This window comes from uncultured Streptococcus sp., assembly GCF_902463925.1.
GTDB lineage: Bacteria > Bacillota > Bacilli > Lactobacillales > Streptococcaceae > Streptococcus.
Genome location: NZ_CABQHE010000005.1, coordinates 1 through 115,343, shown reverse-complemented (window position 1 = coordinate 115,343; position 115,343 = coordinate 1). Strand labels below are relative to the sequence as shown.

100 protein-coding genes, 1 pseudogene and 1 riboswitch (1 of these 102 running past the window's edge) are annotated in these 115,343 nt (G+C 39.1%); of the genes and pseudogenes, 58 read left to right on the top strand and 43 right to left on the bottom strand.

Annotated features, from left to right (window positions below; genetic code table 11):
- From rpiA to RDY04_RS05075, 22 genes are all read left to right on the top strand, one after another.
- Positions 1-16: the end of a ribose-5-phosphate isomerase RpiA gene (gene rpiA, locus RDY04_RS05180; protein ID WP_303950869.1), read on the top strand. Its footprint begins 665 nt before the window's first position; only the last 16 of its 681 coding nucleotides appear in the window; the start codon falls outside the window, past its left edge; its stop codon occupies positions 14-16.
- A gap of 124 nt (positions 17-140) precedes the next feature.
- Positions 141-1,352 (top strand): phosphopentomutase, encoded by a 1,212-nt coding sequence (locus tag RDY04_RS05175; RefSeq protein ID WP_003092904.1) that lies wholly within the window; start codon positions 141-143, stop codon positions 1,350-1,352.
- 1 nt (position 1,353) lies between these two features.
- Entirely contained in the window at positions 1,354-1,914 is a 561-nt protein-coding gene (locus RDY04_RS05170) for a DUF1697 domain-containing protein (RefSeq protein ID WP_303950866.1), read from the top strand.
- Position 1,915: 1 nt separating this feature from the next.
- Positions 1,916-2,725, top strand: coding sequence for a purine-nucleoside phosphorylase (locus tag RDY04_RS05165; RefSeq protein ID WP_303950865.1), 810 nt, complete (start codon positions 1,916-1,918; stop codon positions 2,723-2,725).
- Positions 2,726-2,728: 3 nt separating this feature from the next.
- Positions 2,729-3,976 carry a chloride channel protein gene (locus tag RDY04_RS05160; RefSeq protein ID WP_303950862.1) on the top strand — a complete coding sequence of 416 codons (1,248 nt, stop codon included), beginning with the start codon at positions 2,729-2,731 and terminating at the stop codon, positions 3,974-3,976.
- Positions 3,958-4,686 carry a type 1 glutamine amidotransferase gene (locus RDY04_RS05155; protein WP_303950860.1) on the top strand — a complete coding sequence of 243 codons (729 nt, stop codon included), beginning with the start codon at positions 3,958-3,960 and terminating at the stop codon, positions 4,684-4,686. The genes RDY04_RS05160 and RDY04_RS05155 overlap by 19 nt, the downstream gene beginning before the upstream one ends.
- Positions 4,687-5,022: 336 nt before the next feature.
- The gene (gene deoD / locus RDY04_RS05150) at positions 5,023-5,733 is read left to right on the top strand and encodes a purine-nucleoside phosphorylase (protein WP_272148019.1); all 711 of its coding nucleotides are present in this window, start codon (positions 5,023-5,025) and stop codon (positions 5,731-5,733) included.
- 344 nt (positions 5,734-6,077) lie between these two features.
- Positions 6,078-7,538, top strand: coding sequence for an LCP family protein (locus tag RDY04_RS05145; RefSeq protein WP_303950856.1), 1,461 nt, complete (start codon positions 6,078-6,080; stop codon positions 7,536-7,538).
- Positions 7,539-8,270, top strand: coding sequence for a capsular polysaccharide biosynthesis protein Cps4B (cps4B, locus tag RDY04_RS05140; protein WP_303950853.1), 732 nt, complete (start codon positions 7,539-7,541; stop codon positions 8,268-8,270).
- Between the two features lie 8 nt (positions 8,271-8,278).
- The gene (locus RDY04_RS05135; RefSeq protein ID WP_303950851.1) at positions 8,279-8,971 is read left to right on the top strand and encodes a capsular polysaccharide biosynthesis protein; all 693 of its coding nucleotides are present in this window, start codon (positions 8,279-8,281) and stop codon (positions 8,969-8,971) included.
- 9 nt (positions 8,972-8,980) lie between these two features.
- Positions 8,981-9,718 (top strand): tyrosine-protein kinase, encoded by a 738-nt coding sequence (locus tag RDY04_RS05130; RefSeq protein ID WP_303950849.1) that lies wholly within the window; start codon positions 8,981-8,983, stop codon positions 9,716-9,718.
- Between the two features lie 55 nt (positions 9,719-9,773).
- Complete coding sequence (locus tag RDY04_RS05125) at positions 9,774-11,141, top strand: sugar transferase (RefSeq protein WP_154864504.1); 1,368 nt, start codon at positions 9,774-9,776, stop codon at positions 11,139-11,141.
- A gap of 32 nt (positions 11,142-11,173) precedes the next feature.
- A complete protein-coding gene (gene cps2T, locus RDY04_RS05120) occupies positions 11,174-12,346 on the top strand; it encodes a beta 1-4 rhamnosyltransferase Cps2T (RefSeq protein WP_303950845.1) in 1,173 nt (390 codons plus the stop codon).
- Positions 12,347-12,348: 2 nt separating this feature from the next.
- On the top strand, positions 12,349-13,497 hold the full coding sequence (locus RDY04_RS05115) for a glycosyltransferase family 4 protein (protein WP_303950842.1): 1,149 nt from the start codon (positions 12,349-12,351) through the stop codon (positions 13,495-13,497).
- Position 13,498: 1 nt separating this feature from the next.
- On the top strand, positions 13,499-14,140 hold the full coding sequence (locus RDY04_RS05110; RefSeq protein WP_303950840.1) for a DUF1919 domain-containing protein: 642 nt from the start codon (positions 13,499-13,501) through the stop codon (positions 14,138-14,140).
- Positions 14,137-15,102, top strand: a complete 966-nt coding sequence (locus RDY04_RS05105; RefSeq protein ID WP_303950838.1) for a DUF6625 family protein — start codon at positions 14,137-14,139, stop codon at positions 15,100-15,102. The genes RDY04_RS05110 and RDY04_RS05105 overlap by 4 nt, the downstream gene beginning before the upstream one ends.
- On the top strand, positions 15,102-16,172 hold the full coding sequence (locus RDY04_RS05100) for a glycosyltransferase family A protein (RefSeq protein WP_303950835.1): 1,071 nt from the start codon (positions 15,102-15,104) through the stop codon (positions 16,170-16,172). The genes RDY04_RS05105 and RDY04_RS05100 overlap by 1 nt, the downstream gene beginning before the upstream one ends.
- A 33-nt stretch (positions 16,173-16,205) precedes the next feature.
- Positions 16,206-17,342 (top strand): polysaccharide polymerase, encoded by a 1,137-nt coding sequence (locus RDY04_RS05095; RefSeq protein WP_303950832.1) that lies wholly within the window; start codon positions 16,206-16,208, stop codon positions 17,340-17,342.
- 25 nt (positions 17,343-17,367) lie between these two features.
- On the top strand, positions 17,368-18,783 hold the full coding sequence (locus RDY04_RS05090; protein ID WP_303950829.1) for a flippase: 1,416 nt from the start codon (positions 17,368-17,370) through the stop codon (positions 18,781-18,783).
- Positions 18,784-18,793: 10 nt separating this feature from the next.
- Positions 18,794-19,894 carry a UDP-galactopyranose mutase gene (glf, locus tag RDY04_RS05085; RefSeq protein ID WP_303950827.1) on the top strand — a complete coding sequence of 367 codons (1,101 nt, stop codon included), beginning with the start codon at positions 18,794-18,796 and terminating at the stop codon, positions 19,892-19,894.
- Positions 19,891-20,883, top strand: coding sequence for a stealth family protein (locus RDY04_RS05080; protein ID WP_303950824.1), 993 nt, complete (start codon positions 19,891-19,893; stop codon positions 20,881-20,883). The genes glf and RDY04_RS05080 overlap by 4 nt, the downstream gene beginning before the upstream one ends.
- Positions 20,884-20,893: 10 nt before the next feature.
- The gene (locus RDY04_RS05075; protein ID WP_303950822.1) at positions 20,894-21,946 is read left to right on the top strand and encodes a galactofuranosyltransferase; all 1,053 of its coding nucleotides are present in this window, start codon (positions 20,894-20,896) and stop codon (positions 21,944-21,946) included.
- Between the two features lie 31 nt (positions 21,947-21,977).
- Here the strand turns inward: RDY04_RS05075 and RDY04_RS05070 are convergent, their stop codons facing one another.
- On the bottom strand, positions 21,978-22,997 hold the full coding sequence (locus RDY04_RS05070) for a phosphodiester glycosidase family protein (protein WP_303950821.1): 1,020 nt from the start codon (positions 22,995-22,997) through the stop codon (positions 21,978-21,980).
- A 145-nt stretch (positions 22,998-23,142) separates the two neighbouring features.
- Between RDY04_RS05070 and RDY04_RS05065 the strand changes: the two genes are divergently transcribed.
- The 10 genes from RDY04_RS05065 (at position 23,143) to RDY04_RS05020 (ending at position 32,148) form a co-directional block, all read left to right on the top strand.
- Positions 23,143-23,961, top strand: coding sequence for a Cof-type HAD-IIB family hydrolase (locus RDY04_RS05065; protein WP_303950820.1), 819 nt, complete (start codon positions 23,143-23,145; stop codon positions 23,959-23,961).
- 18 nt (positions 23,962-23,979) lie between these two features.
- A complete protein-coding gene (locus RDY04_RS05060) occupies positions 23,980-24,582 on the top strand; it encodes a histidine phosphatase family protein (RefSeq protein WP_303950818.1) in 603 nt (200 codons plus the stop codon).
- Positions 24,579-25,187: a histidine phosphatase family protein gene (locus RDY04_RS05055; RefSeq protein ID WP_303950815.1), complete on the top strand. Its 609-nt coding sequence runs from the start codon at positions 24,579-24,581 to the stop codon at positions 25,185-25,187. The genes RDY04_RS05060 and RDY04_RS05055 overlap by 4 nt, the downstream gene beginning before the upstream one ends.
- Positions 25,184-25,780 (top strand): histidine phosphatase family protein, encoded by a 597-nt coding sequence (locus tag RDY04_RS05050; RefSeq protein WP_303950813.1) that lies wholly within the window; start codon positions 25,184-25,186, stop codon positions 25,778-25,780. Before RDY04_RS05055 ends, RDY04_RS05050 begins: the two co-directional genes overlap by 4 nt.
- A gap of 78 nt (positions 25,781-25,858) precedes the next feature.
- Positions 25,859-26,995 carry an AI-2E family transporter gene (locus RDY04_RS05045; protein ID WP_303950811.1) on the top strand — a complete coding sequence of 379 codons (1,137 nt, stop codon included), beginning with the start codon at positions 25,859-25,861 and terminating at the stop codon, positions 26,993-26,995.
- Positions 26,996-27,118: 123 nt separating this feature from the next.
- A complete protein-coding gene (locus RDY04_RS05040; RefSeq protein WP_303950809.1) occupies positions 27,119-28,555 on the top strand; it encodes a glycoside hydrolase family 1 protein in 1,437 nt (478 codons plus the stop codon).
- A 247-nt stretch (positions 28,556-28,802) separates the two neighbouring features.
- Positions 28,803-29,081 carry a phasin family protein gene (locus tag RDY04_RS05035; protein WP_303950808.1) on the top strand — a complete coding sequence of 93 codons (279 nt, stop codon included), beginning with the start codon at positions 28,803-28,805 and terminating at the stop codon, positions 29,079-29,081.
- 17 nt (positions 29,082-29,098) lie between these two features.
- Positions 29,099-30,676 carry an AarF/ABC1/UbiB kinase family protein gene (locus tag RDY04_RS05030; protein WP_303950806.1) on the top strand — a complete coding sequence of 526 codons (1,578 nt, stop codon included), beginning with the start codon at positions 29,099-29,101 and terminating at the stop codon, positions 30,674-30,676.
- Positions 30,677-30,679: 3 nt separating this feature from the next.
- Positions 30,680-31,300 carry an SGNH/GDSL hydrolase family protein gene (locus tag RDY04_RS05025; RefSeq protein ID WP_303950804.1) on the top strand — a complete coding sequence of 207 codons (621 nt, stop codon included), beginning with the start codon at positions 30,680-30,682 and terminating at the stop codon, positions 31,298-31,300.
- Positions 31,297-32,148: a patatin family protein gene (locus tag RDY04_RS05020; protein WP_303950802.1), complete on the top strand. Its 852-nt coding sequence runs from the start codon at positions 31,297-31,299 to the stop codon at positions 32,146-32,148. Before RDY04_RS05025 ends, RDY04_RS05020 begins: the two co-directional genes overlap by 4 nt.
- Before the next feature lie 28 nt (positions 32,149-32,176).
- Here RDY04_RS05020 and RDY04_RS05015 read toward each other — a convergent pair whose 3' ends face one another.
- From RDY04_RS05015 to RDY04_RS05005, 3 genes are all read right to left on the bottom strand, one after another.
- Positions 32,177-33,517 carry a D-alanyl-D-alanine carboxypeptidase family protein gene (locus tag RDY04_RS05015; protein ID WP_303950799.1) on the bottom strand — a complete coding sequence of 447 codons (1,341 nt, stop codon included), beginning with the start codon at positions 33,515-33,517 and terminating at the stop codon, positions 32,177-32,179.
- A gap of 184 nt (positions 33,518-33,701) precedes the next feature.
- The gene (locus RDY04_RS05010) at positions 33,702-35,048 is read right to left on the bottom strand and encodes a D-alanyl-D-alanine carboxypeptidase (RefSeq protein WP_303950797.1); all 1,347 of its coding nucleotides are present in this window, start codon (positions 35,046-35,048) and stop codon (positions 33,702-33,704) included.
- A 230-nt stretch (positions 35,049-35,278) separates the two neighbouring features.
- The gene (locus tag RDY04_RS05005; protein ID WP_303950795.1) at positions 35,279-36,475 is read right to left on the bottom strand and encodes a cation diffusion facilitator family transporter; all 1,197 of its coding nucleotides are present in this window, start codon (positions 36,473-36,475) and stop codon (positions 35,279-35,281) included.
- Positions 36,476-36,688: 213 nt separating this feature from the next.
- On the opposite strand from RDY04_RS05005, the gene RDY04_RS05000 reads away from it, so the two are divergent.
- The 3 genes from RDY04_RS05000 (at position 36,689) to RDY04_RS04990 (ending at position 40,649) form a co-directional block, all read left to right on the top strand.
- Positions 36,689-37,342: a uracil-DNA glycosylase gene (locus RDY04_RS05000; protein ID WP_303950792.1), complete on the top strand. Its 654-nt coding sequence runs from the start codon at positions 36,689-36,691 to the stop codon at positions 37,340-37,342.
- 19 nt (positions 37,343-37,361) lie between these two features.
- On the top strand, positions 37,362-38,630 hold the full coding sequence (locus RDY04_RS04995) for a dihydroorotase (RefSeq protein WP_303950789.1): 1,269 nt from the start codon (positions 37,362-37,364) through the stop codon (positions 38,628-38,630).
- Between the two features lie 75 nt (positions 38,631-38,705).
- Positions 38,706-40,649, top strand: a complete 1,944-nt coding sequence (locus RDY04_RS04990; protein WP_308000827.1) for a DUF2207 domain-containing protein — start codon at positions 38,706-38,708, stop codon at positions 40,647-40,649.
- 173 nt (positions 40,650-40,822) lie between these two features.
- Here RDY04_RS04990 and RDY04_RS04985 read toward each other — a convergent pair whose 3' ends face one another.
- Both RDY04_RS04985 and RDY04_RS04980 read right to left on the bottom strand, forming a co-directional pair.
- The gene (locus tag RDY04_RS04985; RefSeq protein WP_303950784.1) at positions 40,823-41,092 is read right to left on the bottom strand and encodes a hypothetical protein; all 270 of its coding nucleotides are present in this window, start codon (positions 41,090-41,092) and stop codon (positions 40,823-40,825) included.
- A 303-nt stretch (positions 41,093-41,395) separates the two neighbouring features.
- Positions 41,396-41,821 (bottom strand): hypothetical protein, encoded by a 426-nt coding sequence (locus RDY04_RS04980; protein WP_308000826.1) that lies wholly within the window; start codon positions 41,819-41,821, stop codon positions 41,396-41,398.
- A gap of 413 nt (positions 41,822-42,234) precedes the next feature.
- On the opposite strand from RDY04_RS04980, the gene RDY04_RS04975 reads away from it, so the two are divergent.
- From RDY04_RS04975 to RDY04_RS04925, 11 genes are all read left to right on the top strand, one after another.
- Complete coding sequence (locus RDY04_RS04975; protein WP_303950779.1) at positions 42,235-43,206, top strand: thiamine pyrophosphate-dependent dehydrogenase E1 component subunit alpha; 972 nt, start codon at positions 42,235-42,237, stop codon at positions 43,204-43,206.
- 24 nt (positions 43,207-43,230) lie between these two features.
- The gene (locus tag RDY04_RS04970) at positions 43,231-44,229 is read left to right on the top strand and encodes an alpha-ketoacid dehydrogenase subunit beta (RefSeq protein ID WP_013990622.1); all 999 of its coding nucleotides are present in this window, start codon (positions 43,231-43,233) and stop codon (positions 44,227-44,229) included.
- A 235-nt stretch (positions 44,230-44,464) separates the two neighbouring features.
- Complete coding sequence (locus tag RDY04_RS04965) at positions 44,465-45,853, top strand: dihydrolipoamide acetyltransferase (protein ID WP_303950769.1); 1,389 nt, start codon at positions 44,465-44,467, stop codon at positions 45,851-45,853.
- Between the two features lie 178 nt (positions 45,854-46,031).
- Positions 46,032-47,786 carry a dihydrolipoyl dehydrogenase gene (gene lpdA, locus RDY04_RS04960; protein WP_303950767.1) on the top strand — a complete coding sequence of 585 codons (1,755 nt, stop codon included), beginning with the start codon at positions 46,032-46,034 and terminating at the stop codon, positions 47,784-47,786.
- 262 nt (positions 47,787-48,048) lie between these two features.
- Positions 48,049-52,293, top strand: a complete 4,245-nt coding sequence (locus RDY04_RS04955) for a GBS Bsp-like repeat-containing protein (RefSeq protein WP_303950764.1) — start codon at positions 48,049-48,051, stop codon at positions 52,291-52,293.
- A 118-nt stretch (positions 52,294-52,411) separates the two neighbouring features.
- On the top strand, positions 52,412-56,125 hold the full coding sequence (locus tag RDY04_RS04950) for a pullulanase (RefSeq protein ID WP_303950761.1): 3,714 nt from the start codon (positions 52,412-52,414) through the stop codon (positions 56,123-56,125).
- Positions 56,126-56,375: 250 nt separating this feature from the next.
- Positions 56,376-57,248: an iron uptake system protein EfeO gene (gene efeO, locus RDY04_RS04945; protein ID WP_303950759.1), complete on the top strand. Its 873-nt coding sequence runs from the start codon at positions 56,376-56,378 to the stop codon at positions 57,246-57,248.
- 5 nt (positions 57,249-57,253) lie between these two features.
- Complete coding sequence (efeB, locus tag RDY04_RS04940; protein WP_303950757.1) at positions 57,254-58,459, top strand: iron uptake transporter deferrochelatase/peroxidase subunit; 1,206 nt, start codon at positions 57,254-57,256, stop codon at positions 58,457-58,459.
- Entirely contained in the window at positions 58,437-60,122 is a 1,686-nt protein-coding gene (locus RDY04_RS04935; protein ID WP_303950755.1) for an FTR1 family protein, read from the top strand. Before efeB ends, RDY04_RS04935 begins: the two co-directional genes overlap by 23 nt.
- Positions 60,109-60,837 carry a twin-arginine translocase subunit TatC gene (gene tatC, locus RDY04_RS04930; RefSeq protein WP_303950752.1) on the top strand — a complete coding sequence of 243 codons (729 nt, stop codon included), beginning with the start codon at positions 60,109-60,111 and terminating at the stop codon, positions 60,835-60,837. The genes RDY04_RS04935 and tatC overlap by 14 nt, the downstream gene beginning before the upstream one ends.
- Positions 60,838-60,849: 12 nt before the next feature.
- On the top strand, positions 60,850-61,038 hold the full coding sequence (locus tag RDY04_RS04925; RefSeq protein WP_303950749.1) for a twin-arginine translocase TatA/TatE family subunit: 189 nt from the start codon (positions 60,850-60,852) through the stop codon (positions 61,036-61,038).
- Between the two features lie 300 nt (positions 61,039-61,338).
- Here the strand turns inward: RDY04_RS04925 and RDY04_RS04920 are convergent, their stop codons facing one another.
- From RDY04_RS04920 to RDY04_RS04905, 4 genes are all read right to left on the bottom strand, one after another.
- On the bottom strand, positions 61,339-62,475 hold the full coding sequence (locus RDY04_RS04920; protein ID WP_303950746.1) for an ABC transporter ATP-binding protein: 1,137 nt from the start codon (positions 62,473-62,475) through the stop codon (positions 61,339-61,341).
- Between the two features lie 15 nt (positions 62,476-62,490).
- Positions 62,491-63,327 (bottom strand): sugar ABC transporter permease, encoded by an 837-nt coding sequence (locus RDY04_RS04915; protein WP_003092671.1) that lies wholly within the window; start codon positions 63,325-63,327, stop codon positions 62,491-62,493.
- Positions 63,327-64,685 (bottom strand): carbohydrate ABC transporter permease, encoded by a 1,359-nt coding sequence (locus RDY04_RS04910; protein WP_303950742.1) that lies wholly within the window; start codon positions 64,683-64,685, stop codon positions 63,327-63,329. The genes RDY04_RS04915 and RDY04_RS04910 overlap by 1 nt, the downstream gene beginning before the upstream one ends.
- 115 nt (positions 64,686-64,800) lie before the next feature.
- Entirely contained in the window at positions 64,801-66,048 is a 1,248-nt protein-coding gene (locus RDY04_RS04905; RefSeq protein WP_303950740.1) for an extracellular solute-binding protein, read from the bottom strand.
- 186 nt (positions 66,049-66,234) lie between these two features.
- Here RDY04_RS04905 and RDY04_RS04900 point away from each other — a divergent pair, with 186 nt between their 5' ends.
- The 5 genes from RDY04_RS04900 (at position 66,235) to xerS (ending at position 74,190) form a co-directional block, all read left to right on the top strand.
- Complete coding sequence (locus RDY04_RS04900; protein WP_303951014.1) at positions 66,235-67,236, top strand: LacI family DNA-binding transcriptional regulator; 1,002 nt, start codon at positions 66,235-66,237, stop codon at positions 67,234-67,236.
- A 253-nt stretch (positions 67,237-67,489) separates the two neighbouring features.
- On the top strand, positions 67,490-68,989 hold the full coding sequence (malQ, locus tag RDY04_RS04895) for a 4-alpha-glucanotransferase (RefSeq protein ID WP_303950738.1): 1,500 nt from the start codon (positions 67,490-67,492) through the stop codon (positions 68,987-68,989).
- A gap of 1 nt (position 68,990) precedes the next feature.
- Entirely contained in the window at positions 68,991-71,252 is a 2,262-nt protein-coding gene (gene glgP / locus RDY04_RS04890; RefSeq protein ID WP_303950735.1) for a glycogen/starch/alpha-glucan family phosphorylase, read from the top strand.
- Between the two features lie 663 nt (positions 71,253-71,915).
- On the top strand, positions 71,916-72,905 hold the full coding sequence (locus RDY04_RS04885; RefSeq protein WP_303950733.1) for a lipoate--protein ligase: 990 nt from the start codon (positions 71,916-71,918) through the stop codon (positions 72,903-72,905).
- 214 nt (positions 72,906-73,119) lie between these two features.
- Positions 73,120-74,190, top strand: a complete 1,071-nt coding sequence (gene xerS / locus RDY04_RS04880) for a tyrosine recombinase XerS (protein ID WP_303950731.1) — start codon at positions 73,120-73,122, stop codon at positions 74,188-74,190.
- A 160-nt stretch (positions 74,191-74,350) separates the two neighbouring features.
- On the opposite strand, the gene RDY04_RS04875 is transcribed toward xerS, so the two are convergent.
- From RDY04_RS04875 to pcrA, 20 genes and pseudogenes are all read right to left on the bottom strand, one after another.
- The gene (locus RDY04_RS04875; RefSeq protein WP_303950730.1) at positions 74,351-76,891 is read right to left on the bottom strand and encodes a M1 family metallopeptidase; all 2,541 of its coding nucleotides are present in this window, start codon (positions 76,889-76,891) and stop codon (positions 74,351-74,353) included.
- Between the two features lie 133 nt (positions 76,892-77,024).
- Complete coding sequence (gene phoU, locus RDY04_RS04870; protein ID WP_288628120.1) at positions 77,025-77,678, bottom strand: phosphate signaling complex protein PhoU; 654 nt, start codon at positions 77,676-77,678, stop codon at positions 77,025-77,027.
- Between the two features lie 28 nt (positions 77,679-77,706).
- A complete protein-coding gene (gene pstB / locus RDY04_RS04865) occupies positions 77,707-78,465 on the bottom strand; it encodes a phosphate ABC transporter ATP-binding protein PstB (protein WP_002884992.1) in 759 nt (252 codons plus the stop codon).
- A gap of 12 nt (positions 78,466-78,477) precedes the next feature.
- The gene (gene pstB / locus RDY04_RS04860; protein ID WP_303950726.1) at positions 78,478-79,281 is read right to left on the bottom strand and encodes a phosphate ABC transporter ATP-binding protein PstB; all 804 of its coding nucleotides are present in this window, start codon (positions 79,279-79,281) and stop codon (positions 78,478-78,480) included.
- Positions 79,282-79,291: 10 nt separating this feature from the next.
- The gene (pstA, locus tag RDY04_RS04855; protein WP_303950724.1) at positions 79,292-80,176 is read right to left on the bottom strand and encodes a phosphate ABC transporter permease PstA; all 885 of its coding nucleotides are present in this window, start codon (positions 80,174-80,176) and stop codon (positions 79,292-79,294) included.
- Positions 80,166-81,080 carry a phosphate ABC transporter permease subunit PstC gene (gene pstC / locus RDY04_RS04850; RefSeq protein WP_303950722.1) on the bottom strand — a complete coding sequence of 305 codons (915 nt, stop codon included), beginning with the start codon at positions 81,078-81,080 and terminating at the stop codon, positions 80,166-80,168. Before pstC ends, pstA begins: the two co-directional genes overlap by 11 nt.
- Before the next feature lie 2 nt (positions 81,081-81,082).
- Positions 81,083-81,958, bottom strand: a complete 876-nt coding sequence (locus RDY04_RS04845; RefSeq protein WP_303950719.1) for a phosphate ABC transporter substrate-binding protein PstS family protein — start codon at positions 81,956-81,958, stop codon at positions 81,083-81,085.
- A 125-nt stretch (positions 81,959-82,083) separates the two neighbouring features.
- Positions 82,084-83,394, bottom strand: coding sequence for an RsmF rRNA methyltransferase first C-terminal domain-containing protein (locus RDY04_RS04840; protein WP_303950717.1), 1,311 nt, complete (start codon positions 83,392-83,394; stop codon positions 82,084-82,086).
- Between the two features lie 80 nt (positions 83,395-83,474).
- Positions 83,475-84,242 (bottom strand): inositol monophosphatase family protein, encoded by a 768-nt coding sequence (locus RDY04_RS04835; protein WP_303950715.1) that lies wholly within the window; start codon positions 84,240-84,242, stop codon positions 83,475-83,477.
- Positions 84,232-84,513 (bottom strand): UPF0223 family protein, encoded by a 282-nt coding sequence (locus RDY04_RS04830; RefSeq protein WP_303950712.1) that lies wholly within the window; start codon positions 84,511-84,513, stop codon positions 84,232-84,234. Before RDY04_RS04830 ends, RDY04_RS04835 begins: the two co-directional genes overlap by 11 nt.
- The gene (locus RDY04_RS04825) at positions 84,506-84,919 is read right to left on the bottom strand and encodes a Spx/MgsR family RNA polymerase-binding regulatory protein (protein WP_303950710.1); all 414 of its coding nucleotides are present in this window, start codon (positions 84,917-84,919) and stop codon (positions 84,506-84,508) included. The genes RDY04_RS04830 and RDY04_RS04825 overlap by 8 nt, the downstream gene beginning before the upstream one ends.
- 69 nt (positions 84,920-84,988) lie before the next feature.
- Positions 84,989-85,900: a bifunctional riboflavin kinase/FAD synthetase gene (locus RDY04_RS04820; protein ID WP_303950708.1), complete on the bottom strand. Its 912-nt coding sequence runs from the start codon at positions 85,898-85,900 to the stop codon at positions 84,989-84,991.
- Positions 85,897-86,778, bottom strand: coding sequence for a tRNA pseudouridine(55) synthase TruB (gene truB, locus RDY04_RS04815; RefSeq protein ID WP_303950706.1), 882 nt, complete (start codon positions 86,776-86,778; stop codon positions 85,897-85,899). The genes RDY04_RS04820 and truB overlap by 4 nt, the downstream gene beginning before the upstream one ends.
- 120 nt (positions 86,779-86,898) lie before the next feature.
- On the bottom strand, positions 86,899-88,245 hold the full coding sequence (locus tag RDY04_RS04810) for a DUF438 domain-containing protein (protein ID WP_303950704.1): 1,347 nt from the start codon (positions 88,243-88,245) through the stop codon (positions 86,899-86,901).
- Between the two features lies 1 nt (position 88,246).
- Positions 88,247-88,480, bottom strand: coding sequence for a DUF1858 domain-containing protein (locus tag RDY04_RS04805; RefSeq protein WP_008534650.1), 234 nt, complete (start codon positions 88,478-88,480; stop codon positions 88,247-88,249).
- 87 nt (positions 88,481-88,567) lie between these two features.
- Positions 88,568-89,188, bottom strand: coding sequence for a restriction endonuclease subunit S (locus tag RDY04_RS04800; protein WP_014633121.1), 621 nt, complete (start codon positions 89,186-89,188; stop codon positions 88,568-88,570).
- A gap of 125 nt (positions 89,189-89,313) precedes the next feature.
- Positions 89,314-89,808, bottom strand: coding sequence for a thiol peroxidase (tpx, locus tag RDY04_RS04795; RefSeq protein WP_303950694.1), 495 nt, complete (start codon positions 89,806-89,808; stop codon positions 89,314-89,316).
- Positions 89,809-89,871: 63 nt separating this feature from the next.
- Positions 89,872-90,627, bottom strand: a pseudogene (locus tag RDY04_RS04790) (HAD hydrolase family protein).
- Positions 90,628-90,687: 60 nt separating this feature from the next.
- Positions 90,688-91,968 carry an O-acetylhomoserine aminocarboxypropyltransferase/cysteine synthase family protein gene (locus RDY04_RS04785; protein ID WP_303950692.1) on the bottom strand — a complete coding sequence of 427 codons (1,281 nt, stop codon included), beginning with the start codon at positions 91,966-91,968 and terminating at the stop codon, positions 90,688-90,690.
- A gap of 128 nt (positions 91,969-92,096) precedes the next feature.
- Positions 92,097-94,406 carry a DNA helicase PcrA gene (pcrA, locus tag RDY04_RS04780; RefSeq protein ID WP_303951008.1) on the bottom strand — a complete coding sequence of 770 codons (2,310 nt, stop codon included), beginning with the start codon at positions 94,404-94,406 and terminating at the stop codon, positions 92,097-92,099.
- A 305-nt stretch (positions 94,407-94,711) separates the two neighbouring features.
- Positions 94,712-94,818: riboswitch (glycine riboswitch) on the top strand.
- A gap of 96 nt (positions 94,819-94,914) precedes the next feature.
- Between pcrA and RDY04_RS04775 the strand changes: the two genes are divergently transcribed.
- The 3 genes from RDY04_RS04775 (at position 94,915) to RDY04_RS04765 (ending at position 98,840) form a co-directional block, all read left to right on the top strand.
- The gene (locus tag RDY04_RS04775) at positions 94,915-96,258 is read left to right on the top strand and encodes a sodium:alanine symporter family protein (RefSeq protein ID WP_303950689.1); all 1,344 of its coding nucleotides are present in this window, start codon (positions 94,915-94,917) and stop codon (positions 96,256-96,258) included.
- A 127-nt stretch (positions 96,259-96,385) separates the two neighbouring features.
- On the top strand, positions 96,386-97,756 hold the full coding sequence (gene mnmE / locus RDY04_RS04770) for a tRNA uridine-5-carboxymethylaminomethyl(34) synthesis GTPase MnmE (protein ID WP_303950687.1): 1,371 nt from the start codon (positions 96,386-96,388) through the stop codon (positions 97,754-97,756).
- Between the two features lie 142 nt (positions 97,757-97,898).
- Entirely contained in the window at positions 97,899-98,840 is a 942-nt protein-coding gene (locus RDY04_RS04765; protein ID WP_303951006.1) for an AraC family transcriptional regulator, read from the top strand.
- Positions 98,841-99,093: 253 nt separating this feature from the next.
- Here the strand turns inward: RDY04_RS04765 and RDY04_RS09600 are convergent, their stop codons facing one another.
- The 8 genes from RDY04_RS09600 to RDY04_RS04725 form a co-directional block, all read right to left on the bottom strand.
- Positions 99,094-99,669, bottom strand: coding sequence for a hypothetical protein (locus tag RDY04_RS09600; protein WP_374110367.1), 576 nt, complete (start codon positions 99,667-99,669; stop codon positions 99,094-99,096).
- Between the two features lie 80 nt (positions 99,670-99,749).
- Positions 99,750-100,379, bottom strand: coding sequence for an orotate phosphoribosyltransferase (gene pyrE / locus RDY04_RS04755; RefSeq protein ID WP_303950686.1), 630 nt, complete (start codon positions 100,377-100,379; stop codon positions 99,750-99,752).
- Positions 100,380-100,466: 87 nt separating this feature from the next.
- The gene (pyrF, locus tag RDY04_RS04750; protein ID WP_002884835.1) at positions 100,467-101,162 is read right to left on the bottom strand and encodes an orotidine-5'-phosphate decarboxylase; all 696 of its coding nucleotides are present in this window, start codon (positions 101,160-101,162) and stop codon (positions 100,467-100,469) included.
- A 246-nt stretch (positions 101,163-101,408) separates the two neighbouring features.
- Positions 101,409-102,851 (bottom strand): HEPN domain-containing protein, encoded by a 1,443-nt coding sequence (locus RDY04_RS04745; protein WP_303950679.1) that lies wholly within the window; start codon positions 102,849-102,851, stop codon positions 101,409-101,411.
- A gap of 338 nt (positions 102,852-103,189) precedes the next feature.
- Complete coding sequence (locus tag RDY04_RS04740) at positions 103,190-104,146, bottom strand: dihydroorotate dehydrogenase (RefSeq protein ID WP_303950678.1); 957 nt, start codon at positions 104,144-104,146, stop codon at positions 103,190-103,192.
- Positions 104,147-104,155: 9 nt separating this feature from the next.
- Complete coding sequence (locus tag RDY04_RS04735) at positions 104,156-104,929, bottom strand: dihydroorotate dehydrogenase electron transfer subunit (RefSeq protein WP_303950676.1); 774 nt, start codon at positions 104,927-104,929, stop codon at positions 104,156-104,158.
- Positions 104,930-105,197: 268 nt separating this feature from the next.
- Positions 105,198-105,746, bottom strand: coding sequence for a DJ-1 family glyoxalase III (locus RDY04_RS04730; RefSeq protein ID WP_303950674.1), 549 nt, complete (start codon positions 105,744-105,746; stop codon positions 105,198-105,200).
- Positions 105,747-105,879: 133 nt separating this feature from the next.
- On the bottom strand, positions 105,880-106,680 hold the full coding sequence (locus tag RDY04_RS04725; RefSeq protein ID WP_303950672.1) for a TraX family protein: 801 nt from the start codon (positions 106,678-106,680) through the stop codon (positions 105,880-105,882).
- Between the two features lie 474 nt (positions 106,681-107,154).
- Here RDY04_RS04725 and RDY04_RS04720 point away from each other — a divergent pair, with 474 nt between their 5' ends.
- The 3 genes from RDY04_RS04720 to RDY04_RS04710 all read left to right on the top strand — a co-directional run bounded on the left by RDY04_RS04720 (position 107,155) and on the right by RDY04_RS04710 (position 111,924).
- A complete protein-coding gene (locus RDY04_RS04720; protein ID WP_303950670.1) occupies positions 107,155-108,813 on the top strand; it encodes an NFACT family protein in 1,659 nt (552 codons plus the stop codon).
- Between the two features lie 175 nt (positions 108,814-108,988).
- A complete protein-coding gene (locus RDY04_RS04715; RefSeq protein ID WP_303950667.1) occupies positions 108,989-110,533 on the top strand; it encodes a hypothetical protein in 1,545 nt (514 codons plus the stop codon).
- A 50-nt stretch (positions 110,534-110,583) separates the two neighbouring features.
- Positions 110,584-111,924, top strand: a complete 1,341-nt coding sequence (locus RDY04_RS04710; RefSeq protein ID WP_303950665.1) for an MATE family efflux transporter — start codon at positions 110,584-110,586, stop codon at positions 111,922-111,924.
- Between the two features lie 8 nt (positions 111,925-111,932).
- Here the strand turns inward: RDY04_RS04710 and RDY04_RS04705 are convergent, their stop codons facing one another.
- Together RDY04_RS04705 and RDY04_RS04700 are read right to left on the bottom strand one after the other, a co-directional pair.
- Positions 111,933-112,178 (bottom strand): hypothetical protein, encoded by a 246-nt coding sequence (locus tag RDY04_RS04705; RefSeq protein WP_303950663.1) that lies wholly within the window; start codon positions 112,176-112,178, stop codon positions 111,933-111,935.
- Positions 112,179-112,256: 78 nt separating this feature from the next.
- Positions 112,257-112,391 (bottom strand): hypothetical protein, encoded by a 135-nt coding sequence (locus tag RDY04_RS04700; protein WP_303950661.1) that lies wholly within the window; start codon positions 112,389-112,391, stop codon positions 112,257-112,259.
- Between the two features lie 97 nt (positions 112,392-112,488).
- Here RDY04_RS04700 and RDY04_RS04695 point away from each other — a divergent pair, with 97 nt between their 5' ends.
- Positions 112,489-113,124, top strand: coding sequence for an HAD-IA family hydrolase (locus tag RDY04_RS04695; protein WP_303950659.1), 636 nt, complete (start codon positions 112,489-112,491; stop codon positions 113,122-113,124).
- 59 nt (positions 113,125-113,183) lie between these two features.
- On the opposite strand, the gene RDY04_RS04690 is transcribed toward RDY04_RS04695, so the two are convergent.
- The 3 genes from RDY04_RS04690 to RDY04_RS04680 form a co-directional block, all read right to left on the bottom strand.
- Positions 113,184-113,948, bottom strand: coding sequence for a nucleoside phosphorylase (locus RDY04_RS04690; protein ID WP_303950657.1), 765 nt, complete (start codon positions 113,946-113,948; stop codon positions 113,184-113,186).
- 194 nt (positions 113,949-114,142) lie between these two features.
- Positions 114,143-114,766 carry a TetR/AcrR family transcriptional regulator gene (locus RDY04_RS04685; protein ID WP_303950654.1) on the bottom strand — a complete coding sequence of 208 codons (624 nt, stop codon included), beginning with the start codon at positions 114,764-114,766 and terminating at the stop codon, positions 114,143-114,145.
- A 23-nt stretch (positions 114,767-114,789) separates the two neighbouring features.
- Positions 114,790-115,343: ABC transporter permease (locus RDY04_RS04680; protein WP_303950651.1), on the bottom strand; the 554-nt coding region annotated here is incomplete at its 5' end.

Genomic DNA, 115,343 nt, shown 5'->3' with positions numbered 1-115,343 from the left:
TGAGGTTAAGGATTAGTCCTGTTTAATTTTCTTTTAAATTGTAAATAAATAAAGTAACCTAATAGTTATGTTATCACTAGATTATTATATAGAAAGGAAAGAGGTAATTTCGAAAGATTTTAGCTCTTTGTGGTGTTATTATGTCCAAATTTAATCGAATGCATTTAATTGTTCTTGACTCAGTAGGTATTGGTGCAGCTCCAGATGCCAATAACTTTGTCAATGCTGGTGTTCCTGATGGAGCTTCAGATACCCTTGGACATATTTCTAAAACTGTTGGTTTGAATGTGCCAAACATGGCTAAACTTGGTCTTGGAAATATTCCTCGCGAACAAGCCTTGAAAACTGTTCCAGCCGAGAGCAACCCAACTGGTTACGCAACTAAGTTAGAAGAAGTCTCTCTTGGAAAAGATACCATGACAGGTCACTGGGAAATCATGGGACTTAATATTACAGAGCCTTTCGATACTTTCTGGAATGGCTTCCCAGAGGAAATTCTTACTCAAATTGAAGAATTCTCAGGACGTAAGGTCATCCGCGAGGCCAACAAACCTTATTCTGGTACAGCAGTTATCGATGACTTCGGACCACGCCAAATGGAAACAGGCGAATTGATTATTTATACATCAGCTGACCCAGTTCTTCAAATCGCAGCTCACGAAGATATTATTCCTGTCGAAGAATTGTATCGTATCTGTGAATTTGCGCGTTCCATCACTTTGGAACGTCCAGCTCTTCTTGGTCGTATCATTGCTCGTCCTTATGTTGGTGAGCCTGGAAACTTTACCCGTACATCTAACCGTCGTGACTTGGCTGTTTCACCATTTGCTCCAACTGTTTTGGACAAATTGAATGAGGCTGGTATCGATACTTATTCAGTTGGTAAGATTAGTGATATCTTCAATGGTGAAGGTATCAACCACGATATGGGTCACAACAAATCAAATAGCCACGGTGTAGACAATTTGATTAAGGCTATGACATCAGAAGAGTTTAAACATGGTTTCTCTTTCACAAACTTGGTAGACTTTGATGCTCTTTACGGACACCGTCGTAATCCACATGGCTATCGCGATTGCTTGCATGAATTTGATGAGCGCTTGCCTGAAATCATCGCAGCTATGAAAGAAGATGATCTCTTGATGATTACTGCAGACCATGGTAATGATCCAACTTATGCTGGTACAGACCATACTCGTGAATACATCCCATTCTTGGCTTACAGTCCAGCCTTCAAAGGTAGTGGCTTGATTCCAGTTGGACACTTCGCCGACATCTCAGCAACAATTGCGGATAACTTCGGTGTTGAGAAAGCCATGATTGGTGAAAGTTTCTTAGATAAACTTGTCTAAAATGAAACGTTATGCATTTCTGGTTCGTGGGATAAATGTTGGCGGTCGTAATAAGGTAGTCATGGAAAAATTCTGTCATGACCTTGAGAAACTTGGTTTTAAGAATGTTTCTTCCTATATTAAAAGTGGAAATTTTTTCTTTGATTCACCCATGATGAAAGAAGAATTACTTTTAGTCATAGAAGAATTTCTGAATCAGTCTTACTCTTTTATTACTGTCTTTTCCCTTTTCACACTAGAGGAATACCAAAATGAGTGTAAATCTCTACCGAAATGGTGGAAAAATGATTTATACAGAAAAGATGTCCTCTTTTATACAGTACAATTAGACAAGGATGAATTAAAGAGAGTAATAAATTCTTTTGATTTGGCAGATGAGACTCTTTATTTTGGGGAATTAGGAGTTTACTGGGGGAAAAATGATAAGGCGAGCTACAATCAAACGGCTTATCATAAAAATCTATTAAAGTCATCATTTTATCCTTATATTACGATTCGAAATGCAAGAACTTTTTCAAACATTGGTCATTATTTAAAAAATAAGGGACTAAAGGAGATTTAGAATGTCACTACTTGAAAAAATTAGAGATACACAAGCCTTTTTGGAAAGCAAAGGAATTGAAAAACCTGAGTTTGGTTTGATTTTGGGTTCTGGACTTGGAGAATTGGCTGAAGAGGTCCAAAATGCTATTGTAATCGATTACGCAGATATTCCAAACTGGGGACAATCAACAGTAGTCGGTCATGCAGGTAAACTTGTATATGGTACTTTGTCTGGACGTAAGGTATTGGCTCTTCAAGGACGTTTCCATTTTTATGAAGGAAATCCTCTTGAAGTGGTAACTTTTCCTGTACGTGTCATGAAAGCTCTTGGTTGCGAAGGTGTTATTGTAACTAATGCTGCTGGTGGTATTGCCTTCGGTCCTGGTACTTTGATGGCTATTACTGACCATATCAATATGACTGGACAAAACCCATTGATCGGTGAAAACTTGGATGATTTTGGTCCACGTTTCCCTGATATGTCTAAAGCCTACACACCTGAATATCGTGAAACCGCTCATCAAGTGGCTGATAAACTTGGTATTAAATTGAATGATGGTGTTTATATTGGTGTGACTGGTCCAACTTATGAAACTCCAGCTGAAATCCGTGCTTATAAGACGCTTGGGGCAGATGCTGTTGGAATGTCAACTGTTCCTGAGGTTATTGTAGCAGCTCACTCTGGTTTGAAGGTTCTTGGTATTTCATGTATTACCAACTTTGCGGCTGGTTTCCAAGAAGAATTGAACCACGAAGAAGTGGTAGAAGTGACAGAGCGTGTCAAAGGGGACTTCAAAGGATTGCTAAAAGCTATTTTGGCGGAACTCTAAAATATGATTGCTCAGGTAAGGAAATGTTTAAGGTTGTTACCGAAATCCCTTAAGCTGAGTTTAGCTGTTATTGGAACCGGTATTGCTTCAGGGCTTGTTGGAATTTTTTGCCACTATCTTCTAGAATTTATACAAGTTCTTGCGTTTGGTAAAGATAAAGAGAGCCTCTTGTTACAGTTTCAATCAGTGAGTGCTTTTCGAAGGCTCTCAGTCTTACTTGTTGTTGGGGTCTTATCTAGTTTATTTTGGTATTTTCTTCAACGCCATGTCACCATACTTTCCATTAGCAAAGCTAAGAAACTCGTTGGTAAAAGAAGTCCAAATTTTCTAGGTCAGTCTCTACATGCATTAATCCAGGTGGCAATCGTTGCTGCTGGGGCCTCAATAGGTAAAGAAGGAGCACCTCGAGAATTGGGTGCTCTCTTTGGTGGTAGTCTTTCTAAAGAATTGAATTTAGACATTTCCGATAGACAATTATTAATTGCTTGTGGTGCTGGTTCAGGGCTAGCCTCTGTTTACCAAGTGCCTTTTGCTAGCGCTTTATTTGTTTTGGAAACATTAGGAGTCTCTTGGACACTAAAGAATATTATCATTATTTTTGCGACTACTTATGTATCTGCTTATTGTGCCAGACCAATTGTTGGTGGACACACTTTATATACAGTCGATAAAGTGACTATTGATTCCTCCAGTTTCATACAGGCAATCATCTTAGCATTATTTGTAACACCACTTGCCATAATATTTGGATATTTAGCAAAGAAGGCTAGTAAACATCGTATTACAGGTAAAGAAATTCTTTGGACTTTGCCCTTTACCTTTATGATTCTTGGTGTACTGTCAGCTTACCTTCCTATTTTTATGGGAAATGGACAGGTTTTAGCTCAATGGATTTTTTCTGGGAACTCTTCAGCATATCTTCCTGTCATTCTCATCATCAAATGTCTATTGGTCTGTCTACTTTTAAGGAGTGGTGCTTATGGCGGAACTCTGACGCCATCGTTTGCTTTAGGTGTAGGTACGGGTTATCTAATAACGGTGCTTCTTGGAAATTTTGGATTTTCTCATAGTCTTAGTTTAGGCATGTTACTTGGTGCAACCGTATTTTTAGGAACAACTTTGGATGCTCCTCTAACTGGTATAGCCTTAGTGCTAGGATTTACTGGTCAAGGAGGACTGGTAGCAGTACCACTAATCTTAGCGAGTCTACTATCAAAGATAATAAAAAATAGATGGAAGAAAAAACAATGAATATTCATTTTGTCTTACACGAAAAATTTGAGGTTCCAGGAGCTTATTTGAAATGGGCTCAAAAGCGTGGACACCATATTTCGGCAACAAAGGTTTATGAGGAAGAAAAACTTCCAGAAGCTGTTTATGATATTGATTTCCTTATAGTAATGGGCGGACCTCAGTCACCTGATGAAGATCGTCAAGTCTTTCCATACTATGATCCAAAGGCTGAAATTGCATTAATTCAAAAAGCTATTGATGCTGATATCTATATTGTCGGGGTATGCTTAGGGGCTCAACTTTTAGCTGTAGCTTATGGTGGGAAATATGAACATAGTCCAGAACGTGAGATTGGCGTTTTCCCTTTGACCTTAACAGAGGAAGGATTAGCTGATGAGCACATTAAAGATTTTGGTTCTACTTTAAACACGGGTCACTGGCATGGTGATATGCCTGGTTTGAGCGACAAGGCTGTTGTTCTTGCGACCAGTAAGGGCTGTCCACGCCAAATACTTCGCTTTAGCCCCAAACATTATGCCTTCCAAGCACATTTAGAGTTTGACCTTGAAGCGATTGATTTACTGATAGCTGCTGATGGTGAAGAGCACTTGTGCCAGCAAAATAAACAGTTACCTTTTGTTCAAACACCAGAACAATTGCGTAATCATGATTATTCTCAAATGAATAAAAAGTTATTTGCTTTTCTAGATTCACTAACCCAGATCTAAACATTTAAGTAGCTCATATACTACTTATATAGTAGTAGAAAACTTTAAAAAAATATAACTAAAGGATGGTGGAGCAGGTATTTATATTTGAAAACGAGTGGAAAGTTTGGAAAATAGCTAACCTTCCTAGATGCGTAGAGCTGTGTCAGCTTCCTAATTTTCAGTCGCTTTCTAGTTGCTCTTTTACCTTAATAATAATAGAAAGGATGGGTTAACTGTATTCACTGAACTGAATACGGGCGGAGAACAGTGAAAAAGATAGAATGGATAGCATTTGCAATGCTTCGTCAGTTTCCTATTTTTTACTTCGTCTCTGTCGCCCTTTATAGATTAATTATGTCAATTCATATTTCTGCCAAACAAGGAGATATTGCTGATAAGATTCTTCTTCCTGGGGATCCTTTACGTGCAAAATTTATTGCTGAAAATTTCCTTGAAGATGCTGTGTGTTTCAACGAAGTTCGTAACATGTTTGGTTACACAGGAACATACAAGGGTGAACGTATCTCAGTAATGGGAACTGGGATGGGGATGCCATCTATCTCTATCTATGCACGTGAGCTCATTGTTGACTACGGTGTCAAAAAATTAATTCGCGTAGGAACTGCTGGTTCTCTGAATGAGGATGTTCACGTTCGTGAGTTAGTTCTGGCACAAGCAGCAGCAACTAACTCTAATATTATTCGTAATGACTGGCCTCAATACGACTTTCCTCAAATTGCAAGTTTCAATCTCTTGGATAAGGCTTATCACATCGCCAAAAATCTTGGTATGACAACACATGTTGGTAATGTTCTATCTTCTGATGTTTTCTACTCAAATTATTTTGAAAAAAATATTGAGCTTGGGAAATGGGGCGTGAAGGCTGTCGAAATGGAAGCAGCAGCACTTTACTACCTTGCAGCCCAACACCAAGTAGATGCTCTGGCTATTATGACTATTTCTGATAGTTTGGTAAATCCAGATGAGGACACAACTGCTGAAGAACGTCAAAATACCTTTACTGACATGATGAAAGTAGGTCTTGAAACTCTTATTGCAGACTAGATTATGAAAAGGATGTCTGTAGCTATCTTTTTTTGATTAACCGAAAGGTTGTATTATTTCGATAGGTAGAAAGGTTAAAAGTTTTCAAACTACAAGAATACTCTAAAAGTATTTTAAGGAATTTGTCTTTAATGGTTAGATAAATAACTGATAATCTCATGAAACGTCTTAAAAATGTGATATAATACTTACAATATTAGAAATAGTGATAAAGAATAGATACTTGATAGGCTTATGAAAAACGGTTTCTTCTTTTTTAAAAATAATGACAATTGAAATGAAGTTATAGTAATGTTATAATGATGATGGAAAATGTCTAATTTTAATATTCAGGAGAAATTTATATGAGTTCGCGTACGAAGCGTAAGCAAAAACGGACGAACAATAGATCGTTGGTAATGGTCAACTTTGGATTGACCATTCTGTATGCTATTTTGGCAGCGGTCTTATTATTCATTATGTTCAATTATAACTTCCTATCTTTTAGGTTTTTGAATATAATTATTACCTTTGGTTTGTTACTGGTTCTTGCTGTTAGTATCTTCTTTCAGAAAACCAAAAAATCACCACTAGTGACAACGGCTATATTAGTAATCTTTTCACTATTTTCTTTGGCTGGTATTTTTGGATTTAAACAACTGATTGATATCACTGACCGTATGAATCAGACTGCAGCTTTTTCAGAGGTAGAAATGAGCATTGTGGTTCCGAAGGATAGTGATATCAAAGATGTGAGTCAGATTACTAGCGTTCAGGCACCGATTAAGATTGATAAGAAAAATATCGATACTTTGATGTCAGCTTTAAAGGACGACAAGAAAGTTGATGTCAAAGTAGATGATGTTGCTTCCTATCAAGAAGCTTATGACAATCTTAAGTCTAGAAATTCTCAAGCAATGGTCTTGAGTGGTTCTTATGCTAGCCTATTAGAATCAGTTGATAGTAACTACGCTTCAAATCTAAGAACGATTTATACCTACAAAATTAAAAGGAAGAATAACGGCCCTGCGAAACAGGTGGACTCAAAAGTTTTCAATATTTATATTAGTGGTATTGATACCTATGGTTCAATTTCGACAGTATCGCGTTCAGACGTTAATATCATTATGACTGTTAATATGAATACGCATAAGATTCTTTTGACAACAACACCTCGTGACGCATATGTTAAGATTCCTGGTGGTGGAGCGAACCAGTATGATAAGCTAACTCACGCAGGTATCTATGGTGTTGAAACATCAGAGCAAACTTTGGAAAATCTTTATGGTATTAATATTGATTATTATGCACGTATCAACTTCACGTCATTCCTTAAATTGATTGACCAACTTGGTGGTGTGACCGTTCATAATGATCAAGCCTTCAAAAGTCTTCATGGGAAGTTTGATTTCCCAGTTGGAGATATTCAAATGAACTCAGAACAAGCACTTGGTTTTGTTCGTGAGCGTTATAGCTTGGATGGTGGTGATAATGATCGTGGTAAAAATCAAGAAAAAGTTATTTCAGCGATTGTTAACAAATTAGCTTCACTTCATTCAGTATCAAACTTTACGTCAATTGTTAACAATCTTCAAGATTCTGTTCAAACTAACATGTCTTTGGATACCATTAATGCCTTGGCTAATACACAACTGGATTCAGGAACTAAATTTACAGTTACATCTCAAGCAGTGACAGGTAGAGGCTCAACGGGACAATTGACTTCATATGCTATGCCAAATTCTAGTCTCTACATGATGAAGCTAGATGATTCTAGTGTGGAAAGTGCTGCCCAAGCTATCAAAAATATGATGGAGGAAAAATAAGTGATTGATGTTCATTCACATATTGTTTTTGATGTCGATGATGGTCCTAAAACTTTAGAGGAAAGTTTGGAACTCATTGGAGAAAGTTACGCTCAAGGTGTGCGTACGATTGTTTCTACCTCCCACCGTCGTAAGGGGATGTTTGAAACCCCAGAGGATAAAATCTTTGCAAATTTTTCAAAAGTTAAAGAAAAAGCAGAAGCACTTTATCCTGATTTAACTCTTTTTTATGGTGGTGAACTTTATTACACCTCAGACATTATTGATAAACTTGAAAAGAATCTCATTCCTCGTATGCACAACACGCAATTTGCTTTGATTGAGTTTAGTGCCAGAACATCTTGGAAGGAAATTCATGACGGGCTGAGTAATGTTATACGAGCAGGGGTAACACCGATTGTTGCTCACATTGAACGCTATGACGCCCTTGAAGAAAACGCTGATCGAGTTCGTGAAATTATCAATATGGGTTGCTACACACAAGTTAATAGCTCTCATGTCTTAAAACCAAAGCTATTTGGCGATAAAGAAAAAGTGAGAAAGAAACGTGTACGCTTTTTCTTAGAAAAGAATTTAGTTCATATTGTTGCTAGTGATATGCATAATCTTGGTCCAAGACCACCATTTATGAAGGATGCATATGCTGTTATTAAAAAAACTTATGGAACTAGACGCGCACGTGATCTCTTTATCGAGAACCCCAAAACACTACTTGAAAATCAATACATATAGGAGAAACTATGACTCAGGAAAACACGAAACGTGTTGAAATCGATGTACTTGCACTATTGCATAAACTTTGGAGTAAAAAGGTGTTCATCCTTTTTACGGCCTTTTATGTAGCTGTCTTTGCTTTCTTGGGAACTTACTTCCTAATCCAACCTACATATACGTCATCTACACGGATCTATGTGGCTAATCAAACCAATGATAGTAAAAATATTTCAGCTCAAGATTTGCAGGCTGGTACATTTTTGACAAAAGACTATAAAGAAATCATTACATCTAATGATGTCTTATCTGAAGTTATCAAGGATGAAAAATTGAAGATGACTGAAGCTGAGCTTGCTAAAATGATTTCGGTTAATATTCCTACTGATACACGTCTTATTTCGATTTCTGTAAATGCTAAAACAGGTCAAGACGCTCAACTCCTTGCTAATAAGGTACGTGAAGTTGCTTCAGAAAAAATCAAGAAAGTAACAAAAGTTGAAGATGTTACAACACTTGAAGACGCTAAATTGCCGGAATCACCATCTTCACCAAACATTATACGTAATGTACTTATTGGGGCAGTGCTTGGAGGATTCTTTGCAGTGGTTGGTGTATTGGGTCGCGAAATCTTAGATGATCGCATTCGACGTCCAGAGGATATTGAAGAGACTCTTGGAATGACACTTCTTGGAATTGTCCCTGATACAGATAAAATTTAAGGAGAAGAAATGCCTCTATTAAAGTTAGTAAAATCTAAAGTACAGTTTGCCAAACAAACAGAAGAATATTACAATGCCATTCGCACAAATATTCAATTTTCTGGTGCTCAGATGAAAGTGATTTCTATTACCTCTGTTGAAGCTGGTGAAGGAAAATCAACGACCTCTGTTAACTTAGCGATTTCATTTGCTAGTGTTGGGCTTCGAACACTTTTCATTGATGCAGATACTCGTAACTCTGTTTTGTCAGGAACCTTTAAATCAAATGTGCCTTATAAAGGTCTTTCAAATTTTCTTTCAGGAAATGCTGATTTAAATGAAACTATTTGTCAAACTAATGTTTCCGGTTTGGATGTCATTGCCTCTGGTCCTGTCCCACCTAATCCAACAAGTCTTTTACAAAATGATAATTTTAGACATTTGATGGATGTTGCTCGCAGTCGTTATGATTACGTCATCATCGATACGCCACCAATTGGTTTGGTAATTGATGCTGCTATTATTGCCCATCAGGTTGACGCAAGTCTCTTAGTTACAGCAGCTGGAAAAATTAAACGTCGCTTTGTAGCCAAAGCTATTGAACAATTGGAACAAAGTAGTTCTCAATTTTTAGGTGTCGTTCTTAATAAAGTTGATATGACAGTTGATAAATATGGGTCATACGGTTCGTATGGTTCGTATGGATCATATGGTGAGTACGGAAAAAAAGGAAGTCAGTCAAGAGCACATCGTCGTAGAAAAGGATAGCATTAATGGAGATAATGCGGCTCCTTATACATTAATATTTAATTAGGAGTTAAGAGTGAAAGAAAAACAAGAAATTCGTCGCATTGAAATTGGAGTTGTACAGTTAGTTGTGGTTGTGTTTGCAGCCTGGTTAGCTAGTAAATTACCTTACACTGAGATAACCAAAGGAAGTATGGTCATTCTAGGTGTGGTCCATGTTGTCACATACTATATCAGTAGTTATTATGAAAATCTTAAATATAGGGGCTATCTAGATGAGCTTATTGCAACTGTTAAGTATGGTGTTATATTTGCTCTAGTTATAACCTTTCTATCATTTTTTTCAGATGGTGATTTTTCGATTTCACGACGAGGCCTTCTATACGTCACTCTAATCACATGTACTTTACTATATCTGACAAATACTTTTCTAAAGTACTTCCGCTCATCCATTTATACACGCCGTAAAGGAAATAAAAATATCCTCTTAATTTCTGATCAAGCACGTCTGGAAAATGTTTTGATTCGTATGAAAGACAATATGGATGGTAGGATTACTGCGGTCTGTGTTTTGGATAATCCTTATTTTACAAATCCTTTTATTAAGAGTGTGAAACCTGAAAATCTTGTTGAATATGCTACACACTCGGTTGTTGATCAAGTGCTAATTAATCTACCTAGTGAACAATACAAAATTTGGGACTATGCCTCACCTTTTGAACTTATGGGAATTCCAGTATCCATTAATTTAAATTCACTAGAATTTATGAGTCAAGGTAAAAAACGTATCCAAAAGTTAGGCCCTTTTAACGTTGTTACATTTTCAACGCAGTTTTATAGTTACGGTGATATCGTAGCTAAACGTTTTCTCGATATCTGTGGGGCCTTATTTGGTTTGCTCTTATGTGGTTTAGTCGGAATCTTTCTTTACCCTCTTATCCGTAGGGATGGTGGACCAGCAATTTTTGCTCAAGATCGCGTAGGTGAAAATGGACGTATCTTCAAGTTTTATAAATTCCGTTCGATGCGTGTAGATGCTGAAGAAATTAAGAAGAATTTGATGTCGCAAAATCAGATGTCTGGTGGTATGTTTAAGATGGACAATGATCCACGGATTACCAAGATTGGACATTTTATTCGTAAAACGAGTCTTGATGAACTTCCACAATTTTGGAATGTTCTAAAAGGTGATATGAGTTTAGTTGGAACACGCCCTCCAACATTAGACGAATACGAATCGTATACGCCAGAACAAAAACGTCGCCTCAGCTTTAAACCAGGTATTACTGGTCTTTGGCAAGTAAGTGGTCGAAGTAAAATTACGGATTTTGATGAAGTTGTCAAACTAGACGTTGCTTATATGGACGGTTGGACAATCTGGCGCGATATAAGAATCTTATTAAAGACAATTAAAGTAGTAGTAATGAAGGATGGAGCAAAGTGATAGCTTTCTCCATTTCTTTTGATGGAGATTAAATGACAAAAACAGTTTATATCGTTGGTTCTAAGGGAATTCCAGCAAAATATGGGGGATTTGAAACCTTTGTTGAGAAGTTAACAGAGTTCCAACAAGACAAAGATATTCAGTATTATGTAGCTTGTATGCGTGAAAACTCTGCTAAATCAGGTATTACAGCAGACACTTTCGAACATAACGGTGCTAAATGCTACAATATCGACGTCCCAAATATCGGGCCTGCACGTGCCATCGCTTATGACATTGCAGCTCTTAATAAGGCCATTGAAATTGCTAAGGAAAACAATGACCAATCACCAATCTTTTATGTTTTGGCTTGCCGAATTGGTCCATTTATCTCAGGTATTAAAAAGAAAATCAAGGCTATCGGTGGTACCCTTATGGTTAACCCAGACGGTCATGAATGGCTTCGTGCGAAATGGAGTCTTCCAGTTCGTAAGTATTGGAAAATTTCTGAGCAACTCATGGTTAAACATGCAGATCTCTTGATTTGTGATAGTAAAAACATTGAGTCATATATTCAAAAGGATTATGCGAAGTATCGTCCTCAAACAACCTACATTGCCTATGGAACAGATACGACTAAATCTCGATTGACTAAAGTTGATGATAAGGTTCGCACATGGTATTTTGAAAAGGGTGTCATTGAAAACAATTATTACCTTGTTGTAGGACGCTTTGTGCCTGAAAATAACTATGAGGCTATGATTCGTGGCTTTATGGCGTCTAACTCTGACAAGGACTTTGTTCTCATTACCAATGTTGAAGAAAACAAGTTCTACGACAAGTTGCGTCAGGAAACTGGTTTTGATAAAGATTCTCGTGTTAAATTTGTCGGAACTGTCTATGACCAAGAATTGCTCAAATACATTCGTGAGAATGCTTTTGCTTACTTCCATGGTCATGAAGTAGGTGGTACCAATCCATCCCTTCTTGAGGCTCTTGAGTCTACTAAGCTCAATCTCTTATTGGATGTTGGTTTTAACCGTGAAGTCGGTGAGGATGGTGCTCTCTATTGGAAGAAAGACCAATTGGCAAGTGTCATTGACCAAGCTGAGCAATTGGATAAACAAGCTATCGAAGACCTCAATCAAAAATCAAGTAAACGTATTGCTGAAGCCTTTACTTGGGAAAAAATTGTTACAGACTACGAGAAAGTATTTAAAGGATAGAAATGCAGAAAATTTTATATCTTCACGCTGGTGCCGAAATGTATGGTGCTGACAAGGTTTTGTTGGAGCTTATTAAGGGGTTGGATAAAGATGCCTTTGAGGCTCATGTCATCTTGCCAAACAACGGTGTCTTAGTGAGTGCATTGGAAAAGGTTGGGGCTAAGGTAAAAGTTATCGATTATCCAATCTTGCGTCGTAAATATTTTAATCCTAAGGGAATTCTTGAGTATTTTGGCTCTTATAATCGTTATTCAAAGCAAATTGCTAAATATGCTAAGGATAATGACATTACTCTTATTCACAACAATACGACTGCAGTACTTGAGGGTATTTATCTCAAACGTAAGTTGAAATTACCTTTGATTTGGCATGTGCATGAAATTATTGTTAAACCAAAAGCAATCTCTGATTTTATCAACTTTTTGATGGGGCGTTATGCGGATACGATTGTGACAGTTTCAAATGCTGTTGCCAACCACGTCAAGCAGTCTCGCTTTGTAAAAAATGACCAAGTTCAAGTCATATATAATGGTGTTGATAATACCGTCTATCATGAAATGGATGCTAGTGCAGTTCGTGACCAGTTTGGTATTGCACAGGATGCTTTGGTTATCGGAATGGTTGGTCGAGTGAATGCATGGAAAGGTCAAGGCGACTTCTTAGAAGCCGTGACTCCAATCTTAAAAGCTAATCCAAAAGCAGTAGCCTTTCTGGCAGGGAGTGCTTTTGAAGGTGAAGAATGGCGAGTTGATGAGCTAGAGAAGGTTATATCAGACTCACCAGTAGCTGGACAAATCAAACGTATCGATTATTATAGCAAGACAACAGAGCTCTATAATATGTTTGATATCTTTGTCTTGCCAAGTACCAATCCAGATCCTCTACCAACTGTAGTTCTCGAATCAATGGCTTGTGGCAAACCTGTAGTCGGCTACCGTCATGGTGGTGTCTGTGAAATGGTTAAGGAAGATGAAAACGGTCTTCTTGCCACACCAAATCAGCCTGCAGAGTTGTCTAAAACTATTCAAGAATTGGCTGATAACACCGAGAAGAGAGAGCAATTTGGCAAGGCTTCTGTCAAACGCCAAAAAGAACTCTTTTCATTACAAAGTTATATTCGTAATTTCTCAGAGTTATATAAGAAGTACTAATATGAACAGCGAAACACTAAAAAATAAATTAAAACCTATCGTTTATCCAATTATTAATTTTATTCCTAGACGAAGGCTCAAGAATAAAAATTTCACTATCATTAGTGATAATTGTTGGGCTGGGAAAGTTTATCAGGAGTTGGGCTTGCCTTATCAAACACCATTTGTAGGGATGTTTGTCTTTTCGCCTGATTACATCAAAATGCTCAAGAATTTAAAACACTATTTGAGTGGAGACATCCCCTTGAAATTTGTTAAGGAATCAAAATATATCAAAGACTTTGATAATGCTTATCCACTTGCACTTCTTGATGATATTGAACTTCATTTTTTGCATTATGCAGATGAAGAAGAAGCTACTCAAAAATGGAATCGCCGTTTAAAGAGAATGCATTGGGATAATTTGTATTTCAAGTTCAATGATAATGATGCCTGTACCTATGAGTTGATGAAAGAGTTTGAAGAGCTTCCATACAAGAGTAAGGTGATTTTCTCTTCGAAGAATTATAGTGACCTACCTTCGTTGGTCCACTTTAAATCAGCTGAGAAGCAAGGCCATGTGGGTATCGATTTAAAAACTTACCACCGCTATTTTAATGCTGTTACTTGGTTGAATAAGGGTGGGGAGGATTTAACTAAATGAAAAAGATAAGACTAATTATTCCATATTTCGGAAAACTTCCAAAGTTTTTCCCTTATTTTTTGTTGACTGCCAAACGTAATCAAAAGATTGATTTCTTAATTTATACGGATCAAAAGGTTGAGCAATTTGAAATTTTAAATGCTAAAAATATAGAATTTGTAACTCTTTCTTTTGATGAGTTAAGAGAAAAAGTCCAGTCTAAGTTTGATTTTAAAATTTCTCTCAAAACACCTTACAAATTATGTGACTATAGGGTTGCTTACGGGCTTATTTTTGAAAAAGAATTAAAAGAGTATGATTACTGGGGATTTTGTGATACAGATGTCTTACTTGGTGATATTTATCAATTTCTGGAAAAGCATAGCTTTTTTGAGAATGATTATGCTCGATATGGTCTTTTTGGTCACCTCCAAATATTTAAAAATTCACAAGAGATTAACTATATATTTATGTCTGGCCAAGGTTCAAACTATCGATTGGATTATCAAAATGTCTTCACTAATGAGCAAAGTTTTATTTTTGATGAGGCAAACGGTATCCAAAAGATTTTTGAAAAATGTCATTTCAAACAACTACAAGATAAGTTTTTTGATGATATCGATATTAGTCATTTCTCATTTCGAGAATATGGTGAAAATGAACCTAAACGTTATTATTTTTGGTCAGAGGAAAATGGCTTGGAATCAATAAATTTAATCGATGGTAATATAGAGATTAATCGTCCTCTATATGTACATTTCCAAAAAAGAGTGATTAAGTGTCCTGAGTTTAGACTAGTAGATTCATTTTATGTTATACCAAATCAATTAGTTATTGGAGAGAAAATTTCTAAGGAAGAGCTTTTAGAAGTAACAAGAAATAAATTCTATTGGGCATATGTTAAATCCACAATATTAAAGAAATTTAAAAAAGAAAAATGGACATTAGGTTTTATTCGTCATAAATTAAGGATGAAGAGTTAATGGATAATATAGAATTGAGTATTATTGTACCGGTATTTAACGTTGAAGGCTATTTAAGAAGAGCCTTAGATTCCATACTTTTTCAATCATCACAAATTAGGTATGAGATTCTATTAATCGATGATGAATCGAGTGATCAAAGTGGTGAGATTTGTGATGAATATCAAAAACATTTTTCAAATGTTCTGGTAAGACATATTGAAAATCGAGGTGTAGCTGAAGCAAGAAATTTGGGTATTTCACTTTCAAGGGGTAAATATTTATATTTTATGGATCCAGATGACTTTATGTCAGAAAACTTCTTTGAGGAGATATCACATCATCTTAATAAAAAATGGGATGTTCTTTGTTTTGGTTACAATGAGATTAAAGAAAAAAATAATACTACTTTGTCTTGTCGCAAGCATAGCTATAAACATATCGGTCTTCTGAAAAAGAATGAGTTTAGGAATGAATTTATAGGGTTATTTAAAACCGATATGATGTACAATGTTTGGTCAAGAATATATAATAAGGCATTTATCTTAAAGTATGATATTCATTTTCCTAGTCGACAAATAGGAGAAGATACATTATTTAATTTTCAAGTTTACAAACATTTGGATGCTGTCTTCTTTATTAATTCAACACTCTACAATTATGTTGCGGGTAGGAGTGGCTCTGCTTTAACCAGGTTTAATCCTAAGAGAATCCAGATTCAATTAGATGAACTTCAAGAATTGCAAAAATTACTAAAACAATTCCAAATTGAAGATGAAACACTAATTCAAGAAATTAAGACTAAAATAGTTGTCAGTGCAGCTTTTCAAATTTCAAATTTAAAGTTGAGAAGACAAAAAAAAATAGAATTATTACAATCTTTAGTTGATAATGAGGCATTTGAAAGTATTTTTTTGAATAATGGAGAGCAAATTATTGGATCTTATAAGGAGTTGTTGAGAGAAAGAAACTTTTCTTTATTTCTTCGGAGATTGAGCATTGATCTTCTCACCAGAAAAAAATTTCAGATCGTTATATTTATTGAAAAAATGAAAATGAATCCATTTTTACGTAAAATTGCTTTTAAATAAATTTAGTTATTCCTATTACAGTAAAAGGGTGTTATGTTAAAAATTAAATTTGAGAACCTTTTGGTTATTATAGTTTTGTCAGTTATTATTGGACATGATGTTGTTATGACTTCCGTCCTAAATAAAACTCTCCCCCAATTACCGACTATTTTCTTGATTGGTGTTGAATTAGTGTTATTATTGAGATTTTTTTTCATTAAAAATTTTAGTATAGCTTTCATTGTTTCTGGAGTTCTTCTAATTATAACAAGCTTGTGTGTGTTTTTACATACTGGTGCTACAAACTTTCTTCTATATTCATTGTTAATTTTACTTCTTTATGATGTTGATATCGATGTTATTTTAAAAACGTATGTAGTTATTGCTGGTTCAATTGTACTAGGAGTATTCCTTTTATCAATAATTGGAGTTTTACCAAATTTGCAATTTGCACAAGTTCGTTCTTCTGGTTTGGTTATTAGGAATTCATTCGGTTTTATTTACCCTACTGACTTTGCTTCTCATTGTTTCTATTTATTCATAGCATGGGGATACTTACTAAGAGAAAAATTTATTTTCTTGAGAGTAACTGTAGGAATAGCCTTATCTATTTTCATTATTAAGTTTTGTGATGCTAGATTAAATTCATTGTCTATCCTTATCGCCGTTATCATTTTCTTAGTGATGTACTTTAATAAAGAGAAGAAATTTAAAGTATATTACTTGTTGTCCTATTCTGCAATTATTTGCTCATCATTGATGTATTATTTATCCTCTCATTTCACTTACTCTTCTCCATTTTTTGTTAAGTTAAATAATATATTTAGTATGAGGTTGTTTTTAGGTAGAAATGCACTAGATACTTACAGGTTACATCTGTTTGGAACAAATAATGTAAAGTTTATTGGTTACGGTGGTACTACTGAGTCAGTATTTAGTTATAATTACGTGGACTCCTCTTATATCCAAATGTTGTTCTACTATGGGATAGTCCCTGTAGTATTATTGGTTTTAGTATATGTTATGGCATCAATGAAAGTTTATAAAGAAGGTAAAATACTACTTCTTATCTTGCTTTCTCTAATAACAATCAATTGTATGATTGAGGCATTTTGGATTAGACCAGGATATAATATCTTTATGTTTACATTATTTGCAAGTCTTGCTTCTGTTAAGGAAATAAAAGATTAATGAAATTAAGTAGAGATAATAATAAATGAAAGTTTTAAAAAATTACGCCTACAATCTTTCCTATCAATTACTGGTCATTGTTTTACCGATTATTACGACACCTTATGTTACTAGGATTTTCAGTTCAAAGGATTTAGGTACTTATGGTTACTTTAACTCTATTGTGACCTACTTTATTCTTTTGGCGACTTTAGGTGTTGCCAATTATGGTACTAAAGAAATTTCAGGGCATCGCCAAGATATCAGAAAAAATTTCTGGGGTATTTATACTCTTCAATTGATAGCGACTATTTTGTCCCTTGCCTTGTATACATCATTGTGTTTGTTCTTTCCTGGTATGCAAAATATGGTGGCTTATATCTTAGGATTAAGCTTGATATCGAAAGGGATGGATATTTCTTGGTTATTCCAAGGCTTGGAGGATTTTCGTCGTATTACCGCAAGGAATACAACGGTGAAGGTCTTAGGTGTTTTTTCCATCTTCCTGTTTGTGAAAACACCTGGTGATTTGTATCTCTATGTTTTTCTACTAACCTTCTTCGAATTGCTTGGTCAATTGAGTATGTGGTTACCAGCCAGATCTTATATTGGTGATCCTCAATTTGATTTGTCTTACGCTAGGATACATCTCAAGCCTGTTATCTTGCTTTTTCTTCCGCAGGTTGCCATTTCATTATACGTGACTTTGGATCGTACGATGCTAGGTGCCTTGTCATCTACCAATGATGTCGGTATTTATGATCAAGCATTGAAGATTATCAATATCCTTTTAACTCTAGTGACTTCTTTAGGAAGTGTTATGCTTCCTAGGGTATCTGGTCTCCTATCTAGCGGTGATTATAAGGCTGTTAACAAGATGCATGAACTTTCTTTCTTGATTTATAATCTGGTAATTTTCCCGATTATAGCAGGTTTATTGATTGTCAATAAGGACTTTGTGAGTTTCTTCCTAGGGAAAGATTTCCAAGAGGCTTATCTTGCTATTGCCATCATGGTCTTTAGGATGTTCTTCATTGGATGGACAAATATTATGGGGATTCAGATTTTGATTCCACATAATAAACATCGTGAGTTTATGCTCTCTACGACTATTCCGGCAGTTGTTAGTGTGGGACTTAATCTCTTGTTAATTCCCCCATTTGGTTTTGTCGGAGCCTCTATTGTTTCAGTTTTAACAGAGGCTTTGGTATGGGGCATCCAACTGAAATTTTCAAGGGTATTCATGAAAAATGTGTCTATCCTTCCAGCTATGTCTAAAATCATTTTAGCATCAGTTGTCATGTATCTTGGGCTCTTTGTCTTTAAGATGTTTGTCCAATTTAAACCTATGGCAAATGTAGCAGTAGATGGCTTTGTGGGAGCTATTATTTATGTCATTTTAATTTTTGTCTTGCGTGTCGTTGATATAAAAGACTTGAAGCAACAGTTAATGAAAAACTAAGGAGAAGAATATGTACGATTATCTTATCGTTGGTGCTGGTTTGTCTGGAGCCATTTTCGCACATGAAGCTACAAAACGTGGTAAAAAGGTAAAAGTGATTGACAAGCGTGATCACATCGGTGGGAACATCTACTGTGAGGAGGTTGAAGGTATCAATGTTCACAAGTATGGTGCCCACATTTTCCATACGTCCAATAAAAAAGTATGGGACTATGTCAACCAATTCGCTGAGTTTAACAACTATATCAACTCACCGGTGGCTAACTACAAGGGAAGCCTCTACAATCTTCCATTCAACATGAATACCTTCTACGCTATGTGGGGGACCAAGACTCCACAAGAAGTTAAGGACAAGATTGCTGAGCAAACGGCTGATATGAAAGATGTTGAGCCTAAAAACCTTGAAGAACAAGCAATCAAGTTGATTGGTCCAGATATCTATGAAAAGTTGATCAAAGGATATACGGAAAAACAATGGGGACGTTCTGCAACAGACCTTCCACCATTTATCATCAAACGTCTTCCAGTCCGCTTGACCTTTGATAACAACTACTTTAATGACCGTTACCAAGGTATTCCAATCGGTGGTTACAATGTCATTATTGAAAACATGCTTGGCGATGTGGAAGTGGAACTTGGTGTTGATTTCTTTGCTAATCGTGAAGAGCTTGAAGCTTCAGCGAAAAAAGTGGTCTTTACAGGGATGATTGACCAGTACTTTGACTACAAGCATGGGGAGTTGGAGTACCGCAGCTTGCGTTTTGAACACGAAATCTTGGATGAGGAAAATCATCAAGGTAATGCTGTAGTCAACTACACAGAGCGTAAGATTCCTTATACTCGTATCATTGAGCATAAGCACTTTGAGTATGGAACCCAACCAAAGACTGTCATCACACGTGAATACCCAGCTGATTGGAAACGTGGAGACGAACCATACTACCCAATCAATGATGAAAAGAACAATATTATGTTTGCCAAGTACCAAGAAGAAGCTGAGAAAAATGACAATGTTATCTTCTGTGGACGTTTGGCAGACTATAAATACTACGACATGCATGTGGTCATTGAGCGTGCTCTAGAAGTCGTTGAGAAAGAATTTACTACATGACACAAGAAAAAATTGATATCGTTGTTCTCTGGGTCGATGGTAGTGATCCAAAGTTTATCCGTGAGAAACAAGCTGTGACTGGTCAAGTTGCTTATTTAGACGAAGAAATTGATGGAGAGCAACGTTACCGTGATTATGGTATTTTTAATTACTGGTTTCGAATGATTGAAAAACATGCCCCTTGGGTGAATAATGTTTATTTAATTACCAATGGGCAAAAGCCTGACTGGTTGAATTTAGAGCATCCGAAACTCAGATGGATTACTCATAAGGAATTCATTCCAGAAGAGTATCTGCCTACCTATAATTCTGCTGCTATTGAGCTTAACTTCCATCGGATTGAAGGATTGTCGGAGAATTATTTGTATTTCAATGATGATATGTACTTAATCAGAGACAGTCAGCCTTCAGATTTTTATAAGAATGGACAACCCAAGCTTTTAGCTGTATATGATGCTTTGGTTCCTTGGTCACCTTTTACGAATACTTATCACAATAATGTTGAGTTAATCTATCGCCATTTTCCTAATAAGAAGGCCCTAAAGTCTTCGCCCTGGAAATTTTTTAACTACCGCTATGGGCATTTAGTTATTAAAAACTTGCTACTTTTGCCATGGGGGCCAACAGGCTATGTGAACCAGCATTTACCTGTTCCTATGAAAAAGAGTACCTTGGCGCATTTATGGGAAATTGAAGCAGAAACGTTAGATAAAACGTCACGAAATAAAATTAGAGACTATGGAGTGGATGTTAATCAATACATCTGTCAGCATTGGCAAATTGAAAGTAATCAGTTTTATCCTGTATCAAAGAATTTTGGAGAGTCGATAGGTGTAAATCAAGTTGATAGGTTAGAGAGTATCTTTAAAGATAAACATAAAAAGCTACTTTGTGTGAATGACGATGTTGACTTTAAAGAGGAGAATATCATTCGTTTTAAGGAAATCTTGAAAGAGCGCTATCCTGAGAAATCAGCTTTTGAAAAATGAGAAATAAGAGATGAAATACTATTTAAAAGAAGAATTTTTACACGATAACAATGTTAAAAATGCGGGTAATAAGGCACGGAATGATGTTGAAGAAATTGTAAAGAGAGAAGGGTATCAGGCCTTGGTTTTTTCGGTTGATAATTGGTACAATATGAGTATAATAAAGGCTCAAATACATAAGGCTAAATCATTCAGCCACTCTTTAAATCGTTTGAATAAAGGGGATGAACTTCTAATTCAATTTCCAATGCTTCATCATAGTTTTTTCACTACTTTACTTGTTAAAAAAGCAAGAAAAAGAGGTGTGAAAATTCAGTTTATCATCCATGATTTGGATGCCCTTCGTTTTATGAATAGTCAATCTGCTCCATTAAAACAGAGAGTTCGAATGAAAATCCAGGAGTCAGGTCTTTTAGGTGTAGCTGATGGCATTATTGCCCACAATCCAATTATGAAATCTGTTTTGGTGGATAAAGGGGTCGATGCAGATAAGATTATTAGCCTTGGCATTTTCGACTATTTGATTCCAAATTTCCAAGAGAAGACAGGTCTTACTAAAACTCAGCCAATTATTGTGGCTGGTAACTTGGCACAAGAAAAAGCTGGCTATCTTTACTCACTTCCTGAAGAACCTGCTTACAACCTTTATGGTGTTGGCTTTGACGAGAGCAGAGCTCTTACGAATGAGACTTACTTTGGGTCTTTCCTACCTGACGAGCTACCATCAGTTCTTGAGGGTGGTTTTGGGCTTGTCTGGGATGGTGATAGCGCTGAGACATGTAGTGGTGTATTTGGTGAGTATCTACGCTATAACAACTCTCACAAGGCGTCACTATACTTGGCCTCAGGTTTTCCGCTTGTGGTTTGGAAACAGTCTGCCTTGTCTCACTTTGTTCTTGAGAACGGCTGTGGGATTGCAGTAGAGTCGCTTCATGATTTGAAGGCGACAATCGACAATCTTTCAGATACTGATTACCAAGACTTGGTTGAAAATGCTAAGTGTGTTGGTAAAGGCATCCGTGATGGTCACTATCTGATTACAGCATTAAACAATTTGAAATAAGAAAATCCTCATGTTGTGAGGATTTTTTGTATTATTTAGAGATTTCAAATTGGTATTGGGTTCCTGGAACTGTTCCATTTGAAAAGATTGATTTAATATAGTCGCCGTAAGTGATTGACTTGGATTTTCCTGCTTTTACCAGCTTTTGATCACGCCATATATTTGGATCAGTAGCATTGCTGTCACGCTTGGCGAGATAGAGGTACTCAATATAGGTTCTGTCATCAACAAATGCTCCAGCAACTTTTTCCTTACCATTGTCAGATCGGGTGTACATGCGAGTCGTTCCACCACCATCAAGTAAGAAAGCTAAGCGAATATTTGAGTAGCCTACATTTTTTAAAAGATTATAAATATCTTCGTGATTTAATCCTTTATTGAGAGAAGTGTGGCCGTAGGTTTGGACAATACGGATAATACCATCATAGGTCTCGACGTAAATAGAACGAGCATTTGGTTGGTCAGGATCACCTTTTTCCCAAGTTTTATCTAGCTTTTTATCCTTAATGATAATTCCGAAGGCACCTGTATCCCAACCGTTACTTCCCATGTGGGTAAACATTTTAGCTGTGTCTATATTTGGGTAGGTTCCGGCAGTGATATTATTTTGATCATCTCCATATAGAAGGCCTGTTTTGCCAAGTTCGATTTCTTTTTGAGCGAAAGGGCGATCTAGACCCTCATAAGACCAAAAACCTGAGTTAATCAGAGCAAGAGCATCTCGCCGCTTAGCTTCGTGCCTAATACTTTGCTCTGTAAGTTCAGGATTATTATCTTTGGTTTTTCCTTTTTGTAGGACATATTTTCCGTCCTTTTTGAAAGATAAAATTTGCATGTCTACATTTTTAATACTGCCTTTTTCAAGTAGGACAGATTGGTCGAGGAGCTCTTTATTCTTTATAGTAAAGCTTAATCCATCCTTATTTGATGGCATGGAGAGTTTCTTAATATCTCGGTTGCTAAAGTAGATGGTGAGGTAGAGCAGTCCACCAACGATGGCACCTATCATTAGAAGAGAAAATAGTATTCTTAAAATATTCTTCAATTTCATACAATCATTATAAACAATCTGGGCTTACAAAACAATCCTAAGATCATTAAATATCCAAGAATAGTATCAGTTTTTCCTAGTATGGTACTGGTAAGCGTTTTCTAAAAGGGTTATAATAGGGATAAGTTAGTCAAGGAGGTGCTTTATGACCATTAAGGTGATTGCAACAGATATGGATGGAACATTTTTAGATGATGAAGGAAGCTATGACAAGGAGCGCTTTCGTCAGATTTTAGATGTCATGGCTGCGCGTGATATGCACTTTGTCGTTGCATCAGGTAATAGTATGAGTCGACTTAAACCCATGTTTGAGGAGACTTTTGACCGTCTGCATTTTGTAGCTGAAAATGGAGGTCAGGTGGTTAGCTATGGTAAGCTTCTGTGTCAGGAGTTTATGGCATCAAATGATGTTGAAAACCTGCTAAGCTATTTCAATTATGATTTGTTAGATAGGCCAACTATATTTAATGGTGCTCAAAGCTACTATATGTTAAAAGGGTCTAGGGTTAATTTTGCTGAGATGATAACAGAAGAAGAGCAAGCCGCCATGGAAGCATCGATTCAACGTTTGAATGGGCTGGAGGAGTTAGATGATGATTTCATCAAGATTACCATGTTGCTGAGTCCTGAAGAGGCTAATCGTGTTTCAAAGGCTTTTAATCGTGATTTTGATGGCAATCTAGTTGCTGTTCCCAGTGGTTTTGGTGCCATTGATTTCATTCAAAAAGGTATTCACAAGGCTTGGGGACTTAAGCAGCTTCTTAACCATTGGGGCTTATCTGAGTCCAATGTCATGGCTTTTGGTGATGGAGATAATGATCTTGAGCTCTTGCAAATGGCTGGCCGCTCTTATGCTATGGAAAATGCCAGTCCAGCTATTTTGCAAGTGGCCGATCAGATTGCTCCCCACCACAAAGACCAAGGAGTCTTGACTGTCTTAGAAGATTATTTAGGATTGGTTTAATGAAAGTGTAGTAGAGTAATGAAGTTATATTTAATGCGACATGGTGAGACACTATTTAATACACAAAAGCGTGTTCAGGGCTGGTGTGACTCGCCCTTGACTGAAAATGGGATTTGGCAGGCAGAACAAGCCAAGCAGTACTTTGCGAAGAAAGGGATTTCTTTTGATGCTGTCTACTCCTCTACGCAAGAAAGAACTACTGATACGGCAAAGATTGTGGCGCCTGACTATTCGGTAACCCAGCTCAAGGGAATTAAAGAAATGAACTTTGGGTCTTTTGAAGCTCAACCAGAGCACCTCCTCCCCAAACATCGACCAGGTTCACGATCCTTTGAAGATCTCTTGGTCCCATACGGTGGTGAAGATATTCGCGAGGTTGGTCAGAGGGTCTTAAAGACTGTCTTAGAGAAAGCAGAAGCACACACTAAAGATGGTGATGAGAATCTCCTATTTGTCAGTCATGGGGCAGCTTTATGGGGACTAATCATTTTCATGGACTTGGCTTTTCCTGAAGGAGTGGGCTTTGGAAATTGTAATGTTTGTGTTTATGATTATAACCAAGGTCAATTGGAGCTTCTTCAGGTGATTGATCCGATTTCTGGTTTAGAGGTAACATTATGAAAGAATTTTATTTAATGAGACATGGGCAAACGCGATTTAACGCTCAACATAGGATTCAAGGGGTCTGCGATGCTCCCTTGACGGAACTTGGGATTGAACAGGCTAGGAAGGCTGGTCAGTATCTAGCCAAGCAGGAGCCGATTTTTGATCAGGTCTTTACTTCAACCTCTGAGAGAGCTAGTGATACCCTAGAAATCGTGACTGGAAGAACAGATTATGAAAGGTTTAAAGGGCTTAAGGAACAAGATTTTGGTGCCTTCGAGGGACAGCCAGAGTACCTTAATCCTAAACTCTTACCGGATGGTCAAGGCTATGGGGAATATTTTGTTCAATTTGGTGGTGAGAGTGCTACTCAAGTTAAAGATCGTATGGAGTTAACTGTAAGGGCTATTATGGAGAGTGTGGCTGAGGGATCTAAGTCTTTGATTGTTAGTCATGGTGCTGCCATAGCACAGTTCTTTAGACGTGTTTTAGATCCTGTCCCAGATATTCGTGGTCTTAAAAATTGTTGCATCTTACATTTTACTTATGATCAAGGGCAATTTGAACTGGTTTCAGTATATAATCCTGTAGAAGAAGAGTATATCTATGGAGGCGAAGAATGACACGGCTCTATTTAATGCGACATGGACAGACACTTTTTAACACACTTAATCGGATTCAAGGTTGGTGTGATTCTCCTTTGACTGAGAAAGGTCGGGACCAAGCTCGTCAGGTCCGTGCTTATTTTGAAAAACATGATATGACTTTTGATCAGTATTATTGCACGACAACCGAAAGAGCTTCTGATACCATTGAATTGGCGACTGGGCGTACTGATTATCATCGTATCAAGGGGCTTAAAGAAATGCATTTTGGTATTTTTGAAGGTCAGCCAGAGTATCTTCATCCCAAGACATCTATAGTGGGGCATTTTGGTGACCACTATGCCCAGTTTGGTGGGGAAAGTCAAGATCAGTTTGTTACGCGTGTGGTTGCGAGTGCTAAGGAGATAGTAGATAAGCATCCTGACCAATCTATTTTAGCTGTTAGTCACGCTGGAGCCTTGATGACTTTTCTTCATGCTGTTGAGCCGGAGCGGGCGTTTGAGTCGTGTCCAGGCAATTGTGCCATCTTAGTTTTTGATTACGATGGATCTAGCTTCCACTTTGTCAAGCTGATAGATCCAATAGCTGATCAAGAGACGGTGGAATTTTAGCGGATTTCTATAATCAAAGATAGTAAGAAACCCTTTCTTAGTGTATAATGGAAGGGTATTTTAAATTTTGGAGTGCCTATGAAGTTTACAAAAAATCAGTTCATTTGGATGGCTGTACTGTTTTTCAGCTGTTTCTTGATATATACCTATTGGGAAACAGTTGTTTCGATTTGTAACACGATATTTGTTGCCAGTCAGCCCTTCTTAGTTGGAGCGGGAATTGCCTTTGTGGTCAATATCCTAATGTCTTTTTATGAGAAGCTACTGGTCAAGTTTATTCCATTTGGTTTTATCGCTAAGATCAAGCGTCCCATTGCTTTGCTCTCGGCATTGGCAACCATTGGTTTGGTCTTTACTTGGGTCGTCTTCACTGTCCTTCCTGATTTGATTGACAGTATCAACACCTTGATTAGTCAAGACCGTTCAGCTATAAATAACTTGATTAATTGGTTGCTTAAAAACAAATCCTTACAGAAAATCATTCAAGACCTGGGTGGTGTGACACAGGTTAGAGAGCTAATCAATAGCTACAGTGCCCAGTTGCTTCAACAAATCATGAATGGTTTAACCAGCTTCTTGACTTCGTTGACGAGTCTACCATCAACCTTGATTAATCTCTTTATCAGTGTTGTCTTTTCTTGTTATGTTTTAGCTGGAAAGGAGAAACTAGGTAATCAGGTTAATCGTTTAGTAGACGTCTATTTAGGACGTTATGGTAAGACTTTCCACTATGTAGTTGCTATTCTCAATAATCGCTTCCGCAATTTCTTTGTCTATCAGTCGATTGAGGCTTGTATCTTGGGAACTTTATGTTATATTGGGATGCTCATCTTTAATTTTCCATATGCCGCGACTATATCAATCTTGATTGGTTTTTCAGCTATGATTCCAGTTGTAGGGGCCTATATTGGTGTGACGATTGGTACCATCTTAATTATGACGCACTCTGTGACCTTGGCACTTTTATTTGTTCTCTATGTGGTTATTTTGCAACAGTTTGAGGGAAATCTCATCTATCCTTATGTGGTTGGTGGATCAACCGGACTTCCTGGTATTTGGGTTATCTTCGCTATCACCATCGGATCTGCCTTGGGTGGTATCTTGGGTATGTTGGTTTCTGTGCCAGTAGCCGCGACCCTTTATCAGATTGTTAAAGATAATGTAGTTATGCGAGAAGAAGCCAAAGTAGCAAATATTATTGAAAATGATGAGTAATTAAAACAGACTTTGGTCTGTTTTTTTCGTACTATAGTATCAGATTTCAATAAGATAGTATAAGTGTAATCGTTTTTCAAGTGTTATACTATTAGTAGATTAAACATGACGAGGAGATAAAAGATGACTTATACATTTCCAAAAGAATTTCTCTGGGGTGGTGCAACAGCTGCCAACCAGTTAGAAGGAGCTTACAACTTAGATGGCAAAGGCTTGTCTGTACAGGATGTGACGCCAAAGGGTGGTGTTCCACTTGAACCTGGGTCTTTGAATCCTTTGATTACAGATCAACCAACACCAGATAATCTAAAGCTAGAAGGTATAGATTTCTATCACCGTTATAAAGAGGATATATCACTTTTTGCAGAGATGGGCTTCAAGGTCTTTCGTATGTCAATTGCATGGTCTCGTATTTTCCCAAATGGTGACGATGCTGAACCAAATGAAGCTGGGCTTGCTTTCTATGATAAAGTCTTTGATGAGTTGGCTAAGTACGGCATTGAACCACTTGTAACCTTGTCTCACTATGAAACACCTCTAAACTTGGCGCGTGAATACAATGGATGGACTAATCGTAAATTGATTGGTTTTTATGAAAACTATGTTCGCACCGTCTTCACACGTTATAAAGATAAGGTCAAATATTGGTTGACCTTTAATGAGGTGAACTCTGTTCTACATGCACCATTCATGTCAGGTGGTATTGCAACACCTATGGAAGAGCTCTCTAAACAGGATCTCTATCAGGCAGTCCACCATGAGTTAGTCGCATCAGCTTCAGCAACCAAGATTGGTCATGACATCAACCCTGATTTTAAGATTGGTTGTATGGTTCTTGCCATGCCAGCTTATGGGATGACAGCTAATCCTTTGGATCAGTTGGCTATTCACGAGTTTGAAAATCAAAACTATCTCTTCTCAGATATCCATGCACGTGGGAAATATCCAAACTATATTAAACGCTTTTTTAAAGAGAATGGTATTGAAATACAATTCTCTCCTGATGATGAAGAAATCTTGAAGAATACCGTTGATTTTATTTCATTCTCTTATTACATGTCTGTGGCAACCGCCCACAATCCTGAAGACTATAAGACTGGTAAAGGAAATATTATGGGTGGTGTTGAGAATCCCTACCTTGAGAAATCGGAATGGGGTTGGGCAATCGATCCAATCGGTCTTCGTCTAGTTTTAAATGACTTTTATGATCGTTATCAGTTGCCATTGTTTATTGTTGAAAATGGTTTAGGTGCCAAAGATGTCCTTGTTGACGGTCCTGATGGTCCAACAGTTGAAGATGATTATCGTATTGATTACCTTCAAAAACACTTGATTCAAGTCGGTGAAGCTCTTCAAGATGGTGTGGAGCTTTGGGGCTATACGACTTGGGGACCAATTGATTTGGTATCAGCTTCAACGGCTGAACTCAGTAAACGCTATGGTTTCATCTACGTTGATCGTAATGATGATGGTAGTGGGAGCTTGGCTCGTTATAAGAAAAAATCATTTGCTTGGTATAAGTCTGTTATCGAAAGTAATGGTGAAGCCCTTTACAAATAGAAACTTGTTAATAATCTCAGCAAAAGCGTGAGATTATTGTTTAGTATTTTAGTACAACCTTGATAGATAAGCATTTCCATGTATATATTCGTATAAAGAGTATTGAAATACTACAGAATGTGATTTGCGTTATTTAACACATTTTCTGAAAAAGTGGTAGAATAAAAGCATGAAAACGTTCTTATATTTTCTGAAGAAGTAGCTAGTCTATTTCTTTGCTTTTCCTACCTAGATGGAGGTAATGATAATGAATGATTTGAAAAAAGTTCTCTTAGCTGGAATCGGATTGACTGCTATGACAGTAGATAAAGCTGATAGTTTTGTCAAAGAGTTGGTTGAAAAGGGGCGCTTGACTGTTGAAGAAGGTAAGGAACTGGAACAAGAGCTCAAACGTCAAAGTAAGGAAGAAGCTCAAGAATTTTTGAATAAACTTGATTCTAAGAAATCTTCAGTTGAGTATGCGACTAAGGATGACGTGAAACGTCTTGAAGAAAAACTTGACGCTTTGCTCAGTCAAAATAAATAAAATGTAAGGAGACTAAAATGGCAAGTAAACGATTGAGACAGGTGTTGAAGGTTTTCTCGTCAGTTGGTCTCCTTTCTTATCGTGAAAAACACCTTCCACAAGATCAACAGACAACACCTGTCAAGTTACGCCAAGCCTTTGAGCAATTGGGACCTAGTTTTGTTAAAATTGGTCAAATCCTATCCACGCGCTCTGACCTTTTGCCAGAGGCCTATATCAGAGAATTATCAAAACTCCAGAGCTCAGTTCCTCCCTTGAATAAAGAGAAAGTCATGACTGCCATTAAGAGAGAATTACCAAATGGGCTTTTTGACAGTTTCCTTGGTTTCTCGGAAGAGCCCTTGGCTTCTGGTTCTGTAGCTCAAACCCATAGGGCTAGATTGTTGTCTGGTCAGGAAGTGATTATAAAAATTCAGAGACCAGGTATTGATGAGGTCGTTAAGGAAGATATTCAGCTTCTTATTAAGCTTGCACGCCATATTCCAAAGCATTTTATACCTATGGTTGATGTTCAGGAGGTTTTAGAAAATCTGCGAGAAACTCTAATTAAGGAACTTGATTTCAGAAATGAAGCAGAGGCCATGAAGCGTTTTAAGGCAAATAACAGGGCTGTTGCTTGTCTAGGTGTCCCGGAGGTCTATGATTCCTTTACGACGCCACACCTAATAGTCGAAGAGTACATCGATGGGATTCCCCTTAATGACTATAGCCAATTGCTAGAGGCTGGTTATGACCTGGAAGACGTGGGCAAGAAACTCATGCTGTCATTTATCAAGCAGGTTTTCAAAGACGGCTATTTTCATGGTGATCCTCATCCTGGAAATCTGTTGGTACGTGATGGCAAGATTTGTTTCATTGACTTTGGAATTATGGGTGAGTTGGAAGCGGGGATGCGTGCGTCCTTAAATGACATCTTATATAGTTTTACTGCTCAGGATGTTGACGGCATGACTAAGGCTATTTTGTCAGTTACCCAGTATGATAATGGTCTAAATCGTGCTGTTCTGAGTCAGGATGTGGAGCAGATGCTGGGTCGTTATTCTGGTGTTGATTTGGGAAGTCTGTCCATGACAGATTTGCTAGAGGATTTACTGGCTATTTTCCAGAAGAATCATCTTAAAGCCTCTTCTCAAATTACTATTTTGGAGAAATCTTCGCTTCAAATTGAAGGTATTTTTCGAGAATTAGCCCCAAATATGGATTTAATGACCCTGGCCAAGGATTATTTCCTAGAAAATATGGGACCTGACATGCTTAAGCAGACCTTGAATAAAGAGACTATCTTGATTGAACTCTTTTACTTGCTTCGCAATGGAAAAAATATTCCACGTCGTCTGCATCAGCTCTTGGAGCAGATTTTAAACGGACGAATTGTGGTAAACCATGATTTTATTAACTTTTCAGGTCGAATTAAAGTCTTTGAGAAAGTTTTAAATAATCTGGTTTTAGCCTTGCTGACATTGGGATTTCTACTTTCCGGTGCACTTTTGGCCAATAAATCAGGTTTTGAAAATCTTGCCTGGCTATTTCTTGGACTTGGAACTTTTCTAGCTTTAATCACGGTAGTGCGTATAATATTTAAGAAAAAAGGATGAAGTATGATTGAAACAACTAGGCCTGAGCTTGTGGCCTATCAAAAAGAACGTTTAGCTAAATTTGTAAGTGAAAATCAAAAGTTAGACAAAGGACAAATTGTTTTTGCAGGGGACTCCATCACGGAGTTTTTTGCATTGAAAAAATATTTGGGTAGAGAGTTTCCCCTGGTTAACCGTGGGATTGCAGGAACAGACTCGGTTTGGCTTTTAGAACATCTTAAAGAGCAGGTCTTAGATTTAGAACCAAGTAAAATGGTGCTCTTGATTGGTATTAACGATATTGGACGAGCTTATCCCATTCAGGATATTGTCAATCGTATTTCTGATATTGTTATGGCGGTTCGACAAGAATCTCTATTTACAGAAATTTACTTACTGAGTGTCCTACCAGTCAGTGAAAGACCAGAGCATAGTTCTAAGGTTAAGATTCGAAACAATGCGACTGTACGTGAACTTAATCAACAATTAGCTGTTCTCCCCGGTGTGACCTATGTCGATCTTTATGATTACCTTACAGATGTTCAAGGACAGTTAAATACCAACTACACAACTGATGGTTTGCACTTGAGTCCACAAGCTTATCAGGTCATAGCAGAACCAATTATAAAGGAGATTTTAGAATGAAGGTAGGTTTAGTCCTTGAAGGCGGTGGTATGCGTGGCTTATACACAGCTGGTGTTTTAGACGCCTTTTTAGAAGCTGGTATTAAGGTGGATGGTGTTGTTTCGGTATCAGCTGGAGCACTTTTTGGTGTCAATTATCTCTCTAACCAACCCAAAAGAGCTCTTCGTTATAACAAGCGATTCATGGGAGACCGTCATTACATAAGTTTCTGGTCATGGCTGACAACCGGTAACTTCGTTAATAAGGAGTTTTCCTATTATAAGGTTCCTATGGAGTTAGATGTTTTTGATCAGGAAGCTTTTGCTGAGTCAGGTGTTCCCTTCTATGTGGTTACTACAGATATTGAGACTGGAAAACCAGACTACATCAAGATTGACCATGTCTTTGAGCAGATGGAAGCCCTTCGTGCAAGTTCTGCCCTACCTCTGGTTTCTGAAATAGTCGAGTACAAGGGCAAACGCTACATGGATGGTGGTCTGTCTGATAGTCTCCCTATTGATTTTATGGAAAATCTGGGCTTTGACAAACTTATAGTAGTTTTGACGCGTCCTAAGGGCTACCGTAAACAGCCATCTAAAACGAGTAAGCGCATCTACAAGCTCTTTTACCGCAAGTATCCTAAATTTGTCCAAGTGGCTTCAAATCGCCATATCCACTACAATAAGAGTATTGAAAAGATTGAGAATTTAGAAAAAACTGGCAATCTTTATGCCATTCGTCCAGAGCAAGCACTTGAAGTTGGTCGATTGGAAAAGGACCCAGAAAAGTTTGAAGCTATTTATCAAGAAGGGTTGGAACAAATGCGTAATGATATGACCAATCTCAAAATATTTCTTGGAGACAACTAAAAAACGTGCTTTTCTGGGCACGTTTTTCTTAGTTATTCATTTGTCGAGCTTGACGACGTTTGTTGAGTTTTTGACGACGCTTCTTTTCATTGTTGAAAATCAGGTAGATAACGTAAATTGGTAACAGGAGGAAGCAGAACAGGGCAAAGTGTTCCATAAAGTTATGCTTATTGCTTGTTTGTTTGTCCTTCTGACCGTTTGAAAAGAGGAAGAAGCCAGTTTTAGTCGCCTTGACAGTACTTGCTTTAATCTTAGGTGACACTGTTTTCAAACCATTATCGATAACGACATAATCATCTTTAACACTAATCTTAGGCTCTTGTCCTTTTTTCACTGTGGCATAGACATCTTTTTGGACATCGTATTTATGGCCATCAATCTTTTGTTTGCCCTTGCTTAGGACTTTTTTGTAGGAATAGTCTTTAAACATTTTCTCAATGAGGGAGTTACCGAAAGCATGACGGATTTTTTCACTACTTTCATCTTCCCAGTTTCCAACGCCTAAGATAACTGAAATGACACGCTGATTACCACGCTTACATGTGGAAATGTAGTTGTAGTCTCCACGAGGACTTGAGCCTGTTTTTAAGCCATCGACTCCTTTGAGGCCATAATCAGCACCAGGCAAGGAGTAGTTGTAATTTTCAAAGGTTTCTTCATATGGTGTTCCTTTTTTGACAGTTACTGTCTGTTGGCTGGTGTATTTAAGGATGTTAGGATGATGTTTGATAAGGTTATAGGCCATGATGGATAAATCACGGGCTGTCGTCTGGTTAGAGTGGTTATTATCATAACGTTTGGGCGTGTAGTAGCCTTTGTAGGATGCTGCCCCCGCTCCAGAGGCATTGTACCATTTGGTATTTGTCATGCCGAGCTCTTTGGACTTCTCGTTCATGCGATCAATCCACTTGTCTGGATCATTATCACTAAGATAGTTGGCAAGCATGACTGTCGCTGCATTTGAAGAAGGAACAGCCGTCATAGTGATAAGTTCCGAAACCGTGTATTTAACTCCAGAAACAATCTTGTTGTTTGAAATTTCGTAGATATTAGCAATAGCCTCATCGGTTGGTTTGGCTGTAATCACGGTATCTTCTTTGATTTCTCCCTTTGACAAAGCATCAAAAACCAAGTAGAGAGACATAGCCTTACTCATGGAAGCAGGGTCACGCACTTCATCAATGTTATCCTGCCAAAGAACATCACCAGTATTAGCATCAATCAATAGTGATGACTTAGGTCTGTAGGCCTCAGTGGCTTCCTTGTAACCTGCTTTTTGTGCAATATCTACCAGTTGGTCAGCGGATGACAAACTAGGGGTTAAAGCCAGGCTAGCTGTCATGAAGAGGCCAAACAATTTCTTTTTCAAAATAATCTCCTTATTAACAATGTTTATATGCTCTCTTAAAAGGCATCCTTTAATCTATTTTTGTTATATGTGTGTTAAAAAGTCATACTTGACTATTACATAGTTTTGGGTGGTTTTATCAGTATTCTTGGGGGACTCCCTTTAATAAAGTATAAAAGAAAACGTGTCATGGACACGCTTTCTTTTATTTATTGATTTGTCTTGCTTGACGACGTTCTTTGACTTTTTGACGACGTCCTTTTTCATTAAGGTAAATCAAGTAGAGGAGACCAACTGGGATAAGGCATAGCAACCAGAAATAAACTGGGAGTTGGCCATTATTTGTTGCTTTAGTAGCCTTTTTATCTTTTTGCTTACTTCCAAAATCGAACCATCCCTTAACTTTTGTAGCTTTAACAGAAGTAGCCTTGATATTAGGTGATACTGTCTTCAGACCATTATCAATAACAATTTGATCATCTTTAACAGAGATTTTAGGGTCTTTACCTTTTTTAACTGTGACATAGACGTCTTTTTCGACATTGTATTTTTTACCGTCGATTTCTTGTTCACCCTTGCTAAGAACTTTCTTGTAAGAGAAGTCTTTATACATTTTCTCAACGAGAGCATTACCAAAGGTATGACGAATTTCTTCACCTGATTGGTCAGACCAATCACCAGAACCCATGATGACAGCAATCATACGTTGATCACCACGCTTGATGGTATCAATATAGTTGAAGGCACCTTCTGGGCTTGATCCCGTCTTCAAACCATCAACCCCTTTAATTCCGTATTTAGCTCCTGGAATAGAGTAGTTATAAGTTTCGAAAGTTTCCTCGTAAGGTGTTCCCTTTTTAACTGTGACAACAGGTTTGCTAGTGTATTTGAGAATTTCTGGGTATTTCTTGATGAAGTTATAGGTCATGATAGCCAAATCACGCGCAGTTGTTTGGTTGGTTTGGTTGTTATCATAACGTTGAGGACTGTAGTAACCTTTGAAGGCAACAGCAACGGCACCAGAAGCGTTAAACCATTTGGTATTTGTCATCCCTAGCTCTTTAGATTTTTCATTCATCATGTCCAGCCATTTATCAGGATCATTATTGGTCAAGTAGTTGGCCAGCATCACGGTTGTAACGTTAGAGGAAGGCACCGCCGTCATAGTGATGAGTTCTGAAACGGTATAATCAACACCTGCAATAATCTTATTGTTGGAAATTTCGTAAATATCGGCAATAGCTTGGTCGGTTGGAGTAGCTGTGATAACAGTATCTTCAGAAATCTCTCCTTTAGACATAGCTTCAAAGACCAAATAAAGTGTCATGGCCTTAGACATAGAAGCAGGGTCACGTACCTCATCAGCATTTTCTTCCCAGAGGACATCTCCGGTATTGCCATCAATTAAGAGGGTTGATTTGGGGCGATAGGCTTCAGTGGCTTCAGTATAACCAGCAGCGCGTGTGATATCCATCAATTCGTCTGCACTAGACAAACTCGGTGCTAGGGCTAGACAAGCTGCTAAAAGGACGGCAACAATTTTCTTTTTCACAATGTGTTTCCTTTAAAATCCATGGGGTTCTGTAGCTGGCAGAACCTATTTCTATCTATTAATAACATTTGCCTGTTAAAAACTTAAATTCAGTAGTTACAAACACTTTTATTATAACATATAAAAGTTAGAGTTTTCCTAACATTCGGTATTTTAATGTAATTTTTATAATCGTATGAATGTTACACAAAATATAGTTGGAAACAGAAAAAAACGAGCTTTCTTGCACGTTACTTTTCATCTTTTATCCTTGTCACTTGGTGGTAAATCATGAACCAGGTTTCATTTCGACGCCAGATACTAGTGTGGAAATTTCCTCCCAACTCATAACTAATTAATTTCGTTTTTTGACTAACAGATGTCATCTTGAAGCTGTCAAAGTTATTGAGAAGTGGTTGATGATTGGCAATGACTTCCTCACGTGTGTGATGATGACCACTTTCATCAATTAAGTAGAAGTCAGGTGCTAAGAGATTTTCATAGTCAGGGATTTTTGACAGTATAATCTTTTCATTTCGAGAGAGTTTGTGAAGGACATTTCCATAAATTTCGTCTTCAGGAATAGCAGCGGGTTCTACATGAACATCAGTGTCGTAAACAGAGAAACGATTGCTGAGAACCTCTTCAATTTGCTCGGTAATGGCATGACTCTCGTAAACAGAGAGGTCAGGATTCATCTCAACCACAATATCAAGATAGACGTTGCTACCATAAGAACGGCCACGTTGTTTCTTAACCTTAGTGACTTTTGGAATCTCAAGAATAGCTTTTTCATAAGCTTTGAGGTTTCTCTCATCGAAACCGTCTGACAAACTAAAGGTTGCTTCCATGAAGATATCATAGGCCGTCTTTAGGATGAAGAAGGTGATGATAATAGCAGTAATATAGTCGATGATTGTAAGGTTGAAGGATGCTGCGACGATGGCAATTGAAGTACCAATAGAGGTCATAGCATCTGATAGGTTGTCCTTAGCAGCAGCGATAAGGGCACTGGATTTTAGCTTTTTAGCAAGTCTTTTATTGTATAAGTAAACGCCACACATGACGAGAGCAGATAGAACACCGACAGTGGCACCAAGTGGATCAACGACTGTTTCCTCTCTTAGAAAAATCTTCCGGACTGTTTGAATGAGGACCTGGAAACCTACCACGAACATGATAAAGGAAGTGACTAGGCTTGATAAGTCTTCAATTTTCCAATGACCAAACCTATGATCTGCATCAGCTGGCTGACTAGCCAGGTGCAATCCAATGAGTAGGGCGACATTCCCCAAAATATCAGATAAGTTGTTAAAACCATCAGCAATCAATGAGCTAGAGTTTAAAAAGTGTCCAGCTAGAAGTTTTGCAATGGTAAGAAGAAGGTAGGCAGCGATGCTGACAATAGGACCTCGTCTGGCTGCTCTTAAATTTTCATACGTAGTCATAGGATTACCTTTTCTGTTAAAATACAAGTTTAAATTATAGCATAAAACTATAACGAGTTAAAGGTTGTAAGCCCTTTAAACTTGTGGAGTCACTCATTTTTTAAACTTTATAGAAAATGCCTCGTCATCAGAGTGCTTTTTCAGTATTTTCCGAATATTTCCTACAAATTATGGTATAATTTAGGGTGTAAAACAGTCTAAAAAGAGGTTTTTATGGAACATTCGACATGGCACAAGCTTCTGAAAGAGGAACTGCCGGATCATTATTTTTCAAAGATAAATCAGTTTATGGATCAGGTTTATAGTCAGGGAACGGTTTATCCGCCACGGGAAAAGGTTTTTAATGCTTTGTTAGAGACTCCTTTTGAAGAAGTTCGGGTGGTTATCCTTGGACAGGACCCATATCATGGTCCTAATCAGGCTCAAGGTTTGTCATTTTCAGTACCTGAGACGATTCCAGCTCCACCTTCTTTGGTTAATATTCTCAAAGAATTGGGGGAGGATCTTGGTCCTAGAAGTCATCATGATTTGACAACTTGGGCCGAGCAAGGAGTGCTATTGCTTAATGCCTGTCTGACTGTTCCAGCTGGTCGAGCCAATGGTCATGCTGGTCAAATTTGGGAACCTTTTACAGATGCTGTTATTAAGGTTCTCAATCAAAAGGATACTCCTGTTGTCTTTATACTTTGGGGTGGCTATGCTCGTAAGAAGAAAGCTCTGGTTACCAATCCAAAGCATGCCATTATTGAGAGTGCCCATCCGAGTCCCTTGTCGGCCTATCGTGGTTTTTTGGGCAGCAAGCCTTTTTCAAAAGCCAATGCCTACCTTGTATCTCAAGGCCAATCCCCAATTAACTGGTTGAAGTAAAATAGAAAGTTGGAAGATTATGTTACTGATTAAAAATGGTCGTGTTGTAGACCCTAAATCTGGTTTGGATTCGCAAGCTGATGTTCTTGTGGACGGTAAAAAGGTCGTTAAAATTGCTGAAAATATTGATGCTAGTGATGCCCAAGTCATTGATGCGACTGGTCTTGTGGTTGCTCCTGGTTTGGTTGATATCCATGTTCACTTCCGTGAGCCAGGTCAAACCCACAAGGAAGACATTCATACGGGTGCCTTGGCAGCGGCTGCAGGTGGTTTTACAACAGTTGTGATGATGGCTAATACGAATCCAACGATTTCAGACAAGGAAACTTTGAAAGAGGTCTTGACTTCAGCAGCTAAGGAAAATATCCATGTGAAGTCTGTTGCGACTATTACAAAGAACTTTGATGGTGAAAATATCACTGATTTCAAGGGTTTGCTTGAAGCCGGTGCTGTCGGATTTTCAGATGACGGTATTCCATTGACCAATGCCGGAATTGTCAAAAAGGCTATGGAGTTGGCTAAAGAGAATAATACCTTTATTAGTCTTCACGAGGAGGATCCAGATCTTAATGGTATTCTCGGTTTCAATGAAAATATTGCTAAAAAAGAGTTTCATATTTGTGGGGCGACTGGCGTAGCTGAGTACAGTATGATTGCACGTGATGTCATGATTGCTTATGATACACAAGCCCATGTTCATATTCAACACTTGTCAAAAGCTGAATCTGTAAAAGTCGTTGAGTTTGCTCAAAAACTTGGAGCACAAGTCACTGCTGAAGTAGCACCACAGCACTTCTCAAAAACTGAAGACCTCTTACTTTCAAAAGGTGCTAATGCAAAGATGAACCCACCACTTCGTTTGGAATCTGACCGTCAGGCCGTTATCGAAGGGTTGAAATCTGGAGTCATCTCAGTCATTGCCACAGACCACGCGCCACACCATGCCGATGAAAAGAATGTGGCTGATGTGACTAAAGCCCCATCAGGAATGACTGGTCTTGAAACGTCTCTAGCTCTTGGATTGACTTACTTGGTTGAAGCAGGTCACTTAAGCTTGACGGAACTCTTGAAAGTAATGACTAGCAACCCATCTGATCTTTATGGCTTCGATGCCGGTTATTTGGCTGAAAATGGGCCAGCTGACCTCGTAATCTTTGCGGACAAGGAAAAACGTCAGGTCACAGCAGACTTTAAGTCTAAAGCAGCCAATTCACCATTTGTAGGCGAAGAGCTTACGGGCAGTGTTAAATACACTATCTGTGACGGTGAGATTGTTTATCAAGCCTAAATAAGGGATCAGAGCAGGGCACATCGAGACACTTGGTGTTGCACCTGCTTTTTTAGTTCTTGAAGGAGCAAAATGATGAAAAAGATACTGAAAGGTCTTTTTAAATATGTTACTTTAACTGTTCTGTTAGTCTGTTTTCTCCCATTGTCTTTGCAGCACGTCCGAGCTGATGAGGATGAGGTAGAGTATAGTCTGCCTTCCTATGTTGGTCACCTTTCAATTCAAGATGATGGTAATGCGACGTTTACTCAGGAAGTGACTTATGATTTTGATAGTGACTATAAAGGTCAGTATGTAACCTTGGGGAAAAGTGGTGGTTATTCTATCATGGATGCCCCCAAGGTTTCAGCAACTGTAAATGGGAAAGAAAAAACAGATATTCAAGTAGAGGAAACAAATCTTTCTGATGGTATCAAACTTAAAGTCTACAATTCAGGTTCCGATGGTGATAAGGTTCAGTTAAAAGTTATCTGGCAGATACAGAATATGTTGTCACTCTATTCAGATATTGCTGTTTTAAACTGGTTCCCTATCTCTGATTGGGATAAAGGATTTGGACAAGTTGATTTCACAGTTGATGGTCTAGATGCCAGTCAAGGAGAGCTTTACGCTCACTCTGGTTATTTTGGAAAAGACCCGCAGGTTAAGAGTACTTCTTCAGGTTATCAGGTTCATGTAGACAATTTTCCATCTTCAGGTAAATTGGAATTACACGCCTACTGGCCGATGACGAGTGCTTTACGAGAAAATAATCAGGCTTACTTATTAAATAAGACGAATAAGGCAGACTTTCTAAAAAAAGAAGCAGATATCCAGAAATCTAAAGAAAAGTTTCGATATCTATTTTATGTCATCTTGCCACTTGTAATCTTAAGCTTTGTTCTTGTTGGTATTTTCTGTTATCTCATTGTTTTATATAGTACTAGGACGCCTTCCTTCCCTAGAGATGCCCGTCTTTATGAGGCCCCTCAAGATTTAGCACCTTTGGTCCTAGCCAAGAATATTTATAATCAGCCGTTCGACAAAACAGGTCTAAAAGAAGAAACGGGTCCTCTGAAGTTTAAATATATGGTGCAAGCTACCATCCTTGATTTGATTGATAGAGGTTATCTCACCTATAGACAAGAAGGTGATAGTAATATTCTGACACGTATTGAAAAGGATGGTCTCTCTTCGTTTGAAGGGGCATTCTTAGATATGTTGTTTGATGGTCGCATGGAAATTAGAGATACGGAAATGTTCTCGCGCTATTATCTTGATAAAGATGGCCTAGAAAAACAATTTAAGAGTGCTAGAACAAGCTATGAGCGAGAATCAATACGTTCACAGGGAAAACGTGTCAAATATCAATTCACTAATGACGGCTATCAAGTAGCAAAAGGCGTAGAAAAAGAGGAATTAGCGCTTGGACTTCCTAATATTTATAGAGATTTTAGTCCGAAAGAAAAGACATTTAACGTATTGGGAGTAGTAGCTTTGGCACTTTCAATGGTGCTTTGTATTCTTTCAACCTTGTTCTTATTTGCTGCCTTTGGATCCGGTCTTGGCTTTTACTATATTCTTGGTCTTCTACCTATAGCAGGAGTTACCATTTTATTCTGGTACTTAGTAAAAAGACGTCGTCAGAGATGTCTTGATGCAACTCAAATTTCAATCTATTACCAGTGGCATAGCTTTAAAAATATGATTAAGAGTATTCATAGTTTTAAAGAATCCGAACTCGAATCCGTTATCCTATGGAATCGTATCTTGGTTTATGCGACACTTTACGGACAAGCGAATAAAGTAAGTGATGTATTGAAACGATATAACATCCACCTCAGCAATCCATCTTTAGATGAGTTCACTCATTCTGCGACTCCATTTATTATTTTGAACAATGTTAACCGCATAGAATCCTATGTTTCGACTTCGAATACCGTAAGTAACTTTTCTATCAACTCAAACAGTGGTAGTGGAGGTCTAGGTGGCGGTGGCTTCTCCGGAGGAGGTGGAGGAGGTGGAGGAGGTGCTTTCTAAACCTTACCAATCCATCGTAGAATATTAGCATAAAAGGACATTCAGTTTACCAACTTGGGTGTCTTTGTTTAGCTTGAGGATTATCTGATTTAGCTCCTTTCATTTCAAGATGTTTTAGTAAGTAGAGAAATGAGGTTACAAAAAAATAGACATTGGCATTTTTTTATATCGTCTTAATAACCAGGCTCAAAGATTTCAATAATCTGTATCAGGTAACCTGAATGTAAGCCGTTTCGATAGTCAACATTTGGTAAAGTCTTAACCAAATCATTCCGTTCTTTATCTTGGCTAACCTTATCAGCCAAAACTGGTAATTCGACGGCAAGGAGTTGTGAGTGATCTAGTTGTAGGTAGCTACTGTTGACCTTGATATCAGGACGAAGTAGTTTAAATATCGCTTTATCCGAAGCTTGGAGAAGTTGATACAAATCTAAATCTGACAAGCGAATCTCACCAAACTAAGGACGGATGTTCATTAGCAATATCAATATGAGCAGCTCGCATTTCTAAAATGCGGTTAGAGAGGAAACTAGCTAAAATTGGATTATTGAGCTGATCCAACACCTCCTGAGTTTCCGGATTATCAATGCTAGCATTGTCCGTTTTATAAATTTCAAGTAGACTAGTTGCCTTGGTAATATCTTTATTTTCTGAATCAAGCTAGACTCCTTTGAGTTTTTTCTTGAAAAGATTAAAATATTCTTGTTTCTGTGTAATGATTTGAATAAAGGATTTATTGTAATTGGTCATGGGCCCAGCAATTTATGACGTTCTCTGTCTAGTCTTTGAACAGATTGCCGGTGGATAGCACTGTTCCAATTGTAAAAATCCCATAGAAGAAGGGCTAGGTAAAGTACCAAGACAACCGAACTATTAGAACTTCCCCTGAAGACAATTTCAAATAAGCTTTTAGGATTATTTTCTACTGGAAGGACACTGTTGAGACCATGAATAACTGTGAAAAAGACAAAATAGACAGCGAGAAAAGTTGTGCTACGTAACCAGTTACGTCTAACCCAAAACTCATCAATCTTACTCATCTGATCTAAATCAATCGGGAAGGTTTTAAGTGTAAGGAAAATAATAAGTGGAGCTAGAATGTAAGTCAAAATATGTAAATCGCTATCAAAACTAACATTACCTTTAATATGTAGGACGTGGGGGAGTGACAATCGAAAGAAGTCTAGTTGCTACGTCAAATAGTATAGTTGGATAAAAAGCGTAAAGCAATTGATGATAGAAAGAACTCTCTTTGACGAGGGCTAAATCAGCAACTAGGAATAAAAAGGGGGGCTACAACGATTTTAACTAGGTTAAAATAAGACGCAGCGGCTGAAGCGGTGCGTCTTGAGCAAACCAAAGTAAAAAAGCGAGAAAGAGGATAAAGGGACCAGCAAAATAGTAATCCAAGACTTCAGGGAAAAATATTGGGATAATCATATCATAACGCTTTGAAAAAGAGCATAGGAATTGCCTATAAGTGATAAGGATGTAAGGCTTTTCATTTTTTAAGCATATTTCTTGCTCATTAAGTTTTTTTAACCTATCCTAGATGTATAGAAAAATTTCGATAGAGGAGATCGATATGGTAAAACTTTCTAAAGAGACACATCTTGAGATGTTCACTAAAATGGAACGTATCCGTGAATTTGATTCACGTATTAATAAATTGGTTCGTCGTGGTTTTGTTCAAGGGATGACTCACTTTTCAGTTGGTGAGGAAGCAGCCAACGTTGGTGCTGTCCAACACTTAAGTTATGACGATATCTTCTTTTCAAATCATCGTGGACATGGACAATCTATTGCTCAAGACATGGATTTGAATAAAATGATGGCAGAGCTTGCTGGTAAGGCAACAGGTGTTTCTAAGGGTCGTGGTGGTTCTATGCACTTGGCAGACTTTGAAAAAGGTAACTATGGTACTAACGGTATCGTTGGTGGTGGTTACGCTCTTGCCGTAGGTGCAGCCCTCACTCAGCAATATAAAGAAACAGGAAACATTGTTGTGGCTTTCTCTGGAGATGGCGCAACTAACGAAGGTTCATTCCATGAGTCAGTCAATATGGCAGCTACTTGGAAATTACCTGTTATCTTCTTTATCATCAATAACCGTTATGGTATCTCAATGGATATTCACAGAGCTACCAACACTCCTCACTTGTATACACGTGCAGAAGCCTATGGTATCCCTGGATTCTACTGTGAAGATGGTAACGATGTTTTGGCAGTATATGAAACAATGGGCAAGGCCGTTGAGCATGTCCGTGGTGGCAACGGCCCTGCTATCGTTGAGGTAGAATCTTACCGTTGGTTTGGTCACTCAACTGCCGATGCGGGTGTTTACCGTACTAAGGAAGAAGTTGACGAGTGGAAGAACAATAACGACCCTATTATTAAATACCGTGACTATCTCGTTGCTGAAAATATCGCAAGCGCTGAAGAGTTAGATGCTATCCAAAGCCAAGTTAAGGCAGAGGTTGATGCAGCTTATGAGTTCGCCCAAAATAGCCCAGATCCAGAACTTTCAGTTGCCTTTGAAGATGTATGGGTAGACTAAAGAGAAAGGTTGAGGAATACAAGTATGAGTGAAACAAAATTGATGGCCTTGCGTGAGGCAGTAAACCTTGCTATGAGCGAGGAAATGCGTAAAGATGAAAACATCTTCCTTATGGGTGAAGATGTCGGTATCTATGGTGGTGACTTCGGTACTTCAGTTGGTATGTTGGCAGAGTTTGGTGAAAAACGTGTTAAAGATACACCAATTTCAGAAGCAGCAATTGCTGGTGCAGCTGTTGGTTCTGCTATTACAGGTCTTCGTCCAATCGTTGATTTGACTTTCATGGACTTCATCACTATTGCCCTTGATGCTATCGTTAATAATGGCGCAAAAAATAACTACATGTTTGGTGGTGGTTTGAAGACTCCTGTAACCTTCCGTGTGGCATCTGGTTCAGGGATTGGTTCTGCGGCACAGCACTCACAATCTCTTGAGTCATGGTTGACTCACATTCCAGGGATTAAAGTGGTTGCTCCAGGTAATGCTAACGATGCTAAAGGTCTTTTGAAATCTGCTATTCAAGACAATAACATTGTTATCTTCATGGAACCAAAAGCTCTTTACGGTAAGAAAGAAGAAGTGACACAAGATCCTGATTTCTACATTCCACTTGGAAAAGGTGAAATCAAGCGTGAAGGAACAGACCTTACTATCGTTACTTATGGTCGTATGTTGGAACGTGTTCTTAAAGCGGCTGAAGAAGTGGCTGAACAAGGTATCAATGTTGAGGTTGTTGACCCACGTACACTTATCCCACTTGATAAGGAATTGATTTTCGAGTCAGTTAAGAAGACTGGTAAACTTATGTTGGTCAATGATGCTTATAAGACTGGTGGATTCATCGGTGAGATTGCTGCTATGGTTACAGAAAGTGAAGCATTTGATTACCTTGACCACCCAATTGTACGTTTGGCAAGTGAAGATGTGCCTGTACCTTATGCGCGTGTCTTGGAACAAGCGGTTCTTCCAGATGTTGAAAAGATTAAGGCTGCTATTATCAAGATGGCCAATAAAGGAAACTAACTTTCTAGCGACGGTTAAGTGATATTTCTCGCTAGTAAAATGTGTTTCTTGTTTTAACTGTGGGAGTATCGGAAATTATAATTTAATGTGGAAAGGAGAGGGCGTTAAAGCGTTTGAGTTGATTTGAACTCGAACGAAATGCTTCGGAATTTAGATAGTTTTACTTGTGTGCAAGCACACTAACGTAAAACTCCTAAAATTCTGTCGCATTTTAGCGTTCTTAGTATCATAAAATATGGCTTTTGAGATTATTATGCCTAAGCTTGGTGTTGATATGCAGGAAGGCGAAATCATCGAGTGGAAGAAACAAGAGGGTGATGTGGTTAATGAGGGAGATATCCTTCTTGAAATCATGTCAGATAAAACGAACATGGAACTTGAAGCAGAAGATTCTGGTGTTCTTTTGAAGATTACCCGTCAAGCTGGTGAAACAGTGCCAGTTACTGAGGTTATTGGTTATATTGGAGCAGAAGGTGAAGTGGTGGCTGATAACGCAGATAGCGCACCAGCTGCTGAACCTACGACAAAAGTTGAAGAAGTTGCCGCTGTAGCAGAGCCTGTAGTAGCAGCGCAAACGCAAGCACCTATCGTTCACGAAGGCGGCAAAGTACGTGCAACACCTAAGGCTCGAAAGGTGGCGCGTGAGTTGGGGATTGACCTCGCTCAAGTTCCAGGAACTGGAGCAAAAGGTCGTGTTCATGCTGATGACGTTGAGAACTTTAAGGGTACTCAACCTAAGGCGACTCCATTGGCACGTAAGATTGCAGCGGACCTTGGTATTGACTTAGCTAGCGTATCTGGAACAGGCTTTGGTGGTAAGATTACTAAGGAAGACATCCTTGCAATCAGTGCTCCAGCGCAAGTTAAGGAAGCGGCTGCTACCCCTGTGGTTGAAGCTAAACCTGAAAAAGTCTTGCCAGAAGGCGTGGAAGTTATCCCAATGTCTGCTATGCGTAAGGCTATTTCTAAGGGAATGACGCACTCATACTTGACTGCGCCAACCTTCACCCTTAACTATGACGTGGACATGACTAACCTTATGGCTCTTCGTAAGCAAGTCCTTGATCCAATCATGAATAAGACTGGTATGAAGGTAACTTTCACGGATTTGATTGGTTTAGCAGTTGTGCGTACCCTTATGAAAGAGGAACACCGTTACCTCAATGCCTCATTGATTGACGATGCGCAAAATATCGAATTACACAAATTTGTTAATCTGGGTATTGCCGTTGGTCTCGATGATGGCTTGATTGTACCTGTCGTTCATGGTGCAGATAAGATGAGTTTATCTGAGTTTGTTGTGGCTTCTAAGGATGTCATCAAGAAAGCTCAAGCTGGTAAATTGAAGGCTGCAGAAATGTCTGGTTCAACCTTCTCTATTACTAACTTGGGAATGTTTGGAACTAAGTCATTTAACCCAATCATCAACCAACCAAACTCAGCTATCCTTGGTGTTTCAGCAACTATTCAGACTCCAGTTGTTGTTGATGGAGAAGTTGTCGTACGTCCAATCATGGGGCTATGCTTGACAATTGACCACCGTATTGTAGATGGTATGAATGGTGCCAAATTCATGGTTGATTTGAAACATTTGATTGAAAATCCTATGGAATTGTTGATTTAAGAAAAAAATATCTGAAAACTGAAGTTTTAAATAGAAAGGAGAGAGCGTTAAAGCGTTTGAGTCAATTTGAACTCGAACGAAATGCTTCGGAATTTAGATAGTTTTACTGGTGTGCAAGCACACTAACGTAAAACTCCTAAAATTCTGTCGCATTTTAGCGTTCTTAGTATCATAAAATATGGCTTTTGAGATTATTATGCCTAAGCTTGGTGTTGATATGCAGGAAGGCGAAATCATCGAGTGGAAGAAACAAGAGGGTGATGTGGTTAATGAGGGAGATATCCTTCTTGAAATCATGTCAGATAAAACGAACATGGAACTTGAAGCAGAAGATTCTGGTGTTCTTTTGAAGATTACCCGTCAGGCTGGTGAAACAGTTCCAGTTACTGAGGTTATCGGTTATATTGGAGCAGAAGGTGAGGTTGTGGCTGATAATGCTACGAGTGCACCTGTTGCAGAAGCAACTGCTCAATTGGAATCAGCTGGACTCGAAGTTCCTAAAGCTCCTGCCCAAGCTGCTCCAGCCGCTGCAGAAAAAACTCCCCTTGCTGACAATGAATACGATATTATCGTTGTCGGTGGTGGTCCTGCTGGTTACTATTCTGCCATTCGTGGGGCACAACTTGGCGGTAAGGTTGCCATCGTTGAAAAATCTGAATTTGGTGGAACTTGTTTGAATAAAGGATGTATCCCAACTAAGACCTACCTTAAAAATGCAGAAATCCTTGATGGGCTTAAGATTGCAGCAGGTCGTGGTATCAACCTAGCATCAACAAACTACACCATCGATATGGATAAGACGGTTGACTTTAAGAACTCTGTTGTTAAGACCCTTACAGGTGGTGTGCAAGGTCTTCTGAAGGCTAATAAGGTAACTATTTTCAATGGCCTTGGTCAAGTTAACCCAGATAAGACTGTTACTATTGGCTCAGAAACAATCAAGGGACGTAACATCATCCTTGCAACTGGATCAAAAGTATCACGTATTAATATCCCTGGAATTGATTCACAACTTGTGATGACATCAGATGATATTCTTGACTTACGCGAATTGCCTAAATCACTTGCTGTTATGGGTGGTGGTGTCGTTGGTATCGAGCTTGGTCTTGTTTATGCCTCATACGGTGTAGAAGTGACTGTTGTTGAGATGGCTGACCGCATTATTCCTGCTATGGATAAAGAAGTGTCACTTGAACTTCAAAAAATCCTTGCTAAGAAGGGTATGAAGATCATGACATCTGTTGGGGTTTCTGAAATTGTTGAAGGCAATAACCAATTAACCCTTAAGCTCAATAATGGCGAAGAGATTGTGGCTGATCGTGCTCTTCTCTCAATAGGGCGTGTGCCACAATTGAACGGTCTTGAAAATCTTAACCTTGAACTCGACCGAGGCCGTATCAAAGTAAATGAATACCAAGAAACTTCTATTCCTGGTATCTACGCTCCTGGTGATGTAAACGGAACTAAGATGCTTGCTCACGCTGCTTACCGCATGGGTGAAGTAGCTGCCGAAAATGCTATGCATGGTAATGTCCGTAAGGCACACCTTGATTACACACCAGCGGCAGTTTACACTCACCCAGAAGTTGCGATGTGTGGTATTACTGAAGAAGAAGCGCGCTCTAAATATGGTGATATTCTCGTTGGTAAATCAAGTTTTGCTGGTAACGGACGTGCCATTGCTTCAAACGAAGCTCAAGGTTTTGTTAAAGTCGTTGCAGATGCGAAGTACCATGAAATCCTTGGTGTTCACATTATCGGTCCAGCAGCAGCTGAATTGATTAACGAAGCATCAACTATTATGGAAAATGAATTGACTGTAGATGAGCTTTTGCAATCTATCCATGGTCACCCAACTTTCTCTGAAAATATGTATGAAGCTTTTGCTGACGTACTTGGAGAAGCCATCCATAACCCACCAAAACGTAAATAAGATAAATTAAATTCTCGGACAGATGTTCGGGAATTTTTTCAAATATTATCATTTGTATTTATTAAAAAATCGTTACGGATTTTCAATAGTTTTAAAGAAAAATACGAATAATAAGTTAAATAGTTTTCTATCAAGAAAAATAGTTTGTTTATGATTCTATAATAGCTCTATCTTATGTAGAAACTTTTTAATAATAACCTTTCCATGAGAGTTTTTCTGTGGTAAAATGGTTCAAGTATTACAAATGCAAAAGGAAAGTTAAATGCGAACGAAAGATTTTATCTACTATGCCAGTGCGGCTGTTCTCTTGGCTGTAACTACTCAGGTTGGTCAAGCAGATGAAGTGTCAACACAAGCGCCTCCTATTGCTGAAGGAAACCACTATCAGCCTGCAACCGTAGCAGATATTTTGGGTGGTGAAGCGTCACTTATTGAAACACCAAGCTCAACTGTTTCAGTTCCTGCCTCTACAGCTCCTGCTAAGCAAAATTCGGAAGCACCTCGTGTGGCGGATGTAACCTCAACTGCATCAACATATGTTGCTAACTCAACAACGACTGTTACGTCTACATCAGTAGTGCCTTCAAATGCTAGCTCTGAGAGTGTGACTGCTTCTGCACATTCAACGGCTTCTGAGGCTTCTAACAAGGCTGTTGCCAAGCCTGCTAAATTAACGAATTCTTCAGATGTCTCTTCGACAACTCTTAGGGTTCATCATAAGACTTTTATTGATGTCAGCAGCCACAATGGCGATATCAGTGTAGATGATTACCGTGCTCTTGCACGTCAAGGTGTGGGTGGTGTCGTCGTTAAATTGACTGAAGACACTTGGTACAATAATCCCAAAGCTCCATCACAGGTTCGCAATGCGCAAATCGCAGGCCTCCAAGTATCGACTTATCATTTTTCTCGATACACAACTGAGGAAGAAGCACGTGCAGAGGCTCGTTTCTATATCGAGGCAGCACAAAGACTTAACCTTCCAAAGAGCACTGTTATGGTTAACGATTTTGAAGATTCTAACATGCTTCCTAATATCAACCGTAACACTCAAGCATGGGTTAATGAAATGCGCAAGTATGGTTACAATAACTTGATGTTCTATACTAGTGCTAGTTGGTTGGATGAGAACAATCTAGGCTATCGTGGACCTGTCTCTACCTCTCAATTTGGTATTGAAAACTTCTGGGTTGCCCAATATCCATCAGCAACACTTACGGCTACTAGTGCAAAGAATATGCGTTATAACGGTAAAACTGGTGCATGGCAGTTCTCAGCGACAGCTAATCTTTTGCCGGGCAAACATGTCTTTGATCAAAGTGTTGACTATACTGGACGATTTACTGCTAATGCCAGTGTTGAAGCAGATCCAACTCAAGGCGATTTGAGTGGGACTATTTCTATTGTTAATAACAATCCAACTCTTGGTAGCTTTGATGTTGTCATCTCTAATGTCAAAGCACCAAATGGTGTTCAAACAGTCTCTGTTCCAATTTGGTCAGAAATTAATGGCCAAGATGACATTATCTGGTATACGGCTAACCGTCAAAATAATGGCACTTACACAGTAAACGTTAAAGCTTCAGCTCATAAAAACTCAACAGGCCTTTATAATGTTCACCTTTATTATGTTCAAAAAGACGGACAATTGACGGGTGTTGGTGGAACAACTACTCAAGTCTTCATTGGTAAGACACCAGAGCAGTTGAAACCCAAAGCAAGTTTTGCTATTGAGAATAACAACGTTAAGGCAGGTACTTTTGACGCTGTTATCACTAATATCTCAGCACCACTAGGTATTAAAGAGGTTTTAGTCCCATCATGGAGCCTGGCTGGTGGTCAAGATGACCTTATCTGGCATAAGGCTACTAAGCAAAGCGATGGTAGCTATCGTGTCACTATAAAGGCAAGTGAGCATAAGGGTAATACAGGGAATTACCGTGCCGATGCCTATATCGTGGATAACTCTAACAATCGCCATTATATTGCCGAAAAAGTAGTGTCTGTAGATTATGCTCGACCAAGTGGTGTTCTTACGATTGAAAACAATAATACTAAAGCAGGTACTTTTGATGCTGTTGTCCGTAATATTGTTGCTCCTACAGGTTTGAAAGAGGTTCTTGTTCCTTCATGGAGTTTAGCTGGCGGTCAGGATGACCTTATCTGGCATAAGGCTACTAAGCAAAGTGATGGTAGCTATCGTGTAACTATAAAGGCAAGTGAGCATAAGAGCAGTAAAGGGAATTACCGTGCCGATGCCTATATCGTGGACAACGCTAATAATCGACACTACATTTCTGAAAAAGTGGTGTCTGTAGATTATGCTCGACCAAGCGGTGTCCTTACGATTGAAAACAACAACACTGCAACAGGTACTTTTGACGCCGTTGTTCGTAACATTGTTGCTCCTACAGGTTTGAAAGAGGTTCTTGTTCCTTCATGGAGCCTGTCTGGTGGCCAGGATGACCTTATCTGGCATAAGGCAAGTCGTCAATCTGATGGTTCTTACCGAGTTACTATCAAAGCAACGGATCATAAGAATTCAACTGGTAAATACCGTGCCGATGCCTACATCGTAGATGACTCTAACAAACGTTTCTATCTCACCGAAAAAGTGGTAGAAGTTACTCAAACTCGCCCTAGCGCAAGTCTCGTTATTGAAAATAATAATGCTGATTTAGGTACTTTTGACGCTGTTATTCGCAATATCGTTGCACCAAATGGGGTTAAGGAAGTCTTAGTCCCATCATGGAGTCTAGTTAACGGACAAGATGATTTGGTTTGGCACAAAGCAAGTCGTCAATCTGATGGTAGCTACCGTGTTACTATTAAGGCTAGTGAGCATAAGAATTCTCTAGGAAATTACCGTGCTGACCTTTATATCGTAGATAATGCCAATCAACGTCATTATGTCACTGAAACAATTGTAGATGTAAAACATAATAAGCCAGTCGGCACTATTTCAGTAGTTAATAACAATAAAGACACTGGAACTTTTGATGTTATTATTAGTGATGTCTATAGTCCTAAGGGTGTGCGTACGGTTCAAGTGCCTATCTGGTCTGAGGTTGACGGGCAAGATGATATTCGTTGGTATGAAGCGACTCGTCAATCCAATGGAACTTATACGGTAAATGTTCAAGCTATTAACCATAAAAACTCAACAGGCTTGTACAATATTCATTTGTACTATATTTTAAATGACGGCTCACAAGTTGGTGTGGGAGGGACACAAACAAATGTTACTTTGTCAGAACCCAAAGCCGACCTTGCTATCACTGGTCTCAACAATGCTACTGGTAGCTATGATGTAGTCATTTCAAACTTGGTTGCCCCACGAGGTTTCAAAGAAGTTCTAGTTCCAACCTGGTCAGAAAAGAATGGTCAAGATGATATCATCTGGTACAAGGCAGTTAAGCAAGCTAATGGAGACTATAAGGTGACCGTTCGTTCAAGCAATCATAAGGGTGATAGCGGTCTTTATAATTCTCATGTCTATCTGGTTGACAATGATGGTAAATACATTGGCCTAAGTGGCAAACAAGTGACACTTGATATCACTAAGACTCAGGGAACCTTAACTATTACCAATAATGATAAAAATCGTGGAACCTTTGATGTTCTTATCACCAATCTGACGAATCCAAGTGGTATTTCAGGTGTGGTAATCCCCGTCTGGTCTGAGCAGAATGGTCAGGATGATCTTGTTTGGCATAATGCCACAAAACAGGATGATGGTTCTTATAAAGTAACTATTTCAGCTAGTCAGCACAAGTGGAATTCAGGCAAGTACATCGTTCATGGCTATATTGTTGATGCTTCAGGTAAGAATATCGGATTTGGGGCAACTTCAGCTGATGTGGTGGCACCTAAGAAAATGGGTTCAGCATCAAGAGGAAACTACGATGTTTTTAATAAAATTGTCTATCTGGATGCTGGTCATGGTGGCTATGATCCAGGTGCTTCTTACTTTGGTATCGCTGAAAAGAGCTTGACCTTGGCTATCCAAAGCCGCGTGAAAGCTAAACTAGAAGCAGAAGGTTATCGAGTTGTAACCACACGTACCAGTGATACCTATGTTGATTTGACAGATCGTTCACGTGCAGCTAATGCCTCTGAATCTGATATCTTCGTAAGTATTCACATCAATGCTTCAGGAAGTTCTGCAGAACAGGGTATTGAGACTTATTATTACCAACCTTATGCAGAATACCCATCACGTATTAATGCGACCTATCATGCCAATCCAACTCGTTTGAGCATGAGTGACACCTTGGCTAATGCCATCCAGTCCAGTCTTATTAATGCGACAGGAGCACAGAATCAGGGCGTAAAACGTCAAACCTTTGCAGTATTGCGTGAAACAACAGCTCCGGCAGTCCTTCTTGAACTTGGTTTCTTGTCAAATCCTCAAGAAGCAGCCCGTTTGAATACCTCTTCTTATCAGGAGACTTTAGCTAACGCAATCGTGGCAGGGATTAAGCGTTACTATTCTATTTATAACTAATAGATTGAGAGAATCTTATGGTTCTCTCTTTTTTATTCCTAAGAAGAGAAAACGCTTGCATAAATGAAAGCTAAATGGTATATTAAAAAACATGAAAACGTCAACAAAAGGAGTTAGTATGAAAAGGAATACTCAAACTAATGACGAAAAAGTCCTTCGTTATAGTCTTCGCAAGTACAAGTTAGGGTTGGCTTCTGTAACCATTGGAGCTGTTTTTTTGAGCTTTGCTGCTACTCATGGAGTCAAGGCAGAAGAAGTAGTGTCAACACCTGCCTCAAGTACACAGGTAGAATCAGCTGATTCTAGTCTTACCACCAGTGGCCTAGTAACTGAAACGCCAGCAGCTCCTGTAACAGCTGAGAATGACTCTGTTTCCAAGGCAAATGAGCCAGATTCTCTTCCAAAAGAAAATACTAGCCGCACTGAGACTACCAAGCTAACTGAAACTAGCGAAAACACGTCAAAAGCAGTAAGTACTAATAATAGTCAAGCTCTTACGAATGCATCTGAGGATCCTATTGCTGAGGGGACTATTCGTTTGCATTTCCAAGAGTTACCAAGTCCAGACAAGTCATCGCTTGGACTTTGGACTTGGGATGATGTTGAGACACCATCATCTCAAAAGGGTGTTTGGCCGACAGGGGCAACCTCATTTGCAGAAGCCAAACAGGATGATTATGGTGTTTACTTGGATGTAAAGCTGTCTTCATCACCTAAAAAACTTAGCTTCTTGATTAATAATGCCGCTGGAACGAACCTTTCAGGAGATAAAGCAGTCGAAATTCTTAGCCCTCAAATGAATGAGGCCTGGATTGACAAAGATTTCCAAGTTTACAGCTATCAACCTATCCCTCAAGACCACGTTCGTATCAATTATTTCCGTACGGATGGCAACTATAGCAATAAGTCTGTCTGGTATTGGGGTGACGTTAAGGATGCTCCAAGCAATTGGCCTGATGGTGTCAATTTCCAACCGAATGGTAAGTATGGTGCCTACTTAGATATTCCGCTAACAGAGGCAGCTAAATCTATCGGATTTTTACTCTTAGATGAGAGCAAAACAGGAGATGATGTGAAAATTCAACCAAATGACTATAAATTTAGTGACTTGAAAAAATCTCGTCAGCTTTTTGTGCGAGATACTGATCCGACAGCCTACACCAATCCTTACTTTGTCAAGGATGTGCGTTTAACTGGGGCTCAGCAGCTTAGTCCAAGCCAAATCGAACTTAGCTTCACAAACTTAGACGAGGTCTCATCTGAGGACATTCTCAAAGACCTTAAGGTGACGGATAAGGATGGTAACAGTGTAACTCTGAAACAGCTTGATTTGGATGCTAAACTCAAAAAAGCTACATTAACAGGTGATTTTGCTGCGGAAAATCTACCTTACAAGGTCACTTTGGGCAGTGATAGTTTTAAAACATCTGAGAGCTGGCAATTAAAGGATGCCCTCTACAGTTATGATGGTGAATTGGGTGCTCGACTAGAAGAAAATGGTACTAAGGCACATGTGACACTTTGGTCACCAAGTGCTGATCAAGTTGATATCATTGTCTATGATAAGAATAATCAAGACAAGGTGCTTGCTGAACATACTCTAAGCAAAGGCCCTCGAGGTACTTGGCAAGCTGACCTCCTTGCAACTGATTTTGGCCTTGAAAACTTAACAGGCTATTACTATCAATACCGCATTAAACGTGGTGATCAGTCGGTAATTGTTCTTGATCCATATGCGAAATCTTTGGCCGCTTGGAATAGTGACGATGCCAGTAAGGGACCTGAACATAAGATTGCTAAGGCTGCCTTTGTAGACCCCGCTAATTATGGACCAAAAGACCTTGACTACGCTAAGATTCCTAACTTTAAGTCTCGTGAAGATGCTATCATTTATGAGGCCCATGTCCGTGATTTTACCTCTGATAAGGCTATCTCTGCTGAATTGAAGCATCAGTTTGGGACTTTTGCAGCCTTTGCGGAGCGTTTGGATTATCTTAAAGACCTTGGGGTTACCCATATCCAGCTTTTGCCAGTATTGAGCTACTATTTTGTTAATGAAATGCAAAATGGAAAGCGTTTGGATGCCTATGCCTCAAGCGATAGTAACTACAACTGGGGCTATGACCCACAAAACTATTTCTCTTTGACGGGTATGTATTCTGAAAACCCTAGTGATCCAGCTAAACGTATTGAAGAATTCAAGAATTTAGTTGCAGCTATTCATGCCCATGGTATGGGTGTTATCTTGGATGTGGTTTACAATCATACTGCCAAGACAGCTATCTTTGAAGACCTTGAGCCAAATTACTATCACTTTATGGATGCTGATGGCACTCCTCGTTCGAGTTTTGGAGGCGGTCGTCTAGGTACGACTCACTATATGAGTCGTCGTGTCTTGGTGGATTCCATTGCTTATTTGACTAAGGAATACAAGGTGGATGGTTTCCGCTTTGATATGATGGGTGACCATGATGCTGAAAGTATCGAGCAAGCTTACAATACTGCACGCGCCCTTAATCCAAATCTCATTATGCTTGGTGAGGGTTGGGTGACTTATGCTGGCGATGAAAATAGCCCTGTTCAGCCTGCCGATCAGTCTTGGATGAAAGACACAGATACCGTAGCTGTATTTTCAGATGATATTCGAAACACCCTCAAATCAGGTTATCCAAACGAGGGAACACCTGCCTTCATCACAGGTGGAAAACGTGATATTAATAAGGTTTTTGATAATATCAAGGCACAACCTACTAACTTTGAGGCTGATTCACCAGGAGATGTTATCCAGTATATTGCTGCTCATGATAATTTGACCCTTTTTGATATCATTGCCCAATCAATCAAGAAGGATCCAAGCAAGCCTGAGAATAATGCTGAAATTCATCGTCGCTTGCGTCTGGGAAACCTTATGGTCTTGACTGCTCAGGGAACACCATTTATTCACTCTGGTCAGGAATACGGCCGCACCAAACAGTTCCGTGATCCTGCCTACCGTTATCCTGTGGCTGAGGACAAGGTGCCGAATAAGTCGCACCTCTTAGTTGATGAAAAGGGAAATCCATTTTATTATCCTTACTTCATCCATGATTCTTATGATTCTAGTGATGCGGTTAACCATTTTGACTGGACTAAAGCGACTGATAGCCAGGCCTTCCCAGAAAATACAAAAACGCGTGCCTTTACCAAAGGGTTAATTGCATTACGTAAGTCGACGGATGCCTTCAATTTCAAATCTAAAGCAGATGTGGATGCTCGTGTGACGCTATTGACGGTTCCTGGTCAGGATAATGTCGCTCAAGAGGATTTGGTATTAGGATACCAAACTGTTGCTTCCAATGGAGACCGTTACCTTGTCTATGTCAATGCTGATAGCAAGGCTCGTCAGTTTGATTTGAGCAAGCTTACAGATGGTCTATCCTATATGGTTTTAGCAGATGGCAATCAAGTTAATCTATCTGGAATTAGTGAGCTATCAGGTGTTGCAATCGATAATCACATTTTGACTTTGGATCCATTAACAGCGACGATTATTCGTTTAACCAATGCTCAGACACCAACTGAGGAAGTAGCTAAGCCTTCTGAAAAGACTGATTCATTTGGTGGCAAAGATACTGAGGCAACTAAAACAAGAGTCAAGACTTCAAGTCAAGAGGATCTTGCCGGAGATGCTGATCTTGTTAATCATGGCAATGTTCAGGCTGAGACTGAAGCTAGTCGTCAAACTGATAAGAAACTGCCATCTACTGGTGAAAAGACAAATCGTGGACTCTTTGTAACAGGTCTCTTAAGCATTCTTAGCCTAGGATTCCTTCGAAAACGTCGGATAAAATAATTAGTAACAACAGGTTATTTCCTGTTGTTTTTCTTTTATTTAGAATCATTCTTATCTGCTCTTTAGAATAGTTCTTAAATAGCCTAAAACCGTTGACAGTGCTGGTTTCTTTTGTTAGTTTAGAATATGTTCTCTTACATATGAGAGACCATTATTGACTTATCATCGTTCGTTTTTCATATCGAAATAACAAACGATTCACATATATAACGACAAATGTCGAACACTATCTTGAAAATAGGAGACATTCATGAAAAAACTTAACAAACTTGGAGTTGTTTTTTTGGCATCAGGACTTTTATTGACGGCTTGTGCCAAATCTGGTAATTCAAGTAATTCTAGATCGACTAACTCAAAACTCACAGCCAGTGAGCAAAAACAATTGAAGCATGCCACAAGTGATTATAAGACTTTCGTTGAAGGCGAAATCGATCAGCTTTTGAAAGATACTGAAGGATTCAGTGAGACCCTTAAGTCAGGAAATCTTGAAGAAGCTAAGAAACAATACCCATTGGTTCGTATGGCTTACGAACGTTCAGAACCAATTGCCGAAAGCTTTGGTGAGTCTGATGTGAAAATCGACTACCGTTTGGTTGATTACATGGACGAAAATAAATCAGAAGATGGCTGGTCAGGTTTCCACCGTATTGAACGTATTATGTGGCAAGACAACACGACAGATGGTACAGCTGCCTATGCAGATCAATTGGTCAACGATATCAAGGAACTTAAGGCTAAAATTGCAACTGTTAAAGTCACTCCAGATATCATGTTGACTGGAGCTGTAGACCTTCTGAACGAAGTTGCTACTCAAAAGATTACAGGTGAAGAAGAAGTCTTCTCACACACTGATCTTTACGACTTCCGTGCCAATATTGAAGGGGCAGAGAAAATCTTCGAACTCTTCAAGCCATTGATCCAAAAGAAAGATGCTAAGCTTGTTAAGACTTTGGAAACAGAATTCAAGAATGTCAATGGTCTTTTGGACAAACACATGACTGATGAGAAAAACTATAAGTCTTATACAGATTTGAGTGAGACAGATACTAAGGAATTGGCCGAAGCTGTAACTAAACTTGGTGAACCATTATCACAAATGGGTGTTATCCTAGATGGGAAATAAGAAAAATGACTGACGAAAAATTTTTATATAAAAAAATGGACCGTCGTGAATTTCTTAAAAAAGCAGGTATTGGAGGGGCTGGGCTTGCGCTTGGTCTTTCTGGTGCATCTGCTTTTTTCGCTAATCAGGATAGTTCAACAAAAAAAGCCCTTGATGGGGATGAGGATATTAGCTTCTATGGCAAGCACCAGGCTGGGATTACGACACCCATGCAGAAGGCTTGCTACTTGGTGGTTCTAGATCTTCATACAACTGATAAAAAAGAAGTGATTCAGCTTTTTAAAGACTGGACAGATTATAGTAGTAAATTGGTCGATGGAGAGCTGGTCAAAAAAGATGGTTCCAATGCCCTCTTACCACCAAGTGATACTGGTGAAACAGTGGGACTCAACCCCTATCGCTTGAGCCTGACTTTTGGTGTCTCGGCTGATTTTCTTAAAAAACTTGGTTTGGAATCTAAGCGTCCTAAGCTCTTCCGTGATTTACCTCCATTTCCCAAGGAGCAGCTACAGGACAAGTATACGGGTGGGGATATCGTCATTCAAGCCTGTGCAGATGATGAACAAGTGGTCTTTCATGCTGTTCGCAATCTGATTCGCAAAGGTCGTAATAAAATCACCATGAAGTGGAGCAAATCAGGTTTTGCTGCTATTGGTGACCGCAAGGAAACGCCACGAAATCTCTTTGGCTTCAAGGACGGAACTGCTAATGTTACGACAGAAAAGGAATTCGACAAGGTTGTCTGGACTGATAGTAAAGATTGGATGAAGGGCGGTTCTTATATGGCTCTTCGTCTGGTACAGATGCACTTGGAGACTTGGGATCGTACCAATTTGCAGGAACAGGAAAACACCTTTGGACGTTACAAGGAATCAGGTGCTCCTTTTGGCAAGAAAGATGAGTTTGACGAAGTAGATTTATCAAAACTACCAGTCGATTCGCATGTGCGTTTGGCTAAAGAAGTAGACCTTCCTATCTTACGTCGTTCCTATTCCTATTCTGATGGTATTGATGAGAGAACTGGCCAGTTTGATGCAGGTTTGATTTTCATTGCCTACCAGAAGGATCCAGACCATTTTGTCAAAATACAGACTAATCTTGGTGCTGTAGACAAGATGAACGAGTACATCACCCATATTGGAAGTGGGCTCTTTGCTTGCTTTGCTGGCGTGGAGAAAGGAGGCTACCTTGGTCAAGCACTCTTTGAATAAACTCCTCGTTTTGCTTGGACTTCTAGCTCTATTCTTGACCTATCCAGTAGCTGCTGAATCCTATAGTGATCTCTATATCAAAATCACGGATGCAACAACAGCTGTTCAAAACAAGGATCAAGCAAAAGCTAAGGAATTAGTCGGTGAGATTAAGACTGATTTCGAAACAAAAGAAAATCACGATTCTAAGGCTGGTCAAAAAGTCAGCAAGGCTCTTGATATTAAAGGTGACGTGAAAGAAGAGGACCTAACCTCTATTTCGTCAGTCCTTCTAAGATTTGAAAAAGAGCAAAATCCTGTTGATTTGGATACCGAAAAGGAAAAACTTGAGACACGTCTCAATCCTTATTTTAAGAATTTACAGGATGCCATTACATCTAAAGACCTAACTGCGACCCGTAAAACTTACGGGGAATTAAATAATGCTTGGACGCGAAATGAAGCTGTTGTCCGTGACCATAGTACTGCCTACTACGGCAAGATTGAGACGGCTATTTCGCTTTTGCGAAGCAGTATTGAGACGGAGCCAACTGATTTCACCAGCATCCAGTCGTCCTATGATGACCTCAAGGGTGGGATTGATGACTTTATCAAGGGTGTTCCTCTTGATAGTACGAGCACCAGTCTAACACTAAAAGATGGTATTAAGCTCTTGGAAAAAGCTCTAGGTCAATTCCAAGCAGGTAATGAAAAAACGGCTGCGGCAACTATGAAAAAGTTCATTACTATCTGGCCAACCATTGAAGGTGATGTAAGTACGACTAACCCTAGCCTCTATACGCGCGTGGAGAGTGAAACACCGGTTATAATGGTTAAGGGGAAAGAAAAAACTTATCAGGACAAACTGCAAGCCTTGATTACAGACCTATCTGCTATCGATACCAGCGCTTCTTATAATGCCTTTGATGCCATGTTGATTCTCTTACGTGAAGGGGTAGAAGCCCTCCTCATCGTTATGGCCCTTGTGACAACTCTTAAGGCAGCTAAGATGCGTAAGGGACTCAAATGGGTTTATGGCGGAGCCATTGCTGGTGTTCTTGCCAGCGCAGTTATAGCTGTTATCTTACAAGTTGTCTTTCCAGCTGTGACCTCAGGGGCTAACCGTGAAATTATTGAGGGGGGCGTTGGTATCTTTGCAGTTGCGATGATGATTCTGATTGGAATCTGGCTCCATAGTAAGTCTTCAGTCAAACAGTGGAATGACTTTATGGACCGCCAGATGAAGACGGTGACGGCTACTGGAAGTTTTGTATCTATGTTTGCCCTCAGTTTCTTGGCTGTCTTCCGTGAAGGGGCCGAGACGATCCTTTTCTATGTTGGTATTATCCCACGTATCACGACAGCTAATTTCTTGATTGGTATTGGTTCAGCCATTGCAGTTCTTGTTATTATTGCTGTAGCTATGACCAAAGCTAGTCACTATATTAAACCGCATCGTATTTTCTTTATTTTGACTTGGTTGATTTATGCCTTGGCCTTCAAGATGCTCGGTGTCAGCATTCATGCCCTTCAGTTGACTAATATGATGTCCAATCATTTGATTAGTGGTTTCCCAACCATTGATTGGGCTGGTATCTATCCAAGCTGGGAAGTCTTGATGCCACAACTTATCTTTATTGCTATTATTGCCTTCGTAACGGTGAAACAGCATGGCAAGAAGTAAGGACGAGATGACCATTGTTGAGCATCTGGTGGAATTTCGGAGACGCTTCATTGCAGTAGTATTATGCTTTTTCTTAGTTTTCTGTATCACCTTCTTGTTTGCTGGGGAGCTCTATGCTTATCTGACTAGAGGATTTGATAAGCCTTTATTGGTTCTTGGTCCTAACGATATTCTCTGGATTTACATTAACTTAGCCAGTCTCATGGCTTTTACGGTTACCTTGCCTTTTACCACCTACCAGATTTGGAAGTTTGTAAAACCTGGTTTGAGGGATAATGAAGCGCGTGCTATTTTTGCTTATATTCCAGCAACTTTTGTCTGTTTTGTATTGGGGTTGGCCTTTGGTTATTATTTTGTTAGTCCAGCTATCTTGGAAGTGCTATTAAAACTAGGTGAAGGACTCTTTGATACACAAATTACAGCACAAAACTACCTTAGTTTTTTACTGCATACGACAGTGCCTTTAGCAGTTCTCTTTGAACTACCTGTAGTTGTAAGTTTTCTGACATCTATCGGCATAATAACACCAGTATTTCTGACACGCTATAGACGCTATGCCTACTTTATTCTCCTGGTTTTGGCAGTCATTCTGACACCAGCTGACTTTATTAGTGACTTGGCCATGACTGCTCCCTTAATTTTGCTTTATGAAGTTAGTGTGACTCTTAGCAAGGTCATTTATATACGAAAACAAAGAACATATAAAGATAAATAGAAAGGAGATCTTATGGGAATTCTACGTGATATCGGAGCCCCAGGACTTATTATTATTGTCCTAGGAGCCCTCCTTATTTTTGGTCCCAAACGCTTGCCAGAACTTGGCCAATCCATTGGTAAAATGTTATCCGAATTTAAAGCAGCCGTAAATAAGACTGATCATGATAAAAAAGACGAAGAAGACAAGACTAAAGACTAGGATATCTACTTAGTGGACATCTTCAAGCTTCTTGACAATTCTAAGCTTTTATGACATGATACACTTGTATTGAATAGTAAGTCTATATCATAGGCAAGAAAAGGCCCCAAGCTAACTTCCACATAAGCTCGGGGTCTTTTTTAGCACTATCTATCCTTGTTTAACCACTTGTCGATCAGACGAAGGATATTATTTCATAGATTGAAAGAAATATGTTTAGTGAGTAATAGGAAGTATTAGTTAGAATATGATTTAATCATGCCAAACAAAAAATCAGCCCCTTGAGCTGATTTTTTTATCTTACAAACTGATACGTTTTTCTGTTTCAGCGTCGAAGAAGTGACCTTTAGCAACGTTGAAAGTAAGGTTAACTTTTTCACCAGGATTATGGAAGTCACGCGCATCAACACGGGCAGCAAATTCAGTTTCTCCGAGTTTTAGGTAAAGCATTGTTTCTGCACCGAGAAGCTCTGAAACGACTACTTCAGCATCAACATTGGCATCTGGATATACTTCTTGAACGATTGGACGACTAGAAACGTCTTCAGGACGGATACCGAAGATAACTTCCTTACCTTGGTAACCTGTTTCCCTTAAGATTTTAGCTTGACCTTCAGAGATCACAATATCCAAACCTTCAGAGTTAGTGATACGGTTACCATCAACCTTCACATTGAAGAAGTTCATGGCAGGACTTCCGATAAATCCAGCAACAAATTTATTGGCTGGCTCATTATAAAGTTCCTGAGGGGTACCAATTTGCTCGATACGTCCAATAGTACCAGAACCATCAGGGTTCTTAGTTGAACTCATGATAACGATACGGTCAGCAAGAGTCATGGCTTCTGTTTGGTCGTGGGTAACGTAGATAGTAGTAGCACCAATATTACGAGTAATTTTAGCAATTTCAGCACGCATGGTCACACGAAGTTTAGCGTCCAAGTTTGAGAGAGGCTCGTCCATGAGGAAGACTTTAGCATCACGGACGATAGCACGTCCCATAGCTACACGTTGACGTTGACCACCAGAAAGGTCTGCAGGCTTACGATCTAAGAACTCAGTCAAACCAAGGCTAGCCGCAGCTTCACGCACACGTTTGTCGATATCGTCTTTTTTATATTTACGAAGTTTAAGACCAAAGGCCATATTTTCATAAACAGTCATGTGAGGGTAAAGTGCGTAGTTTTGGAATACCATGGCAATGTCACGATCTTTTGGTGATTTGTCATTAACTACCTCACCATCAATAGAAAGTGTTCCTTCTGTGATTTCCTCGAGACCAGCAACCATACGGAGAGTTGTTGATTTACCACATCCTGAAGGACCTACGAAAACGATGAATTCCTTGTCTTTGATGTCGATACTGAAATCTTCGACAGAGTAGTGAGTTGCATTTGGGTATTTTTTATAAATTTTATCCAGTTTAAGAGTTGTCATATCATTTATCCTTTATTATTTAACTGATCCGCCGGTTACACCTTCAACATAGTATTTCTGCATGAAGATAAAGAGAAGGGTGATTGGGATGGCGATGATAATAGCACCTGCGGTAAATGGAAGGAACCATTCATTGATAGCGTCTTGGTTAAGCATTTGATAGAGTCCAAGGGCAACTGTATATTTATCTTTAACGTCACCAAGGATAACAGATGCAAAGATGAAGTCTACCCAAGGTCCCATGAAGGCCATGAGGGCAGTGTAGACGATGATTGGTTTAGAAAGTGGCAAGGTAATCTTAGTGAAGATTTGAAGACGAGTTGCCCCATCAATCATTGCTGATTCATCCAATGAGTAAGGAATGGTATCAAAGAAACCTTTCGCAATGTAGAAACCAAGAGCTGCTCCAGCAGAATAAACCAAAACCAAAGATGTCAAGGTTTGTGTCAAATTGAGGGCTTTCAAAATGTAGTAGACCGCAATCATTGACATGAATCCAGGGAACATGTTAAGTACAAGTGCCAATTTCAAGAAGCCATTTCTGTGTTTGAATTTAATACGGCTAAGTGAGTAGGCCATCCCTACGGTAATCAAAGTTGAGAGGATACATGTACATGTAGCAACGATGAAAGTATTGATGAACCATTTTCCAAAAGGATAAGCATCGCTGGTGAATAGTTTGATGTAGTTATTAAAAGTGTATGTCTTAGGGAAGAAGTATGGTACGGCATTAGCTCCTTCACCACGGAAACTTGTAAGGAAGATCCAAATAATCGGAATCAACCAGATAACAGTTAGAACTGTCAATAGAATATAAGTACCAGTTAGGTATAGATTTTTCTTACGTTTCATTATTTAGCAGCCCCTTCCTTGAATGAAGATGATCTTGTATAGGCCAAGAGACTGAATGTTGCAGAGATGGCAAAAATCAAGATACCGATAACAGATGCCAAGTTGTAGTCTTTAGCGCTAACAGTCAGTTTGTAGAGCCAAGTTACCAAGAGGTCAGTTGAACCTGCTTGATAGTATTCAGAGTTAGTAGGTCCACCACCAGTAAGGAAGTAGATAACGTTGAAGTTATTGATATTACCGATGAATTGTTGAATCAAAGACGGTGCCATAATCAAGAGAATTTGTGGGAAAGTGATGCTCTTGAAGATTTGGAATTTGCTTGCTCCATCAATTTCAGCAGCTTCAATCTGCTCAGTTGGCAAGTTCATGATGATACCAGTTGCGACCAACATTGTGAATGGAATACCAATCCACATATTAACAAAGATAATAGAGAACTTAGCCCAGAGAGGATCAGTCAAGAATGGAATTGGTCCATTAGTGAGATGCAAGGTTTGAAGCAAACCATTCAAAGGCCCATGGTCATTAAGGAAGTTACGCATCAAAAGAAGTGATACAAATTGAGGAACGGCGATAGTAATAACGAATAGAGTACGCCATACTTTCTTGAATTTAAGCCCCTTAGTATTAAGCAAGAGGGCAAGGACAATACCGAAGAAGAAAGTAGTTGCTGTTGCGGCAACTGCCCAAATCAAGGTCCAAGTCAAAAGTGGGAAGAAAGTACCAGCCATACGACCTTGTAAAACTTCACCAAAACTTGCAAAGCCGACCCAATCGAAGAGTGATTTAGGGGCTGGGTGATTGTGGTCAAAGTTAGTAAAGGCCAAACAAACCATATAGATCAAAGGCAAGATTGTAAATAGCAAAACCCCAATCAAAGGGACAGTCATAAGCCCCATGTGGAAGCGACCGTCAGCCAAGGTCTTGAAGTCCTCGATAAAGTTCGGCACCTTGCGTCCCGATTGTTTAAGAGCCATGAGATGACGGGCACTCTTAAGGTTACACCAGTAAATATAAACGAAGACTGCACAGAAGATTAATGACGCAAGTCCAAAAATCAACAAGAGCATAGAGTTGTCTCCAGCAACCTGAACAGTAAGTTTAACACCATTAACTTCCTTAACAGCCTCACCCTGTTCTTGAGTCCCCAAGCTAATCATCCCTTGAAGTGCAGGAATAATTTGGATAACGAATGCCGCTAAAAAGGCAATCTCAGAAAGGAGGAAGAGCAATCCCTTGGTAAACTGTTTGTTGACCAAGTTTGCCAATCCCATTACCAGAAAGGATAATTTGACATCCCATGTACCTTTTTTGAAGACCTGGCGCATAGGAGTTGTGTCGTAGATTGTTTGTGACATAGATATCTCCTCAGATAAATGTGTGATTAGTGATGGTTTCTATTTTGTCTACAAGTAAGTGAGAAAGAGGCTAGGAACTTGACCTGCCTCTTTACCTCCTCATTTGTTAGGTTTCTTATTTAGCTGCTGCCAAATCTTTATCAAATTGTTGTAATTTAGTAAGGAATTGGTCTTCCTTGATTTTACCGTTATAAGCGTCACTCATAAGAGCAGCACTTTCAGTCCAGAAGACTGACATTTGACTAAGTTTAGGCATAACAGTTGTGTACTGATCAGATGAACCCATAGTGATTACAGCTTGTGCAAGTGCATCATTTTTAACTGCTTCAGAAGCTTGAACTTCTTTGTTAGCTGGGATGATGTGGCGGTCTTCATTAGTGAATTGGTTATTTTGACTGTCTTTACTTGTCAAAGCTTGTGCCAATTGGTAAGAAGCAGCGATACGCTCAGCGTTACCTTTAGATGGTGTTTGGTTAACAGCGTAAAGTTTAACACCCATGAAGGCTTTTTGTTGAACATCTTGACCACCGATATTAACTGTTGGGTAAACAGCAACACCAAGCTTGTCTTTACCAACGGCTTTAGCAGCTGCAGCGTAGTCCCATGGTCCTGATTGGAATGCATCAACTGAACCATCTTCGAATTTAGCCATCATGTTAGCTGAATCAACATTGACAAATCCTTTGTTGTCTTTTTGAGCTGCGATGAATTTAAGAACGTTGACACCAGCTTCGTTACCCCAGTTAGTACCTTTCACATCTTCACCGTTAGGTCCAAAGAGTGTATCACCAACTGAAAGGAAGAGAGGAGCAGTTACATAAGCGTTAACTTCTTTCAAGTTGCTACCAAATTTAGCTTTAGAAGTGATTGTTTCATATGATTTAACATCTTCTTCATTAAGCTTAGACTTGTTATAGTAAGTAACTTGTGTTTCGATACCATATGGGAAAGCGTAGGTTTTACCTTTATATTGAGCACCTTTGGCAGCTTGCTCCGTATCTTGATTAGTAATTTCTTTTGAGTATTGCTCAGGAATCTCTTGGATAGCTCCAGCGTCTACCAATTTACCAAGTTGGTCATGTGGAAGCGAGAAGACATCTGCAGCAGTAGATGCATCTTTAGTCAAGTTTTCTTGAGCGTTTGGGTCTTCCATTTCAACCATATCAACTTTGTAACCAGATTTCTTTTCAAACTCTGCTACTGTATTTGAATAAGACTTTTTGGCACCAGTTGGAACCCAAAGTTTCAAAGTCTTGCTATCTGAACTTGAGCTTTTGTTTGAGTTTGAGCCACACGCTACCAAGAGCGAACCAGCTACAAGAAGTCCAGCACTACCAAGTAATACCTTTTGCCATTTTTTCATTTCTATTTCCTCCAGAAATTTATTTTACGATACATATTATGCAACCGTTTCCAACATCTGTCAAGTGTTTTCTAAAAAAAAATTAAACTTTTTTTGCAAACGATTGCAAGAACTGTTTATTTTAGTTATAATAATTCTTGTATTTTACTAATATAAAGAAATATTTATAAAAATGAGAGGGAAATGATGGCTACAATTAAAGATGTTGCTAAGAGGGCTGGTGTCAGCCCATCAACAGTAAGCAGGACCTTAAAGGATTACCAGGCCATATCAGAAGAAACCAAAGTTAAAGTAAGAGCAGCTATGGATGAATTAGGTTATGTACCAAACTCAGCAGCACAAATGTTGGCAACAGGCTTAACACATAGTTTAGGTGTTGTTCTTCCTCCCTTAACAGACCGTGAAAAAATTAGTCAACCATTCTATATGGAGATTCTAACAGCAATTAATGAAGAAGCTAGTTGTCATTCTCAGGTCATTAGTATTGCTACGGGGGCCACACTTGAAGAATTAGTTAAACAGGTCGAGCTTATGCATCGTCAAAAACGGGCTGATGGCTTTATCATTCTCTATTCAGAAAAAAAAGATCCAGTTAAAGACTACCTATTAAAAGAAAAAGTTCCTTTCGTAGTTGTTGGAGCAGCAGTTGATAACAATAATAAAGTAACCTATATTGATAATGATAATAAAGAACTTGGACAAGAAGCTGTTAATTATTTAAGGACTAAAGGTCACCAAAAGGTTGGTTTTGTAACAGATGATCTTTTTGGTCAAGTGGGTCAAGAACGTTATCAAGGATATATCGAAGCGACTAATAAATTTAATTTAGAAACTTATCCAGAACTTGTTTTTTCATCTAGAGTCATTGATTCATTGAAAGAGAGCTTGCAATCTTATCAACTGACTGCTTTAATCGTTAAAGATGACTTGATTGCCCTACGGTTTATACACTGGTTAAATAATCAGGGAATCAGAGTTCCCGAAGATTACGCCATTATTTCTTTCAATAATTCAACTTTTGCTGAAATCATGCATCCTTTCCTAACTACCTATGACATTAATATTAAAGAACTGGGGAAGGAAAGTGTCCGAAGGCTATTGGATCTTCTTAAAAATCCGCAAACTAAGGCACAGAAAATAACAATTCCATTTAAACTCATTGAAAGAGAGAGTGTCTCAACGAGATAAAAAAGGTTTAAATATTTACTTTTGGTTGGTAACTTAAGTTACCAACCATTTTTTATTACCTAGACAATCGTTTTTCAGAAAATCCAGAGCACTATTAAGTTAGTAGAAGCACTCACTATATGAAAACGTTTATTTCACGAACGTTGATTTAAAGAAAAAATAAAAAGTTTATATTTTTTTGCTAAAAATTCTTGACTAGTGCAAACGTTTGCATTATAATCGTTAGTGTAAAAAATTATTTGAGGTAAACTTTATGAACAAACGAGCAAGCGGTGTTTTGATGCACATCACATCACTTCCAGGTGACTACGGGATCGGATCTTTCGGTCAAGCAGCCTACGACTTTGTTGATTTCTTGAAAGAAACAAAGCAAACATACTGGCAAATTTTGCCATTGACTACTACAAGTTATGGAGATTCACCTTACCAATCATTCTCAGCAGTAGCGGGAAACACACACTTCATCGATTTGGATTTCCTTATCCGTGACGGTTTCTTGACTGAAGCAGATGTTGAGGGTGTTGACTTTGGTTCAAATCCAGAGTTTATCGACTATGCTAAGGTTTATGAAGCTCGTCGTCCAATTCTTGAAAAAGCTGTAAAAGCAATCTTGGCTGACAAAAAAGAAGCTAAGAAGTTTGAAGCTTTCAAATCTGAAAATGCTAACTGGTTAGCAGATTATGCTGACTTCATGGCTATCAAAGAACACTTTGATAACAAAGCCCTTCAAGATTGGGATGACAAAAAAGCGGTTAAACGCGATGAGGCAACTCTTGAAAAACTTCGCAAAGAACTTGATGATGTCATCACTTACCACCAAGTAGTACAATACCTCTTCTTTAGTCAATGGGCAGAACTTAAAGCCTATGCTAACAAAAATGGTATTCAAATCATTGGTGACATGCCGATCTACATTTCAGCTGATAGTGTTGAAGTTTGGACTCAACCACACCTCTTCAAACTAGATGCCGAATGTAAACCTCGTTACATTGCCGGAGTTCCACCAGATAACTTCTCAGCTACTGGTCAACTTTGGGGTAACCCAATCTACGCTTGGGATAAACATAAAACTGAAAATTATTCTTGGTGGGTATTCCGTATTCAAGAATCATTCAAACTTTATGATTACTTGCGTATTGACCACTTCAAAGGCTTCTCTGATTTCTGGGAAATCCCTGGCGGAGACGATACTGCTGAAAATGGTAAATGGGTTCCAGGACCTGGTTATGACCTCTTCAAAGTGGTTAAAGAAGAGTTGGGTGATCTTAAGATTATTGCCGAAGACCTTGGTAATATTGATGATAAGACACGTAAACTTCTTGCAGACTGTGGTTACCCTGGAATGAAGATTGTTCAATTTGGTTTCTATGACACTACTGGAAACAGCATCGACATTCCACACGTATACACACAACATTCAGTTGCTTACACAGGTACACATGATAATGAAGTAATCAACGGTTGGTACGACAACTTGACGCAAGAGCAACGCGATTACACTGATGCTTACATCAACCGTCGTCAAGGTGAACCAATCACACGTGCTCTTCTTCGCACACTCTTTGCTACAGTAAGCAACACAGCAATTGCGACTATGCAGGATATCCTTGATAAACCTGAAAATAGCCGTACAAACTTCCCTAACACAGTTGGTGAAAACTGGAAATGGCGTATGCTTCCAGGTGAAATCACCGTTGATAAGAAAGAATTTTTAACTGATATTACAGAAAGATATAATCGAGGAAATAAATAAAATGTCTACATTTACAAATTACGTTGAAGCGAAAAATAAAAATCTTAAAGAACTTTCAAACGAAGAAATCTACTACCTTTTGTTAGAATTTGTAAAAGAAGCAGCTGCTCCAAAACCTAAAAACGATAGCAAACGTAAAGTTTACTACATCTCAGCTGAGTTCTTGATCGGTAAACTTTTGTCTAATAACTTGATTAACTTGGGCATCTATAAAGATGTGAAAGCTGAATTAGCTGCTGCCGGAAAATCAATTAGTGAAATCGAAGATGTTGAACCAGAGCCATCTCTTGGTAATGGTGGTTTGGGACGTTTGGCTTCATGCTTCATCGATTCTATGTCAACACTTGGTATTAACGGTGAAGGTGTTGGTCTTAACTATCACTGTGGTCTTTTCAAACAAGTCTTCAAAGATAACAAACAATATGCTGAACCAAACTACTGGATTGAAGATCAATCATGGTTGGTTCCAACTGATATCTCTTACGATGTTCCATTCAAAAATTTCACTTTGAAATCTCGTTTGGACCGTTTGGATATCTTGGGTTACAAGAAAGAAACTAAGAACTACCTTAACCTCTTCGATATCAATGGTTTGGACTATGGTTTAATTGAAAAAGGAATCACTTTTGATCAAGACGAAATCCAAAAAAACTTGACACTTTTCCTTTATCCAGATGATTCAACTCGTAAAGGTGAGCTCTTGCGTATCTACCAACAATACTTCATGGTATCAAACGCTGCTCAACTTTTGATTGACGAAGCTATCGAACGTGGATCTAACCTTCACGACCTTCCAGATTACGCTTACGTACAAATCAACGATACTCACCCATCAATGGTAATTCCAGAATTGATCCGTCTTTTGACAGAAAAACATGGATTTGAATTTGATGAAGCAGTAGCAATCGTAAGCAAAATGGTTGGTTACACAAACCACACTATCTTGGCTGAAGCCCTTGAAAAATGGCCTCTTGACTACCTTGAAGAAGTTGTTCCACACCTTGTTGTTATCATCAAAAAATTGGATACTATCGTTCGTGAAAAATTCGAAGATCCACGTGTTCAAATCATTGACGAACACAACCGTGTTCACATGGCACACATGGATATCCACTTCTCTACAAGCGTTAACGGTGTAGCAGCACTTCACACAGAAATCCTTAAATCTTCTGAGTTGAAACCATTCTATGACCTTTACCCAGAACGCTTCAACAACAAAACAAACGGTATTACATTCCGTCGTTGGTTGGAATTCTCAAACCAAGAACTTGCTGACTACATCAAAGAATTGATTGGTGATGGTTACCTTACTGACGCAACTCAATTGGAAAAATTGGCTGCCTTTGCAGATGATCCAGCAGTTCACAAACGTTTGTCTGAAATCAAATATGATAACAAGTTGTCTCTTAAACGTTATCTTAAAGCCAACAAAGGTATCGATCTTGATGAAAACTCAATCATTGATACACAAATCAAACGTTTCCACGAATACAAACGTCAACAAATGAACGCTTTGTATGTCATCCACAAATACTTGGAAATCAAAAAAGGAAACCTTCCAAAACGTAAAATCACTATCATCTTTGGTGGTAAAGCAGCTCCTGCCTACGTTATTGCTCAAGACATCATTCACTTGATCTTGTCACTTTCTGAACTCATCAACAATGATCCAGAAGTAAGCAAATACCTTAACGTTCACTTGGTTGAAAACTACAACGTAACAGTTGCTGAACACCTTATCCCAGCAACAGATATCTCAGAACAAATCTCATTGGCTTCTAAAGAAGCTTCAGGTACTGGTAACATGAAATTCATGCTTAATGGTGCCCTTACACTTGGTACAATGGACGGTGCCAACGTTGAGATTGCTGAATTGGTAGGACCAGAAAACATCTTCACATTCGGTAAAGACTCTGATACAATCATCGACCTTTATGACAAAGCTGGCTATGTATCACGTGATTACTATGAAAAAGATGCAAACATCAAAGCAGCTGTTGACTTTATCGTAAGCGAAGACCTTGTTAAACTTGGTGATAAAGAATGCTTGGAACGTCTCCACAATGAACTTATCTCTAAAGACTGGTTCATGACATTGATTGACTTGGCTGAATACATCGAGAAGAAAGAAGAAGTATACGCAGCTTACGAAGATCAAGAAGCATGGAACAAAAAAGTTGTTTATAACATCGCTGAAGCAGGATTCTTCTCATCTGACCGTACAATCGAACAGTATGACAAAGACATCTGGCACACAAAATAACAGCTTAATTGTATAAAACGAAAACGAGATCAGAAATGGTCTTGTTTTTTTACGATAAATTGCAAGAATAAGTGCAATATTGAAGGACGCTCAAATCCAGATCAATCAAACTAGCGTAGAGCCAGTTATAGATGGTTTTATAGGTTTCTATCTTTATTCGGTCGGTTATGGTAAGATGGGAGTAGCTCATAGTTTTATCTCGGCTTCTGTTTGTTTCGTTACTTACAGTTTACACCAATGAAAGGCTATGAGTTTTTTGGGTGCACTATATTTCACAATTTATCATAAAAAACACAGCTAATAGGATAATCAACTGATGTTTACATAAATAAATTTTTGTTATTTTACGATGGTAATTCAATATATAATATATATTTCTTTATCATAGATAAAAGACTCATAAGCTCTTTGGTAGGCATTATAGAGAAACATTCCAAGAGCAACAAAAAGAAGCAGAGCAAATGCTACTTTGGCCTTTTTATTTATTTTACTGGTTAGCCTCGAGAAAAAGAGACTTAATTTACTAGGATTTTGTATCATTCTAAAACTCCCCATATAGTTTCTACTATTACATCATGAAAATCCTTATACCTAAGGCGTCTTCGTGTACTTTGTCACCGTTTTCCTTTATAATATAAGTATCACATTACAAGAGGAGACCTCATGAAATATATTGTAAACACATCAAATGACCCTGCCTATAATATTGCTTTGGAAGCCTATGCCTTTCGTGAATTGGCGAATGAAGATGAATTGTTCATTCTTTGGATTAACCGTCCAGCTATCATTGTCGGTAAGCACCAAAATACCATTCAAGAGATTAACAAAGAATATACAGATGCTCATGGTATCAAGGTCGTTCGTCGTTTGTCTGGTGGTGGCGCTGTTTATCACGATTTAAATAACCTCAACTATACTATCATCTCTAACAAGGCAGATGAAGGGGCATTTGACTTTAAGACTTTCTCTCAACCAGTGATCGCAACCCTTGCTGATTTGGGAGTTAAAGCTGAATTTACTGGGCGTAATGACCTTGAAATCGATGGTAAAAAGTTCTGTGGAAATGCTCAAGCTTACTATAAAGGTCGTATGATGCACCATGGTTGCTTGCTTTTTGACGTTGATATGTCGGTTCTTGGCCAAGCCCTCAAAGTCAGCAAAGACAAAATTGAATCAAAAGGTGTTAAATCTGTACGAGCTCGTGTGACAAACATTGTAGACGAATTGCCAGAAAAAATCACTGTAAATGATTTCTCAGATAAAATCTTGGAAAAAATGAAAGAATTCTACCCAGAAATGACAGAATACGTCCTTTCTGAAGACGAATTGGCTAAGATTCAAGATTCTTATGAGAAACAATTCAATACCTGGGATTGGACTTACGGACAGTCGCCAGAATACACAGTAGAGCGTAACGTTCGTTACCCAGCAGGTAAGATTTCAACTTATGCCAATGTTGAGAATTCAATTATCAAATCTGTTAAGATTTACGGAGATTTCTTTGGTATCGGGGATGTATCTGATATTGAAGAGTTGCTGGTCGGTGTCCCTTACGAGTACGAAGATGTCTTGGCTATACTTAAAACCATTGACACAACACATTATTTCTCTCGCATGACAACCGAGGAAGTTGCAAAAGCTATCGTAGCTTAATCATTGTTTGAACAATCTGGAAAAATCCAGGTTGTTTTTTTTGTGAGTTTCTATATTATCTAAGTTAGTCATTTTATAGAATAAGCCAACGAACCTAAAAAGCCTATATAAGAGAAAAATACCCCACAACATCTTTCCGAAAAACTGTAATTTTCTTGAAAGAAACATAAGGGTGTGATATACTTCTATTAAGTAATTATGGAGAATAAAACCAATGAAACGTGAACTCTTACTGGAAAAAATTGAAGAATACAAATCTCTTATGCCTTGGTTTGTTTTGGAGTATTATCAATCTAAACTTTCGGTACCGTATTCTTTTACAACCTTATACGAATACCTTAAGGAATATAAACGCTTTTTTGACTGGTTGATTGACTCAGGTATTTCAGATGCTGATGATATTGCCTCAATTGACATCAAAACCTTAGAAAATCTAACTAAAAAAGATATGGAATCGTTTGTCCTCTATCTACGTGAACGTCCATCTTTAAATACCTATTCAAAGAAACAGGGTGTCTCTCAAACGACCATTAATCGTACGCTTTCAGCTCTATCTAGTCTCTATAAGTATTTAACTGAGGAGGTCGAGGGTCCTGATGGTGAGCCATATTTCTATCGTAACGTTATGAAAAAAGTTTCTACTAAGAAAAAGAAAGAAACTCTAGCTGCACGTGCTGAGAATATCAAACAGAAACTTTTTCTAGGCGATGAAACCATGGAATTCCTTGATTATGTAGAAAATGAATACGAAGTCAAGCTCTCAAATCGCGCTAAATCATCGTTTTATAAGAATAAAGAACGTGATTTAGCGATCATTGCCTTGCTGCTGGCTTCAGGTGTTCGACTCTCTGAAGCTGTTAATCTGGACCTTAAAGATATCAATCTTAAAATGATGGTCATTGATGTCACTCGAAAAGGTGGCAAACGTGACTCAGTTAATGTAGCAAGTTTTGCAAAGCCCTATCTTGAAACTTATCTCAGTATCCGTGATAAACGCTATAAGGCTGAAAAGCAAGACCTTGCCCTATTTTTAACAGAATATCGAGGGGTTCCAAACCGTATTGATGCTTCAAGTATCGAAAAAATGGTTGCTAAGTATTCTCAGGATTTCAAGATTCGTGTTACTCCCCACAAGCTTCGACATACTCTGGCAACACGCCTTTATGATGCTACCAAGTCTCAAGTTTTAGTTAGTCATCAACTTGGTCATGCTTCCACTCAGGTCACTGATCTTTACACCCATATTGTAAATGATGAACAAAAAAATGCTCTAGACAATTTATAATTAGCTATCCTAACCACTCCAAATTGGAATGGTTATTTTTAGTTTACATAAATTTAATTATGCCAGACTAATTTTATTCACGATTATTAACAGAACTAAAATTATGTAAATTATTGTGAATAAAAACAAACTTTCCATGAAGGAAAGTTTGTTTTTTATATTAATAATCTTTAAGAGCTGATTCAACCGCAGATTTTTCTTTTTCAATCAAGTTGACTCGTGCAGCAATTGTCTTAATTCCCATCAATATATTGCGTTCCAAGGCTTTGTCACTTGTTTTTGGCTCGAAGAAAGCAATATATTGATCAAGACGTTCTTGCGTTTTAAAGATTGATGCTGGGATATTAACAAAGCTATCAAAGCTCATATCGCCACCAAGAGCTGCTTTAATCCACTCCCAGTTTTCTTTAGCCCAGTTCCAAACGGTCTCCTGAGCAAAAGTTTTGCTGAGGAAATTCATATACCAGAGATACAAATCTTGCGGTTTAACAACGTTTTTATCTTTAAGCTGACCTAGTACGTAGTCAAGACCTTCTTGATTTTTAAGGTATGAAAGTGCTTGAGTCAATTGACGACGGAAGTTACTGTCGTTTGTTGCCACGTATGCATGGACATACTTTTCAAGAAGAGTATGACTGTTTTCTTGTTTCATTTGGTTGATGAGGACAAGGCCACGGACACTTGCTGGAATACTTTCGATGTTTTCTTTATGGGCTTGGAAAACACTTGCGGCTGCAAGGACTGTTGGTTGATAGTCTGCTTGAATCAAGTGGCTAAGAGCTGTTTGACGGACCATTTCATCTTCATCTGACTCTCCATCTTTGGCATCGAAACCAAGGCGTTCAAAGTCATTTTGGAATTGACGACGTACCAAGGCTTTATAATGCACTTCTGCTTCTGTATCTTCATCGATGAAGCGTTTCAAACCAGCAAGGATTTGAGATTTAGCTTGAGCAATCAAGAAGCTTTCTTCCTTTTTGACAAGATCAAGAAGAGCAACTAGGCTTGCATAAGAGATACGTCCACTTTCCGCTAGAAGACGACGTTCTTGTAAAATTTGAAGTTTACTTACAGTATCAAGGTTTGTAAAATCTTCTAAGATATTGTCCAAGAGTTGTCCTTGATAGTCTGTGATGTAATGTGCTGTATTAGCTGTATTAAGACGGAGAGCTCCATTATTTTCAGCAGCAAGCTGGCTATAATTTGGAATCTCAATAAGCTCTTCTGAAAGTGTATCTGGAAGACCATTCCAGTTTGTATTCAATGGAATCTCCCAAAGACGTCCTTTGTCTTCATGTTCACCAATAAAGAATTGTTTTTGACTAAGGATAAGCGTATCTTCAACAACTTCTGCACTAACCACAGGGTAACCTGGTTGCTCTAACCATGTATCCATAAAGCTAGAAACATCCTTACCTGAAGCATCCGAAAGAGCATTCCAAAGGTCACGTCCAACAGTATTGTTATATTGATGTTTTTCGAAGTAAGCCTTAAGTCCTTTAGCAAAGGCTTCGTCACCTAACCAACGACGAAGCATATGCATGAGACGGCTACCTTTAGCATAAACGATAGCGCTATCAAAGAGAGTATTAATCTCATCTGGGTGATTAACTTCCATGTGAACAGACTGTACACCATCTGTAGCATCACGTTGGAGGGCATGAGGGACACCAGTTGTTTGGAAATCTTCAAAGATGTTCCAACTAGGTTCAATGGCATCTACTGAAACATACTCCATCATATTGGCAAAGCTTTCGTTAAGCCAGAGATCATCCCACCATTTCATTGTTACAAGGTTACCGAACCATTGGTGAGCCAATTCGTGGGCAACAACAAGAGCAACTTGCTGTCGGCTTGCAGCTGAGCTATTTTCATCTACAAGGAGGTAAACTTCACGATAGGTAACAAGACCCCAGTTTTCCATGGCACCCGCTGAGAAGTCAGGAAGAGCAAGGTGGTATGATAATGGGATAGGATACTTGACTTGGAAGTAGTCTTCATAGAAGTCGATGACACGAACGGCAATATCAAGAGCGAAGTCGACGCTATTTTCTGCTTGTGCAACTGTAGCGAAGACACCAACTTCAGTGCCATTTTGTGTTTTGGCTGTTTTACCTTGGAGAGCACCGAAACCAAAGGCGAGAAGGTATGTAGACATGCGAGGTGTTGTCTCGAATGTCCAAACTCCAGTTTCTTCACGCAAATGGCTATTGATTTCTGGCATGTTTGACAAGGCAATATCGCCTTCTTCAGCGTCAAATTTCAATGAGAGATCAAAAGTCGCTTTTGCTTCTGGTTCGTCGACAGAAGGAAAAGCTTCACGGGCGAAATGAGATTCAAACTGTGTTGAAATAATTTCCTTCTTTTCGTCATTGTAAGTGTAATATGATGGATAAATACCAGTCATATTATCTGTGATGCAGCCAGAAAATTCTATGAAAATTGTTAGAACCCCAGTTTCTGGAAGTTCAATATGGAAAGCCTCATTGTCATCATCCATTTGGAAGTTCAAGGATTCATTATCCAAGAGAACTGAATTAATGGTAAGGTCTTTTTGGTGAAGGGAGATGTGATTATCAAAGGCCTCACCTGTAATGGCAACATTCCCTGTAAAGGTCTTTTCAGAACGATTAATGTCCAAGAAAAGATTGTAGTTTTCAGGGATGAAACTTTCGATAAAACGAGCAACAGATGCTGTCATACGTATATACTCCTAATCTAACTTTTCGTATCGAAACAGACTGACAAATGTTTCGATATCAGACTCTTTTGCAAAAGAAAAGGGTCTGAATTATTCAATACAGACCCATTATAACATAGATTGGAAGCTTTGCCTACAGTTCAATGATTTTACCAGACTTGAGGTAGACAACCCACTCGCAGAGATTGCGGGCATAGTCACCGATACGTTCCAAATACATAAGTACTTGGAAATATTCTTTGGCAGCGAAGGCAGCATCAGGATTCTTGCGAACACCTTCTACTGTCATGGCTTGAATATCACGGAAATAGTTATCAATGATTTCATCTGAAGCTGCGATCTCATAAGCACGTTGTTCGTCACTGTTCAAGTAAACATCTAGAGCATCTTCGACCATGTGGCGAACTGCTTTCCCCATTTTCTTGATTTCAGCTTCAATTTCAGTTAGGCGTTCTTCACCTTTAATGCGGATAGTTGCTTTAGCGATAGCAACGGCATGGTCACCCATACGTTCAACGTCACTAGATGCTTTGAGCGCTGTGATAACTGTTCGCAAATCACTTGATACAGGTTGCTGAAGAGCAATAATTTCAAGCGATTTTTTCTCAAGTTTGGTTTCGTAGTTATTGACGATTTCGTCATTTTCAATGACTTCCTTAGCCAAATCACGGTCATGGCTGATAAAGGCACGTACGGCTTTCTTAAGCTGAGCTGCAACCTCTGTACCCATAGCGTAAAATTGGTTGTGGAGTTTTTCTAATTCTTCTTCGAAGGGAGTTCGTAACATCATAATTGTTTTAGTAATCTGTCCTTTCTTAACCGAATTTACCGGTAATATAATCTTCTGTTTCTTTATGTTGTGGATTTAGGAACATGTCTTTCGTTGATGAATACTCAATGAGCTCTCCATCGAGGAAAAAGGCTGTTCGTTGCGAGATACGGCTTGCCTGTTGCATAGAACGTGTAACAAGCAGCAAGGTATATTGGTCCTTAAGGTTATATAGGGTTTCCTCAATCTTACCAGCGGAGATAGGGTCGAGAGCAGACGTTGGTTCATCAAGAAGGATAACCTTTGGAGACGTGGCAAGAACCCTTGCAATACAGACACGTTGCTGTTGCCCTCCTGAAAGTCCAAGTGCTGAGTCATGGAGACGGTCTTTGACCTCTTCCCAGATTGAAGCACCTTTTAGTGACTCTTCTACTGCTTTGTCAAGGACAGCCTTATCTTTGATACCATTGATACGAAGGCCATAAACCACGTTTTCATAGATAGACATTGGAAAAGGATTGGGTTGTTGGAAGACCATTCCGATTTCTTTACGGAGTTCAACAGTGTCTGTTCGAGGACTGTAGACGTTGTGGCCATTGTAGGAAACAGCACCAGTAAGTGTCCACTCGGGGTTTAAATCTCCCATTCGGTTGATAGAACGGAGCAAGGTTGATTTTCCCGATCCTGAAGGTCCGATAAGGGCCGTGATTTCATTTGGATAGAAATCCATTGTCACGTTATTGAGGGCTTTTTTCTTATTGAAATATACCGATAAATCATTGATTGAAATGATTGGTTCAGTCATAAGTGCTCCTTTCTATCCAAAACGTCCTGATACATAGTCATTAGTTGACTGTAGGGCAGCATCTTGGAAGATTTTCTTGGTCTTATCATATTCGATAAGATCACCAAGGTAGAAGAATGCTGTATAATCACTAGCACGCGCTGCTTGCTGCATATTGTGCGTTACGATGATAATAGAATAATCTTCTTTAAGTTCGAACATGGTCTCTTCTAGCTGCATAGTAGCAACAGGGTCTAATGAAGCTGCAGGCTCATCCATGAGGAGAATCTGCGGTTTCACTGCAATAGCTCTTGCAATACAAAGACGTTGCTGCTGACCACCTGAGAGGGTAAAGGCAGATTTATGAAGATCATCTTTAACCTGATCCCAAAGACCTGCTTGCTTAAGCGATGTCTCAACAATCTCGTCCAAGGTTTCCTTATCTCTTACACCCTTACGTTCGTGAGCAAAGGTAATGTTTCTGTAGATAGACTTGGCAAATGGATTTGGACGTTGGAAAACCATTCCAATATGTTTACGCATTTCATAAACATTGATATTGCTTGCATTGACATCGACGCCTTGATAAAGGATTTGTCCAGTAACCTTAGCAATATCAATCGTATCATTCATACGGTTTAGGCTACGAAGAAAGGTTGATTTCCCGCATCCTGAAGGCCCAATAAGAGCCGTAATTTTATTTTTCTCGAATTGCATGTCGATTCCTTTGATGGCTTCTTTTTGGCCATAATAGACATGCAAGTCCTTTGTTTCAAGAGCGAGCTCCTTCTCTGGGAAGGTGATAATATGACGCTCGTCCCAATTATATTTTGTCATGATAACTCCTTTAAGCGGATGTTAATTTCTTATGGAGGTAAGCTCCCAAACGACGTGCACCAAAATTGAAAATCAAAATGAAAATCAAGAGTACTGCTGCTGAACCAGCAGATACTGCAGTGGCATCAGGAGTCGTACCTTCTGAGTTGACCTTCCAGATGTGAACAGCAAGTGTTTCTGCTTGGCGGAAAATCGAGATTGGACTAGAGATGCTAAGCGGATTCCAGTCGCTCCAGTTAAGTGCTGGTGCCGATTGACCTGCTGTATAGATAAGTGCTGCTGCTTCCCCGAAAATACGGCCAGAAGCAAGAACGATACCAGTAATAATACCAGGTAAGGCCTCTGGAACAACAACGTGACAGATCGTTTCCCATCGAGACAAGCCTAGAGCTAGCCCAGCTTCACGTTGGGTATGGTGGACTGTTCGCAAACTATCTTCAACCGTACGAGTCATTTGTGGTAGGTTAAAGACCGTTAAAGCCAAGGCACCTGATAGGATTGAAAATCCATACTGAAATTGGACAACGAAAATCAAATAACCAAAGAGTCCGACAACCACTGAAGGTAGTGAAGAAAGGATTTCAATACAGGTACGAACAAAGTTGGTAAGACGTCCTTTTTTAGCATATTCTGATAAGAAGATTCCAGCTCCCATTGAAAGAGGCACAGAAATAATCAGGGTAATAACTAAAAGGAAGAATGAATTGTAGAGTTGAACCCCAATTCCTCCACCAGCTTTGTAAGATGATGATCGACTAGTCAAGAATGACCAGCTGATGTGTGGTATCCCGCGAACCAAGATATAGAGAATCAAGGCTGCCAGGATTGTTACAATAATGCCAGCAATCACATAAAGCGTGCTGATGGCAATTTTATCAATTTTTTTAGCGTTCATAATTTCTCTTTCTCTCACGGGTAATGAATTTCACCAACATATTAAAACCAAGACTCATCAATAAGAGCACCAAGGCAAGAGACCAAAGGACATTGTTTGAAACAGTACCCATGACTGTATTCCCGATTCCCATAGTCAAGACAGATGTCAATGTTGCTGCTGGTGTTGTTAAAGAAGTTGGAATCACTGCGGAATTTCCGACAACCATTTGGATGGCTAGAGCCTCACCAAAGGCACGGGCCATACCAAAGATAACGGCCGTGAAAATACCTGGTTTAGCAGCGTTAAGTGTCACACGCCAAATCGTTTGCCAGCGTGTAGCTCCCATGGCAAGACTAGCTTCACGATAGTGACGAGGTACTGCACGAAGCGTATCTGTTGTCATAAAGGTTACGGTTGGTAGAATCATGACAAACAAGACAAAAGTACCTGAAAGAATACCAAACCCTGTGCCACCAAAAATTAAGCGAACAAATGGGACCACTACTTGGAGACCAATGAAACCATAAACAACAGATGGAATCCCAACCAAAAGTTCAATAGCTGGTTGTAAGAATTTAGCACCTTTCGGAGAAATTTCAGTCATAAAGATGGCTGCTCCAATGGCAAATGGCGTTGCTACCAAGGCCGAGAGCAAGGTAACTATGAACGACCCTAAAATCATTGGCAGAGCTCCGAACTTGCCTTCAGATGGCGACCAATCGCCACTAAAGAGGAACTCGACCAAGCTGACTTTATTAACAAAGAAAGTCGCCAGCCCTTTTTGAGCAACGAAAAGTAAAATCATGGCTACGATAAAAACAATCAAAGCTAGGCAAAGGAAAGTGATCGTTTTACCAAACTTCTCGAGGCGTGAATTTTTAGAGGGTGATGTTAATTGCTTCACCAATTCTTCATTTTTCATGCTTACTCCTCACTCTTCTTTGAGACGTTACCATCAGCATTCTTGGTAACTTTCATGCTATGGATGGAAATGTAACCCATTTTTGCGACGACGTTTTCTTGGACTTCGTCACTCATCATATAATCTAAGAATTGTTTGGTATAGCTATCCGGTTTTCCCTTGGTATACATATGCTCGTAAGACCAAATAGGCCAATCGTTAGTTGCAACATTTTCAGCTTTTGGTTCAAAGCCATTTAACTTCAATGTTTTAACAGAATTATCAAGGTAGGCAAATGATAGATATGAAATAGCACCTGGTGTCTGAGCAACGATTGACTTAACCATACCGTTAGAATCTTGCTCTTGAGTACGGATTGGTGATTTGCCATCCATAATTACTGCATCGAAAGTTGCGCGTGATCCTGAGCTAGCCGCACGGTTAATAATCGTGATCTCTAGGTCTTTACCACCAAGCTGTTTCCAGTTTGTGATTTCCCCAGTGAAAATCTTGCGAAGTTGTTCGGTTGTCAAGTTATCTACAGGGACTTCTTTGTTTGTAATCACTGCAATTCCTGCAACGGCAACTTGATAGTCAACAAGCTTACTGGCATCTATTCCAGATTTTTCCTCAGCAAAAAGGTCACTGTTTCCGATTTGAACGGCACCGGATTGTACTTGAGAAAGTCCAGTACCAGAACCACCCCCCTGAACGTTAACGATATTTTCAGGGTTCTTTTCAGCGAACCCATCTGCTGCCGCCTCCACTAAGGGTTGAAGAGCCGTAGAACCAACTGCTGTAATGGACTGGCCACGGTCAATCCAAGAGGCACAGCCAGTTAAGACTAGCATGGCCATTGCCAGTGACAGAATCACTGCAAGGACTTTTGTTTTTTTCATTTTTGTCCTCCGACATTTTGTTACATAAATAAGATAATGTCTCATATATATGCTGTTAAAAGACATCTACTTAATTATACCAAGTATAGCCTAATTAAGTCATATTAAAGTTTGATTACAGGCCCTTATATATGGAATCTCAATCCTTTAGGATAGTTGTTTTTAACCATGTTTCCAACGATCTTGGCAAATCCAAATCCATTGCCATCCACTAAAAGCTGATACCAACCGTTTGGTTGCGCTTGATCTAGAGTGACCACATTACCAGAAACATATTGGGCAAACTGGTCTTGAGTTAGCTCTATACTTGAAACAACTTCATCTGAGGTTAACGCAATTCCAAGCGCAAAACTTGGTTCGAAACGTTTTTTCTTGAAGACACCAAGATGCAGACCGTTACGAGCAATTTTAACTTTAGAGAGGTCTGGAAGTCCCTTAGGAAGCAGATAGAGATTGTCCCCAAAAACTTGGAGTAAACCATTTAGACTAGTCTTAAGGTGTTTATTGGCAAAATCTTCCCAAAGTTGCTTCTGTTCCTTGTTTAGGTTAGATTTTCCTTCTTTGATACGTGTCTGCTCAGGGACGCGCTTATCCTGGAATTTTGCTACAAACTGGCCTTCACCTTTGAAATGGTGTGGATACATTCGAGCTGTTTCTGGAAAATCAACCCCACCTCTCATACCGTTCCATTTAGGGATTTCTACTAATTCAAGATCAGGGTAATTTTCTAAAATCCAAGCGACAACCCCTTCGTTTTCCTCAGGAGACCAGGTACAGGTTGAGTAGATCAATTGACCACCAGGAGCGAGCATCTTCAAACCGTCTGACAGAATATCCTTCTGCAATTGTGCCAGTTCACTAGGGTAATCCTTGTGCCAATATTGGATGGCATCAGGATCCTTGCGGAACATTCCTTCGCCAGAACAGGGTCCATCAAAGACAATCGTATCAAAGTAATTTTTGAAAACTTTGGCTAACTTATCAGCTGACGTGTTAGTCACAACAACATTTCTCGCCCCAAAACGTTCTATGTTTTCAACCAGAATTTTACTACGCTTTGGATTGATTTCATTGCTGACGAGCAGTCCAGTATTATCTAAGTAGCTTAGAAGATGAGTAGACTTTCCGCCTGGAGCTGCTGCCAAGTCTAAGACACGACTTCCCTTGGCTGGAGCTGCCACTTGAGCAACCATTTGAGCAGCTGGTTCCTGAGAATAAACCAAACCAGTTGCATGATCGGCAGATTTTCCAGAAATTTTACCGTAATGGCCCCAAGGTGTTTCAGGAATAGCATCAGGAAAGTCCTTCTGTTGCTTTTTCAGAGGGTTAGTACGGTAGGCGGACACAGCTTCTTGGTCAAAAGATGCAAAGAAGTCCTTCGCTTCATCTCCAAGGAGGTTATTATATTTTTCTATAAAGTCTGATGGAAATTGCATAGTTTCCTTTCTATCAAAAAACTGGACTAACCAAGAGAACTTGCTGTTCTGATTTGTCCAGTATGGTTTTTTGTTTTAAATTAATTTTCTGAGCCCATAATATTCTTGATTTCTTCAAGTCTGTCTTTAGGCACAAGCATTACAGCTTGACGACTAGAATAATCCAGTGGTTCTCCGGTAATGGTCTCAAGATGATAACCCAATTTTTCTCCCATAATACTTGCTGCAGCATAGTCCCAAGGGTAAATAACTGAAAAGTAAGCTAAAATTTGACCAGATAGGACTTTTGACATGCTTAAACCAGCACCACCGTAGACACGAACACCCAAGGTCTTATCACTAAGGTCTTTTAAGCCGTGAAAATTTTTAGCATACATGGCTCCATTGCTAGCGACTAGGCACCGGTCTAAAGGTCGACTTTTATAGGCTGGAAGCAATTTGTCATTACAATACACATCAAACTGGCCACCACCATAGAAAAGTTGATCAGCCATGACGTTATAAATGAGACCAAATTTCCCTTGCCCCTCTTCATAGTAGGCAATCATCACACAAAAATTATCTTGTTGGACAATAAAATTGACCGTTCCATCAATAGGATCCAAGACCCAGACGTTTCCATCTTTGATATTATGCACCAAGCCATTTTCTTCAGCGAAAATATTGTCTGAAGAAAAGGCAGATTTAATACGTGCCACGAGTAAATCTTGTGTTTGTTTGTCAATATTAGTAACTAAATCATCAAAAGCCGTCTTCTCTTCGACCGTGATTGTTTTACTTAAACTTTCTTTGATAAAAGCACCAGCTTCTTTGATGATTTCTTTGGCGAAAATCAGTTTATTTTCCAAGTGATACAAATCCTTTATCTTTTGCTTTAGCAGCTTTGACAGCTTGATAGATTGAAAAACCGCTAGCTTCTTCAAAGGCCTTGTCTAGTTGCTTTTCAGGCGCTTTGCCTGGAACAACGGTTTTAAATGCCTTGTAGGCTTGCAAGAGTTGGTCACGGTCAACCTTGCTCTCGTATGCTTTTTCTACCTGACTCAAAAAATGAAGCACTGTGGTAATTTCCTCAGTGCTCCATGATGGATCGAGTGGGTAGGAATAATTTCCTTTAGTCATTGTTACCCTCAATTTCAGCTCGAATGGTCGCTTGACGCAATTCTTGCTTTCTATAATCACGAGGCAAAAAGGCACGAATTTCATCTTCGTTAAAACCGATTTGCATGCGTTTGTTGTCCATAATGATAGGTCGACGAAGAAGATTTGGATATTCAGAAATCAATTGAATGAGTTCCTTGATGGTCAAATCTTCCACATCGATATTTAGCTTCTGAAAGACTTTTGAACGGGTTGAAATGATATCTTCAGTACCATTTTCCGTGTAAGACAAAATCTTCATCAACTCATCGTGAGTTAATGGGCTCGTGATAATATTGTGTTCGTCAAAAGCAACTTCATGATTAGTCAACCAGGCTCGTGCTTTCCTACAGCTGGTGCAGCTAGGTGATAAAAACAAAGTTACCATGCAAACACCCCTTTCACTTTAACATTCCTAATCATTATACATTATTTGATTAGTTTTGGCTACGCTTTCTTAAAATTTTTCCGCGATTTTTTTATCGGCCTCCAGTTGAGCGCAAAGTTCATCTATATTATTGAACTTAATCATATCCCGGATATAATCTAGCCAAAAAACTTCGATTGTTTTTCCATAAATATCGCCTTCGAAATCAAAGATATTGGCTTCAAGACGGAGTTCTGTTCCCCCAAAGGTAACGTTTTTTCCTAGGCTAGTCATGGAACGATAGCGTTTGCCATCAATCACAACATCGGCGACATAGACACCATCAGCAGGTAGGAAAGTTCTGTCGATAGGTGCTAGATTTGCTGTTGGAAAACCAATAGTTCGACCACGCGCATCGCCATGTACCACGATGCCTCGCGTAGAGAACTCATGCCCTAAGAGATTATTGGCTTCTTTAACCTTGCCTTCTCGTATCAATTGACGTACACGTGTTGACGAAATCTTTTCACCATCGCTTTGTTGCTCTTCAATGACATGGACATTACCAGAAAAATTACGGGCTAGATAGTCCGCATCCGTGCGATGATGTCCAAACTTATAATCAAAGCCCACAACAACCTCTTGAGCTTTTAAACGCTTAATATAGCGGGCGATGAAATCATCTGAACTCGTGCGGGCAAAATCACTATTGAAATCTGTTAAGTAAAGCTGATCAGTGCCATAGGCTTCAAAAAGATTACAACGTCTCTGAGGGGCTGTGATATGAAGGAGGAGATCATCCGTAAACCGTTGAAAAGTCAGTTGAGGACTCTCGTTAAAGGTAAGGACAGCTACTTCAAGCTGTTTGTCATCAGCAATTTGGCGCGCCTTATCAAAAAGGACCTTATGACCACGATGAAGCGCATCGAAATAGCCTAAGACAAGAACCGTTTCCTTTTCCTGATGGATATCTTTATAATCGTTAATAGAAGTTATTTTCATTGACTTAATACTTTTCTAGGTTTATAAACTTGATTTCTCTTTTCCATGATGGCTAGAACTTTGTCTCCTAAAAAGGCCGCAACCAAAGGCTCTTGGCTATCAATTGAAATAAAGCGACCAAATGAGATTTCTTTGGCATCATCTTCGGTGACTTGTACAGCTGGGAGGTCCTGAACGCCAAATTCTATAGGAAGGAGGAAGGATTGATCTCCTGCTTCTACCATTTCTGAGATTTGAGAGAGAGTTAATGCCTTATCTAAGGTTAGACCAGCTGAAGCTGTTCGACGCAGAGCAGACATATGACTCGCATATCCGAGTTTAGCACCCAAATCGACAGATAAGGTACGGACATAAGTCCCCTTACTACAAGCAACACGGAAGGTGAATTTTGCGGTGTTGTTTTCCAATTCAATAGGAGAGGTACGGACAAACTCGGTAATTGTCACTTGACGTTGTGGACGCTCTACTTCTTCACCAGCGCGTGCGTACTCATAAAGTTTCTTTCCGTTGACCTTAACCGCTGAGTACATAGGAGGAATTTGTGTGATTTCTCCCTCAAAACTAGCCATTGCCTGATCGACAGTTACTTCATCTAGCTCTGTTATTGGAGTTGTTTGGACGACTTCTCCACTAGTATCCTCGGTAGTTGTCGAAAAGCCAATGGTAATTTCTCCCTCATAGACTTTCCCTGCTTCAGTCATGTATTCAATGACACGCGTCGCTTTTCCAACTGCTATAGGTAGGACACCAGTAACATCTGGATCAAGAGTTCCTCCGTGCCCAATTTTTTTCTCATGTAATATTTTGCGTAGTTTAAAAACAGCATCATGGCTGGTCATTCCAGCCTCTTTTTTTAGATTAATAATTCCTGAAATCATACTTTTAATTATATCAAAAGCAATCCTAAAGAGCTAGGTAGAAACATAAAGAGGTAGAGAGCAAAGTCTCTAACCTCTTGAGTATTATAGTCATAAGCAATCGCAAGACTGCTAGCTTTTTTAATCAATATCTCTTTTAAGATCGCTTTCCAGTTCAAAGAAAGGTTGAATATCTTGTACATACTCAAGGACACCCTGAAAGTCTCCCTTGTCAGCCCTAACAGCTGCATAGGTAACATAGACGAATTTTCCTAAACGTTCAGATTTGAACCACATTGTAACTTGGTCACGCTCTCCACTTCTTAGTAATTCAAAGATTTTCTTGACCTTTTCGAGCACTTTTGGCGGATGACAAAGTTCAACGTTTCGCCCAATTTGGCTAGGTGTTCGTTTAAAAACCATTTCATTGGCAGGAACATTATCATTATAGTATTGGAAAATATTCTCTTTATTGACGAAAGTGATTTCCAAAGGAAGATGGTTAAGAATGAGATTGGCCTGCTCCACAGAAAGATAACCATTGCCAAAAGGTTGCGTTGTTTCTCTATCTACGACAGTTTCAGTTTTTGGCTTTGGGGTGAAGCTGATGGTGAATTGCCCTTCTGGGGTTTCAATAATTCGGGCATTGCCCGTATGTGCGTCAGTGCTTAGACCAGACTGTTCTTGCAATGTCTTCGTATTGTCTTCCTCAAAACGCTCACGCTTAGGTTTCCAGACAGCTGTAGGTTTTATAATTGCATAGCCATAGGCATCACTTTCTTCGGCAATCGAAAGCCAATCATCCTGCGTGAAGGTTTCAAGCAGAATCATAAGTAAGATAGCCTCTTCCTTGAAAATCATGGCTTCAAATTCTTCTGAAAAAGCTTCAAAGGACTTTGAAAATTCTTCTAAATCTCCTTTTGGAAGTTCTTGGAGTTTAGCCTCTGCATCTCGAAAGAGTTTCCGGATGTCATCGTCTACTCCCCACATAACTTTTGGAGGAGAATCATGACCATAACGCTCCATGATGGGAAAGAAAAGCTTTTCTTTACGCGTATAATGATTATGGAATTGTCCAAGTAAAGTCATCTGATGCTTAAGCCCATTGAGTAGGTCAGATTTGAAGTCTTCATTTTCAGGCTTACTGATATTTTCTATGATACGTCGGATACGGAGAATAGCTGAACGTAGAGCTAAATTCTCTTGTTTAAAGACATAGACAGGGTGGCCCTCTTGATCAGCGTCTGCCACTTCCACATCAGCAATAGCTCCTTTAAAGAGGTTGGCATGGACATTACAAAGGCTCATAACATCTTCAAAGGTAACCCCATCTTCAGATGACATCAATTCATGCTCCATCATAGAGATTTCAAGGGCAGATACTCCCTTGAAGTGTTGATTGAAGCGCTCTTGAACACTCTCGGGACTGGCTCCCTGGTGTAAATCTAGGAGTATTTCTTTGAGTATTTGAATACGATTGTTTTCCATATTAGTCTCCGATGACATCATAACCATTGAATAGTAAGGTTTGCTTGATTTTATCTAGGGGAATATTAGCTAACTTAGAGCCAGCTTTTAGACTGGTCACCTTACCGACAGTATTTAGCATAGCTGGGTTTGACAAGGGCTTAAAACCAAGGTCAATCAGTAACTCCTTAACCTCTGGATGTTCTTTTATGATTGTTGCGACTGGTTGTGATAAATCTATGGTGTTGGTAGTCATAATGACCTCCTAATAACATATTTACTACTACCATTATACACGAGAATAATGAAAAAAGGCTAACAAACCTTAGTCTGTAGCCTTTAATTAGTTTCCAAATAGAGCTTCTGTAACATTATGTTGGATATTTTCCCACTCTTGCTCTGCACGAACCATCTTACGATGGAAATCTGCACGTCCACGTAAATATGCGGCAATCTGATAATCTTGCTTAACAATTGGTATCTCAGGAATTTTGATGTCCAAAAGGTCAGCCGTCGATAAATTGAGGACGGCCTTTCCCTTATCAGCATAATCTAAATAGGCACGACCAATTTCGGTCTCAAGGAAAAACTTGATGTAGAAACCACGGAGTTTTTCCTTAGGTCGTAATACTGTGATATTTGATGAGGCAACAACTTCACGCTTGCCCTGATCTTCGAAAACAGCAACTTTTTGTACAGTCCCCTTAGATGCAATAAGTACATCTCCATCTTCTAAGAGAAAGCGTAAAAGTTTGCGACGTTCCTCAGAAAATGTTTTTAGGTCATCGTAGGCAATGCCGTTAGGTGTCATATCTGATAGATTAATGACAGCAAATTCGCCAGGTTCTGCCTTAGCTGGGACAGCTTTTCCTTTAAATTGATCGACAACATCGCCTAAACGAACAAGTTTGTCTGTATTAGCTTCGTAATCGATAATCAGTTGAGGTCTTTCTTTTTCAGACATCGAATCTCCTTTTTATATTTTACTATCCGTATTGAGTATTGCTATACAATAATAACAAGAAGCTAATACTTTTGCAAGCAAAAACTGTAAGAAAGGCAAAATAAAAAAGAGACCTGGGCCCCTTTTTATAAGCTTTTAACTGCTGCTACTGCCGCTTCATAGTTTGGATCAGTATTGATATTATCCAAATATTCGACATAAGTAATCTTATTGTCAGCGTCTGCCACTAAAACGGCACGCGCTAACAAGTGCCATTCTTCAATAAGGACACCATAATCTTTACCGAAACTATTATCATAGTAGTCAGAAAGCATAATGGCATTTTCAAGACCTTCAGCACCACACCAACGAGCTTGCGCAAATGGTAGGTCCACTGAAATAGTGATAACTACAGTATCATCTAGTTCTGACAATTCCTTGTTAAAGGTACGTGTTTGAGTTGAACAAATACCAGTATCGATTGATGGAACAATAGAGATAACTTTTTTCTTTCCTTCGAATTCTGAAAGTGATTTTTTCGTTAAATCTGTTGCTGTCAAGTTAAAGTCACGCAAGGTATCTCCAACTTGAAGTTGTTTGTCTTCTGCTACTGTAACTGGTTTTCCAATAAATGTTGGCATGTTAGTCCTCCAATACTTTTTTACTATTGTACTGCAAATAGAGCAAGAAGCCTAAGCATTTGTTTAGAACTTTTCAAACAGTAGTTTAATTTTTTCAGCAATCACTGTATTAATTGCAGGAATGACTTCATCCGCAAAGTCTTTCAGATAGGGATAATCGCCAACTTGCACACCATATATAGCATTTTTGAAAAGAGAAATATCATTTTGGTCATTCCCAAAAGCTACAAAATCCTTACCGAAATGGTTCAGAACAGTACTTGCCTTGGTAACTCCCTTAGCATTAATGTAAAGACATCTTTCGATATCATGGTAAGCAAGGTCTAAACATTCCAGTTTGTTTAGATTAAAGATAAGCTCTTCTCGGATATCCTCATGCTCTGCAAGTGGAATAACAGCTTTAATGGGCTTATTAAGTTCATAAACAGGCAAAATCCTTGCTTTGTTTAAAGGGTCAACATTTGAAAGGAAAGGGATTTGCTCAGGATTTTGAATAGCATAATTAAAGGTATCATCAATAAAATAAGGGAGATTATAGGTATCACAGTAGCTAACAATAGTTCTAAGAGCATCAGAAGGTATTGTGTATTAAAATACTAAGCATTCATCTTGAAAGACTTCACCACCGTTTAAGCCAACTACTGTCAGCTTTTTCAATTCTCCCTCCAAAATACTAAGACAGTCTCTGTAAGAGCGTGCTGTTGCAAAAATAATCTCATGACCGTATTTAGGTGCTGTTAAAAGAACCTCTTGTAGTTCTTTTGACATGGTCATGCCATCAAAACATAGGGTTCCATCCAAATCAAAAACAAATTTCATAGGGATAGTATAACAAAAAACCAGCTAAAGAGCTGGTTTGAATATCTAGTATTCAAATACTTAGATTTTATCAAGGGCTAGTTTTAAATCTTCAATCAAATCATCTGCGTTTTCCAAACCAACCGAGATACGAATCTGATTTGGAGTGACACCACAAGCCAACAAATCAGATTCTGCCAATTGTTGGTGAGTTGTTGTTGCAGGGTGAACCACTAAAGATTTTGCATCAGCAACGTTAGCCAAATCTGAGAAGATTTCAAGATTATCGATAACGGTACGTGCTTCGTCTTGCCCACCTTTAACATGGAAAGTGAAAATAGAACCTGGTCCTTTAGGGAAGTATTTTTGTGCCAAGTCATAGTAAGGACTTGATGGCAATCCAGGGTAGTTAACTTTTTCAACTTTTGGATGATTTTCCAAAAAGTCTACGATTTTTTTCGCATTTTCGACGTGGCGTTCGACACGAAGTGAAAGTGTTTCAAGTCCTTGTAAAAGCAAGAAAGCATTGAAAGGTGCCAAGGCAGCCCCTGTGTCACGCAAAAGCTGTGTACGAAGGGCAGTGATAAATGCTGCTGGACCAACATCACGTGTATAGCTGATATTGTGGTAAGATGGGTCTTCGTCAACCAACTGTGGGAATTTGCCTGAAGCTTCCCAGTCAAATTTACCAGAATCGACGATAAGGCCACCGATAGTTGTTCCATGTCCACCGATAAACTTAGTCGCAGAATGAACCACGATATCTACACCATGGGAGATAACATTGATGAGATATGGAGTACCAAAAGTATTGTCAGCAACCAATGGAATCTTATGACTGTGAGCGATGTCAGCAATCTTTTCAAAATCAGGAATGTTGATGAGCGGATTACCTAAAGACTCAATCAAGACAAGCTTGGTATTATCTTTGATAGCAGCTTCAATTTCTTCAGGATTGTCAACATCTACAAAAGTTGTTGTGATACCATAGCGTGGAAGAGTTTCTTTTAAGAGATTGAATGTCCCACCATAGAGGGTTGTCGCGGCAACAACATGATCGCCAGCATGTGCTAAACCAAGGATAGCATAGGTGATTGCAGCCATACCTGAAGCCGTAGCCAAGGCACCAACACCACCTTCTAGGGCAGCAATACGTTCTTCAAGTACTGCTACTGTTGGATTGGTAATACGTGTGTAAATATTACCCGGTTTTCTAAGGGCAAAAAGATCTTCACCTTCTTGAGCATCGTCAAAAACATATGAAGTCGTTTGGTAAATTGGAACAGCACGTGATTTTGTTTCCTTGTCAGGTGTTTGTCCAGCGTGTAACTGTAGGGTTTCAAATGAAAATTCTCGTGACATATGGGTGTCCTCCAAAACAAAAGTTGCCTTCATTCTACACCTAGAAAAGCTAGCTGTCTAATAGAATTTTTTTATCAATGTGATAGGGAAGGCTTATAAAAAGAACCTTTCGGTCCTTTTATCCCCTTTTATTTCTTCTCAATAGGTGCTACGCTTGCCAAAACTTTTTTAAGTCCAACTTCTGGGAATTTTATCTTAAGTTCTTGTGTTTTACCACTTCCAGTTACTTCTAGGACGGTACCATCTCCCCACTTCTTGTGGTGAGCGATATCTCCGATTTCCCAGTCAGTAGCTGAATTCCCAGAGTTTGAAGTCTTGCTAAAAGGTAGTCCGCCAGTAGCTTTTGAAAATGGCTGAGCGCCAGTATGTCTTTGAGGTTGTGCATTTGCTTTTCTGGACTGAAGCGCTTGTTGTAAACTCATGCCTTGACCAAATTGTGTTGGCTCTTCCTTTGTAAAACGAACACCAAAAGATGAATTGGCAGGACGTGCCAGACCTTGATATTGTAATAAATCATCTGAAATTTCACGCAAGAAACGGCTAGGACGATTATAGTTAGTTTTACCAAAAAGCGTACGTGTATTAGCGTTGGTAAGGAAAAGAATCTCTTCAGCACGGGTAATACCCACATAAGCTAAGCGACGCTCTTCTTCGAGTTCTTCTGGATCCTCTGAAGCACGAGACAAGGGGAAGACTCCCTCTTCCATACCGATAAGAAAGACAACTGGGAATTCAAGTCCTTTGGCAGCATGGAGAGTCATCAAGGTTACTTCTGCTGCTTCTATATCACCATCGTCCGTATCAGCAATCAACGCTAGATCGTTCAAGAAACGACCTAAACGGTCAATACCTGTTTCATCTTCCGTACCATCGGTGTTGGTTTCATCAAAATTCTTAGTAACAGACATGAACTCTTCGATATTTTCAATGCGTGCTTGACTTTCAAGTGTTTGTTGCATAGAAAGGGCATCCAAATAACCAGACTTATCTAAAACAGCCTCTACAGCTTCAGTAATGCTTAGCCCATCCAACTGGTCACGTAGATTCAGAATCATATTGGCAAAATCGTAAACGCCCTGAGCTGCTTTCCCCTTAATAGGTGACAACATAATATTAGCTGATGCATCTAGGAGACTCATGTTTTGCTCATAGGCAAAGGTACGAATTTTTTCGAGTGTACCAGGTCCAACTCCACGTTTAGGTTCATTAACCACACGTTCAAAGCTAATATTATCCGCAGGATTGGCAATCAAGTTCAAGTAAGAGATAACATCACGGATTTCTTTACGGCTATAGAACTTAGTACCTCCAACCATGGTATAAGGAATATTAGACTTGAGCAAGGCTTCTTCAATGGTACGAGACTGAGCATTGGTACGGTAAAGTACAGCAAAATCCTTGAAGTTCTTACCTTCTTCACGAATAATGTTATCAATAGTTGAAGCAACAAAAACAGCTTCATCACGTTCGTCATTAGCACGGTAATAAACAATTTGTTCACCGTCTTCATTTTGAGTCCAAAGTTTCTTAGGACGACGGTTGCGGTTGTTCTTGATAACTTCATTGGCTGCTTGGAGAATTTTCTTGGTTGAACGGTAGTTTTCTTCCAAGAGAACTACCTTGGCTTCAGGATAGTCCTTCTCAAAATCAAGGATGTTCTGCATATCAGCCCCACGCCAACCGTAGATTGATTGGTCAGCATCACCCACGACACAGATATTTTTGAAGCGAGATGCCAAGAGTTTTACCAACTGATACTGAGCATGGTTGGTATCTTGGTACTCATCCACGTGAATGTACTGATAACGCTGCTGATAATAGGCGAGAACATCAGGATTTTTGTCAAAGAGACGTAAAGTCATCATAATCAAATCGTCAAAATCCATAGCTTCACTACGACGTAGCTCTTCCTGATAGGCCTTGTAACATTTAGCAACGATTTGGGTGTACATATCACCAGCCTGGTGCTCATAGGCCACGTCATCCAATAGATCATTTTTGGCGTTGGAAATCGTCCCTAAGATGGCACGTTCATTCCACTTCTTAGGATCTAGGTTCAGATTCTTGAGAATACGTTTCATCAAAGTACGTTGTTCCCCAGGATCTACGATCGTAAAGTTTCGGTTGTAGCCAATATGGTCCGCTTCACGACGAAGGATTCGCACACACATGCTATGAAAGGTCGCAATCAAGGTTTCTGAAGTTGCGGGATTTAAAGCCATTGCACGTTCACGCATTTCACGGGCAGCCTTATTGGTAAAGGTAATGGCTAAAATATTCCAAGGATTGATCATTTTTTCGTCGATAAGGTAGGCAATGCGATGGGTAAGTACACGAGTCTTCCCAGATCCTGCACCAGCCATAATCAAAAGAGGGCCTTCAGTCGTTTGGACTGCCTCGGCCTGTTTGTCATTCATACCAGTTAATAATGGGTTCATCATATTCTCCATTCTCAAAAATAAGCTCTACTATTTTATCATTTTTCGGATGAAAATGCAGACTCTATTCATAATGCATATAAAATAACTTTAGAAAATAATTGTTTGTTTTTATTTGGAAGTACTTTGCTTAAGATTACTGATATTCCTATATTTTTCTAGCTTTGGAGGAAGACATGCTAAAGAATAATATTCGGATTTTTATACTTTTGATGAAAATTAGTGTTGACACTGTTCGGTTTTTTCGTTAAGATAGAATCACAATAAAATAAGAACCGAGTGATGTCATCAGGATGACTGGTGATTGACGGACTTCTGGAGAGATCTTGAAGCAGCCTTAGCTGTACACAAGACACCGAAGGGGCAAGGGGTAACAACCGAAACTCTCAGGTAAAAGGACAGAAAGCATCGCAAGTTTTTTAGCTTGTAGTAATAGCTTTGTATTCTCAGAGGTCTGGTTAAGCCAAACCTCTTTTTTGACGTCTCGGTTAAAGGAGATTGTAAATTTATGTTAGACTTTTTTACTACCATTGATGATTTTGTCTGGGGTCCACCCCTTCTGGTCCTTCTTGTAGGAACTGGGGTTTACCTTACGATTCGTCTTGGTCTTTTGCAAATTCTTCGTCTTCCTAAAGCTTTTAAACTTATCTTTGCTGAAGATAAAGGGGAAGGTGATATTTCTAGTTTTGCAGCCCTTGCAACTGCTCTCGCAGCAACTGTTGGTACAGGTAACATTGTCGGTGTAGCTACTGCCATCAAAACTGGTGGACCTGGTGCCCTTTTCTGGATGTGGATTGCCGCTTTCTTTGGTATGGCAACCAAATATTCCGAAGGTCTTTTGGCTATTAAATTCCGTACACTTGATGACCAAGGTAATGTATCTGGTGGTCCAATGTATTACATCACACACGGTTTTTCTGGGAAATGGCAAACAATTGCTAAACCTTTGGCCTACTTCTTTGCCTTTGCAGGTGTCCTAGTTGCATGGTTGGGGATTGGTACTTTCTCTCAAGTTAACTCAATCACCGCTTCACTTCAAAATAGCTTTGACTGGTCACCTAAAATCGTAAGTATCATACTCGCTCTTATCACTGCTGCCATCATTTTTGGTGGTATCCAGTCTATTTCTAAAGTTTCTGAAAAGGTCGTACCATTTATGGCTGGACTTTATATTCTAGCAGCTCTTGTGGTTATATTTTCTAACTTTAATCAACTTCTTCCAGTCCTTGAGATGGTCTTTCAATCTGCCTTTACTGGAAAAGCAGCTGTAGGTGGTTTTGCTGGTGCAACAGTCATGGTTGCAATGCGTCTTGGTATTGCGCGTGGTGTCTTCTCAAATGAGTCAGGTCTTGGATCTGCTCCTATCGCCGCTGCTGCAGCTAAGACTGAAGAACCTGTTGAACAAGGTTTGATTTCAATGACAGGTACTTTCATTGATACGATTATCATCTGTACACTTACTGGTCTTGCTATCCTTGTAACAGGTCAATGGTCAGGTAGCCTGGAAGGTGCACCTATGACACAAGCAGCCTTCTCTTCTGTTTTTGGCGCATTTGGTGAAATTGCCTTAACACTTTCTTTGGTTCTCTTTGCCTTTACAACAATCTTGGGCTGGTCTTACTACGGTGAACGTTGTTTCGAATTTATTTTCAAATCAACGAAATTCCTTCCACTTTACCGCCTTATCTTTGTGGTTATGGTTGCCCTTGGTGGATACCTCACACTTGATGTTGTTTGGAAAATTGCGGATATCGTAAACGGGTTGATGGCATTGCCTAACTTGATTGCCCTCCTTGTCCTTTCACCAATCATTTTCAAAGAAACTAAATCATACTTTGAACGTCACAAATAAACAAAAAGAGCCTGGGCTCTTTTTTCTTGACTTTATCGGCACCAATCCTTGCTCCCACTGGTCTTTTGCGTTACAATGAAATTAAATCATTTTAAAACTGATACTGAAAAAATCTAAAGGAATAACTATGTCAATTACTAAAGAGTTTGATACGATTACTGCAATTTCAACGCCTTTAGGTGAAGGTGCTATCGGTATTGTTCGCTTATCTGGAACCGATGCTGTTGCTATTGCTAATAAGGTTTTCAAAGGAAAAAATCTAGAAACGGTCGCTTCACATACTATCAATTACGGTCATATCGTGGAAAATGATGAAACCATTGATGAAGTCATGGTCAGTGTGATGCGTGCACCAAAGACCTTTACACGCGAGGATGTCGTGGAAATCAACACACATGGTGGTGTTGCTGTTACTAATGAAATCCTTCAACTTCTAATCCGTTCTGGCGCTCGCATGGCTGAACCAGGGGAATTTACCAAACGTGCCTTCTTGAATGGTCGTGTAGACTTGACTCAGGCCGAAGCTGTCATGGATTTGATTCGTGCTAAAACTGATAAGGCTATGGCCGTTGCCGTTTCCCAACTTGATGGTTCACTCAAGGATCTCATTAACAACACTCGCCAAGAAATCCTTAACACTTTGGCTCAAGTCGAGGTGAATATTGATTACCCAGAGTATGATGATGTTGAAGAAGTTACTACAAATCTTGTCCGTGAAAAGACTCAAGAGTTCCAAGCACTTCTAGAAAATCTTCTTGCTACTGCTAAACGAGGTAAAATCCTAAGAGAAGGTCTTTCAACGGCAATCATTGGTCGTCCAAATGTCGGAAAATCTAGTCTCCTTAACAATCTTCTACGTGAAGAGAAAGCTATCGTCACAGACATTGAGGGTACAACACGTGATGTCATTGAAGAATACGTTAATATCAAAGGCGTCCCCCTTAAGTTAATTGATACCGCTGGTATTCGTGACACAGATGATGTGGTCGAAAAAATTGGTGTTGAGCGTTCTAAGAAAGCTCTTGAAGAGGCTGATTTGGTCCTTCTTGTCCTTAATAGCTCCGAACCACTTACCGACCAAGACCGTACATTGCTTGACATCAGCCAAAATAGCAACCGAATCACTCTCTTAAATAAGACAGACCTTCCTCAAGCAATCCAAATGGAAGAACTTCCTGAAGATGTCATTCCAATTTCAGTTCTCAAGAATGAAAACATTGACAAAATCGAAGATCGCATCAATCAACTCTTCTTTGATAATGCTGGCCTAGTAGAGAAAGATGCTACTTATCTCTCAAATGCCCGTCATATTTCACTCATTGAAAAAGCTCTAGAAAGTCTTGAATCCGTCAATCAAGGTCTTGGATTAGGCATGCCTGTTGATCTCTTACAGGTTGATATGACACGTACTTGGGAAATTCTGGGAGAAATTACTGGTGACGCTGCCCCAGATGAACTCATTACGCAACTATTTAGTCAGTTCTGCCTAGGTAAATAAACATAACTAAATTTATGTAAAAAGATAGATTGCTATCTTTTTATTTTAAATTAGTGTTTTACAGAAATATAATTATGTTAAATCTAATCAATTAATACCTTAAAATGATTTTGTCATGCTTTTCGAAAAAGAAAATGCTATCATGGTACTATCCTATGATTTTGAAAGGTTAATGATGAACCAACAAGCTACTGATACTGATTTTAAACATTTTATAGATTTTGATGATAATCTTCTTCCTTTTAGACTAACTGAAACTAAGGTTGAAAATGGACGCCCTGACATTCTTTTTCATTGGCACCCAGAACTTGAAATCCAATACGTCTATGAAGGGACTGCTCGCTATCACATTGATTATGACTATTTTGATAGTCAGGCTGGGGATATCTTTCTAATTCGTCCTAATGGACTCCATTCTGTCCATCCTATTGATAATCAGTCGCACCATACTGACACTCTTCATTTTCATTTAGATATGTTAGGTCAATCTCTAGTGGACCCTCTTAGTCTCCGTTATCTTCAACCCTTGCAAAATTCTAATTTCAAGTTCAAACAATGTTTAAAATCAACTGATGAGGGATACTATGAAATTAAGAGAGCTCTATTTGAGATTTTTGAGATTATTCGACACAAAGATAGACACTATGAGATTTTACTTAAGTCCAAATTGGAGGAATTGATCTACCTCTTCTACTACTATCGTTTGGTAGAGAGAAAAACTTCTGATGATCATTATCGTAAAAATGAAAAAATTCGGGAAACCATTGATTACATCAATAAGCATTATGCTGAGACGCTTACTATTGAGCAATTGTCCGAGCTCATGGGGTACAGTAAGACGCATTTTATGACTATATTTAAACAACATACAGGTACCTCTTGCACCGAATTTATTATTCAGGCTAGACTGAATGCTGCTTGTGAGGAACTCCGTAATAGCGTCACACCAGTTTTAGAAATCGCTACTAATGTTGGTTTTAATAACCTATCCAATTTCAACCGCCAATTTAAACACTATTATGATCAAACACCAAGCCAGTATCGAAAGACACATAGTAACAAGAAGAAAACAAAAAAGAGTTAGCCAAATGGTTAACTCTTTTTATATCTGCAAACTTCTTAGTTTTTCTCTTTACCTTTGTGTTTTCCACTAAGTCCAAAGAGAGTTAGCAACATACCCAGTCCAAGACGAGCTGCATGTGAACCTTTATCACCTGTTGTTGGAAGTTCTTCGGTTTGGCCTGGATTTTCAGTAAACCTTTCAGTTTCTTTAAGAGTTTCGTTTGAAGTTGAAACGAAGAAGACTTTACCGGTAGGTGTTGTTACTACTTTAGATACTACTGGTTTAGTTTTTCTAACACTTTAGAAGCTACAGTTGGATCAACAGGATTTAATGGATTAACCGTTGGAGCTTCCGCATTCTCTTTCTTATTTAAAGCAGCAAAATCGGCACTTGAAATAGGAAGACCTTGGAAAGAGTCTCCAGAATCAAAGACAAGTGTTGTTCCTTTCGAACGCGTGTCATTTACGATACCTGATAAGAGTGCATCGCCAATGACTCCATTACGGTCACCCTCTACCATACGACCGTGAACGTCCTTAGTGTGGAGAACAGTTACAGTATCATTATTGTCACTTGCGCTTTCGTTTGTCACAACTGCCGGTGTTGTTGGGCTTGCAGCTGCAGTAGATGTCTCATCGGTAGTTGCCTCTGTGGCGACTACTTCTGTGCTTGGTGCTGTAACAGCTACACTAGTTCCTGCTTCTTTCAATGCTTTCTCGTAGCGTTGACTGACGATAGCATTGATTTTGGGATTCCTCCTCTCCGCTTCACGAATACGGGGACTGACCGTCTTATTTTGTACGGCTTCATCCATTGACGTTGCATCTGACCGCTCATTAATTGTCCTCATATACTCTCCCTGCTTACCTTTTCCTAAATTATACTAAAAAAAGCGAAACGCCTAAAACGTTCCACCTTAAATCATGATAACTAGTCTTGCCAAGTTTCTTGATTTTCTTTGAATTTCTTCAAAAGTTGAAGTCCGTCTGCTGTGATGTAGCCTTGCACTTTAGCGACTTTGATCAACTCAGTGTAGTTTGAAAGAGTAACCAATTTCACACCAGCATCCGCAAAGTTTTTCTCAGCTTTTGGCAATTCGTAAGTAAAGATAGCCACAACACCTATAACATCAGCCCCTTCACGCTCTGCAGCTGCGACGGCATCAAGAACAGAACCACCAGTTGAAATCAAGTCTTCAACAACAACCATCTTTTCGCCCTTAACCACACGACCTTCAATTTGGTTACCAGCACCATGATCTTTTGGTTTGCTACGAATATAGGCGAATGGAAGGTTCATCTTGTCAGCGATGATTGCACCGTGAGGAATACCCGCAGTTGCAGTACCTGCAATCACTTCTACTTCGGGGAATTCTTCCTTAATTTTTTCCACAAAACCATTTTCAATAAGTGTACGAGTTTCTGGATAAGACAAAGTAATACGATTGTCTGTGTAGATTGGTGATTTGATTCCTGATGCCCATGTAAATGGTTCTTCAGGTTTAAGGTAAACAGCCTTGATATTGAGCAAGTCAGATGCGATTTGTGATGCTAATGTCATAATTATTATCCTCCGTAAAGCGTTTTCTACTCTTTATTATAACCTAATTCTATCTATTTTCCTATGAAATAAGATCTTTTTGAAAATTTATTGACCGTTCCATTGGGCCTTAATGTCGTGATAAGCTGCCACTGGATCGTCAGCTTGCGTAATTGGACGACCAACAACAATGTAATCTGAACCAATTTGACGAGCATCGGCAGGTGTCATGACACGTTTTTGGTCACCAACTGCTGCTCCTGCTGGTCGAATACCTGGTGTCAAACAAACGAAATCTTCGTTTGTTGCTTCTTTGATTTTGGCTACTTCGTGTGCTGAGCAAACAACACCATCAAGCCCTGCTTCAGCAGTCTTCTTAGCATAATGAACCACTGATTCTTGAAGGGTGGTTTGGATATTTTGGAAATCACGCATCTGCTCTTCAGAGGTAGAGGTCAACTGTGTTACAGCAATCAAGATTGGACCATCTCCCAAGCCTTCACGCGCAGCCTTCATCATTTCCACACCACCAGCAGCATGCACATTAGTCATATCAACGCCAAGGTTAGACAAGACACGCATGGCTGATTTCACAGTATTTGGAATATCGTGAAGCTTAAGGTCAAGGAAAACACTATGGCCAAGCTCTTTAACGTAGCGAACAATCTCAGGCCCAGCCGCATAGTAAAGCTCCATACCAATCTTCACATAAAGCTTTTCATCAGCAGGAAACTTAGCAAGGAAGGCCTTCACATCCTCAAAGGTCGGGAAATCAAGGGCAATAACAGGACGATTTTCTCTCATTTCTTATATCCTTTCACACAAAAAACCTCCGCCAGTCAGCGAAGGTTGCACGAAAACAGGGCAGTCCCTACCCTTTAGTGATGCCGTAGCATCTCAGTACACCTTTCTCGCCTCTCTGGACTCGATTAAAGGTTCAGTTCAATTTGTTCTATTATAGCGCTTTTATAAGGGAATGTCAAAGGGGGATATCTTTAATCTCTATCCTGTAGTACATTAATGAAATTTTTAAAACTTATTTCAAAGTCTTTAGAAACCTATATATTCATATTTCATACTTAATTCTTGGTAGATATAATATCTTAAAACTTCTCGAAGAAGCAATGTTGTTTCGTACATCTCACTGATATCTGTTATCAATTTTGGATATTTATCCTTCGAATCACCGTGAGTATAATAATTGCGTGTTTGAGTTAATTTTTTTATCAGCAATTCTCTCTCTACATTTGAAAAAATTTTAGACTGATTAAGCTCATCTATTGAATCAAATAAATTTTTCAACCGTTCAGAAAGACTTGGTTCTTTCTTATTAAATTTCAATCTATTTCTAAACTTACCTCTAACCTCCTCTAAGATATTTGTATTTATAAAATTGAGCAAACATCGTTTTTGTTTTTCTTCAATATCAGATAAACGTTGCGGTATTTTAAAATTCTTAAAATTTCTAGAATATACTTCTAGATTTCTGATTGCATCAACCAACTGATCTTCCAAGAATAAGTTACCATGAAGATTTTTTGAAAATTGTTTAACTATAAAATCAAGTTCCTCAGATTTATCAAACCAATGATTTAAAATAGCTTCAAAATTATCCTCTAATCTCTTTAAAGAGATATCTTGCTGAGAATTTGATTTCCATTTTTTAGATTTTCTAGCATGTTGCACAAAGAATTTTCCTTTTGTCAGTGGCAAACGTTTATCATCTACCATTTTATAATCAACTAGAAATTCAATATTAGTAAAAGACAAAGGTATATTTGATAAAATTTCAATAAGGTCCTTAATCTTCCATGAAGCTTGATAAAAATCATTAAAAAGTCTTTTTTTTGAATCAGCTGAAGTAAGTTTAATTAAATAATCACTTGTAAATGATATGTTTGTAAACGAAGAATGTAGTATTGCTGAATCTTCAAAGTTCATTCCTACTGATTTTATTAACGCCTTTGTTGATTGATATTTATGTACTGCACTCTTAAAAATAGTTTGATTCTTATCACGCTTAATGGTCACTAGTGATTTGGCAATCCATTCCTCAATGTGTTCAAAACTAAATTTAAATTCTTTTATTTTTTCAGAATCTAATTCATTTATTAATTTCTTAAAGGCTCCTGAATTATAGTCAAAGTTTTCTACTTCATTATAATATACACTGTAGATTTTAAAGTCTTTTACTCTATATTTAGTTATTGAAAAACCAGGATATGATAAATACACCATTGGTTCTCCATAAGTGTTTAAAATTAAAATATTGCCATCACTAGTGAATCCATATATTTTTTCCAAATGCTTGCCAAGATTAAAAGAAATACTTAGGTCCTCATCAAATTCGCCAAATAATTCTAATACAATTTCTCTTGAAGAATAATGTAAAATACCGCTCAAATTATTCTTACTATTGAAATTATCTGGACATTCTGAAAAATAACCTTTTATATCAAACTCTTTGTCCCAAGTATAATCTTTAAATTTCATAATGCTCCTTTTATTTTTTTAAACCTCTTTCTGAGTTTCTAAATTTAAGAAATCAAATACATAGCTTCAAGAAATTACAATTCAAAAATTCTTTTATCTATCAATAATGATATTATACTCCAAGAATACTTAGTATTTCTAGAAAAAATAGTTCACCCATTCGAGGTAGCATACTAACTAATATATAGATATAATCTGGCATTAACTGTACTTCAATTATTTAAACGCCTTTATAATAATTTATTTTATTCACAACGCTAGAGAGAATTAAACATAAAGTCACCAATAAAAAAGATGGAAGTTTTAGTTTCCATCTTTTTACTTTTAAATCAATTATTCTATTTCCTCAACAAGTCTGTTCGAACTTCCTCACGTAAGTCTTCGAGTGTTGTGATTTCGTACTTGTCCATAACTTCAGGGAGTCGGTCAATGATTTTAGGGCAGGCATATGGATCTGCGAAGTTGGCTGTTCCGACACCGATAGCTGAGGCACCAGCAATAAACATTTCGATAGCCGCTTCGGCACTGTCGACGCCCCCCATACCGATGATTGGAAGATCTGACGCTAGAGCAACTTGGCGGATAAGTTTAAGGGCTACTGGGAAGACAGCTGGGCCTGACATACCACCTTGGCCATTGGCAATAATAGGTTTGCGAGTCGCCAAGTCATAGCGTGTTCCGACCAAGGTGTTAATCATGGTGAAACCTGTCGCACCGGCATCTTCGACTGCCTTGGCAACACTTGTGATGTCAGCCACGCTTGGTGTCAGTTTGACATAGACGGGCACATCAGAATGAGAAACACTGGCTTTTACGGCTGCATAGGCAAGTTCTGGGACTTGTCCAATGAGTAGGCCATTATTGCCATGGTCTACGTTTGGGCAAGAGATGTTGAGCTCAATTGCCTTGACGTTACTAGCTTTGGAAATCTTGTGAGAGACTTCCGCATATTCTTCGTTAGAAAATCCAGCCACATTGGCAATGATTGGCAACTCAGGATAATGTTCCTGTAACCATGGGAGTTTTTCAAACAAGACAGCATCAACACCAGGGTTTTGCAAGCCAATGGCATTAAGCATGCCTGATGGTGTCTCAGCCACACGTGGTGTTGGGTTACCAAAACGAGGGTTGGCGGTCGTTGCCTTAATCATGATCGATCCTAGTTTATCCAAATCGTAATACTTGGCATACTCTTGACCAAAACCAAAGCAACCAGAAGCTGGGATAATAGGATTCTTCAAATCGAGTCCTGGAAGGCTAATAGCTAAACGATTTTCTGATTTAATTTCTGACATAGTAACCTCCTAGACGATGACTTTTCCGGTAGGGAAGACTGGTCCTTCTTCGCAAACACGAAGATTTTTGGCGTCCGACTCTCCTTTAACGTGAACCACACAGGCATAGCAAGCACCCATACCACAAGCCATGCGAGCTTCCATAGAAACATAGGCATGAGGGTGATTTTCAAACTTGCTGTCGACATATTTGAGCATACCCGGAGCTCCGCAACTGTAAACGGCATCTGGTGTCCAGTCGAAGTTATCAATGACTGTCGAAACATAACCCTTGATACCGTATGAACCGTCATCGGTCGTCACATAAACATCCCCACAAGCTTTGAGCTTGTCCTCCAAGATGACAGCATCCTTATTGGCAAAACCAATGACTGATACAACTTCCACTCCCTTAGTTTTCAACTGCTTAGCCGTCTCAACTAAAGGTGGCACACCAATACCTCCACCAACTAGGAGAGCTTTCTGCCCAGCCTCAATAACAGAAATATCAAAACCATTTCCCTGAGGGCCCATGGTATCAATGGTTTGTCCAGCTACCATCTTAGACAGAATAGCTGTTCCCTCACGCTCCACACGATAGACAATAGTTGCCTCTTTCTTGTCGTAGTCAATCTCTGAAATGGAAATCGGACGACGAAGGAGCTTGCTTGGGTCTGGCACCTTGAGGTGGACGAACTGACCAACATTCATATCTGCAACCATCTCTCCCTTAAGCACCATCTCAAAAATACGAGGTGCAATCTCACGCTGACTCACAATGGTTAAATCTTCAACTAATATCATGACAACCCTTTCTAAACTACAAAATGTCATCAAAAAAACCTCGCCACATGGCAAGGTCGCACAAAAAATCACAGGAGAACCCTGCTGTTCCAATCTGTCCGACCTTTTAAGCCTCTCTGGACTCATTTAAAGGTTATTTTGTGATTATTATAACCATTTTCAAGCGAGATGTCAAAGCAGAAAAGAAAAAACCAAAGCTCTTAAAACTAGGCTCAGGTCTCTTCAGCCTATAACTAGACCCTCTGTTTGATACATGTCTATTATCATCTTATTGAAACAATCTGTCGTAGACCATAGTATGAGCCAACTGCTGACCATCACCGCCCAACAAATCAACCAAGGCATAAGCAAACGCTAATGCTGTTCCGGCACCACGGCTAGTCACAATATTGCCATCCACAACTACTAAGTCAGTTTGATGATCACCAGATACAATCTGTTCCTCTACACCTGGGAAACAAGTAAACTTTCGCCCTTCAAGCAGGCCTGCACGTTCAAGAACAATTGGTGCCGCACAAATGGCAGCAACGTATTTTCCAGCTTTTGCAGCCTCTTGAAGAGAGGCAATCAAAGTTTCGTTGTCGCGTAGATTAGTTGATCCAGGCATACCTCCAGGAAGGACCACCAAGTCATAATCCGCAAAATTGCCATCAAATACACCATCCATAGCGACTTGAATCCCATGTGAGCCAGTCACTGATGCACTTTCAAGTCCAAGCATGTCACAGTCAAATTCTGCTCGGCGGAAGACATCCACTGGGCTCAAAGCTTCGATTTCTTCAAATCCTTCTGCAAATACTACTGCTACTTTTGTCATGATATACCTCCAATTTACTTATCACTTGATTCTATTACGCCTTAAATTATAGCAGTTTTAGAAGCAGGAAACAAACCATAAAAATATCCTTTAAGCATGAAAAAAAGACAGCACAAGGACTGTCTTTGTCATTTTATCTAAATAAACTTGCTAGGATCCACAAGAGATAAATATGGGCTGGGTAGAAAATATAGAAGAAATTCTTGTTACCACTACCACGCTCACCATTATAGAAATACATAGGAATTGCCGCAAAGATCATCATCCACTGCACACCTGTCGGATCAAACAGATGGGCAATCACTGAAATAACAGCTAAGACAATGATTTGAGCCATGCGATTGGTACGGAAAATATAGAAGAGCAACCCAAGAATAACCATGGCAAAGCCACCCTCAACCATGATAATACTTGGCACAAGTGACAAGAGAAAATCCACGCTATGAGCCACAAATGGATTTCCGTTAGGTGTTTCAAAAATCCCCCCTAGTACAGCAACTGGAATCGCTGAAAGAATCGGCAAGAGAAAGACACCAATCCCTTGAATCAGCTCCTTGTATGATTTATCACGAAGCCCCTTAGCCAACAAATCCCAAGAGCAAATATAAATACCAGTAATAAAGAATGTTGAAAAGGCATTGTTGGTTAAACCGATACTACCATTATGAAAAATACTACCAATGATGGCATTACCAATAATCATAAACCAACTCATGTAAAGCAACCGCCTGAGAAAAGCCATACGATCATGAGTGTAGTGAAAACTATCAGCAGCAAGAAAGAGGAAAATTGGGAAAACCAGACGTCCTAACATCGTCAACCATATAGGTGCGCCCATACTCCCGAACATCTGATAGATTTGGTCCAAAAACATAAGTGCAACAGCTAGGTATTTCAAATTAGTCGCGTTGCTAATCTTTTTTATATCGTTCATTTAATGCTCCTTTAATTTTCAGCATATTAAATAATACCATAACTAGAACATAAATTCAAAAAAATATATGAAGAATTTTGATATGATTTTTAGCTGTTTATGTCATACAATTTTTCAGGATAATTTATACTAGATTAAAATAATAAGTTTAGATTCTCGCCCCCAAGCATTTCTGCAGGCTTTATGCTATAATGGTTAAGCAACATTTACATTTATAACGTATCCAAATTGTTTAAAAATATCTAACCAAGCTAATAAGCTCTCCAAATTTTTGAAATAACTTTTTTGCGAGCAGACCGAGCAATTAACCGAGACTTTCCGCCGTGTTAAAAGCACCTGAAACCTTTTAGTTTCAGGCGCTCGGAATTTTTTACAAAGTTCCATGACGTCCGCCAACACCTAAGGAAAGTCTCACAAAGTATTTTATTTTTAAAATAAAACAATCATCATCTCTAACAAGAAAGGAAGTACATCATGTCTTTTGACGGCTTTTTTCTTCACCATATGACGGCTGAGTTGCGTGAGCAGGTGCTCTACGGGCGTATCCAGAAGGTTAATCAGCCTTTTGAGCGTGAGTTGGTCCTGACCATTCGTAACAATCGTCAGAATTACAAGCTTCTGCTTTCGGCTCACCCTGTTTTTGGGCGTATTCAGACGACCAAGGCTGACTTGCCAAATCCACAGAATCCAAACACCTATACCATGATTATGCGGAAATACCTTCAGGGAGCGGTTATCGAGGATATTAAGCAGCTGGAAAATGACCGTGTCCTTGAAATTTCGGTCTCTAACAAAAACGAAATAGGTGACAGCGTTAAGGTTACTCTTGTCATGGAGATCATGGGAAAACATTCCAACATTATCCTGATTGACAAGAACGAGAGCAAAATCATCGAGTCTATTAAGCATGTTGGTTTCTCACAAAATAGTTACCGTACTATTCTGCCTGGTTCTACCTATATCGCTCCTCCTAAGACAGACGCCAAGAATCCTTTTGATATTCCAGACGAAAAACTCTTTGAAATCCTACAGACTGAGGATTTGTCAGCTAGAAACCTTCAAAAACTTTTCCAAGGTTTGGGCCGTGACACGGCCAATGAATTATCAGCCTTACTTGAGACTGATAAACTCAAGAATTTCCGTGCCTTCTTCAATCGCGAAGTAGAGCCAAACTTAACAGCTAAGGCATTTTCAGCTGTAAGATTCTCAGATAGTCAGGACCAACCTGAGTTTGAAACCCTGTCAGCCCTATTGGATTATTACTACTTAGACAAGGCGGCGCGTGACCGCGTGGCTCAACAGGCTAGTGATTTAATCCATCGTATGCAAAATGAGCTGGAAAAAAACAAGAAGAAACTTGTTAAACAGGAAAAAGAGCTTGCAGCGACTGAAAATGCTGAGGAGTTTCGTCAAAAAGGGGAACTGTTGACCACATATCTTAGCATGGTGCCAAATGACAAGGATAGTGTCGAGTTAGACAATTACTACACTGGTGAAAAGATTACCATTCCTCTAAATGTGGCTCTAACGCCAAACCAAAATGCTCAGCGTTACTTCAAGAAATATCAAAAACTCAAGGAAGCTGTTAAGCACTTGACTGGTTTGATTGAGGAAACCAAGCAGACTATTGATTATTTAGAAAGTGTGGAGTTCAGTCTTTCTCAAGCCAACATGGATGAAATCGAGGATATTCGTGAGGAGCTTGTTCAGGCTGGCTTTATGAAACGTCGTTCAACTGACAAGCGCCACAAACGCAAGAAACCTGAACAATATCTGGCTTCTGATGGTAAGACCATTATCATGGTTGGTCGTAACAACCTGCAGAATGAGGAGTTAACCTTCAAGATGGCTAAAAAAGGGGAGCTCTGGTTCCACGCTAAGGATATCCCAGGTAGTCACGTAGTTATCAAGGACAATCTTAACCCAACTGACGAAGTCAAGACAGATGCTGCTGAATTGGCGGCGTACTACTCTAAGGCCCGTCTGTCAAATTTGGTTCAAGTCGATATGATTGATGTAAAAAAACTCAACAAACCAACAGCCGGTAAACCTGGATTTGTAACTTATACGGGACAAAAGACCTTACGTGTCACACCGACTGAAGAAAAAATTGATAGTATGCGGATGAAGTAATCTACTTTATAAAATCAAACTCTCTTGTTTTAGAAACGAGAGAGTTTTTCTATGTCTTCATTAGAGCAATTTCTTTTGTTGATGAATGTTATTTTCTTCTTGTTTTCATTACATTTTTCGGACGACTATGCTAAACTATAAGGGTAATTTACCTATATTAAAGGAGACTTTCAGCATGAAGGCTCTTATGTCATATACGAGTTCTGTTTTAGAATGGTTAGGGCACTATGTTGGGCTTTTAGTCTTCGGACTATTATTTGTGACTACTTTGCTCATTCGCACGACCATGATGACGGGATACTTTGAGTGGGCAGAGATTAGTAGCGTTCCTTGGTATGTTTATGTTTCAGGTGGGGTCATTCTGCTTTTGACCCTTCTCTGGCCGAAGATCTTAAAGGAACTGACAACAAAGCAGATTTTCATCTTTTTTTCCATTTGCTTTGTGAGTTTTGGCCTACTGTTGATTTTTCTGACTAGTTTTGCTGGTCGAGACGATGCAGGAACTGTCTTTAAGGGGGCGGTCCAGTTCAATGCTGGCAACTTCTCCTTGATTAAACCAGGAGCCTACTTCTACCGCTATCCTCACCAGTTGGGATTGCTTAGTTTTGAACGCTTGGTTCTCTATCTGATTCCTTTGCCGGTCATCTCGGTTTTCTATGTATTGAATCTTGGCATGGTCATTGCTATGAATTATGCGACATGGAAGATTACGGATGAACTGTTTACGAGACCTTTAGTCAGTCGTTTGTCTGTCATCATGAGCTTTGGTTTCTTGCCCTTAGTCTTTAACATTATGTTTGCCTATGGACTTATGTATGGGTTGTTCTTTTCTAGTTTTGCTGTTCTCCTTTTTCTACGTTACTTAAGACGTGGTAAGGCTAGGAATGCGATTCTTTCAGTAGCCATGTTATCTTTGGCCTACTGGGTAAGGAGCAATAACATCATTCTCATTATTGCGCTATCTGGTATCTTGATACTACTGACTTTGAGAGAGAAACGTTACCGCTATTTACTTTTAGTTTTGGCCCTCTTTGCCTTTCCTATGACCTTGCATAAGGCGACAACCAGTTACTATGAGATTACCACTCATCAAAAAATTCCTGGAACGCCTCAGATTGCTTGGCTGGCCATGGGCTTACAGGACAAACCCGATTCTAAACGAATGCCAGGATGGTATACCGGCTATGTCCGTGACATTTACGCCAAGAAAAAGGGCAATATCGAAAAGATTGAAAAAAGCGCCAATCATCTTTTTGATAAGCGTGTTCAATACCTCCTAGCACATCCCAATGAGGCCAGTTGGTTTTTCAGCACCAAGTTTATCAGTTCCTGGACAGAAGGGAGCTTCCAGTCCATCTGGAATGGCCCAAGTAAAGACAAGTTTCAGCCTTTGTGGAATAGGTTTGCGACTTCAATCTATCACGATGGGACCCTACATCTCTTTTTTGTGACCTATATGCAAGGCTATCTCTTAGTCTTATATCTCGGTGGTGTGTTCTACTACGCTTTCACTTATAAACGAATGGGGGACGGAGCAACGTTGGGACTTTATGCCTTTCTCTATCTCTTTGGGGGTATCCTCTTCCACCTCATATCTGAGACTAAAAGCCAGTACACCCTACCTTATATTTACTTACAGATTCCAATGATTGCGGCGGGCTACAACCATATGACACAAATACTTAGCCACTATCTAAAAAATAGGCGAAAGTCATCCTAGGATGGCTTTTTGTCATTGTTTCACAATTACAATCTTGTTATAATAGTTCTATGAAAAATTCGTCAGTTGATCTTTTACGAGGCCCTATTTTGCGGTCTCTTTTAATCTTTGCTCTACCGATTCTGATATCCAATATTTTCCAGCAACTCTATAATACTGCGGATGTCATGATTGTGGGTCGCTTTCTAGGACCAGATGCTTTGGCTGCTGTAGGAGCTTCTTCTGCTATTTTTGATTTGATTATCGGCTTTGCTCTTGGTGTCGGAAATGGTATGGGAGTTGTTATCGCACGTTATTATGGTGCGCAAGACTATAGAAAACTTCGTCAGTCTGTCGCGGCCACAGTTGTCATCGGTCTGGGATTAAGTGCCCTGGTTATGATTTTAGGACATTTCGGGCTCTATCCTTTGCTAAGATTTTTAGGGACGCCTACTTCTATCATTGGGCAGTCCTACCAGTATATTTCTATGATTGTCTCCTGTGTTGGGGTAACTTTGGGATATAATCTGTGTGCAGGTCTCCTCAGAGCGGTTGGTGACAGTCTGACAGCCCTCTATTTTCTGATATTTTCGGCTCTGGTCAATATCGTTTTAGACCTTTTCTTTATTACACAACTCCATCTTGGTGTTCAATCAGCAGGCTTGGCAACGATTATTTCTCAAGGACTTTCAGCACTTCTTTGTCTTTACTATATTAAGAAAAAAGTGACCTTACTTCTACCAAGCAAGTCAGACTTTATTCTTGATTCAAGTCTTTATTTGGACCTTTTTGGACAAGGAATGGCCATGGGACTCATGAATTCTATTGTTTCTATTGGGACTGTGACCTTACAATATGCCATTAACGGCTTTGGACCTCTTATCATTAGCGCTCAAGTGGCGGCAAGACGGATTATGTCCTTCGCTGTTCTCCCTTTGACTTCACTTGCTGCCGGTGTGATCACCTTCACCTCTCAGAATTTCGGTGCCAGACAGTTTAAACGCATAGTAGCTGGGTTAAAGCAATCCTGTCTTGTTTCTATAACTTGGTCTGTCATTGCTTGTGCCCTCCTCTATGTAGCAAGCCCCTTCTTAGCTGGTCTTATCTCTGGTTCAAATAATGCTGTGATAATTGACAATGCTAGTCGCTACCTTCGTATCAGTTCTCTCTTTTATCCTATTTTAGGAATGCTCCTCATCTTTAGAAATAGCCTACAAGGTCTAGGTAAGAAACTGACACCTTTAACCTCTAGTTTCATTGAGCTTTTTGGAAAAATTCTCTTTGTTCTTTTGGTCATTCCTTCTATGGGTTACCTTGGCGTTATCCTATGCGAGCCCTTGATTTGGATTCCAATGACCATTCAGCTCTATTTTGCCTTAAGAAAACATATTAAACGTTTGTTTGTCGGTTAAACTGTTCTTTAACATAGAAAAACGACCATACCGGTCGTTTGTTTCATAATAGCTTCTTGGGAGACAATCCCAAAGCCCAGCATGTAAGTTGAGTAATCAGCATAGATGACCTTGTTATTTTGAACATCCTTTAAGCTAGTCCAGACAGGGGTATTTTTAACTCTGTTATCTAGGAGTTCTTGAGAATCTGCTTGAACAATCAGGAGGTCCGGATTAATGTATTTTAGTTTATATAGATCGATAACTTGGAACATATCATCTGGATTACCCTGCTAACCAACTGAGATAACTTTTTTATCCTTGGATTGTTTCTTAAAGAGAGTTGAAAAGTCTTAACTATCAGTTTGACCGGTTGTCGCACCTATAGGAGTGATAGCCAATGGGTCTAAAATTTCACCATTGAGGTCGTCGAGGATAACGATACATTTGGGAGCTTTTTTCACCCCCGTCCTATCAAAATCATTCACAAACGTCTTCTCTTTGAAAATCTGACTTGTATTGTTTGACTTTGCATTTTCTCCTATCATGATATAATAAATAAACAACATTGTATTGGAGAATCATATGATATTTACACACATTTTCTTCGACCTTGATGGTACCCTTACAGATAGTTCTGAGGGCATCCACAATGGTTTTGTCCAAACCTTTGAAACACTGGGCCTACCTGTTCCAAGCAATAAAAAAATTCGCACCTTTATGGGACCACCTCTAGAAGTGACATTCAAAGAAGAAGTAAGCGAAGAAGGTGCTGCCCAAGCTGTTCAGCTTTATCGTGACTATTATGAGAGCAAAGGACAGTTTGAAGCTCATCTCTACGACGGTATAAAAGAAGTACTCGAGGAGCTGAGTCAAGATCCAAATAAGAAAATCTATATCACAACTTCCAAAAATGAGCCTACTGCTCGGGAAATGTGCAAGTACCTTGGCATCACTGAGTTTTTTGATGGCATCTATGGGGCCACACCTGCTGCTTTTAACAAGGCTGACGTCTTGCAGCGTGCTATTACTGAAAATAATGCGAACAAAGACCAGTCTGTCATTGTTGGCGACACCAAGTATGACATGATTGGTGGAAAAACAGTTGGTATTAAGACATTGGCTGTAACATGGGGATTTGGAACCAACGAAACGTTATTAGCGGAAAATCCTGATTTTGTAGCTAATACTGCTCAAGAACTCTGGGATATTTTGAAATAACAATTGATACATGAAAAGAACATGACTATACCATCATGCTCTTTTCTATCGAATCAAGATTACATCTGAACAATGATATCTAAGCAGAGCTCTAAGGCCTTATCAAAAGCCTCTGAACCCCAATTTCGTTGATTGTAATTGTCTATATCTGCTAGGGAATCAGCAGTAAACAGAAGCAAGCCCCAAATAGCTCCACGAAGTTGAGCAACTGCTGCAAGAGATGCACATTCCATCTCTACAACACTACACCCCTCTTCAATGCGATAAGCAACTTTACCAGGTGTTTCTCTATAAAATCCGTCTGTCGACCAGGTCATGACCTCTTCATAGGGGATTTCCTTTTGCTTTAAAGTTCTCTCAATAGCATCAAGAGCTTGTTCATTCATGTCTATATAGCGCGATGGGGCTACATAGTGGTAACTTGCACCTTCATCTCGCAATGCTCTCGTCGGAATCAAAAAAACATTCTCTGGCATGTCTACCAAGACGCCACAAGTTCCGGTTGAGATAATTTGCTTTACGCCATAACCAATTAGCCAATCCATAAATTGAGCTGCTGCAGCTGATCCTACTGGAGCTTGAGCCAAGCAAATTTCCTTCCCGTTGTAAGTCATGACATAAACAGGATAGATTTTGGTGGCAGAGACAAATTCGCCAACTTTTTCAGCTCCAACAGAGATCGCATAGCGTTCGACTTCTTCCTCTAAAAAGCCGTAAACACACCTAGGCGGCAGGTCCAAACCTAAATCCTCATGGGTCGGCATAATCACAGCCTGAGGATTGTCATCAAACTCTAAAATAGGAATTTCATGTTTGTATATCATCTGTTGCCTCCTAAGTTTTAAGAATTATTATATCAAAAAATGCAAACTGATTATATGATTTCATAAAATCTATTAGCTTATAATCAATAAAAATAGATGATTAAATCATAACACCTAAAAAGGACATGAATCTGCTTTAGGCAAAAACATGTCCTTTTGTGTACTATTTCAAGAAATATGATTACAATAAACTCTTATTTCCACAAGCCACCTAAAATCTGCTTTTCCAACAATTCTAAGTCTTTTTCTCTTATTTCGCTATTGTCCCCAACGATATAGAGTTGTGCAAAGTAGGCCAACAAGGGACCCACACAAATACGAACCATTTGTGGAATTGTTAATTCAGGATTCACACGTGAATCTGCTATCAATTCCTTGTGGAGTACTAAAAGTTTATCATGAAGAGTGTTCCAAATATAGAGTTGTTCCTTTCTCAGTTTCTTATTTGAAAAAATTTCCTGTAGAATAATTTTCATCAAGGCACGATTTTTTTTGAGATAGGCCATGCGATTGTGAACGAGATAATGAACCTTTTCTTCGGTCGTGTTAAGTGCCAAAAGTTCCTCAAAAAAACGACCGAAAAGTCCTGGAACAACAGGATGTAAAATAGCTGTTAATAAATCTTCTTTGGTCTTGAAATACTTGAAAAGCGTTGCCTGACTAAGTCCCGCATGTTTGGCAATTTGTAGGGTGGAGGTCCCATTGTAACTCTTAGTAGAAATCAAATCGACCGCAGCCTGCATGATTTTTTTCTTTCCTTTGGGATAGTCTGCCTCTTTTAGATAAGCTTCAAACGACTCAAAAATACTCTCGCTCATTTTCATCCTCGTATATTTATATTTTAAACTTTACGATAACGACGCAATCCGACAATATTGAGAATTGTCAAAACGATAAGGAAAAGCAGTAAAACACCAATATTAGGTACGACATCTCCAATTCCACGTCCGTAAAGAATAATCTGACTCATTGCATCACCTGAGTAGGTCAATGGCAAGAATTTTCCAATTGTTTTTGCCCACTCTCCCATTGAATCAAGTGGAATGATTCCTGAGAAAAAGAGTTGAGGCAAAATCACAAGAGGAATAAATTGCGTCATTTGAAATTCTGATTTTGCCAAAGTAGACAAGAGAATTCCGAAAGCTAGTGCTACAAGAGCCAGTACCACATTAACTATTATAACATTTAACAGACTTCCGACAACGTCAATATCTAACAACCAAATGGCAGCCATGACAACTACTGCTGTCTGAAGAATAGCAATAAGTCCATAAGATATCATGTAACCATAAACGATTTCCGAACGTTTGACTGGTGTCGCTAACAAGCGATCCAAGGTTCCGCTGGTACGTTCTTTCAAAAGTGCCATCCCTGAAATCAAGAAAACAAAAAAGA

Excerpts from the sequence above, each read along its gene's own strand:
- RDY04_RS04710 (WP_303950665.1), top strand. The coding sequence starts at position 110,584 with ATGAAAAATTCGTCAGTTGATCTTTTACGAGGCCCTATTTTGCGGTCT.
- RDY04_RS05110 (WP_303950840.1), top strand. The coding sequence starts at position 13,499 with ATGAACAGCGAAACACTAAAAAATAAATTAAAACCTATCGTTTATCCA.
- RDY04_RS04915 (WP_003092671.1), bottom strand. The coding sequence starts at position 63,327 with ATGAAACGTAAGAAAAATCTATACCTAACTGGTACTTATATTCTATTG.
- RDY04_RS04765 (WP_303951006.1), top strand. The coding sequence starts at position 97,899 with ATGGTACTATCCTATGATTTTGAAAGGTTAATGATGAACCAACAAGCT.
- RDY04_RS05075 (WP_303950822.1), top strand. The coding sequence starts at position 20,894 with ATGAAATACTATTTAAAAGAAGAATTTTTACACGATAACAATGTTAAA.
- RDY04_RS04920 (WP_303950746.1), bottom strand. The coding sequence starts at position 62,475 with ATGACAACTCTTAAACTGGATAAAATTTATAAAAAATACCCAAATGCA.
- pyrF (WP_002884835.1), bottom strand. The coding sequence starts at position 101,162 with ATGAGAGAAAATCGTCCTGTTATTGCCCTTGATTTCCCGACCTTTGAG.
- RDY04_RS04950 (WP_303950761.1), top strand. The coding sequence starts at position 52,412 with ATGAAAAGGAATACTCAAACTAATGACGAAAAAGTCCTTCGTTATAGT.
- RDY04_RS04725 (WP_303950672.1), bottom strand. The coding sequence starts at position 106,680 with ATGAACGATATAAAAAAGATTAGCAACGCGACTAATTTGAAATACCTA.
- RDY04_RS05095 (WP_303950832.1), top strand. The coding sequence starts at position 16,206 with ATGTTAAAAATTAAATTTGAGAACCTTTTGGTTATTATAGTTTTGTCA.
- RDY04_RS04695 (WP_303950659.1), top strand. The coding sequence starts at position 112,489 with ATGATATTTACACACATTTTCTTCGACCTTGATGGTACCCTTACAGAT.
- RDY04_RS05005 (WP_303950795.1), bottom strand. The coding sequence starts at position 36,475 with ATGACTACGTATGAAAATTTAAGAGCAGCCAGACGAGGTCCTATTGTC.
- pyrE (WP_303950686.1), bottom strand. The coding sequence starts at position 100,379 with ATGACATTAGCATCACAAATCGCATCTGACTTGCTCAATATCAAGGCT.
- RDY04_RS09600 (WP_374110367.1), bottom strand. The coding sequence starts at position 99,669 with ATGAGGACAATTAATGAGCGGTCAGATGCAACGTCAATGGATGAAGCC.
- RDY04_RS05165 (WP_303950865.1), top strand. The coding sequence starts at position 1,916 with ATGTCACTACTTGAAAAAATTAGAGATACACAAGCCTTTTTGGAAAGC.
- RDY04_RS05050 (WP_303950813.1), top strand. The coding sequence starts at position 25,184 with ATGACACGGCTCTATTTAATGCGACATGGACAGACACTTTTTAACACA.
- RDY04_RS04730 (WP_303950674.1), bottom strand. The coding sequence starts at position 105,746 with ATGACAAAAGTAGCAGTAGTATTTGCAGAAGGATTTGAAGAAATCGAA.
- RDY04_RS05135 (WP_303950851.1), top strand. The coding sequence starts at position 8,279 with ATGACTCAGGAAAACACGAAACGTGTTGAAATCGATGTACTTGCACTA.
- RDY04_RS04875 (WP_303950730.1), bottom strand. The coding sequence starts at position 76,891 with ATGACAGCATCTGTTGCTCGTTTTATCGAAAGTTTCATCCCTGAAAAC.
- RDY04_RS05100 (WP_303950835.1), top strand. The coding sequence starts at position 15,102 with ATGGATAATATAGAATTGAGTATTATTGTACCGGTATTTAACGTTGAA.
- glgP (WP_303950735.1), top strand. The coding sequence starts at position 68,991 with ATGTCTACATTTACAAATTACGTTGAAGCGAAAAATAAAAATCTTAAA.
- RDY04_RS05070 (WP_303950821.1), bottom strand. The coding sequence starts at position 22,997 with ATGAAATTGAAGAATATTTTAAGAATACTATTTTCTCTTCTAATGATA.
- RDY04_RS05025 (WP_303950804.1), top strand. The coding sequence starts at position 30,680 with ATGATTGAAACAACTAGGCCTGAGCTTGTGGCCTATCAAAAAGAACGT.
- cps2T (WP_303950845.1), top strand. The coding sequence starts at position 11,174 with ATGACAAAAACAGTTTATATCGTTGGTTCTAAGGGAATTCCAGCAAAA.
- lpdA (WP_303950767.1), top strand. The coding sequence starts at position 46,032 with ATGGCTTTTGAGATTATTATGCCTAAGCTTGGTGTTGATATGCAGGAA.
- RDY04_RS04685 (WP_303950654.1), bottom strand. The coding sequence starts at position 114,766 with ATGAGCGAGAGTATTTTTGAGTCGTTTGAAGCTTATCTAAAAGAGGCA.
- RDY04_RS05170 (WP_303950866.1), top strand. The coding sequence starts at position 1,354 with ATGAAACGTTATGCATTTCTGGTTCGTGGGATAAATGTTGGCGGTCGT.
- RDY04_RS05080 (WP_303950824.1), top strand. The coding sequence starts at position 19,891 with ATGACACAAGAAAAAATTGATATCGTTGTTCTCTGGGTCGATGGTAGT.
- RDY04_RS05160 (WP_303950862.1), top strand. The coding sequence starts at position 2,729 with ATGATTGCTCAGGTAAGGAAATGTTTAAGGTTGTTACCGAAATCCCTT.
- RDY04_RS04845 (WP_303950719.1), bottom strand. The coding sequence starts at position 81,958 with ATGAAAAAAACAAAAGTCCTTGCAGTGATTCTGTCACTGGCAATGGCC.
- RDY04_RS05090 (WP_303950829.1), top strand. The coding sequence starts at position 17,368 with ATGAAAGTTTTAAAAAATTACGCCTACAATCTTTCCTATCAATTACTG.
- pstB (WP_002884992.1), bottom strand. The coding sequence starts at position 78,465 with ATGACTGAACCAATCATTTCAATCAATGATTTATCGGTATATTTCAAT.
- RDY04_RS04715 (WP_303950667.1), top strand. The coding sequence starts at position 108,989 with ATGAAGGCTCTTATGTCATATACGAGTTCTGTTTTAGAATGGTTAGGG.
- RDY04_RS04970 (WP_013990622.1), top strand. The coding sequence starts at position 43,231 with ATGAGTGAAACAAAATTGATGGCCTTGCGTGAGGCAGTAAACCTTGCT.
- RDY04_RS04910 (WP_303950742.1), bottom strand. The coding sequence starts at position 64,685 with ATGTCACAAACAATCTACGACACAACTCCTATGCGCCAGGTCTTCAAA.
- malQ (WP_303950738.1), top strand. The coding sequence starts at position 67,490 with ATGAACAAACGAGCAAGCGGTGTTTTGATGCACATCACATCACTTCCA.
- RDY04_RS05060 (WP_303950818.1), top strand. The coding sequence starts at position 23,980 with ATGAAGTTATATTTAATGCGACATGGTGAGACACTATTTAATACACAA.
- RDY04_RS04975 (WP_303950779.1), top strand. The coding sequence starts at position 42,235 with ATGGTAAAACTTTCTAAAGAGACACATCTTGAGATGTTCACTAAAATG.
- RDY04_RS04735 (WP_303950676.1), bottom strand. The coding sequence starts at position 104,929 with ATGATATTAGTTGAAGATTTAACCATTGTGAGTCAGCGTGAGATTGCA.
- RDY04_RS05130 (WP_303950849.1), top strand. The coding sequence starts at position 8,981 with ATGCCTCTATTAAAGTTAGTAAAATCTAAAGTACAGTTTGCCAAACAA.
- RDY04_RS04830 (WP_303950712.1), bottom strand. The coding sequence starts at position 84,513 with ATGACTAAAGGAAATTATTCCTACCCACTCGATCCATCATGGAGCACT.
- RDY04_RS05175 (WP_003092904.1), top strand. The coding sequence starts at position 141 with ATGTCCAAATTTAATCGAATGCATTTAATTGTTCTTGACTCAGTAGGT.
- RDY04_RS05000 (WP_303950792.1), top strand. The coding sequence starts at position 36,689 with ATGGAACATTCGACATGGCACAAGCTTCTGAAAGAGGAACTGCCGGAT.
- RDY04_RS05145 (WP_303950856.1), top strand. The coding sequence starts at position 6,078 with ATGAGTTCGCGTACGAAGCGTAAGCAAAAACGGACGAACAATAGATCG.
- deoD (WP_272148019.1), top strand. The coding sequence starts at position 5,023 with ATGTCAATTCATATTTCTGCCAAACAAGGAGATATTGCTGATAAGATT.
- RDY04_RS04840 (WP_303950717.1), bottom strand. The coding sequence starts at position 83,394 with ATGCAATTTCCATCAGACTTTATAGAAAAATATAATAACCTCCTTGGA.
- RDY04_RS04965 (WP_303950769.1), top strand. The coding sequence starts at position 44,465 with ATGGCTTTTGAGATTATTATGCCTAAGCTTGGTGTTGATATGCAGGAA.
- RDY04_RS04785 (WP_303950692.1), bottom strand. The coding sequence starts at position 91,968 with ATGTCACGAGAATTTTCATTTGAAACCCTACAGTTACACGCTGGACAA.
- RDY04_RS04825 (WP_303950710.1), bottom strand. The coding sequence starts at position 84,919 with ATGGTAACTTTGTTTTTATCACCTAGCTGCACCAGCTGTAGGAAAGCA.
- RDY04_RS05045 (WP_303950811.1), top strand. The coding sequence starts at position 25,859 with ATGAAGTTTACAAAAAATCAGTTCATTTGGATGGCTGTACTGTTTTTC.
- RDY04_RS05155 (WP_303950860.1), top strand. The coding sequence starts at position 3,958 with ATGGAAGAAAAAACAATGAATATTCATTTTGTCTTACACGAAAAATTT.
- truB (WP_303950706.1), bottom strand. The coding sequence starts at position 86,778 with ATGATTTCAGGAATTATTAATCTAAAAAAAGAGGCTGGAATGACCAGC.
- RDY04_RS04690 (WP_303950657.1), bottom strand. The coding sequence starts at position 113,948 with ATGATATACAAACATGAAATTCCTATTTTAGAGTTTGATGACAATCCT.
- glf (WP_303950827.1), top strand. The coding sequence starts at position 18,794 with ATGTACGATTATCTTATCGTTGGTGCTGGTTTGTCTGGAGCCATTTTC.
- RDY04_RS05020 (WP_303950802.1), top strand. The coding sequence starts at position 31,297 with ATGAAGGTAGGTTTAGTCCTTGAAGGCGGTGGTATGCGTGGCTTATAC.
- pstC (WP_303950722.1), bottom strand. The coding sequence starts at position 81,080 with ATGAAAAATGAAGAATTGGTGAAGCAATTAACATCACCCTCTAAAAAT.
- RDY04_RS04925 (WP_303950749.1), top strand. The coding sequence starts at position 60,850 with ATGGGAATTCTACGTGATATCGGAGCCCCAGGACTTATTATTATTGTC.
- phoU (WP_288628120.1), bottom strand. The coding sequence starts at position 77,678 with ATGTTACGAACTCCCTTCGAAGAAGAATTAGAAAAACTCCACAACCAA.
- efeO (WP_303950759.1), top strand. The coding sequence starts at position 56,376 with ATGAAAAAACTTAACAAACTTGGAGTTGTTTTTTTGGCATCAGGACTT.
- pstA (WP_303950724.1), bottom strand. The coding sequence starts at position 80,176 with ATGAACGCTAAAAAAATTGATAAAATTGCCATCAGCACGCTTTATGTG.
- RDY04_RS04820 (WP_303950708.1), bottom strand. The coding sequence starts at position 85,900 with ATGAAAATAACTTCTATTAACGATTATAAAGATATCCATCAGGAAAAG.
- RDY04_RS04900 (WP_303951014.1), top strand. The coding sequence starts at position 66,235 with ATGGCTACAATTAAAGATGTTGCTAAGAGGGCTGGTGTCAGCCCATCA.
- RDY04_RS04990 (WP_308000827.1), top strand. The coding sequence starts at position 38,706 with ATGAAAAAGATACTGAAAGGTCTTTTTAAATATGTTACTTTAACTGTT.
- pstB (WP_303950726.1), bottom strand. The coding sequence starts at position 79,281 with ATGACAAAATATAATTGGGACGAGCGTCATATTATCACCTTCCCAGAG.
- RDY04_RS04810 (WP_303950704.1), bottom strand. The coding sequence starts at position 88,245 with ATGGAAAACAATCGTATTCAAATACTCAAAGAAATACTCCTAGATTTA.
- RDY04_RS04740 (WP_303950678.1), bottom strand. The coding sequence starts at position 104,146 with ATGTCAGAAATTAAATCAGAAAATCGTTTAGCTATTAGCCTTCCAGGA.
- xerS (WP_303950731.1), top strand. The coding sequence starts at position 73,120 with ATGAAACGTGAACTCTTACTGGAAAAAATTGAAGAATACAAATCTCTT.
- RDY04_RS04805 (WP_008534650.1), bottom strand. The coding sequence starts at position 88,480 with ATGACTACCAACACCATAGATTTATCACAACCAGTCGCAACAATCATA.
- RDY04_RS04995 (WP_303950789.1), top strand. The coding sequence starts at position 37,362 with ATGTTACTGATTAAAAATGGTCGTGTTGTAGACCCTAAATCTGGTTTG.
- RDY04_RS04745 (WP_303950679.1), bottom strand. The coding sequence starts at position 102,851 with ATGAAATTTAAAGATTATACTTGGGACAAAGAGTTTGATATAAAAGGT.
- tatC (WP_303950752.1), top strand. The coding sequence starts at position 60,109 with ATGGCAAGAAGTAAGGACGAGATGACCATTGTTGAGCATCTGGTGGAA.
- RDY04_RS04905 (WP_303950740.1), bottom strand. The coding sequence starts at position 66,048 with ATGAAAAAATGGCAAAAGGTATTACTTGGTAGTGCTGGACTTCTTGTA.
- RDY04_RS04775 (WP_303950689.1), top strand. The coding sequence starts at position 94,915 with ATGTTAGACTTTTTTACTACCATTGATGATTTTGTCTGGGGTCCACCC.
- RDY04_RS05035 (WP_303950808.1), top strand. The coding sequence starts at position 28,803 with ATGAATGATTTGAAAAAAGTTCTCTTAGCTGGAATCGGATTGACTGCT.
- efeB (WP_303950757.1), top strand. The coding sequence starts at position 57,254 with ATGACTGACGAAAAATTTTTATATAAAAAAATGGACCGTCGTGAATTT.
- RDY04_RS05105 (WP_303950838.1), top strand. The coding sequence starts at position 14,137 with ATGAAAAAGATAAGACTAATTATTCCATATTTCGGAAAACTTCCAAAG.
- tpx (WP_303950694.1), bottom strand. The coding sequence starts at position 89,808 with ATGCCAACATTTATTGGAAAACCAGTTACAGTAGCAGAAGACAAACAA.
- mnmE (WP_303950687.1), top strand. The coding sequence starts at position 96,386 with ATGTCAATTACTAAAGAGTTTGATACGATTACTGCAATTTCAACGCCT.
- pcrA (WP_303951008.1), bottom strand. The coding sequence starts at position 94,406 with ATGAACCCATTATTAACTGGTATGAATGACAAACAGGCCGAGGCAGTC.
- RDY04_RS04705 (WP_303950663.1), bottom strand. The coding sequence starts at position 112,178 with ATGTTCCAAGTTATCGATCTATATAAACTAAAATACATTAATCCGGAC.
- RDY04_RS04885 (WP_303950733.1), top strand. The coding sequence starts at position 71,916 with ATGAAATATATTGTAAACACATCAAATGACCCTGCCTATAATATTGCT.
- RDY04_RS05040 (WP_303950809.1), top strand. The coding sequence starts at position 27,119 with ATGACTTATACATTTCCAAAAGAATTTCTCTGGGGTGGTGCAACAGCT.
- RDY04_RS04800 (WP_014633121.1), bottom strand. The coding sequence starts at position 89,188 with ATGTCTGAAAAAGAAAGACCTCAACTGATTATCGATTACGAAGCTAAT.
- RDY04_RS04720 (WP_303950670.1), top strand. The coding sequence starts at position 107,155 with ATGTCTTTTGACGGCTTTTTTCTTCACCATATGACGGCTGAGTTGCGT.
- RDY04_RS04955 (WP_303950764.1), top strand. The coding sequence starts at position 48,049 with ATGCGAACGAAAGATTTTATCTACTATGCCAGTGCGGCTGTTCTCTTG.
- RDY04_RS05065 (WP_303950820.1), top strand. The coding sequence starts at position 23,143 with ATGACCATTAAGGTGATTGCAACAGATATGGATGGAACATTTTTAGAT.
- RDY04_RS05115 (WP_303950842.1), top strand. The coding sequence starts at position 12,349 with ATGCAGAAAATTTTATATCTTCACGCTGGTGCCGAAATGTATGGTGCT.
- RDY04_RS05055 (WP_303950815.1), top strand. The coding sequence starts at position 24,579 with ATGAAAGAATTTTATTTAATGAGACATGGGCAAACGCGATTTAACGCT.
- RDY04_RS05030 (WP_303950806.1), top strand. The coding sequence starts at position 29,099 with ATGGCAAGTAAACGATTGAGACAGGTGTTGAAGGTTTTCTCGTCAGTT.